Origin of the sequence: Mesorhizobium sp. B2-5-11, assembly GCF_006440835.1 — a bacterium.
Lineage (GTDB): Bacteria > Pseudomonadota > Alphaproteobacteria > Rhizobiales > Rhizobiaceae > Mesorhizobium.
This window is the reverse complement of the sequence record NZ_VFUK01000002.1, coordinates 223,505-334,025: the sequence shown is the minus strand read 5'-3', so window position 1 is coordinate 334,025 and position 110,521 is coordinate 223,505. Positions and strand designations below refer to the sequence as shown.

At 64.3% G+C, this 110,521-nt stretch carries 115 protein-coding genes and 1 pseudogene (2 of these 116 cut by a window edge); 40 read left to right on the top strand and 76 right to left on the bottom strand.

Annotation, left to right across the window (positions count from 1 at the left end; translation table 11 throughout):
* The 7 genes and pseudogenes from FJ490_RS08780 to FJ490_RS08745 form a co-directional block, all read right to left on the bottom strand.
* Window positions 1–606, bottom strand: partial view of an ABC transporter permease gene (locus tag FJ490_RS08780; protein WP_140728673.1) — the 5' portion only. It extends 450 nt beyond the left edge of the window; only the first 606 of its 1,056 coding nucleotides appear in the window; it begins with the start codon at window positions 604–606; its stop codon lies off the left edge, out of view.
* The gene (locus FJ490_RS08775) at window positions 606–2,096 is read right to left on the bottom strand and encodes an ABC transporter ATP-binding protein (RefSeq protein WP_140728801.1); all 1,491 of its coding nucleotides are present in this window, start codon (window positions 2,094–2,096) and stop codon (window positions 606–608) included. The genes FJ490_RS08780 and FJ490_RS08775 overlap by 1 nt, the downstream gene beginning before the upstream one ends.
* 259 nt (window positions 2,097–2,355) lie before the next feature.
* Window positions 2,356–3,387: a BMP family protein gene (locus FJ490_RS08765; RefSeq protein WP_140492560.1), complete on the bottom strand. Its 1,032-nt coding sequence runs from the start codon at window positions 3,385–3,387 to the stop codon at window positions 2,356–2,358.
* 150 nt (window positions 3,388–3,537) lie between these two features.
* Window positions 3,538–4,743 (bottom strand): 3-oxoadipyl-CoA thiolase, encoded by a 1,206-nt coding sequence (pcaF, locus tag FJ490_RS08760; protein ID WP_140492563.1) that lies wholly within the window; start codon window positions 4,741–4,743, stop codon window positions 3,538–3,540.
* A gap of 199 nt (window positions 4,744–4,942) precedes the next feature.
* Entirely contained in the window at window positions 4,943–6,241 is a 1,299-nt protein-coding gene (locus FJ490_RS08755; RefSeq protein WP_181165198.1) for an FAD-binding oxidoreductase, read from the bottom strand.
* Window positions 6,242–6,243: 2 nt separating this feature from the next.
* A complete protein-coding gene (locus FJ490_RS08750; RefSeq protein WP_140728800.1) occupies window positions 6,244–7,617 on the bottom strand; it encodes a glutamine synthetase family protein in 1,374 nt (457 codons plus the stop codon).
* A gap of 54 nt (window positions 7,618–7,671) precedes the next feature.
* Window positions 7,672–8,049 (bottom strand): annotated as a pseudogene (locus tag FJ490_RS08745) (nucleotide disphospho-sugar-binding domain-containing protein); the annotation flags it as partial.
* Window positions 8,050–8,271: 222 nt separating this feature from the next.
* Between FJ490_RS08745 and FJ490_RS32635 the strand changes: the two are divergent.
* Window positions 8,272–8,412 (top strand): hypothetical protein, encoded by a 141-nt coding sequence (locus FJ490_RS32635; RefSeq protein WP_181165199.1) that lies wholly within the window; start codon window positions 8,272–8,274, stop codon window positions 8,410–8,412.
* 81 nt (window positions 8,413–8,493) lie between these two features.
* Here FJ490_RS32635 and FJ490_RS08740 read toward each other — a convergent pair whose 3' ends face one another.
* The 6 genes from FJ490_RS08740 to FJ490_RS08715 all read right to left on the bottom strand — a co-directional run bounded on the left by FJ490_RS08740 (window position 8,494) and on the right by FJ490_RS08715 (window position 14,316).
* Window positions 8,494–9,189, bottom strand: coding sequence for a hypothetical protein (locus FJ490_RS08740; RefSeq protein ID WP_140728672.1), 696 nt, complete (start codon window positions 9,187–9,189; stop codon window positions 8,494–8,496).
* A 325-nt stretch (window positions 9,190–9,514) separates the two neighbouring features.
* Entirely contained in the window at window positions 9,515–10,276 is a 762-nt protein-coding gene (locus tag FJ490_RS08735) for a glucose 1-dehydrogenase (RefSeq protein WP_140580185.1), read from the bottom strand.
* A 10-nt stretch (window positions 10,277–10,286) separates the two neighbouring features.
* Window positions 10,287–11,099 (bottom strand): ABC transporter permease, encoded by an 813-nt coding sequence (locus tag FJ490_RS08730; protein ID WP_140654964.1) that lies wholly within the window; start codon window positions 11,097–11,099, stop codon window positions 10,287–10,289.
* Window positions 11,099–11,956 (bottom strand): ABC transporter permease, encoded by an 858-nt coding sequence (locus FJ490_RS08725; protein ID WP_140492578.1) that lies wholly within the window; start codon window positions 11,954–11,956, stop codon window positions 11,099–11,101. Before FJ490_RS08725 ends, FJ490_RS08730 begins: the two co-directional genes overlap by 1 nt.
* Before the next feature lie 79 nt (window positions 11,957–12,035).
* A complete protein-coding gene (locus tag FJ490_RS08720) occupies window positions 12,036–13,199 on the bottom strand; it encodes a spermidine/putrescine ABC transporter substrate-binding protein (RefSeq protein WP_140524650.1) in 1,164 nt (387 codons plus the stop codon).
* Window positions 13,180–14,316: an ABC transporter ATP-binding protein gene (locus tag FJ490_RS08715; RefSeq protein WP_140728671.1), complete on the bottom strand. Its 1,137-nt coding sequence runs from the start codon at window positions 14,314–14,316 to the stop codon at window positions 13,180–13,182. Before FJ490_RS08715 ends, FJ490_RS08720 begins: the two co-directional genes overlap by 20 nt.
* Before the next feature lie 119 nt (window positions 14,317–14,435).
* Between FJ490_RS08715 and FJ490_RS08710 the strand changes: the two genes are divergently transcribed.
* Entirely contained in the window at window positions 14,436–15,242 is an 807-nt protein-coding gene (locus FJ490_RS08710) for a LuxR C-terminal-related transcriptional regulator (RefSeq protein ID WP_140685397.1), read from the top strand.
* Window positions 15,243–15,269: 27 nt separating this feature from the next.
* Here FJ490_RS08710 and FJ490_RS08705 read toward each other — a convergent pair whose 3' ends face one another.
* From FJ490_RS08705 to FJ490_RS08685, 5 genes are all read right to left on the bottom strand, one after another.
* Complete coding sequence (locus FJ490_RS08705) at window positions 15,270–17,342, bottom strand: 3-hydroxyacyl-CoA dehydrogenase NAD-binding domain-containing protein (protein WP_140728670.1); 2,073 nt, start codon at window positions 17,340–17,342, stop codon at window positions 15,270–15,272.
* 145 nt (window positions 17,343–17,487) lie between these two features.
* Entirely contained in the window at window positions 17,488–18,435 is a 948-nt protein-coding gene (locus FJ490_RS08700) for an ABC transporter permease (protein ID WP_140554821.1), read from the bottom strand.
* Between the two features lie 3 nt (window positions 18,436–18,438).
* Window positions 18,439–19,413 (bottom strand): ABC transporter permease, encoded by a 975-nt coding sequence (locus tag FJ490_RS08695; protein WP_140559250.1) that lies wholly within the window; start codon window positions 19,411–19,413, stop codon window positions 18,439–18,441.
* 1 nt (window position 19,414) lies between these two features.
* The gene (locus FJ490_RS08690; RefSeq protein ID WP_140554823.1) at window positions 19,415–20,878 is read right to left on the bottom strand and encodes a sugar ABC transporter ATP-binding protein; all 1,464 of its coding nucleotides are present in this window, start codon (window positions 20,876–20,878) and stop codon (window positions 19,415–19,417) included.
* A 49-nt stretch (window positions 20,879–20,927) separates the two neighbouring features.
* Window positions 20,928–21,941: an ABC transporter substrate-binding protein gene (locus FJ490_RS08685; protein WP_140728669.1), complete on the bottom strand. Its 1,014-nt coding sequence runs from the start codon at window positions 21,939–21,941 to the stop codon at window positions 20,928–20,930.
* A 208-nt stretch (window positions 21,942–22,149) separates the two neighbouring features.
* Here FJ490_RS08685 and FJ490_RS08680 point away from each other — a divergent pair, with 208 nt between their 5' ends.
* From FJ490_RS08680 to FJ490_RS08660, 5 genes are all read left to right on the top strand, one after another.
* On the top strand, window positions 22,150–24,567 hold the full coding sequence (locus tag FJ490_RS08680; protein WP_140728668.1) for a glucan 1,4-alpha-glucosidase: 2,418 nt from the start codon (window positions 22,150–22,152) through the stop codon (window positions 24,565–24,567).
* 42 nt (window positions 24,568–24,609) lie between these two features.
* On the top strand, window positions 24,610–25,626 hold the full coding sequence (gene gnd / locus FJ490_RS08675) for a phosphogluconate dehydrogenase (NAD(+)-dependent, decarboxylating) (RefSeq protein WP_140492606.1): 1,017 nt from the start codon (window positions 24,610–24,612) through the stop codon (window positions 25,624–25,626).
* A 22-nt stretch (window positions 25,627–25,648) separates the two neighbouring features.
* Window positions 25,649–27,025 carry a glucose-6-phosphate dehydrogenase gene (gene zwf / locus FJ490_RS08670; RefSeq protein ID WP_140492609.1) on the top strand — a complete coding sequence of 459 codons (1,377 nt, stop codon included), beginning with the start codon at window positions 25,649–25,651 and terminating at the stop codon, window positions 27,023–27,025.
* 16 nt (window positions 27,026–27,041) lie between these two features.
* Window positions 27,042–27,746: an ROK family protein gene (locus FJ490_RS08665; protein ID WP_140728667.1), complete on the top strand. Its 705-nt coding sequence runs from the start codon at window positions 27,042–27,044 to the stop codon at window positions 27,744–27,746.
* Window positions 27,747–27,962: 216 nt separating this feature from the next.
* Window positions 27,963–28,424: a MucR family transcriptional regulator gene (locus FJ490_RS08660; protein WP_140492615.1), complete on the top strand. Its 462-nt coding sequence runs from the start codon at window positions 27,963–27,965 to the stop codon at window positions 28,422–28,424.
* A 179-nt stretch (window positions 28,425–28,603) separates the two neighbouring features.
* Here FJ490_RS08660 and FJ490_RS08655 read toward each other — a convergent pair whose 3' ends face one another.
* The gene (locus tag FJ490_RS08655; protein ID WP_140492618.1) at window positions 28,604–29,011 is read right to left on the bottom strand and encodes a lysozyme inhibitor LprI family protein; all 408 of its coding nucleotides are present in this window, start codon (window positions 29,009–29,011) and stop codon (window positions 28,604–28,606) included.
* Window positions 29,012–29,045: 34 nt separating this feature from the next.
* Complete coding sequence (locus FJ490_RS08650) at window positions 29,046–29,471, bottom strand: hypothetical protein (protein ID WP_140728666.1); 426 nt, start codon at window positions 29,469–29,471, stop codon at window positions 29,046–29,048.
* Window positions 29,472–30,366: 895 nt separating this feature from the next.
* Between FJ490_RS08650 and FJ490_RS08645 the strand changes: the two genes are divergently transcribed.
* Window positions 30,367–31,605 carry an MFS transporter gene (locus FJ490_RS08645; RefSeq protein WP_140728665.1) on the top strand — a complete coding sequence of 413 codons (1,239 nt, stop codon included), beginning with the start codon at window positions 30,367–30,369 and terminating at the stop codon, window positions 31,603–31,605.
* 84 nt (window positions 31,606–31,689) lie between these two features.
* Window positions 31,690–31,920 carry a hypothetical protein gene (locus FJ490_RS08640; protein WP_140492627.1) on the top strand — a complete coding sequence of 77 codons (231 nt, stop codon included), beginning with the start codon at window positions 31,690–31,692 and terminating at the stop codon, window positions 31,918–31,920.
* Window positions 31,921–31,941: 21 nt separating this feature from the next.
* Here FJ490_RS08640 and FJ490_RS08635 read toward each other — a convergent pair whose 3' ends face one another.
* From FJ490_RS08635 to hemC, 6 genes are all read right to left on the bottom strand, one after another.
* A complete protein-coding gene (locus FJ490_RS08635; protein ID WP_140492630.1) occupies window positions 31,942–32,670 on the bottom strand; it encodes a glutamine amidotransferase in 729 nt (242 codons plus the stop codon).
* A 22-nt stretch (window positions 32,671–32,692) separates the two neighbouring features.
* Window positions 32,693–33,172: a TerB family tellurite resistance protein gene (locus tag FJ490_RS08630; protein WP_140492633.1), complete on the bottom strand. Its 480-nt coding sequence runs from the start codon at window positions 33,170–33,172 to the stop codon at window positions 32,693–32,695.
* Window positions 33,173–33,208: 36 nt separating this feature from the next.
* Window positions 33,209–34,810: a heme biosynthesis protein HemY gene (locus FJ490_RS08625; protein ID WP_140728664.1), complete on the bottom strand. Its 1,602-nt coding sequence runs from the start codon at window positions 34,808–34,810 to the stop codon at window positions 33,209–33,211.
* A gap of 10 nt (window positions 34,811–34,820) precedes the next feature.
* Window positions 34,821–36,302 carry a mitofilin family membrane protein gene (locus FJ490_RS08620; protein WP_140728663.1) on the bottom strand — a complete coding sequence of 494 codons (1,482 nt, stop codon included), beginning with the start codon at window positions 36,300–36,302 and terminating at the stop codon, window positions 34,821–34,823.
* Between the two features lie 89 nt (window positions 36,303–36,391).
* Window positions 36,392–37,108 (bottom strand): uroporphyrinogen-III synthase, encoded by a 717-nt coding sequence (locus FJ490_RS08615; RefSeq protein ID WP_140547247.1) that lies wholly within the window; start codon window positions 37,106–37,108, stop codon window positions 36,392–36,394.
* Between the two features lie 2 nt (window positions 37,109–37,110).
* Window positions 37,111–38,037 carry a hydroxymethylbilane synthase gene (hemC, locus tag FJ490_RS08610; RefSeq protein WP_140728662.1) on the bottom strand — a complete coding sequence of 309 codons (927 nt, stop codon included), beginning with the start codon at window positions 38,035–38,037 and terminating at the stop codon, window positions 37,111–37,113.
* Window positions 38,038–38,141: 104 nt separating this feature from the next.
* Between hemC and tsaD the strand changes: the two genes are divergently transcribed.
* Genes tsaD through FJ490_RS08580 form a run of 6 tightly spaced genes read left to right on the top strand, consistent with a single transcriptional unit; the run spans window position 38,142 to window position 42,186 of the window.
* On the top strand, window positions 38,142–39,227 hold the full coding sequence (gene tsaD / locus FJ490_RS08605) for a tRNA (adenosine(37)-N6)-threonylcarbamoyltransferase complex transferase subunit TsaD (protein WP_181165208.1): 1,086 nt from the start codon (window positions 38,142–38,144) through the stop codon (window positions 39,225–39,227).
* A gap of 26 nt (window positions 39,228–39,253) precedes the next feature.
* Window positions 39,254–40,276 carry an NAD(P)H-dependent glycerol-3-phosphate dehydrogenase gene (locus FJ490_RS08600; protein ID WP_140728799.1) on the top strand — a complete coding sequence of 341 codons (1,023 nt, stop codon included), beginning with the start codon at window positions 39,254–39,256 and terminating at the stop codon, window positions 40,274–40,276.
* A 23-nt stretch (window positions 40,277–40,299) separates the two neighbouring features.
* Window positions 40,300–40,596, top strand: a complete 297-nt coding sequence (locus FJ490_RS08595; RefSeq protein ID WP_140554833.1) for a YciI-like protein — start codon at window positions 40,300–40,302, stop codon at window positions 40,594–40,596.
* Between the two features lie 28 nt (window positions 40,597–40,624).
* On the top strand, window positions 40,625–41,050 hold the full coding sequence (locus FJ490_RS08590; protein WP_140492656.1) for an EVE domain-containing protein: 426 nt from the start codon (window positions 40,625–40,627) through the stop codon (window positions 41,048–41,050).
* Window positions 41,047–41,718 (top strand): methyltransferase, encoded by a 672-nt coding sequence (locus FJ490_RS08585; protein WP_140559258.1) that lies wholly within the window; start codon window positions 41,047–41,049, stop codon window positions 41,716–41,718. Before FJ490_RS08590 ends, FJ490_RS08585 begins: the two co-directional genes overlap by 4 nt.
* A gap of 51 nt (window positions 41,719–41,769) precedes the next feature.
* Window positions 41,770–42,186, top strand: a complete 417-nt coding sequence (locus FJ490_RS08580; protein ID WP_140513953.1) for a DUF1761 domain-containing protein — start codon at window positions 41,770–41,772, stop codon at window positions 42,184–42,186.
* Window positions 42,187–42,195: 9 nt separating this feature from the next.
* Here FJ490_RS08580 and gcvA read toward each other — a convergent pair whose 3' ends face one another.
* Window positions 42,196–43,128, bottom strand: a complete 933-nt coding sequence (gcvA, locus tag FJ490_RS08575; RefSeq protein ID WP_140492662.1) for a transcriptional regulator GcvA — start codon at window positions 43,126–43,128, stop codon at window positions 42,196–42,198.
* Between the two features lie 165 nt (window positions 43,129–43,293).
* Between gcvA and FJ490_RS08570 the strand changes: the two genes are divergently transcribed.
* Window positions 43,294–43,539 (top strand): hypothetical protein, encoded by a 246-nt coding sequence (locus FJ490_RS08570; protein ID WP_140554835.1) that lies wholly within the window; start codon window positions 43,294–43,296, stop codon window positions 43,537–43,539.
* A 56-nt stretch (window positions 43,540–43,595) separates the two neighbouring features.
* Here the strand turns inward: FJ490_RS08570 and FJ490_RS08565 are convergent, their stop codons facing one another.
* The gene (locus tag FJ490_RS08565) at window positions 43,596–44,132 is read right to left on the bottom strand and encodes a L,D-transpeptidase (RefSeq protein WP_181165209.1); all 537 of its coding nucleotides are present in this window, start codon (window positions 44,130–44,132) and stop codon (window positions 43,596–43,598) included.
* A gap of 144 nt (window positions 44,133–44,276) precedes the next feature.
* Here FJ490_RS08565 and FJ490_RS08560 point away from each other — a divergent pair, with 144 nt between their 5' ends.
* Together FJ490_RS08560 and FJ490_RS08555 are read left to right on the top strand one after the other, a co-directional pair.
* Entirely contained in the window at window positions 44,277–44,960 is a 684-nt protein-coding gene (locus FJ490_RS08560; RefSeq protein ID WP_091576052.1) for a response regulator transcription factor, read from the top strand.
* 121 nt (window positions 44,961–45,081) lie between these two features.
* Window positions 45,082–45,537 (top strand): cyclic nucleotide-binding domain-containing protein, encoded by a 456-nt coding sequence (locus FJ490_RS08555; RefSeq protein ID WP_140524662.1) that lies wholly within the window; start codon window positions 45,082–45,084, stop codon window positions 45,535–45,537.
* A gap of 122 nt (window positions 45,538–45,659) precedes the next feature.
* Here the strand turns inward: FJ490_RS08555 and FJ490_RS08545 are convergent, their stop codons facing one another.
* From FJ490_RS08545 to tesB, 7 genes are all read right to left on the bottom strand, one after another.
* The gene (locus tag FJ490_RS08545) at window positions 45,660–46,466 is read right to left on the bottom strand and encodes an exodeoxyribonuclease III (protein ID WP_140492674.1); all 807 of its coding nucleotides are present in this window, start codon (window positions 46,464–46,466) and stop codon (window positions 45,660–45,662) included.
* Window positions 46,467–46,596: 130 nt separating this feature from the next.
* Window positions 46,597–47,277, bottom strand: coding sequence for an outer membrane lipoprotein carrier protein LolA (locus tag FJ490_RS08540; protein WP_140513951.1), 681 nt, complete (start codon window positions 47,275–47,277; stop codon window positions 46,597–46,599).
* Between the two features lie 136 nt (window positions 47,278–47,413).
* Window positions 47,414–50,080, bottom strand: a complete 2,667-nt coding sequence (locus FJ490_RS08535; RefSeq protein ID WP_140492677.1) for a DNA translocase FtsK — start codon at window positions 50,078–50,080, stop codon at window positions 47,414–47,416.
* Window positions 50,081–50,293: 213 nt separating this feature from the next.
* Window positions 50,294–50,569, bottom strand: a complete 276-nt coding sequence (locus FJ490_RS08530) for a hypothetical protein (protein WP_140492681.1) — start codon at window positions 50,567–50,569, stop codon at window positions 50,294–50,296.
* Between the two features lie 304 nt (window positions 50,570–50,873).
* Complete coding sequence (locus FJ490_RS08525; RefSeq protein ID WP_140492683.1) at window positions 50,874–52,226, bottom strand: ammonium transporter; 1,353 nt, start codon at window positions 52,224–52,226, stop codon at window positions 50,874–50,876.
* 32 nt (window positions 52,227–52,258) lie between these two features.
* Window positions 52,259–52,597 (bottom strand): P-II family nitrogen regulator, encoded by a 339-nt coding sequence (locus FJ490_RS08520; protein ID WP_095084051.1) that lies wholly within the window; start codon window positions 52,595–52,597, stop codon window positions 52,259–52,261.
* Between the two features lie 249 nt (window positions 52,598–52,846).
* Complete coding sequence (gene tesB, locus FJ490_RS08515) at window positions 52,847–53,707, bottom strand: acyl-CoA thioesterase II (protein WP_140728660.1); 861 nt, start codon at window positions 53,705–53,707, stop codon at window positions 52,847–52,849.
* Between the two features lie 99 nt (window positions 53,708–53,806).
* Between tesB and FJ490_RS08510 the strand changes: the two genes are divergently transcribed.
* Window positions 53,807–55,066 (top strand): ubiquinone biosynthesis hydroxylase, encoded by a 1,260-nt coding sequence (locus tag FJ490_RS08510; protein ID WP_140728659.1) that lies wholly within the window; start codon window positions 53,807–53,809, stop codon window positions 55,064–55,066.
* Window positions 55,067–55,079: 13 nt separating this feature from the next.
* Here FJ490_RS08510 and FJ490_RS08505 read toward each other — a convergent pair whose 3' ends face one another.
* The gene (locus tag FJ490_RS08505) at window positions 55,080–55,436 is read right to left on the bottom strand and encodes a YciI family protein (RefSeq protein ID WP_140492691.1); all 357 of its coding nucleotides are present in this window, start codon (window positions 55,434–55,436) and stop codon (window positions 55,080–55,082) included.
* Window positions 55,433–55,660, bottom strand: a complete 228-nt coding sequence (locus FJ490_RS08500; protein ID WP_140554839.1) for a hypothetical protein — start codon at window positions 55,658–55,660, stop codon at window positions 55,433–55,435. The genes FJ490_RS08505 and FJ490_RS08500 overlap by 4 nt, the downstream gene beginning before the upstream one ends.
* A gap of 213 nt (window positions 55,661–55,873) precedes the next feature.
* On the opposite strand from FJ490_RS08500, the gene FJ490_RS08495 reads away from it, so the two are divergent.
* Window positions 55,874–56,299, top strand: a complete 426-nt coding sequence (locus FJ490_RS08495) for an OsmC family protein (protein WP_140492697.1) — start codon at window positions 55,874–55,876, stop codon at window positions 56,297–56,299.
* Between the two features lie 48 nt (window positions 56,300–56,347).
* Here the strand turns inward: FJ490_RS08495 and FJ490_RS08490 are convergent, their stop codons facing one another.
* The 5 genes from FJ490_RS08490 to sdhC form a co-directional block, all read right to left on the bottom strand.
* Window positions 56,348–56,974: a DUF480 domain-containing protein gene (locus tag FJ490_RS08490; protein ID WP_140559263.1), complete on the bottom strand. Its 627-nt coding sequence runs from the start codon at window positions 56,972–56,974 to the stop codon at window positions 56,348–56,350.
* A 105-nt stretch (window positions 56,975–57,079) separates the two neighbouring features.
* The gene (locus FJ490_RS08485; protein ID WP_140518103.1) at window positions 57,080–57,859 is read right to left on the bottom strand and encodes a succinate dehydrogenase iron-sulfur subunit; all 780 of its coding nucleotides are present in this window, start codon (window positions 57,857–57,859) and stop codon (window positions 57,080–57,082) included.
* Between the two features lie 39 nt (window positions 57,860–57,898).
* Complete coding sequence (sdhA, locus tag FJ490_RS08480; protein ID WP_140518102.1) at window positions 57,899–59,734, bottom strand: succinate dehydrogenase flavoprotein subunit; 1,836 nt, start codon at window positions 59,732–59,734, stop codon at window positions 57,899–57,901.
* Between the two features lie 4 nt (window positions 59,735–59,738).
* Window positions 59,739–60,134 (bottom strand): succinate dehydrogenase, hydrophobic membrane anchor protein, encoded by a 396-nt coding sequence (gene sdhD / locus FJ490_RS08475; protein ID WP_140518101.1) that lies wholly within the window; start codon window positions 60,132–60,134, stop codon window positions 59,739–59,741.
* Between the two features lie 2 nt (window positions 60,135–60,136).
* On the bottom strand, window positions 60,137–60,556 hold the full coding sequence (sdhC, locus tag FJ490_RS08470; protein ID WP_140518100.1) for a succinate dehydrogenase, cytochrome b556 subunit: 420 nt from the start codon (window positions 60,554–60,556) through the stop codon (window positions 60,137–60,139).
* Window positions 60,557–61,000: 444 nt separating this feature from the next.
* Here sdhC and FJ490_RS08465 point away from each other — a divergent pair, with 444 nt between their 5' ends.
* The gene (locus FJ490_RS08465; RefSeq protein WP_140559264.1) at window positions 61,001–61,363 is read left to right on the top strand and encodes a hypothetical protein; all 363 of its coding nucleotides are present in this window, start codon (window positions 61,001–61,003) and stop codon (window positions 61,361–61,363) included.
* Here FJ490_RS08465 and FJ490_RS08460 read toward each other — a convergent pair.
* Both FJ490_RS08460 and FJ490_RS08455 read right to left on the bottom strand, forming a co-directional pair.
* Window positions 61,347–62,549, bottom strand: a complete 1,203-nt coding sequence (locus FJ490_RS08460; protein WP_140559265.1) for a GGDEF domain-containing protein — start codon at window positions 62,547–62,549, stop codon at window positions 61,347–61,349. The two genes, FJ490_RS08465 and FJ490_RS08460, sit on opposite strands and share 17 nt — an antisense overlap.
* A gap of 190 nt (window positions 62,550–62,739) precedes the next feature.
* On the bottom strand, window positions 62,740–63,936 hold the full coding sequence (locus FJ490_RS08455) for a GGDEF domain-containing protein (protein WP_140662750.1): 1,197 nt from the start codon (window positions 63,934–63,936) through the stop codon (window positions 62,740–62,742).
* A gap of 160 nt (window positions 63,937–64,096) precedes the next feature.
* Here FJ490_RS08455 and FJ490_RS08450 point away from each other — a divergent pair, with 160 nt between their 5' ends.
* The gene (locus FJ490_RS08450; protein ID WP_140492726.1) at window positions 64,097–64,411 is read left to right on the top strand and encodes a hypothetical protein; all 315 of its coding nucleotides are present in this window, start codon (window positions 64,097–64,099) and stop codon (window positions 64,409–64,411) included.
* An 88-nt stretch (window positions 64,412–64,499) separates the two neighbouring features.
* On the opposite strand, the gene leuC is transcribed toward FJ490_RS08450, so the two are convergent.
* The 7 genes from leuC to rplS all read right to left on the bottom strand — a co-directional run bounded on the left by leuC (window position 64,500) and on the right by rplS (window position 70,585).
* Window positions 64,500–65,909 carry a 3-isopropylmalate dehydratase large subunit gene (gene leuC / locus FJ490_RS08445; RefSeq protein ID WP_140673928.1) on the bottom strand — a complete coding sequence of 470 codons (1,410 nt, stop codon included), beginning with the start codon at window positions 65,907–65,909 and terminating at the stop codon, window positions 64,500–64,502.
* A gap of 314 nt (window positions 65,910–66,223) precedes the next feature.
* Window positions 66,224–66,859, bottom strand: a complete 636-nt coding sequence (locus FJ490_RS08435; RefSeq protein ID WP_140524674.1) for a class I SAM-dependent methyltransferase — start codon at window positions 66,857–66,859, stop codon at window positions 66,224–66,226.
* Between the two features lie 56 nt (window positions 66,860–66,915).
* Window positions 66,916–67,728 carry an amino acid ABC transporter permease gene (locus FJ490_RS08430; protein ID WP_140492737.1) on the bottom strand — a complete coding sequence of 271 codons (813 nt, stop codon included), beginning with the start codon at window positions 67,726–67,728 and terminating at the stop codon, window positions 66,916–66,918.
* A gap of 260 nt (window positions 67,729–67,988) precedes the next feature.
* A complete protein-coding gene (locus tag FJ490_RS08420; protein WP_140524675.1) occupies window positions 67,989–68,786 on the bottom strand; it encodes a transporter substrate-binding domain-containing protein in 798 nt (265 codons plus the stop codon).
* Window positions 68,787–68,964: 178 nt separating this feature from the next.
* Window positions 68,965–69,474: a MarR family transcriptional regulator gene (locus tag FJ490_RS08415; protein ID WP_140518092.1), complete on the bottom strand. Its 510-nt coding sequence runs from the start codon at window positions 69,472–69,474 to the stop codon at window positions 68,965–68,967.
* Window positions 69,471–69,890 (bottom strand): organic hydroperoxide resistance protein, encoded by a 420-nt coding sequence (locus FJ490_RS08410; RefSeq protein WP_140518091.1) that lies wholly within the window; start codon window positions 69,888–69,890, stop codon window positions 69,471–69,473. The genes FJ490_RS08415 and FJ490_RS08410 overlap by 4 nt, the downstream gene beginning before the upstream one ends.
* 155 nt (window positions 69,891–70,045) lie before the next feature.
* Entirely contained in the window at window positions 70,046–70,585 is a 540-nt protein-coding gene (rplS, locus tag FJ490_RS08405) for a 50S ribosomal protein L19 (RefSeq protein ID WP_140492749.1), read from the bottom strand.
* 305 nt (window positions 70,586–70,890) lie between these two features.
* On the opposite strand from rplS, the gene FJ490_RS08400 reads away from it, so the two are divergent.
* On the top strand, window positions 70,891–71,643 hold the full coding sequence (locus FJ490_RS08400; protein ID WP_140518089.1) for a sulfite exporter TauE/SafE family protein: 753 nt from the start codon (window positions 70,891–70,893) through the stop codon (window positions 71,641–71,643).
* Here the strand turns inward: FJ490_RS08400 and trmD are convergent.
* Both trmD and rimM read right to left on the bottom strand, forming a co-directional pair.
* Window positions 71,625–72,326: a tRNA (guanosine(37)-N1)-methyltransferase TrmD gene (gene trmD, locus FJ490_RS08395; protein WP_140492755.1), complete on the bottom strand. Its 702-nt coding sequence runs from the start codon at window positions 72,324–72,326 to the stop codon at window positions 71,625–71,627. The genes FJ490_RS08400 and trmD overlap by 19 nt on opposite strands.
* The gene (rimM, locus tag FJ490_RS08390) at window positions 72,323–72,922 is read right to left on the bottom strand and encodes a ribosome maturation factor RimM (RefSeq protein ID WP_140518088.1); all 600 of its coding nucleotides are present in this window, start codon (window positions 72,920–72,922) and stop codon (window positions 72,323–72,325) included. Before rimM ends, trmD begins: the two co-directional genes overlap by 4 nt.
* Before the next feature lie 284 nt (window positions 72,923–73,206).
* On the opposite strand from rimM, the gene FJ490_RS08385 reads away from it, so the two are divergent.
* Complete coding sequence (locus FJ490_RS08385; protein WP_140492761.1) at window positions 73,207–74,145, top strand: tyrosine recombinase XerC; 939 nt, start codon at window positions 73,207–73,209, stop codon at window positions 74,143–74,145.
* A gap of 174 nt (window positions 74,146–74,319) precedes the next feature.
* Window positions 74,320–75,387 (top strand): TraB/GumN family protein, encoded by a 1,068-nt coding sequence (locus tag FJ490_RS08380; RefSeq protein WP_140559275.1) that lies wholly within the window; start codon window positions 74,320–74,322, stop codon window positions 75,385–75,387.
* A gap of 562 nt (window positions 75,388–75,949) precedes the next feature.
* On the opposite strand, the gene lpdA is transcribed toward FJ490_RS08380, so the two are convergent.
* From lpdA to mdh, 12 genes are all read right to left on the bottom strand, one after another.
* Window positions 75,950–77,353 carry a dihydrolipoyl dehydrogenase gene (gene lpdA / locus FJ490_RS08370; protein WP_140628159.1) on the bottom strand — a complete coding sequence of 468 codons (1,404 nt, stop codon included), beginning with the start codon at window positions 77,351–77,353 and terminating at the stop codon, window positions 75,950–75,952.
* A gap of 26 nt (window positions 77,354–77,379) precedes the next feature.
* On the bottom strand, window positions 77,380–78,135 hold the full coding sequence (locus tag FJ490_RS08365; RefSeq protein WP_140729439.1) for an SDR family oxidoreductase: 756 nt from the start codon (window positions 78,133–78,135) through the stop codon (window positions 77,380–77,382).
* A complete protein-coding gene (locus FJ490_RS08360; RefSeq protein ID WP_181165200.1) occupies window positions 78,132–78,590 on the bottom strand; it encodes a hypothetical protein in 459 nt (152 codons plus the stop codon). Before FJ490_RS08360 ends, FJ490_RS08365 begins: the two co-directional genes overlap by 4 nt.
* A gap of 86 nt (window positions 78,591–78,676) precedes the next feature.
* Window positions 78,677–79,963 (bottom strand): 2-oxoglutarate dehydrogenase complex dihydrolipoyllysine-residue succinyltransferase, encoded by a 1,287-nt coding sequence (gene odhB, locus FJ490_RS08355; protein ID WP_140524967.1) that lies wholly within the window; start codon window positions 79,961–79,963, stop codon window positions 78,677–78,679.
* A gap of 47 nt (window positions 79,964–80,010) precedes the next feature.
* A complete protein-coding gene (locus FJ490_RS08350; RefSeq protein ID WP_140729438.1) occupies window positions 80,011–82,995 on the bottom strand; it encodes a 2-oxoglutarate dehydrogenase E1 component in 2,985 nt (994 codons plus the stop codon).
* Window positions 82,996–83,133: 138 nt separating this feature from the next.
* Window positions 83,134–84,036, bottom strand: coding sequence for a succinate--CoA ligase subunit alpha (gene sucD / locus FJ490_RS08345; RefSeq protein WP_140518080.1), 903 nt, complete (start codon window positions 84,034–84,036; stop codon window positions 83,134–83,136).
* A gap of 26 nt (window positions 84,037–84,062) precedes the next feature.
* Window positions 84,063–84,479: a PIN domain-containing protein gene (locus tag FJ490_RS08340; RefSeq protein ID WP_033838548.1), complete on the bottom strand. Its 417-nt coding sequence runs from the start codon at window positions 84,477–84,479 to the stop codon at window positions 84,063–84,065.
* Window positions 84,406–84,711 (bottom strand): hypothetical protein, encoded by a 306-nt coding sequence (locus tag FJ490_RS08335; protein ID WP_140492797.1) that lies wholly within the window; start codon window positions 84,709–84,711, stop codon window positions 84,406–84,408. Before FJ490_RS08335 ends, FJ490_RS08340 begins: the two co-directional genes overlap by 74 nt.
* 83 nt (window positions 84,712–84,794) lie before the next feature.
* Entirely contained in the window at window positions 84,795–85,292 is a 498-nt protein-coding gene (locus FJ490_RS08330; protein WP_140492799.1) for a DUF1579 family protein, read from the bottom strand.
* A 3-nt stretch (window positions 85,293–85,295) separates the two neighbouring features.
* Window positions 85,296–85,667 (bottom strand): cupin domain-containing protein, encoded by a 372-nt coding sequence (locus FJ490_RS08325; RefSeq protein ID WP_140492802.1) that lies wholly within the window; start codon window positions 85,665–85,667, stop codon window positions 85,296–85,298.
* Between the two features lie 4 nt (window positions 85,668–85,671).
* The gene (gene sucC, locus FJ490_RS08320) at window positions 85,672–86,865 is read right to left on the bottom strand and encodes an ADP-forming succinate--CoA ligase subunit beta (protein WP_140729437.1); all 1,194 of its coding nucleotides are present in this window, start codon (window positions 86,863–86,865) and stop codon (window positions 85,672–85,674) included.
* A gap of 30 nt (window positions 86,866–86,895) precedes the next feature.
* Window positions 86,896–87,864 (bottom strand): malate dehydrogenase, encoded by a 969-nt coding sequence (gene mdh, locus FJ490_RS08315; protein ID WP_140492808.1) that lies wholly within the window; start codon window positions 87,862–87,864, stop codon window positions 86,896–86,898.
* A gap of 234 nt (window positions 87,865–88,098) precedes the next feature.
* Here mdh and FJ490_RS33040 point away from each other — a divergent pair, with 234 nt between their 5' ends.
* Together FJ490_RS33040 and FJ490_RS33035 are read left to right on the top strand one after the other, a co-directional pair.
* The gene (locus FJ490_RS33040; protein WP_246672616.1) at window positions 88,099–88,254 is read left to right on the top strand and encodes a hypothetical protein; all 156 of its coding nucleotides are present in this window, start codon (window positions 88,099–88,101) and stop codon (window positions 88,252–88,254) included.
* Window positions 88,251–88,535 (top strand): GNAT family N-acetyltransferase, encoded by a 285-nt coding sequence (locus tag FJ490_RS33035; protein WP_246672618.1) that lies wholly within the window; start codon window positions 88,251–88,253, stop codon window positions 88,533–88,535. Before FJ490_RS33040 ends, FJ490_RS33035 begins: the two co-directional genes overlap by 4 nt.
* A 45-nt stretch (window positions 88,536–88,580) precedes the next feature.
* On the opposite strand, the gene zapE is transcribed toward FJ490_RS33035, so the two are convergent.
* From zapE to FJ490_RS08295, 3 genes are all read right to left on the bottom strand, one after another.
* On the bottom strand, window positions 88,581–89,780 hold the full coding sequence (zapE, locus tag FJ490_RS08305) for a cell division protein ZapE (RefSeq protein ID WP_140729436.1): 1,200 nt from the start codon (window positions 89,778–89,780) through the stop codon (window positions 88,581–88,583).
* Window positions 89,781–89,807: 27 nt separating this feature from the next.
* Window positions 89,808–90,347, bottom strand: a complete 540-nt coding sequence (locus FJ490_RS08300; RefSeq protein WP_140550731.1) for a protease inhibitor Inh/omp19 family protein — start codon at window positions 90,345–90,347, stop codon at window positions 89,808–89,810.
* A gap of 136 nt (window positions 90,348–90,483) precedes the next feature.
* Entirely contained in the window at window positions 90,484–90,927 is a 444-nt protein-coding gene (locus tag FJ490_RS08295) for a hypothetical protein (protein WP_140518076.1), read from the bottom strand.
* A 129-nt stretch (window positions 90,928–91,056) separates the two neighbouring features.
* Here FJ490_RS08295 and FJ490_RS08290 point away from each other — a divergent pair, with 129 nt between their 5' ends.
* From FJ490_RS08290 to FJ490_RS08255, 8 genes are all read left to right on the top strand, one after another.
* On the top strand, window positions 91,057–92,076 hold the full coding sequence (locus FJ490_RS08290) for an MBL fold metallo-hydrolase (RefSeq protein ID WP_140729435.1): 1,020 nt from the start codon (window positions 91,057–91,059) through the stop codon (window positions 92,074–92,076).
* Window positions 92,077–92,165: 89 nt separating this feature from the next.
* A complete protein-coding gene (locus tag FJ490_RS08285) occupies window positions 92,166–92,327 on the top strand; it encodes a DUF1328 family protein (protein WP_140492827.1) in 162 nt (53 codons plus the stop codon).
* A 72-nt stretch (window positions 92,328–92,399) separates the two neighbouring features.
* Window positions 92,400–93,284: a diaminopimelate epimerase gene (gene dapF / locus FJ490_RS08280; protein WP_140518073.1), complete on the top strand. Its 885-nt coding sequence runs from the start codon at window positions 92,400–92,402 to the stop codon at window positions 93,282–93,284.
* Entirely contained in the window at window positions 93,284–94,609 is a 1,326-nt protein-coding gene (gene mtaB / locus FJ490_RS08275) for a tRNA (N(6)-L-threonylcarbamoyladenosine(37)-C(2))-methylthiotransferase MtaB (protein ID WP_140559282.1), read from the top strand. The genes dapF and mtaB overlap by 1 nt, the downstream gene beginning before the upstream one ends.
* Window positions 94,610–94,621: 12 nt before the next feature.
* Entirely contained in the window at window positions 94,622–96,454 is a 1,833-nt protein-coding gene (gene ftsY, locus FJ490_RS08270; protein ID WP_140729434.1) for a signal recognition particle-docking protein FtsY, read from the top strand.
* 54 nt (window positions 96,455–96,508) lie between these two features.
* Entirely contained in the window at window positions 96,509–97,183 is a 675-nt protein-coding gene (locus FJ490_RS08265; protein WP_140524974.1) for a septation protein A, read from the top strand.
* A 22-nt stretch (window positions 97,184–97,205) separates the two neighbouring features.
* Window positions 97,206–97,826, top strand: coding sequence for a pyridoxamine 5'-phosphate oxidase family protein (locus FJ490_RS08260; protein ID WP_140729433.1), 621 nt, complete (start codon window positions 97,206–97,208; stop codon window positions 97,824–97,826).
* 30 nt (window positions 97,827–97,856) lie between these two features.
* Window positions 97,857–98,387, top strand: a complete 531-nt coding sequence (locus tag FJ490_RS08255; RefSeq protein ID WP_140566690.1) for an NADPH-dependent FMN reductase — start codon at window positions 97,857–97,859, stop codon at window positions 98,385–98,387.
* 3 nt (window positions 98,388–98,390) lie between these two features.
* On the opposite strand, the gene FJ490_RS08250 is transcribed toward FJ490_RS08255, so the two are convergent.
* Window positions 98,391–98,597 (bottom strand): 4-oxalocrotonate tautomerase family protein, encoded by a 207-nt coding sequence (locus FJ490_RS08250; RefSeq protein WP_013892236.1) that lies wholly within the window; start codon window positions 98,595–98,597, stop codon window positions 98,391–98,393.
* Window positions 98,598–98,620: 23 nt separating this feature from the next.
* Window positions 98,621–99,538, bottom strand: a complete 918-nt coding sequence (locus FJ490_RS08245; protein ID WP_140518068.1) for an SMP-30/gluconolactonase/LRE family protein — start codon at window positions 99,536–99,538, stop codon at window positions 98,621–98,623.
* A 308-nt stretch (window positions 99,539–99,846) separates the two neighbouring features.
* On the opposite strand from FJ490_RS08245, the gene FJ490_RS08240 reads away from it, so the two are divergent.
* Complete coding sequence (locus tag FJ490_RS08240; RefSeq protein ID WP_140492852.1) at window positions 99,847–100,014, top strand: hypothetical protein; 168 nt, start codon at window positions 99,847–99,849, stop codon at window positions 100,012–100,014.
* Window positions 100,015–100,128: 114 nt separating this feature from the next.
* On the opposite strand, the gene FJ490_RS08235 is transcribed toward FJ490_RS08240, so the two are convergent.
* Both FJ490_RS08235 and FJ490_RS08230 read right to left on the bottom strand, forming a co-directional pair.
* The gene (locus tag FJ490_RS08235) at window positions 100,129–100,722 is read right to left on the bottom strand and encodes a hypothetical protein (RefSeq protein ID WP_140729432.1); all 594 of its coding nucleotides are present in this window, start codon (window positions 100,720–100,722) and stop codon (window positions 100,129–100,131) included.
* 44 nt (window positions 100,723–100,766) lie between these two features.
* Window positions 100,767–101,384 (bottom strand): TetR/AcrR family transcriptional regulator, encoded by a 618-nt coding sequence (locus tag FJ490_RS08230; RefSeq protein WP_140670614.1) that lies wholly within the window; start codon window positions 101,382–101,384, stop codon window positions 100,767–100,769.
* Window positions 101,385–101,458: 74 nt separating this feature from the next.
* On the opposite strand from FJ490_RS08230, the gene FJ490_RS08225 reads away from it, so the two are divergent.
* Window positions 101,459–102,742 carry an MFS transporter gene (locus FJ490_RS08225; protein WP_140880322.1) on the top strand — a complete coding sequence of 428 codons (1,284 nt, stop codon included), beginning with the start codon at window positions 101,459–101,461 and terminating at the stop codon, window positions 102,740–102,742.
* A gap of 87 nt (window positions 102,743–102,829) precedes the next feature.
* Here the strand turns inward: FJ490_RS08225 and FJ490_RS08220 are convergent, their stop codons facing one another.
* Window positions 102,830–103,111, bottom strand: coding sequence for a hypothetical protein (locus tag FJ490_RS08220; protein ID WP_140729431.1), 282 nt, complete (start codon window positions 103,109–103,111; stop codon window positions 102,830–102,832).
* 199 nt (window positions 103,112–103,310) lie between these two features.
* Here FJ490_RS08220 and typA point away from each other — a divergent pair, with 199 nt between their 5' ends.
* The gene (gene typA / locus FJ490_RS08215; RefSeq protein ID WP_140492867.1) at window positions 103,311–105,140 is read left to right on the top strand and encodes a translational GTPase TypA; all 1,830 of its coding nucleotides are present in this window, start codon (window positions 103,311–103,313) and stop codon (window positions 105,138–105,140) included.
* A 60-nt stretch (window positions 105,141–105,200) separates the two neighbouring features.
* Here typA and FJ490_RS08210 read toward each other — a convergent pair whose 3' ends face one another.
* Window positions 105,201–105,827: a DUF1062 domain-containing protein gene (locus FJ490_RS08210; protein WP_140524980.1), complete on the bottom strand. Its 627-nt coding sequence runs from the start codon at window positions 105,825–105,827 to the stop codon at window positions 105,201–105,203.
* A gap of 383 nt (window positions 105,828–106,210) precedes the next feature.
* Between FJ490_RS08210 and FJ490_RS08205 the strand changes: the two genes are divergently transcribed.
* A complete protein-coding gene (locus tag FJ490_RS08205) occupies window positions 106,211–106,825 on the top strand; it encodes a LysE family translocator (protein ID WP_140524981.1) in 615 nt (204 codons plus the stop codon).
* 3 nt (window positions 106,826–106,828) lie between these two features.
* Here the strand turns inward: FJ490_RS08205 and FJ490_RS08200 are convergent, their stop codons facing one another.
* Both FJ490_RS08200 and FJ490_RS08195 read right to left on the bottom strand, forming a co-directional pair.
* Window positions 106,829–107,152, bottom strand: coding sequence for a YciI family protein (locus FJ490_RS08200; RefSeq protein WP_140492873.1), 324 nt, complete (start codon window positions 107,150–107,152; stop codon window positions 106,829–106,831).
* A gap of 126 nt (window positions 107,153–107,278) precedes the next feature.
* On the bottom strand, window positions 107,279–107,842 hold the full coding sequence (locus tag FJ490_RS08195; RefSeq protein WP_140524982.1) for a peroxidase-related enzyme: 564 nt from the start codon (window positions 107,840–107,842) through the stop codon (window positions 107,279–107,281).
* Window positions 107,843–107,977: 135 nt separating this feature from the next.
* Between FJ490_RS08195 and FJ490_RS08190 the strand changes: the two genes are divergently transcribed.
* On the top strand, window positions 107,978–110,521 hold the 5' portion of the coding sequence (locus tag FJ490_RS08190) for an NAD-glutamate dehydrogenase (protein ID WP_140729430.1). Its footprint extends 2,289 nt past the window's final position; the window shows 2,544 of its 4,833 coding nt (coding positions 1–2,544); the start codon lies at window positions 107,978–107,980; the stop codon falls past the right edge of the window.

Below are 110,521 nucleotides of genomic sequence, written 5' to 3'. Positions count from 1 at the left end.
AAGCGCCACGATGACGCCGAGATGCAGCCGCGTGCCCTCGATCAGCACCGGAAAATTGGCCGAATCCTCAATCGGAGGCGAGATCGGATAGCCACTGAAACTATCCTTCCATGGCCCTTCGATCAGCGCCATCAGCGCGTAATAGATGACCGAATTGAGCAGCAGCGAACTGACGACGTCGTCGACCTTGAATTTCACCCGCAGCGTTGCCGGCACGAGCGCGACGGCTGCACCGGCCGCGGCGCCTGCCACTGCCATCAAAAGCATGGCGAGCGGTCCCGGCATCGGGATCGCGCCGACGAAGCAGCTCGCCACCGCGCCGGCAAGCAGTTGCCCTTCGGCGCCGATATTCCAGAATTTGGCGCGGAAGGCGACAGCCACCGCCAGCCCGGTGAAGATCATGGGCGCGGCGCGCACCAGCGTTTCGGTGATCGCATAGCTGTCGCCGAGCGAAGCCGTGAACATAACGCCGTAGGATTCGAGCACGCCGGCGCCGGCCAGCGCGATCAGGCCGCTGCACAGCACCAGCGCGGCACCGATCGCCAGCAGCGGCAATGCGAGGTTGAACCAGGCTGGCGTCGAGCTGCGGACTTCGAGTCGAAACATCAGCTATGGCCCTCCGCCCCGGTCATCAGCAGCCCCAGCCGTGCGATCGTCGCCTCGGCGCTGGGAAGCGTGCCGGCGATGCGGCCCTCATACATCACCGCGATGCGGTCGCAGAGCACGAGCAACTCTTCCAGATCCTCGCCGATGACGATGATGCCGCAGCCCTTGGCGCGCATGTCGAGGAATTTTTCATGGATGAAGCGGGCGGCTCCGATGTCGAGGCCGCGCGTCGGCTGCGAGACGATAAGCACCTTCGGATCGAAGGCGAGCTCGCGCGCCAAAAGCGCCTTCTGCAGATTGCCGCCGGACAGGGCGCCGGCGCGCGTCATCGGCCCGGGGCATCTGATATCATAGGCCTTGATCTGCGCCTCGGCGAAGGCGCGGATCGCATCCGGCTTGAGCAGGCCCTTGCTGCTGAAAGCGGCGGTGCCGATGCGCGGCAGCACCATGGAATCGGCGAGCGGCAAATTGGTGACCAGTCCCGTCGTCATGCGGTCTTCCGGGATGCGGCCAAGGCCCAGCGCCTGCACCTCGCGCGGCGAGAAGCGAGACACTTTCTGTCCCGCAATCGTCATCCGACCGGCATCGGGGGCGCGCACGCCCGAGATCACCTCCGCCAGTGCCCGCTGGCCATTGCCGGAGACACCGGCAATGCCGAGGATCTCGCCGGCGCGCACGGAAAGCGACACATCGCGCAGCGCCGTGCCCGAATGGCTCGAGGTGGAAATGCCGTCGAGAGTGAGCACCGCTGCCCCCGGTGTCGACGGCCCCTTGGCCGGCGGCACGATCTCGTGGCCGCACATCAGTCGCGCCATTTCCGCCGACGTGGTGTTGGCCGGATCGTCGACGCGGCCGGCGACGCGGCCATGCCGCAGCACCGTGCAGCGATGGGTGAGCGCGCGCACCTCGTTGAGCTTGTGCGAGATGAAGATGATGCCCAGACCCTGCGCCGCCATCGACCGCAAGGCCGAAAACAGCCCGTCGACTTCGCTCGGCGCCAGCACCGCGGTCGGCTCGTCGAGAATCAGCAGTTTTGCGCCGCGAAACAGCGCCTTGACGATCTCGAGACGTTGCTGCTCTCCGACAGACAGCGCCGAGACCGGCAGGCTGGGATCGAGTGTCAGCCCGTGCTGGCGGCTGATTTCAACCAACCGCGCCAGTCCGCCGGCGCGGTCGATCCGCCCGGATTTGCCTGGTATGCCGATAAGCAGGTTTTCCAGTACCGTGAGCCGTGGCGCCAGGTGAAAATGCTGGTGCACCATGCCGATGCCGGCGGCCAGCGCATCGGCCGAACTGGTGATCCGCACCTTCCGGCCCTGGATGAGGATCTCGCCGGCGTCGGGCGCATAGGCGCCGAACAGCACGTTCATCAGCGTCGTCTTGCCGGCGCCGTTCTCGCCCAGCAAGCCGAGGATCTCGCCGGGCGCCACGCTGAGGTCGACGGCTTCGTTCGCCTTGACGGCGCCGAAGCTCTTGGTGATGCCGTGCATTTCGATGAGCGGGGCGGGCGTCGGCAAGAGTACTCCTGATCGGATGGGCTTACGATTCGGCTTGACCGATAGGGATGCGCTGCACCCCCCTCTGGCCTGCCGGCCATCTCCCCCTCAACCGGGGAGATCGGATGTCACCCCTCGGCTTTCGCCAATTCCCAATTTGACTAGCCGGCGAAGCTGCCAATCTCCCCCTTGAGGGGGAGATGGCCGGCAGGCCAGAGGGGGGCGCTTAGCACCAACTCCTAAAGACCAGAACTCAATCCGAAACCGGTGTGTTCTCGTCCACGTCGACGCGGAAATTGCCTTCGAGGATTTCGGCCTTCTTCTTCTCGACCATGTCCTTGACCTCGGCCGGCAGCGTCTTGTCGAACTTATGGTAAGGCGCCAGGTGAGAACCGCCCTTGGCCATGCGCGAGAAATCGCCATAGTCCTGCGCCGTGAAGACGCCGGCCTTGACCAGTTTTATGGCTTGTTCGACGGTGGGATACATATCCCAGACCGGGCCGGTAATGACGGTGTCGGGGCCAAGGCTCGACTGGTCGGACATATTGGAGATGGCGTAGATCTTTTTCTCCACCGCCGCTTCGATGACACCGAAGCGCTCGGCATAGATGACGTCGACGCCGGCGTCGATCTGAGCGACGGCCGCCTCCTTGGCCTTGGGAGGATCAAAGAAGGAACCGATGAAGGCGACCTTCTTCTTGATGTTCGGATTGACCTCCTTGGCGCCGGCGAAGAAGGCGTTGACCAGCCGGTTCACTTCCGGAATGCCCATCGCCGCGACGGCGCCGACCGTGCCCGACTTCGACATCTTGCCGGCGATCATGCCGGAGAGATAGGCGGGCTCGTGGATCCAATTGTCGAAGACGCCGAAATTGGGCTCCGCCGGCCCGGCGCCGGAGCCGAACAGCCAGGCAGTCTTCGGGAACTGCTTGGCGGTGCGGCGCGATTCACGCTCGGCGGCGAAGGCATCGCCCAGCACCAGTTCATAGCCGCCCTGTGCATATTCGCGCATGACGCGGCTGAAGTCGGCGGTCTGCACCTTCTCCGACCATTTATACTCGATGCCGAGTTCCTTCTCGGCCTTCTGCAAAGCGACATGGATCTGGTTGTCCCACGGCTCCTCGATGGGCGTGGCGAAGATCGCCGCTACTTTCAGCTTCTTGTCCTTGGCGAAGGCGGCGCCCGGCAGCATCGCCGCGGCCAGGCCAAGCGCGCCCAGTTCCAGCACGTTGCGCCGCGAAAGGCCTTCGCGCGTTGAATGAGATTTGTTCTTCCGGTTTTCCATTGCAGTCCCCTCTGTTCGACAGCCGTGTCGAGCCGGCCGTTCTAAAAATCAGACGAGGAACTATGGAACGGGTCCGGACTTTTGTCCACATGGTCAAATTTGGCAGATCGATCATATCCACTCTCCTGGACTAGCCGGGAGAGCGGTTGTTCAGACCCGTTCGAGCGCGATGGCGATGCCTTGGCCGACGCCGATGCACATGGTCGCCAGCGCATAGCGGCCGCCGCGTTCGCGCAGCTCCAGCGCCGCCGTGCCGGAGATGCGCGCGCCCGACATGCCCAAGGGGTGGCCGAGCGCTATGGCGCCGCCATTCGGGTTGACGTGCGGCGCATCCACCGCGATGCCGAGCTGGCGCAGCACTGCGATGCCTTGCGAGGCGAAGGCTTCGTTGAGCTCGATGACATCGAACTGTTTTGGCGTCAGGCCAAGCCGCGCGCACAGTTTTTGCGTCGCCGGCGCCGGGCCGATGCCCATGATGCGCGGCGCGACGCCGACGGCGGCCCCGCCGAGGATGCGGGCGATCGGCGTCAGGCCGTATTTCCTGGCCGCCGCTTCCGAAGCGACGATCAGCGCCGCCGCCCCGTCATTGACGCCCGAGGCATTGCCGGCGGTCACCGTGCCGCCTTGCCGGAACGGCGTCGGCAGCTTGGCCAAGGCCTCTATCGTGGTGCCAGCGCGGGGGTGCTCGTCCTTCGAGACGACAACCGGATCGCCCTTGCGCTGCGGAATGGTCACCGCGGTTATTTCCTTGGCCAGCCGGCCATTGGACTGCGCGGCGACGGCCTTGTCCTGGCTGCGCACCGCGAAAGCGTCCTGGTCCGCGCGGGAAACCGAAAAATCCTCGGCGACATTTTCGCCCGTCTCCGGCATGGAATTGACGCCATACTGACTCTTCATCAGCGGGTTGACGAAGCGCCAGCCGATCGTGGTGTCGTAGATCTCGGCATTGCGTGAAAACGCCGTCTCGGCCTTGGGCATGACGAAGGGCGCCCGGCTCATCGATTCGACGCCGCCCGCGATCATCAGCTCGGCCTCGCCGGCCTTGATTGCACGGGCGGCGATGGTCAGCGCATCCATGCCCGAGCCGCACAGGCGGTTGACGGTCGAGCCGGGGATTTCCTTCGGCAGGCCGGCCAGCAGCAGCGCCATGCGCGCCACGTTGCGGTTGTCCTCGCCGGCCTGGTTGGCGCAACCGTAGACAACGTCGTCGACCGCCTGCCAGTCGACGCCGGCATTGCGCTCGATCAGTGCCTTCAGCGGAATGGCGCCGAGGTCGTCGGCGCGTACCGAGGACAGCGAGCCGCCAAAGCGGCCGATCGGCGTACGGATATAGTCGCAGATATAGGCTTCGGCCATGTCAGTCAGCTCTCCCGTTTCCCTCATGCGCCGCCTTGGTGCGACGCGTGCAGGTCGCGCAATGTCGTAGCTCGGTTCGCTTGGCGCCGACATTTCGTCAAGCGCCTGCGCGAACTTAACCACCCAGCCACAGCTCTCCTGCCCCTGCTGGCGAATCACGCTTGGATGCAGCGCCACGATCAGCGGGTTGGCCGCGAGCTCAATGCTTCATCCGATCCCTCATCGCATACCACAGCATTCCCAGCACATAGAGCGGCCCGCGCAGCGCCGTGCCTCCGGGGAAGGGCATCGGGGTCAGCGTCGAGAACAGGTCCAGCCGCGAGGCGTCGCCGGTGATGGCTTCGGCGAGCAGCTTGCCCGACAGGGTCGACAGGATGACGCCCTTGCCGGAATAGCCGTGCGCGTAATAGACCTCGCCATAGTGCCCGACATGCGGCAGTCGCGACGTCGTCACCGACACCAGCCCACCCCAGGCATGGTCGATCCGGCAGCCCTTGAGCTGCGGGAAGGTGCCTTCCATGTGCGGCCGCACGAAACCGGCAATATCGGCCGGCGGCGACGGCGTGTAGCGCTCGCCGCCGCCGAACAGCAGGCGACCGTCGGCCGACATGCGGTAATAGTTGACGACGAAGCGCGTGTCCGACACCGCGACATTGGCAGGAATGACGTTGCGGGAGCCCTCCAGCGGCTCGGTGGCGACGATGTAGTTGCCGACCGGCATGATGCGGCTGTTGACGCGCGGCTCCAGCCCATTGAGCAGCGCGTCGCCAGCCAGCACGACATGCTTTGCGCGCACCGATCCTTTTGACGTCGAGACCCGGATCGAAGGCTCGCGCTCAAGCCGCACGGCCACCGAATTCTCGTGGATGACGACGCCGGCCGCGCTTGCAGCGCGGGCAAGCCCGAGCGTGTAATTCAAGGGATGCATGTGGCCGCCGAGCGGCTCGTACATCGCGCCGTGATAGGGCGTGTCGACCTTGGCCCGGGCCTGCGCCGCCGACAGGATCTCGAGGTCGCGGAATTTCATCACGCTCTCGAGGCATTTCGCCTCTTCCTCCAAATCCCTGAGATCGGAGCCGTTGACCGCGCCGACCAGATGGCCGGTCAGCCTGAGATCGCAGTCGATCGTATGGCGCTCGATAATGTCGAGCACCAGGCTGCGCGCCTCGAAGGCGAGATCGAACAGCGCCTTTGCCCGTTCAGGCCCATAAAGCTTGACCAGGCCCTTGGCGCCCTTGCGCAGGCCGGGGATCATCTGGCCGCCATTGCGGCCCGAAGCGCCCCAGCCAATCTTGCCGCCTTCCAGCAGCACCACCTTCAAGCCGCGTTCGGCGGCGTGAAGAGCGGCCGACAGACCGGTGCAGCCGCCGCCGACGACCACCAGGTCGGCCTCGACATCGCCGATAAGTGCCGGATGGTCCGGCGCCGGATTGGCGGTGGCGACATAGTAGGACTTGCCGATGTCGAGACCGGAATTGAAACCCGTTGAAGATGCCATGATCACACCTTCAAGAGCAGGTGGTCGCGTTCCCAGCTCGTCACCACGCTCTGGAACAGGTCGAGCTCGACGCATTTCACGCGCAGATAGGTCTGGAAGAAGTCCTCGCCGAGCAGTTTGCGCACCGGTTCACAGGCCTCGAAACGATCCAGCGCCTCCTCCATCGTTTTCGGCAGCGTGCTCTTGATCTTGTAGGCATTTCCGGATGCTTCCGCCGAGCGCGCCAGCTTCTGTTCGACGCCCAGATAGCCGGCCAGAAGCGAGCCGGCGATCGCCAGATACGGATTGCAATCGGCACCCGGCAGCCGGTTCTCCACCCGCCGCGCGGCGCGCCCGCCGGCCGGCACGCGCAGGCCGCAGGAACGGTTGTCATGCGACCATTCGATGTTGGCCGGCGCGCTGTGGTTTGGTCTAACGCGTCGGAACGAATTCACGTTGGGCGCGAACAGCGGCATGATTTCGGGAATGTATTTTTGCAGGCCGCCGATGAAATAACCGAACATCGCGGTATCGGCATCATCGCTGCCGGCAAACAACGTGTTGCCGGCCTCGTCGATGACTGACATGTGCAGATGCATCGAGCTGCCGGCCTGTGCGGCGATCGGCTTGGCCATGAAGGTCGCATACATGCCGTCTTGCTGGGCGGCTTGGCGCGTCAGCCGTTTGAACAGCAGCACCTTGTCGGCCAGCGGCAGCGCGTCGCCATGCAGGAAGTTGATCTCCAACTGCCCCGGTCCCGATTCATGAATCAGCGTATCGAGCGGCAGTCCGGCCGCCTCCGCATAGTCATAGACGCGACGGACCACCGGTTCATATTCCTCGAGCGCCGCCATGTCATAGGGATGCTGCACGGCCTCGGCGCGGCCATTGCCGCCGGTCGGCGCGGTCAGCGGCTTGTCGGGATCGGGATTGGGCGCGGTCAGGTAGAATTCGAGCTCCGGCGCCACTACCGCCCGCCAGCCGCGCTGCCGGTAGAGATCGAGCACGGCGCGCAGAACATGGCGCGGCGAGCCCATCCATGGCCGGCCGTCCATGTGGAAGGCGTCGGCGAAGACGTAGGCCTTGCCAGCGCCGGCGCCCGGCGCCAGGCAAAGCGTCGAGACATCGGGCACCATGCGCATGTCGGGGTCCGAATACGCAAAACCCTCGTCGATGGAACCGGAATAGCGCCCGTCTATGCTGACCAGGAAGGCGCTGCTCGGCAGATAAAGCGCGCGGTCTTCCAGCGCCGCGAGGAATTTTGCCGTCGGCAGCGCCTTGCCGCGCAGCACGCCGTTCATGTCGGGCACCAGGCATTCGACCTCGTTGATGCCGTGCTGCGCCAACCATGCCTTGGGATCGCTGAAGGGCGCGGTATTCGTGTTCTTCTCAAGCATTTCGTTCAAGTCCGTATCAGAGAGAGTATGGCTTGCGCGGCCACGTTCTGGGTGTCAGCGCCATCTGGCTGCATTTCCCTTGAGGCGGGCGCGCATGGCGTCGTCGGCCAGCAGGCCGGGAATGGCTCTCTCCAATCCTCCTTCGGTCCAGCCGTCCCGGCCAATATGATCGCCGGTGCCGGTCTCTTCGGCGCGAGGTGCATTGTCGTGGCCGTCCCGGCAATAGGGCATGATCAGCGACGCCACACAGAAGCGCAGCGCCTCGCAAAAGCCGGTGTTGCCGCCGTGGTGGATGAACAAATCCAACTTCGCCACCGCCGAGGACTGCGGAAACCAGGCGCCGAGATAGACATTGTCGGGCACCGCTCGGTAAGCGTCGCGCAGGCCGCCGACATTGACGATGAAGCGCGCCGGCAGCTTGTCGGCAAAGACGCCGGAAAGGCCGGCATGGAAGATGAAGGCGGGGCCCCGCACGGCCCGCGCGATGCCGACGCAATTCAGCGCCGCGCCGAAGCCTGCTTCGGGGAACAGCGCGATGGTCGGGCTGGCTTTACGCGTCAATTATTTCCTCTTCATTCCGGCCGGCTGATCATGCCGAACGGCGCGGGAGCGCCGCGGCCGGCCGCTTGCGGTCGCAGTTTGCGAGAGCCGCAGATGGACGCGAAGCAGATCGGCAGTAATCTAATACTGCCGGCTTTCGAACTGGTCGAGTATTTTCAGATATTCGCGCAACGATTGCCGCAGCCGAAGACGTTGGCGGCCGCGGCATCCATGCCAGCAGCCGCCGCAGCTTGAGGTGATCGGACAAGACATCGGCCACGAAGCGGTTGGCCGCAAACACATGTGAGGCCGGATGCCCCGTCGTTCTTGGCGATGCTAGGGCGTCGGTTGCATTGCAGCGGCCGTCTCGTCGATCTTGCCGGCAAGGACGCCTTGGGCCCAAGCGGTGACCTCGGCGTCGACGGGCTTGTTGGCCATATCGGTCAACGCCGCGTCGAGTGCGGCCGGGTCGGTGCCGACCGCCGCCTCATCGACCGCTTCCTGCTGTGCGGCGATCTGGTCCTGCAGAGCCGATATCTGTCCAGGCAGGGCCGCCTGCTCCTCGGGGGTCATGGCGGCGATCTGGTCCGGCGTCAGAGATGTCAGTGCGTCCAGCTGTGAATTCAGGGCATCCAGCTGGGTTTGTGCGACCTTGGCTTTTGCCGACTGCGCCACGAAGGCCTGAAGCGCAGCGAATTTCCTGCTCTTGGAATTCATATAGGCGTTGACGTTGCGCTGGAGCGAGTTCAGCCGGCCGAGCTTGGCGTGGAGGTTCTTTTCCTTGGGCAGGGACGAAACCTTTGTCTTCGTATCGACCGTGATCGTTGCGTCCCTTGTCGCCTTGGCTACCTGCCCGCGGGCCGACGAGGACTTACCGTGCGTAGCGCCGCTGTTGCCGTGGGCGCCACCATTGCCATTGCCGCCGCTGTGACCACCACCATGGCCTCCGCCGTGTCCATTGCCGGCCAGTGCCGGAGACGCCAGAAGCGCCAGTGCGGCTAGCGCCGCCAACACAGTTTTCCGGTTTGTCATGTCAGTCTCCTGGGGAAACGCCGCTCTGCGCCCGCTGCTATCGTAAGTTCGTATGAGAAGCCGCTAATTATGCGCAGTAAACTTTAGACAAAGACTGTCTCAATAAGAGAGCAGGGGCAACCTGTCGGTACGGCAACTGATTGATATCCAACAGAAATCGACGTTTTTGAACGGCTGTGGTACTGAAGTCCCATGCCGGTCAGACCATGGTCCGAACTGTCGGTCAGAGTTGATTTCGGCGCTGCCGGCCGGCGCCGCGGCTCTGGCCCAGAACGCGCAGGCGACGGCGCTTTTCACCAATCGGCCGAAGGCCCAGACGGCTGATTCAGCCGATGCTTTCGCCACCGTCGATCACCAACGCCTGGCCGGTCATGAAGGATGACCGATCGGACACGAGGAAGAGGATCGCCTCGGCGATCTCCTCGGCGCTGGCCCAGCGGCCCATCGGGATCTTGGTGCGGACATAGGCTTCGATTGCCTCGCGTCCGCCCATCTGGGCGATGAACGGTCCATTGAACGGCGTGTCGACCCAGCCGGGGCAGAGCGCGTTGACGCGCACATTGTGGCGGGCATAGTCGAGCGACATCTGCCTGGTCATCGCCACCACGGCATGTTTCGAGGTCGCATAGGCGATCATCTCGCGGTCGTAGAACACGCCTGAATTCGAAGCCGTATTAAGGATGACGCCGCCGCCCTGCGCGACCATCGATGGCATGACGATCCTTGCCGCCAGGAACTGCGCCCGCACATTGACCCGCCAGGAGGCATCCATGCCGCCGACCTCGACCTCGGTCAGCGTGCCGCCGACCTGGATGCCGGCATGATTGTGCAGGATGTCGATGCGCCCATGCCGGTTGAGCGTGCCGGCAAGGAGCTGCTCGACCGCATTGTCGTCCGAGACGTCGGTGGCGACCGCCTCCGCCCGGCCGCCCGCGGCGCGTATATCCGAAGCCGTCGCCTCGCCGCTGGTCCGATCCCTGTCCGCGATGACGACCACCGCGCCTTCTCTGGCCATGATCATGGCGCCGGCGCGCCCGATGCCGGAACCGGCGCCTGTCACCACGGCGATGCGGTCTTCGAGGATCATGATGCGACCTTTAGTTTGACGGCTTGCGCTGGCGCAGCTGCCATTGGGCAAGCACCACGAGCAGGACGGAGGCGACGAGCACGATCGTCGCGATGGCATTGATCTCCGGCGTCACCCCGCGCCGGATCGACGCAAAGACATAGATCGGCAGCGTCGTCTGCGCGCCGGCGACGAAGAAGGCGACGATGAAATCGTCGAAGGAGAAGGTGAAGGCGAGCAGGAAGCCGGCGACCACCGCCGGCAAGATCTGCGGCAGGACGATGGAACGGAACGTCGTCAGCGGCGTGGCGTAGAGATCGCTGGATGCCTCGACCAAGTTGCGATCAAGGCTGCCCAGCCGCGTGCCGACGATCATCGTCACCAGCGCCATCGAAAACAGGCCGTGCGCGGCGATGATCGAACCATAGCCGAGCGACAGGCGCGGCGGCTGATCGTCCGGCCAGATCGAGGCGAGGAACGGATTGACGACGGCGAACAGCTGGACGAGTGCGACCAGTGTCGAAATGCCGATGACGACGCCGGGAACGACGATTGCGGCTCCAAGCAAGGCGTCGAAGACGGCGCGGGTCCGCACCCCGACGCGTGCCAGGCCGAGCGCGGCCGCGGTGCCGAACACCGCCGCCAGCAAGGCGCTGGTGGTGGCGATGAACAGGCTGTTCTTCAGCGCCTCGACCAGGAATGGGTTCGCCAGCGCCTTGCCGTACCATTGCACCGAAAAACCGGTGAACTCGCTGGCATGATGGCCGGCGTTGAAGGAGAACAGCACGACCAACGCGATCGGCAGATAGAGGAAGGCGAAGACGGCTACGACGAAGACGCGCATCAGATCAGATCCACCCGGCGGGCGCCCGAGACGCGGGTCGAGATGCGGTTGGCGGCAATCAGCACTACAACCGAAACCAGCACCAGCGTGATCGCGATGGCCGATCCGAACGGCCAGTTGCGCGACTGCAGGAACAGGTCGACCAGCGCATTGCCGATGAAGAACACCTTGCCGCCGCCAAGCAGCGTCGGGATCAGGTATTCGCCGAGCAGCAGGATCATCACCAGCGAGAAGCCGGTCATCACGCCGGGCAGCGACAGTTTCAAGGTCACGCCCAAGAAAGTGGAGAGCGGCGTCGCGCCGAGATCGGCGGAGGCCTCCAGCAGGCGGCGATCGAGCCGCTCGAGGCTGACATAGATCGGCAGGATCATCAGCGGCAGATAGCCATAGACGATGCCGAGCAGGACGGCGCCCGGCGTGTTGATCAGCCTGACGTCCTCGATGCCGACAAAGGCGAGCAGCGCCGGGATGCCGCGTCCACCCAAAATGTACATCCAGGCATAGGTACGCATCAAAAGGCTGGTCCAGAACGGTATGACGACCAGCGCGAGCAGGATCAACCGCCAGCGCTGCGGCGCCCGCAGGGCGAGGTAATAGGCGACGGGATAGGCCACGAGCAGACAGGCGAGCGCGCCCACCGGAGCCAGCACCATCGTGTTCCAGAACGCGGTCGCCCGCGCCGGAAGATTGGCATATTGCGCCAGCGTGAAGGCCGCCTGATAGCCGCCCTCCGGCGCCCGCTCGCCGACGCTGAAGACGGCGATGGCCATGAACGGCAGCACCAGGAACACGACGAGCCACGCGGCCGCCGGCCCGAGCAGCATGGCCGTCAGCAGATTTTTGCGAATGCCGCGCATCGAAGGATTGCCCCGGTGCCGGCGGGTCTGGGCCCGCCGGTCAAGTTTGTCTCGAATGGGATTTGTCGCCCCGCCTGGCTCAAGCAGACTTGAAGCGCGCCATCAGCTCGGCGCGACCCGGATCGGTCAGCGTTGCCGCAGCGCCAAATTCCAGCGGCGTCAACAGGTCGGCCGCCGGATAGAGGATCGGATTGTCCAGCACCTCCTTCGGCAGCAGCTTGTTGACGCGGGCGTCGGTGGAAGGCGCGCCGTTGGCGAGGTGCTCCTTGACCGCGACCTGCGGGTTCATCAGATAGTTGAGCAGGGCGTAGCCGGCCGGCTTGTTCGGCGCGTCCTTCGGGATGGCGTAGAAGTCGGTCCAGATCTCGCCGCCTTCCTTGCCCAGCACATAGGCGATCTCCGGAATGTCGCGATGGAGCTGCGCACCGTCATTGGTCCAGCACATTGTCATCCAGGCATCGCCCGCGCGCATGCCCGGCTGGTAGTCGGAAGACACCGCGAACAGATGCGGCTTGACCTTGAGCAGCAATTCCTCGGCCTTGGCGAGCTCGTCCTGCTTCAGCGAGTTGAAGGAGTAGCCATAATATTTCAGCGCATTGCCGATCGTGGTCAGCTGATAGTCGTGCACCATAGTGCGGCCATCGCCTTCCGCCATGGCCGTGTCCCAGAACTCCTTCCAGCTCGTCATCGGCTTGGTCAGCTTCTTGGTGTTGACGGCAAAGCCAGTGGTGCCCCAGTTCTTCGGCACCGCATAGATGGTGCTGTCGATCGTGCCTTCCGAGGTGAAGCGCGGATCTTCCTGCGTGCCGTCGAAATTCGGCAGCTTGGCCATGTCGAGCGGCTCGATGATGCCGAGCTTCTTGTAGGTCGAGATCGTGTAGTTGGTCGGCACGAACAGGCTCCAGCCCGACGCCCCGGCCTGCAATTTGGCCAGCATCTCCTCATTCGAGCCGAACACGTTGACCTCGACGGCCACGCCTGTGTCCTTCTTGAAATTCTCGAAGGTCTGCGGGTCGTGATAGTTGGGCCAGGTGGCAATCGACATGCGGTCGCCGAGGTTCTCGGCGGCAAAGGCCGACGTCGGCATGATGCCGATCTCGCGCGCCATCACCGCCGTCGCGATGCCGAGGCCGGTGAGGCCAAGGAAGTCGCGGCGGCCGATCGAGCCGCGCTTGAGGCGCATCAGCTGGTCGACGAAATTCTCGGGGCTTATCGGCAGTCCGTCACGATATGATTTCGACATGTTTTTCTACCCTCTGGTTGGTCCCGTTGTTCTTTGGATCCGCGAACGCCAACGGCGTTCCGGCGGCAAAGCCGATGGCGACGGGTTCACCCGGCTTGAAGAGATTGCCCTGGCCGATCATGTGGTCGGCCTTGGCCAGCAGCGTTCCGATGCCCTGGACCTCGACTGCGTATTCCGCCGTGGAGCCCAGAAAGATCCGGTTGCGGACGATGCCCTTGAGCGGGCCGCTAGTCGGACCACCAAGGCTGAGCGATTCAGGACGCAGGCTGACCGAAACGGTTTCGCCCTGCCGCAAATCCACCCGCTTGCGCGCCGCGATGACGGTGCCATCGGCCAGCTTCACATCCACCAGATCGCCCGACTGCCCTGCGACGGTGCCGCTCAAGAGATTGGTCTTGCCGACGAAATCGGCGACGAACAGGTCGGCCGGCTCGTCATAAATCTCGCTCGGCTGCCCGAGCTGCACGATGCGGCCGCCATTCATGACGCAGACGAAATCGCTCATCGACAGCGCCTCCTCCTGGTCGTGGGTGACCAGAACGAAGGTGATGCCGATCTCACGCTGCAGGTTCTGCAATTCGATCTGCATGTCGGTGCGCAGCTTCTTGTCGAGCGCCGCCAGCGGTTCGTCGAGCAGCAGCACCGCCGGTTTGTTGACCAGCGCGCGGGCGAGAGCGACGCGCTGCTGCTGGCCGCCGGACAGTTCGTGGACCTTGCGGCCGCCATAACCGGCGAGCCGCACCATTTCCAGCGCCTTGCCTGCCCGCAGGCCGATCTCGCGCGACGACAGCCGCGGTCGTGCCTGGCGCAACCCGTAGGCGACATTGTCGTTCACATCCAGATGCGGGAACAGCGCATATTGCTGGAACACCATGTTGACAGGCCGCCTGTAAGGCGGCGTGCCGGCCATGTCCTGGCCGCGGATGGACACCTTGCCCTCGCTCGGCTGTTCGAAGCCACCGATCATGCGCAGGCAGGTCGTCTTGCCGCAGCCCGATGGTCCGAGCAGGGCGACGAAGGCGGAGGGCGGCACGGCCAGATCGATGCCGCTGACCGCGGTCACCGCGCCATAGCGCTTGGTGACGCCGCGAAACTCGATGTCGGGCACTGCGGTCAAGGCTGCGGGCTCCAGCGGCAGGACGATGCGATTTCGGGACGCTACCAGAGCTAATGGCAGCTAGTATATACCTCGCAGGTGGTATATCTGACCTATTTTCTCGTTTAAGGGGGTATTGTATGTCCCGCAGCGACGACTACAGCCAGCTCGCCGCGCTGGTCGCGGCGACGCGGGAGACTAGCGGCGACGTCTTCGGCAAGGCGATGGTCGCTTGGCTGCGGCAGCATGTCGGCTTCGACCACTGCGTGGTCTTCGGCTATCGCGGCGCTGCACGCCCGCCGCTGCTGTTCGAGACCTTCTCGTCGGCCGAGAGCCATGTCTTCGTTGCGCTTTACCAGGAAGGCCCATACCTGCTGGATCCGTTCCACCATGCGGCGGTCGAGCGCAAGGAAGGGTTCTGGCGCATGCGCGAGCTGGCGCCCGACCGCTTCTACGCCAGCGAATATTTTCGCTCCTACTACAGCCAGACCAGGCTGGCCGAGGAGGTCGGCTTCTTCGTGCCGCTGCCGGGCAAGGACGCGCTGGTGCTGTCGCTGATGCGGCTCAGCGCTTCGGGTCCATTCGGAACCGCCGACGCCAGACTGCTGCGCGACATGGCGCCGGCGGTGGTCGCCTTCGCCCGATTGCGCTGGCCCGCCCTTCCCGCAGACGAGCCGGCCGAGGCCAGAAAAGACGAGGCGTTGGCGGCGGTCAACGAGTTCGACCGCGCCCATATCTGGAAGAGCCTGTCGCTGACGCCGCGCGAAAAGCATGTCGTCGACCTGGTGCTGCAAGGGCATTCCACCGAATCGATCGCCCGGGCCATGCGCATCGTGCCGGGGACGGTGAAGGTCCATCGCCGCAACATCTATCGCAAGCTCAAGATCAAGTCGCAGGCCGGCCTTTTTGCCCGCTTTGTCGAAATCATCGACGCGCGGATAAGATAATTCCGACGGCCTTCAACCGCCTTTCGATCAAGGTCTTGCGCCAGCCTCCCAGGAGCCGGTCTCGGCCATCCGTTTCAGCAGCCGCGCCGGCTTGAAAACATCCTTGCCCGTCCGCTGGTGCCAATATTCGAGCCGCTCGACGATCCTGGGCGCGCCTTCGAGGCCGGCCCAGAACATCGGACCGCCCTTGCCGATGGGAAAGCCATAGCCGTTGACCCAGATGACATCGATGTCGGAGGCGCGGGCGGCTATCCCTTCTTCGAGGATTTTCGCTCCTTCATTGATCAGTGGGTAGTGCGTGCGCTCGATGATTTCTTCCGCGCTGATTTCGCGCGGCGCGATGCCCTTCTCGGCTGCCTTACCGCGGATCAGCGCCTCGACCTGCGGGTCCCGGACCGGCATACGTGACCCGTTCTCGTAAAGATAAAATCCTCGACCGGTTTTCTGGCCGAAACGCCCCTGTTCGCACAACATGTCGGCGATCACGGCCGTCTGGCCTCGCGCCTTGCGGTTGCGCCAGCCAATGTCGAGGCCGGCGAGATCGCCCATCTGGAACGGCCCCATCGGCCAGCCGAAATCGGTGAAGGCCTTGTCGATCTGGCTGGGCGTCGCGCCTTCCAGCAGCAAGGCTTCCGATTCGGAGCCGCGCGCAGCCAGCATGCGGTTGCCGACGAAGCCGTGGCAGACGCCGACGACGACGGCCACCTTGCCGATCCGCCGCGCCAAGTCGACTACGGTTGCCAGCGCGTCGGGCGCGGTCTTGTCGGCGCGCACGATTTCCAACAGCTTCATGACGTTGGCCGGCGAGAAGAAGTGCAGGCCGAGCACGTCTTGCGGGCGCGAGATCGAGGCGGCGATTTCGTCGATGTCGAGATAGGAGGTGTTGGTGGCGAGTATCGCTCCCGGCTTGGCCATGGCATCGAGCTTGCCGAACACCTCTTTCTTGACCGCCATGTCCTCGAACACCGCCTCGATGATCAGGTCGCAATCGGCGAGGTCGGAATAGTCGGTGGAGCCCTTGAATTGAGCGAGGCGTTGGCGCTTGGCGTCTTCGGTCAAGGAGCCACGCGAGACCGAGACGGCATAGTTCTTGTCGATCATGCCGAGCCCGCGCTGCAAGGCTTCCTCGCTGGTCTCCAATAAGGTGACTGGAAAACCGCCATTGACGAAGGCCATGGCGATGCCGCCGCCCATCGTGCCGGCGCCGATGACGCCGACGCGGGCGATCCTGCGCCGGACAAGGTCCTTGCCCGGGATCTTTGCGGCTTCACGCTCGGCGAAGAACAGATGCCGCTGCGCCCGCGACTGATCGCCGGCAACCAGCTTCATGAACAGCGCGCGTTCGGCAGCCAGAGCTTCCTCGAACGACATCGTGACGGTGTTGCGCACCGCTTGCGCGCAAGCGATCGGTGCGTCGAGGCCGCGCGCCTTCCTGGCGAGATCCGCCGCCTCGGCATCGAAAGCGGCCAGCTCGGTTTTCTTGATCTCGTCATCGCGATCGCGCACCGGCGTGAACGGCCCGCCCTTGCGAGCGATCTCCCTGGCGAAGTTCACGGCATGCGTGATCACGTTACTCTCGAACACAGCATCGACCAGTCCGGCTTCATGCGCCTCATCAGCACCGACCAGCGCACCGGAAACGATCATCCTGAGCGCTTTGATCGCGCCGACGAGGCGCGGCAGCCGCACCGTGCCGCCGCCGCCCGGCAGCAGTCCAAGCTTCACCTCGGGCAGGCCGAGCCTGGCGTCGGCATCGGCAACGCGGAAGTGACAGCCGAGCGCCAGCTCCAGCCCGCCGCCCAGCGCGGTGCCGTGGATGGCGGTGACCGTAGGTTTGGCGATGGTTTCCAGCGTCCCAATGATGGCACGCAGCTCGGGCTGTTGCACCGGCTTGCCGAATTCGGTGATGTCGGCGCCGGCGACGAAGGTCCGGCCCGCGCACGCGACGACGATGGCTCCGACCGATGCGTCGTCACGCAAGGCAGCCAGCGCGTGCATCAGTGGTTCGCGGACATGAAAGCTCAGCGCGTTGACCGGCGGGTTGTCGATGGTGACGATGGCGACGTCGCTGTCCCTGGCGACGCTGACAAAATTGGACAAGTTGACCCTCCCGACACCGGCTGCGATCCGGAGGGTTTACTAGGCTGCGCCGCGAATGGGAACCGCGTGCCGCACTGGCACAGGACTTGTCAGGACAGGCTGTAAGACGGCACGCTGGCGAGTTGCGGTTGAAGAGAAGCGAATATCACCGCACCGCCTTCTCCCCGCCTGCCGCCGTGATGACGCCGACGATGATCAGCCCGGTCAAGAGCAGGCGCACGCCGGCGCTGACGCCGAATGTGTTGAGCATGGTCAAAAGCAGCACCAGGAACAGCGCCGCGCCCCAGACGCCGGGGACATTGGCCTTGCCGCCGGCCACCGAGGTGCCGCCGATGACCACCACGGCGATCGAAGCCAGCAAATACTCGTTGCCGATATCGACATTGGCGCCGCGGAAATAACCGGCGAGCAGCGCGCCGTCGATGCCGCCGAGCGCGCCCGACAGCGTGTAGGTGAGGAAACGGACGCGGCCGACATTGACGCCGGCGAGCCAGGCGGCGCGGATGTTCTGGCCTATCGCCAGCACCGAGCGACCATAGATCATGCGCTGCAAGGCGATGGCCGCACCGATGGTAAACAGCACGGTGAGAACCGCCAGCACCGGAATGCCAAGAACCTGCCGGTTGGCGAAATCGGCAAAGCCCGGCGGCGGCTTGATCTGCAATCCGCGCCCATAGCTGATGTCGACCGACTGGATGATGAAGCTCGCCGACAAAGTGGCGATGATCGGCGGTATTCGCAGCGCCCAGATCAGCAGATAGTTGACGGCACCGATCGCGGCACCACAGGCAAGCGCGGCCAGCAGCCCGACCACGATCATGGCATCGCTGCCGCCCATCACCTTCATGGCCACCGCGCTGGCGAGCCCGATATTGGCCGGTAGCGACAGGTCGACATTGCCCGGCCCAAGCGTGATGACGAACATCTGGCCGACGCCGACGATAACGGTGAACACCGCGAGCGAAAGGGCAGCGGTTACCATGCCGCCGGCGCCATAGCCGCCGGTGAAGGCGATCGTCGCCAGCCACACCACAAGCGCGCCGACGAACGACCAGATCCAGGGTTTGGCAGCCAGCGATCTAACCAGCGTCATCGCTCACCTCTCCTTGCGGCTGATCAGCACCCGCGCCGCCAGCACGATGATCAGGATGGCGCCATTGGCCGCCACCTGCCAGTCGGGCGGGATGTGCATGAAGGTGAGCAGCGGCGATGCCGCCAGCGCCAAGGTCAGCGCGCCGATTACCGCGCCGATCGGCGACACGCGTCCGCCGACGAATTCGCCGCCGCCGAGGATGACGCCGGCGATCGAAAGCAGCGTGTAGCCATTGCCGATATTGGCATCGGCCGAAGTGGTGATGCCGATCAGCGCCATGCCGGACAGCACGCCGAACAGACCCGTCAGCGCGAACAACACGACCTTGGTCTTGAGCAGCGACCAGCCGGCACGTTTGAGCGCAGCCGGGTTGCCGCCCGAGCCGCGCAGGATCACGCCATAGGAGGTGCGCATCAGGCCGAAATGGACGATGAGGCCAATCAGCAGCGCCGCGATGATGGGGAAGGGCACAAAGGGCGGCTTGAACGCCATGATCGCCAGCAGCCAGTCCGGCGCCTTGCCGCCCGGCTTGGGCAGCACCAGGATGGCCAGCCCCTGCCAGACGAAACTCATGCCCAGCGTCACCACGATCGATGGCAAATTGCGCAGGTGGATCAGCGCGCCGAGCAGCGCATAGACGCCGATCGATCCGAGCAGGACGAGGACGCCGATGAGCGGTGCGTCCTTCAACCAGGTCGCGGTTACGCAGCCGACGAAACCGACAAAGGTGCCGATCGACAGGTCCAGCTCGTTGCCCGATATGACGAACATCTGCGCGATCGTCGCCAGCGCGATCGGGATCGCCAGGTTGAGCATCAGGCCGAAGCCGAAATAGCTGATGGCGCGCGGATTGAGCCAGGCGATGGCGAGCAGCACCAGCACCAGCGACAGCGCCGGCAGCAGCCCGCGCAGCAGGCGGGCGCGTGCCGCTCCGCTCCCAAAAGTCTTCGAACCGTTTTGAACAGAGACGGCCGTCATCTCAGGCCGCGTCGCCGAAGGAGGACTGGATGATCTTTTCTTCCGTCAGCTCGTCGCGCGTCAGATTGGCGACGATGCGGCCGTTCTTGAAGACATAGACATGGTCGCAATTGTCGAGTTCTTCCGTTTCCGTGGTGTACCAGAGGAAGGTGCGACCTTTGCCGGCCTCCTCGCGCACGAGATCGTAAACCTCGAGCTTGGTGCCGATGTCGACGCCGCGCATCGGGTCGTCCATGAGCACGATCCCGGCATCGGAGCCGAGAGCCCGGGCGAACAAGGCCTTCTGCTGGTTGCCGCCCGACAGCGAAAAGATGTTGTTGTTCATATCCGGCGTGCGGATGCCGATCTTCTTTTGCCAGAACCCGGCCAGTTCGGCCTCGCGCCGAGGCGAGATCAACAGCCCGTTGCGCAGCCGAGCCAGCGAGCGGATGCCGATATTTTCAGCGATCGACCACTGCGGGAAGATGCCGTCCGCCTGGCGGTCGCCGGCCACAAGCGCCACCGGTGCGGTGACCTCGACGCCGGCCTTGGCGCGCGATGCCGCGGCGAAGATCGCCAGCAGCAGATCGGTCTGGCCATGGCCGGCCAGGCCGGCAAGTCCGATGATCTCGCCGGCGCGGGCCACCAGCTCCTTGCCGTCCTGCTGCCGCGCCGGCCGTGCGCGCACCCGCAACGGGCCGGCCTCGGCTTTCCGGATTTCGGTGGCGGTCCTCCGATGTCCTTCGGCGCCGCCCATGGTGGCGACCAGCCTATCGCGGTCGAAAGCGTTCGCCGCGTCGGCGGCGACAACCTTGCCGTCGCGCATCACGACGATGCGATCGGCGTTCTGCAGCACTTCGCCCAGCACATGCGAGATGAGAATGCAGCTGCCGCCCGACGCGACGAAGCGGCGCACGAAGGCAAGCAGCTGACCCGCCGTGTGCGCGTCGAGCGAGGACGTCGGCTCGTCGAGGATAACCAGGTGCAGCGGCTCGCGGCTCAGCGTGAACGCGCGCGCCACCTCCACCATCTGTCGCCGTCCGATGGAAAGGTCACCGGCGATGTCGGCCGCCGAGATGCCATGGTCGGGAAAGATTTCGTCCAGCTTGGCCGTGATCAGTTCGGCCGCCTTGCGCCGCCAGCCGAAGCCGGTGAGCGAGGCGTGGTTGATGCGCGTGTTCTCGGCGACGCTGAGATTGGGGCACAGCGACAATTCCTGGAACACGCAGCGTATGCCGAGCTGCTGTGCCCGCGACACCGAGTAGTTCTCCTCGGCCTCACCATGCACGCCGATCGTTCCGCTGTCGGGTGTCAGCGTGCCCGCCACCATGTGCATGAGCGTCGATTTGCCGGCGCCGTTGTGGCCGACGAGGCCGACGCACTCGCCGGGCCCGACAGTGAAGTCGACGCCGCCAAGCGCGCGAACGGCGCCGAAGTGTTTTTCGGCGCCGCTCAGTCTGATGATGTCCGCGTTCCCTTCAGGCATGCTCAACGATATCCGGTCGGCGATGTGCACGGCAACGCGTGTGCGACATTCACTTGATATTGGCTTTGATGGCCGCGATGGCATCTTCCTGTGTGTATTCGTGCGTGGCGACACCGCCCTCCTTGATCTTCGGCAGAGCGGCCTCGAAATCGTCCTGAGTGAAGGCGAGATACGGCACCAGCAGGTCGTGGGGAATGTCCTTGCGGCCGTCGAGCACTTGCTGCGCCACCCAGAAGGCGAGCGTCGAGACACCGGGCGCGATCGAGGCCGACCAGGTCTGGTAGCCGTCCTTTTCCTTCTGTTCCTTCCACCATTTCAGCTCGTCCTGGCGGTTGCCCATGATGATGGTCGGGCGCGGCTTGCCGGCGGCGGCGAAGGCTTGCGCGGCGCCATAGCCGTCACCGCCCTGGTCGACGATGCCGACGATTTCGGGCAGCGAGGGCAGGATGGTCGCCACCGCCTTCTGCGCCGTCGTCTGGTCCCAGTCGCCGGTCACCGAGCCGACGATCTTGAACTCGGGATGGGCGGCCACGCCTTCGAGGATGCCGGCATGGATGGCGTCGTCGATCGAGGTGCCGGCGAGGCCACGGATCTCGAGCAGGTTGCCGCCCTTGGGCTGGAACTTGGCCATATGCTCGACTTCCTGCTTGCCCATGTCCTTATAGTCGACGACGACGCGGTAGGCGCAGGGTTCGGTGACGATGCCGTCGAAGGAAACGACCACGATGCCGGCGTCGCAGGCCTGCTTGACGGCACCGTTCAGCGCGTCGGGCGAGGCGGCGTTGATGACGATGGCGTCATAGCCCTGTAGAATCAGGTTTTGCACCTGGGCTGCCTGGGTCGGCACTTCCTTGTCGGCCGTCGTGAAGACATCGGCGGCCCCGACCACCTTGTCGGCCACCGCCTTCTTGGTGACGGCGTTGTAGCTGTCGAGCATCGCCTGCCGCCACGAATTGCCGGCGTAATTGTTGGAGAAAGCGATCTTCTTGCCGCTGGTGTCGGCAAACGCCGTACCGGCTGCGAGCACCGCTGCAAGGGTGCCCAGGACGAACAGTTTCTTCATGTCATACTCCTCCCGAGTTGCTGGTCTTGATGGCTGCTGGTGACTATCGCGCTTGCGTACCTGTTTTTTATCTATTGTCAGACAAAAGTGCAGAAGGCCGGCGAGCTGTCAACTGCAATCCATAAGATGCCGCTGATCACATTGCGGTGCGACGATTGAAAAGGCTTCGGTGGATGGGCTAGGCATGCGGGCAGGAGGCCGCAGACGCATGGCAGTGACGCCGATCGTTCCCCCGGGGGCTCCGGGAATTCCGGCGCGCTGGACGTCAAGCGCCAAAAGCGGCGTCGGCGCGGCGCTTTCGCCGTCGAGCCGCGTCTGGTTCACGGTCAGCCATGGCATCCTGAACGAGATCTACTATCCCGGTGTCGACAGTGCCTGCACCCGCGACCTCGGCCTGATCGTCACCGGCCCGAACGGATATTTCTCGGAAGAAAAACGTGATGCCGCGCATGGCATCGAACCGTTCGAAGAAGGCGTGCCAGCCTACAGGCTGATCAACACCGCTGATGACGGCGCCTACCGGATCGAGAAGCGTATCCTGGCCGACCCTGCACGACCCACCTTGCTGCAGGAGATCACCTTCACGCCGCTCAAGGGCGCGCCGGGCGACTACCGCGTCCACGCCTTGCTGGCGCCGCATCTGGTCAATGCCGGCATGGGCAACACCGCCTGGGTCGGCGACCATGAGGGAGAGCCTGTGCTGTTCGCCTCGGGCTGCGGCACCTGCCTTGCGCTGGCCTCATCGCTGCCCTGGCGGAACGGCTCGGCCGGCTATGTCGGCGTCTCCGACGGCTGGCAGCAACTGCGCAACACCGGTCGGCTCGATCCAGCCTTTCAGCGAGCCGAGGACGGCAATGTCGCACTGACCGGCGAAATCGGGTTTTCCGCCAACGACGCCAAAGCCGTGCTGGCGCTGGGCTTCGGAGCGACGCCCAAAGAGGCTGCTCGAAATGCCTTCGCCAGCCTCAGGCAGGGTTTCGCGGCGGCGGCAATGTCCTACGCCGAACAATGGCGCGAATGGCAGGCGGGCCTGCTGCGACTGGATCGCCATGACGCGTCCGGAGTGAACAGCTACAGGATCTCCACCGCCGTCCTGGCGACGCACCGGTCATCCCTCATGCCAGGCGCGGCGGTCGCCAGCCTGTCCATCCCATGGGGCTTCGACAAGGGCGACGACGATCTCGGCGGCTACCATCTGGTCTGGCCGCGCGATCTGGTCGAGACGGCGGGCGGCTTTCTCGCCGCCGGCGATGCCGCCTCGGCTCTGCAAACCCTCGACTATCTCTGCTCCATCCAGCAGCCGGACGGCCACTGGCCGCAGAACGCCTGGCTCGATGGAACAGCCTATTGGCCGGGCATCCAGATGGACGAATGCGCCTTTCCGCTGCTGCTGGCAGATGCGCTGCGGCGGCAGGGTCATTTGCCGCGCGCCATGCTCTCTGGCTTCCTGCCGATGATCGAGCGCGCCGCAGCCTATGTCGTGCGCAATGGACCCGTCACCGGCGAGGACCGTTGGGAGGAGGATTCCGGTTACAGCCCGTTCACGCTCGCCGTTGAGATCGCGGCGCTGCTTGCCGCCGCGGATATGCTGGAGGCCTGCGGCAAGCAGGACGCAGCAAGCTATCTGCGCGAGACCGCCGACGGCTGGAATGACCAGGTCGAGCGCTGGACCTATGTCACCGGCACGGCAAGTTGCGAGGCGGCCGGCGTCGCGGGTTACTATGTCCGCATCGCACCGCCCGACAGCGCCGAGGCCGGTTCGCCGAAGGACGGCTATGTGCCGATCAAGAACTGCCCGCCCGGCGAGGCCGACCGGCCGGCGCAGGAAATCGTCAGCCCGGACGCCTTGGCGCTGGTGCGCTTTGGCCTCAGGGCAGCCGACGATCCGCGCATCGTCGACACGGTCAAGGTCATCGACGCGCAGCTGCGCCGCCAACTGCCACAGGGGCCGCTCTGGTATCGCTACACCGGCGACGGCTATGGCGAGCACGAGGACGGCGGGCCATTCGACGGCACCGGCCGAGGCCGCCCCTGGCCGCTGCTCGCCGGCGAACGGGCCCATTACGAGTTGGCGGCTGGGCGCAAGGACAAGGCGACCTTGCTGCTTGCGGCAATGGAGGGCTCGGCCGGGCCGGGCGGCCTGTTGCCGGAGCAGGTCTGGGACGGTGCCGACCTGCCCGACCGCGAACTGCTGCATGGCAAGCCCTCGGGCAGCGCCATGCCACTGGTCTGGGCGCATTCCGAGCACATCAAGCTGTTGCGCTCGTTGCGCGACGGCGTGGTGTTCGACATGCCGCCGCAAGGCGTCGAACGCTACATCGACAAAAAGATCGTCTCGATGTTCAGGACATGGCGCTTCAACAACAAAATCCGTTCCATGCCGGCCGGCAAGACAATGCGCCTCGAGCTTTTGGCGAAGGCGACCGTCCATTGGAGCGTCGACAATTGGGCGGCCGTGCATGACAGCGCGACCAGCGAGAATGCTTTCGGCATCCACCTCGCTGATCTGCCGGTCGCCGGCCTGCCCGAGGGGAGCACGCTGATCTTCACTTTTTTCTGGCCCGGCAGCGGCGATTGGGAGAATGTCGACTTCTCCGTCATCATTGGTGAACAGGACAGACTGTAGATCCTTCCCGACAGATCCTCTTCAAGACACAAGGATGAGACCATGCAGATCGGAATGATGGGACTGGGCCGAATGGGCGCCAACATGGTCCGGCGCCTGATGCGTGACGGCCACGAATGCGTCGTCTACGACATCAACCCGGCAAGCGTCGCGGCCCTGGTCGGCGACGGCGCCTCGGGGGCTGCATCGATGGCGGAATTCGTCGGCAAGCTCGCCAAGCCGCGCTGCGTGTGGCTGATGCTGCCTGCGGCCATCACCGGCAAGATCGTCGATCAGGTGGCGGCGCTGATGGAACCCGGCGACATCATCATCGACGGCGGCAATTCCTACTATCACGACGACGTCGACCGGGCCGCCAAGCTCGCCGCCAAAGGCCTCAACTATGTCGATGTCGGCACCAGCGGCGGCGTCTGGGGCCTGGATCGCGGCTACTGCCTGATGATCGGCGGGCCCGATGACGCGGTCCGGCATCTCGATTCGGTCTTCGCCACGCTGGCGCCCGGCGCGGATGCGGGTGCGCCCGCTCCCGACAAGACGGCCGGCACGGCGCCCTTCGGCTATCTGCATTGTGGCCCGAGTGGCGCCGGCCACTTCGTCAAGATGGTCCATAACGGCATCGAGTACGGCGTCATGGCCGCCTATGCCGAAGGCATGAATATTCTCAAGGCCGGCAATGCCGGCAAGGTCAAGCGCGAGGCCGATGCCGAGACCAGCCCGTTGCAGAACCCCGAATACTACCAGTTTGACATCGACCTTGCCGAAGTGGCCGAGGTCTGGCGGCACGGCAGCGTCATCGGCTCGTGGCTGCTTGATCTCACCGCCGGCGCGTTGAAGAGCGATCCCGGCCTGACCCAGTTTGGCGGCCGGGTGTCCGATTCCGGCGAAGGCCGCTGGACCCTGAAAGCGGCCATCGACACCGGCGTGCCGGCGCCGGTGCTGTCCTCGGCCCTCTTCGACCGCTTCTCCTCGCAAGGCGAATCCGAATTCGCCGACAAGCTCTTGTCGGCCATGCGCTATGCATTCGGCGGCCATGTCGAAAAACCGAAGGCCGGCAAGTGACGGCGGCAGGGGAGACGCGCTCATGAGCCCGGAACGGTCCGATACGCTGGTGCTCTTCGGGGCGACCGGCGACCTCGCCCACAAGAAGATATTTCCTTCCCTCTATGCCATGGTCGCCAAGGGAACGCTTACCGAACCGGTGATCGGCGTCGCCTTCGACGCCTGGGATTTGAGGAAATTGCAGGACCGCGCGCGCGACGGCATCGTCAATACGCTCGGCAAGATCGACGAGAAGGTGTTCGCCAAGCTCGCTTCGCTGCTGCGCTATGTCAGCGGCGACTATCGCGACCCGGCCACGTTCGAGAAACTGAAGAGCGCGCTGGGCACCGCCCAGCGGCCGCTGCACTACATGGCGGTGCCGCCGACCATGTTCGAGACGGTGGTCCAGGGCCTGGAGCAATCGGGCACGGCGCGCGGCGCGCGGCTGATGGTGGAAAAGCCCTTCGGCCATGACCTGCAATCGGCGCGCTGGCTGAACCGAGTGCTGCATCTGGTGTTCGACGAACAGTCGATCTTCCGCATCGATCACTATCTCGGCAAGGAGGCGATCCAGAACCTGCTCTATTTCCGCTTCGCCAATTCCTTCCTGGAACCGATCTGGAACCGCAATTTCGTCGAGAGCGTGCAGATCACCATGGCCGAGGATTTCGGCATCGATGGGCGCGGCCGCTTCTATGACGAGGTCGGCTGCGTCAGGGACGTCATCGAGAACCATCTGCTCAACATCCTCCTGCTGCTGGCGATGGAACCGCCGGTCGGCCGTTCCGCCGACGACCTGATCGACGAGAAGGTGCAGGTGCTGCGCGCGATCCGCACCCTGACCAAGGACGATATCGTGCGTGGCCAATTCGACGGCTATCTCGCCGAGCCCGGCGTGGCGCCCAACTCGCCGGTCGAAACCTTCGCGGCGGTGCGCTTCCTCGTCGACACCTGGCGCTGGCGGGACGTGCCGTTCTTCATCCGCGCCGGCAAGAACATGCCGGTGCATGCCACGGAGGTGATCGTGCGGCTGAAGCGGCCGCCGCTCGATGTCTTCGACCCGATCAAGCCGAACGACGCCAACTATGTGCGCTTCCGCATCGACCCGCAGGTGGCGATCTCGATCGGCGCCCAGCGCAAGGCAGCGGGCGACGACATGGTCGGCGAACAGGTCGAACTGACGGCGCTCGACGACAGCAAGGGCGATATGCCGCCCTATGAACGGCTGATCGGCGATGCCATGAACGGCAATGGCCAGCTTTTTACCCGCCAGGACGCCAGCGAACTTGCCTGGCGCATCGTCGGGCCGGTCCTCGGCGACACCACGCCGCCGCATCTTTATGAACCGAAGACCTGGGGGCCGGCAGCCGCCATGAACGGCTTCGGGCCGCCGAACGGCTGGATCAATCCATCGAAATAGGCTGGGAGAGGGCAGCATGGCCAGGACGGCAAGGCCGAAAGCGGCGAGCGGCGATCCGATCGTGCTGTCGATCGACATAGGCGGCTCGCACGTCAAGATCCTCACCAGCTCAGGCGGTGCTGAGCGCCGCGCCGATTCCGGGCCGGACCTGAGGCCCCAGCAGATGATCGATGCGGTGAAGGCGCTGGCCGACGGACTGTCCTACGACGTCATCTCGATGGGCTATCCCGGCCCGGTGCATCACAACAGGCCCTTGTTCGATCCCGCCAATCTCGGCAAGGGCTGGGCCGGCTTCGACTTCGCCGCGCAGTTCGGCAAACCGGTCAAGGTGGTCAACGACGCGCTGATGCAGGCCATCGGCAGCTATGAAGGCGGTCGCATGCTGTTCCTGGGGTTGGGAACCGGCATGGGTGCGACGATGATCGTCGACAACGTCGCCCAACCGATGGAACTCGCCCATCTTCCCTATAAGAAGGGCAAGAGCTTCGAGGACTATGTCGGTGAGCGCGGCCTGATAAAACGCGGCAAGAAGAAATGGCGAAAATCCGTTTTCGACGTCGTCGACCGGCTGCGCGCCGCCATGCAGCCCGATTATGTCGTCATCGGCGGCGGCAATGTCGACAAGCTCGGCGATTTGCCCGCCGACAGCAGGCGCGGCGACAACACACGCGCCTTCGAAGGCGGATTTCGTCTGTGGCGAGACAAGGCCCTGATCGTCTGATAGTATTACAGTTCAGTATAGTTATTCAAAATAATGTGTGACGCGGGGCCAAGTCGTTGCATTGCGCAGATTTGCCGACTAGGAATTCCGGCGCACTACATCGCGACGAACCGCGAGGGACGTGCAAAGACGCCGCCGCACTTTAACTTTGCGCATCATCCCATCCGAAACTGTGCCGATTTCGGGCCCCATACGCCATAGACGGAGGAAAATAGATTGACCGACGACAGCAACGACGCTCGCAAGGATATCGACCTTCTCGAGCTGACCGCCCATATCGTGTCGGCTTACGTCGAGAAGAACCGCCTGCCCGCCTCCGGTCTGGCCGACCTCATCGCCAGCGTCAGCGCTTCGATCAGCGGGCTCGGCCAGCCGGCCGTACCCGTGGCGGCGCCGCTCGTGCCGGCGGTCAATCCCAAGAAGTCGGTGACGCCGGATTTCATCATCTGCCTGGAGGACGGCAAGAAGTTCAAATCGCTGAAGCGTCATCTGGGCGTGCATTTCGGCCTGACGCCGGACGCCTACCGCGCCAAATGGGGCTTGCCGTCGGACTATCCGATGGTCGCTCCCAATTACGCGGCCTCGCGTTCGGAACTGGCGAAGTCGATCGGTCTCGGCCGCAAGGCCGTCGCTCCGAAAGCGCCGGCCAGGGGCAGGAAAGCCAAGGTCTCGGCCTGAGCGCGCATTCCGGCGCTGAGCCAATGGTTTGATTGAGGCCTGCCGGCGGTTCCGTCTTGGCAGGCTGCCCGATCTTACGCTCTTCCATGGCGAGCGCGCAATTGCAGGGCGGGCTCGATGCCATCTCCGGCGCGCTGAGGGAATGATTTTCCACCCCGTCTGCAGACTGGCAGGAAACCTCAGTTCGCTGCCGGAACGGAACAGCTCAGATCGCCTTCCTTGCAATTCAGGTAACCCTCGAAATCCTTGACCCGGGATTGCGTCAGGCCATCCATGCACATCGAGAGGAGCATGGGGACCACGCTGCCTCCGGCCGCTCCCGCGATCTGGAAATTGCACTCGGCGTCGCGGAACTTGATCCAATTCTGCTGCGCTTGGACAAGAAGCTTCTTGGTATCCGCGTCGTCCTTCAGGCGGGTTTCGATCTGCTTGTAAAGCTCGTTGAGCTTCTTGTCGGATTTCCTGAACGAAGCATCGGCGCATTGGTTCATGGTGGCCTGATCCTTGGCGTCGGCGCACTTGTCCTTGGCAAAAGCGAAAGCCGGCATGGCCAGAACTACGGCGGTGGTCAGAATTGCGGTTTTCATTGGTTCTCGTCCTCTTTGCAGGTGAGCGGCATCGTCATTCCGTAACGGTTTCGGCGAAGCACCTGGCCAGCTTTTCCGGCGCTCCGAGCTTCTTCGCCCAGGATACCAGTTCAGGCTTTTCCGATGGATCGGCATAGCCGCCCCAGACGTCACGAAACTGCTTCTTTCCGTCGACGGTCTGGAAGAACATCACGCCGTCATCGCTCACAGGCGTGGAGACATAAGCGGCGCTCCAGTTGCCGCTTTCCAAGATGGTGATGAACTTGGCGCGGGCGGGCTTGAACTTATTGTCCATCGCCGAAGCGACGAGCGGTGCATATTCCTGTTTGCGCGCCTTCGTCACTTCGACCTTGACGCCGTCGCAGGCATCGTTCGCGAAAGCAGATGTCGGTATCAACCCCGCCAGCCCGATCATGACGATTTTGGCGTGCCGTCGAACCAAGTCGCCGAATTCAGACATAGGTGGTTTTCCTCTTCCTTTGCGGAGTGTGGCTGTCAGTCGGAATCGTCGTCACCCGATGAATTGTCATCGTCAGGCGCATCGACCTGGCAGCCGATGCCATTGCACCCCTGATAGTTGCCCTGCGTATCGAAGCTTGGATTGCCGGGCTGTGGCCCATGCATTCGACGACTTTGCGGCCGGCCGTCGCAATTCCTCAAGTCGAGGGGAGCGCTCCCAGCGGGAGCCGTCTTGGCGAATGTCCATTTCCCTCTTCATGCCTAGCGCCCATCCGCCCAAGCATGCCAGCGATCCGCCGGCGCGGTTGATGTATCCATAGGTTGTAACCGATGTCCCCGGCTAGCAAGGAAAAATTGCCCGGTCTTGAGTTCTGTTTTGAAAATGCTTAATAATCCAGTAAGCACCCTGCTTGATTTAGCAAATACTTAAATGCAATGACAGAAAGGCGCCAGCAAAAAGATTGCTGGTTACGCGTACGCTTTTCGCATTATTCCAATATGGAATGGTCTATTGTTCCAATTCACAAGGGACGACGATATATAAGGGTGAAGTTACGCTCGACATTATCGCCAAAACCCAATGTATCGGTAGGTTTCGGCCATGCCAGTGGGCAGGCCGAAAGAATGCTGCTCACGGATCGGCTTTCAAGGTTATCGCGTGCACGATGGGGGAGACATGCGGCCTTCGAGACACCCGATAGGCTTTCCTGTCCCGCTGGGTCTTGGCGGGTGAGTTTCGTGTGCGTTCGATGGAACACGTCACAAAATCCTTGATCCAGAACCTGTTTTTTTGCGCGCGTCATACGTCGAACTGGGCTAAAGGGTTCCCCGGCCGGACCAGCGTCCATCGTGGAAGTGCCCCGCTGACCTCCATCCTTCTAACGGGGCCTCGTTCCATGACCGCCGAACAGATATCACCGGACCAGCGCTATGCCGCGTTCCGCCATCGCTCCTTCCTGAGCTATTGGGCGGCGCGCTTCCTCACCACATTCGCCACCATGATCGTGTCCGTCGCGGTCGGCTGGCAGATGTACGATCTGACCCGCGACCCGCTCGATCTCGGGCTTGTCGGCATCGTCCAGTTCCTGCCTGCGCTGCTCCTGGTGCTGGTCACAGGGGTCGTTGCCGACCGTTTCGGCCGCCGGCTGATCATGGCGCTGGCGGTGCTGCTCGAGGCGATCTGCGCGCTCGCGCTGCTCATCCTGACCCTGCGCGGCATCAGCGGCCCGCTGCCAATCTTCATCGTGCTCGCCATGTTCGGCATCGCCCGCGCCTTCTTCGGACCGGCCTCGTCGTCGCTGTTCGCCAATCTGGTGCCGCCCCGGGATTTCGCCAACGCCATTGCCTGGAACTCGTCGGCCTGGCAGACGGCGACCATCGTCGGGCCGGTCGCCGGCGGCCTTCTCTACGGCGTATCGGCCGAGGTGGCCTATGGCACGGCCACGGCGCTGATGCTCGTCGCCGGGCTGCTGATCTTCACCATACCGAGGCCGGCACAGCGCAGTGAGACCGACAAGCCGACCATGCAGACCCTGTTCGCCGGCTTCGGTTACATCTGGGGCGAGAAGATCGTGCTTGGCGCCATCTCGCTCGATCTCTTCGCCGTGCTCCTGTCCGGCGCCTCGGCGCTGCTACCGATCTATGCCCGCGACATATTGCAACTCGGTCCCTGGGGACTTGGTTTGCTGCGCTCGGCGCCAGGGGTGGGTGCCATCTGTGTCGCCATCTGGCTCGCTGGTCATCCTATCCGAAACCACGCGGGCCTGATCATGCTCGGCTTCGTGGCCGCGTTCGGCGCCTTTACGGTGCTGTTCGGCCTGTCGACCTTCACCTGGCTGTCGATCCTGGCATTGGCCTTCCTCGGCGCCACCGACATGTTCAGCGTCTACATCAGGGAAACGTTGATCCAGCTCTGGACCCCCGATCATGTCCGCGGCCGCGTCAACGCCGTCAATCAGGTCTTCGTCGGCGCCTCCAACGAGCTCGGCGAATTCCGCGCCGGCACCATGGCGGCGCTGATCGGCACGGTGCCTGCCGTCGTCATCGGCGGCGTCGGCGCCATTGCCGTTGCCGGCCTGTGGGCCTATCTGTTCCCGGCGCTCCGAAGGGTGCGGCACCTCAGTGGACGAAACTGACGGGCATCGAATTCAGGTCCACCGGTATCGGCGGGCTGCGAATCTGTGCTAAGCCGCCGCCCGACCAATCAAAGGACGATAACTGTGAGCGAACCGACCGTGGCTGAGGCAACCGAGAGTATCTATGTGTCGCTGCGGGCCGACAATGCCGATCTCGATGCCCATATCGCGACGCTTAAGGCAGCGCTGGCACGAGAGGGGATGAAGCAGGCGGTGTTCGATCCCACCAAACTGGCGCAGAACAACCGCTCGGGCCGCAAATTGATGCAGGCTTATTTTCGCCAGCGCGGCGTGAGCGTGACGTTTTCGAACTAGCAGGCGTTAAACGACCCGCCATCAGGGGATGGTTGTGCCGCGACCGCGCCGTCGGCCGCCGAAAATCAGCACCAGGAACTCGTCCAGCCAGCGCTTGAGGTGCATGTCCCAGATCAGCCTGCCGCCGAGATGGTCGCGGCCGGGCTGGGCGCCCGGCAATTCGAAGCGGTGCGCGCCGCGCACCACCCAGCGCTGCATCATCAGCCTGGTCAATTCGCCGTGGAACTGGATGCCCCAGGCATTGTCGCGGTAGCGGAAAGCCTGGTTGGGATAGGTCTCGGCGGTCGCCAGCAAGGTCGCGTCGCTCGGCAGCGAAAAACCTTCGCGGTGGAACTGATAGACCATTTCCGGCCAGCGCATCAGTTTCTGGCCCGCTTCCGTCGCCTTCAACGGATACCAGCCGATCTCGACAAGCCCTTCGCCATGCCCCTCGACCTTGCCGCCCAAATGGTTGACCAGCATCTGCGCGCCAAGGCAGATGCCCAGCAGCGGCCGGTTCTCGCGCAGCGGAACCTCAAGCCACTCGGTCTCGCGGCGGACGAACTCGTCCTCGTCATTGGCGCTCATCGGCCCGCCGAACACCACGGCCCCGGCATGGCCGTCGAGCGTCTCTGGCAAGGGATCGCCAAGCGGCGGGCGGCGGATGTCGAGATCGAAGCCCTCTTCGAGAAGCATGTGGCCGACGCGCCCGGGGCTCGAATTCTCCTGATGCAGCACGATCAAGATTCTCGGCTTCGAACGCGGCGGCATCGGCGGCATCGGCGGATGGATCCTATTCGTCGCTCGACGTTCCACGGGCCCCCGGCGCCGCGGCCGCCGCCTTGCGGCGCGCCTCGATGCGATCCTGGCGTTCGACGCCGATCAGCTCGGCAACGCGCCAGACCGTGTTGTCTTCCAACTCGTGCAGCTCGCCATCGGCATAGACGATCTCCCACATCAGGCCGATGAAAGCCTTGCGGCCTTCGGCATCGAGGTGGCGCTTCAGCACGCTGGTGAAGGCATAGAGGTCGATCGCCTCGTTGTCGGCGCGCTCGCCGGCGGCGGCCAGCGCGTCGAGCTCGTTGCCGCTGACCGAATAGGCCTGCGCCAGCACTGCCTTGAACCGTTCCCACTCGACGTCCTGGCGCACGCCGTCGGCGCTCATCACGTGGTAGAGCAGCGCCGAAGCCGCCACGCGCGGATCATCGGCGCTGGCGCGGGCGCCGGTACCGGTCGGCAAATCCCTCAGAAACGACAGGACGCGTTCGAACATCGATCCATTCCCAAACGGCCGGACCATCCGGCCAACTCAAAACAACCGGAACCGGCGCGGCGACTTTTCCGCCGCATCGGCCGGGTCGACGCCGGGATCGTCCGGCAGGCGTGCCAATTCCTGTGCCGGTTCGACGGCCTCGGCATCGGCGGGCACCGCGGCGAAAGCCTGCGCCGTCACCGGCCTGACGTGGTCCTGATCGTTCTCGGCCTGCTTGCCGGCCGTCTCGCCGCCCGGGCCAGCGTGATCGATCACCTTGACCGACTCTTCCTGCGCCGGCCTGCCCGGCGCCTCGATAGCCACCGCCGGGGCGTCCGGCGCATCGTCACGGCTGTCGATCAGCTGGCCGAGACGCTCCATCGGGGCGCGCCACTCGAAGGCGTCAAGCCGGCCGGTGACCGGCGATACCGGCGCCCAGCGCTCCGAGACGACGCCGTCGGCGACCCAGGCCGGGTCGCGCGGCGCCCGCACCGCCTTGGACAAGAGCTGTCGCACCTTGCCTTGGTCGCCCGTCTCGGCTTCTTCGATGTCGGCCAAAAGCAGATAGGCGCCCTCGCGGCGGTCCATCCGGATCGCCGCCTCGGCTTCGCGGCGGGCAGTCGCAAAATCCTGTGCATCGAGCGCGGCGCGCGCCATCGTCATCGAGGATTCGGCGTGGTTCTTCTTCATCTCCTGCAATTTCCTCGCCCGGTTGAGGCGATCGAGCACGGCGTCACCCGGCCTGGCATGGGTATAGAGCTCCGCTATCTCCGGATGCGGTTCGGCCCTCCAGGCCGTCTCGAGGATCTTCGAGCCCTTGCGCACGTCGTTCTGGCGAAACAGCAGCGTCGCAGCCGCGACCGCGGCCGGGGCGAACTCCGGCTGCAGCCGATTGGCCTCTATCGCCGCCGTGCGGGCGGCTGCGGGATCGCTGTCGGCGAGTGACTGCGCCTTGGCGGTCAACAGCACGGCGCGTCGGCGGTTGGCGGCGTCACGTTCGATCTGGCGGGTCGCCTTCTGCGCCTCGACCAACTTCAGCGCGCCGTCCCAGTCGCCACGCCCGGTCAGCTCTTCAAGCGTCGATTCGGCCGCCCAGGCCAGTTGCGGCGCCATGCCGGCGGCGCGCCCGGCATAGTGCCTGGCGGCATTGCGGTCCCCCAGGCGCTCGGCTTCGAGATAAAGCCCGCGCAGGCCGAGCAGCCGCATTTCGGGATCGTCGAGCATGCTCTCGAATTTCTGGCGCGCGCCTTCGTGGTCGCCTTCGAGCAGCGAAGCCTGGGCCTCGAGCAGATGGATCAATGGCTCCTGGTCGGAGCGGATCAGCTTGGCCGCTTCCTTGGTCTTCTTGCGGGCCAGCGCGCCGTCGCCGGCGCCGGCGGCGATCATGCCGGTCGACAGCGCCTGATAGCCGCGGTCGCGGCGCCGCACCCGGAAATAGCGCGAAATGGTGTAGGGGCTGTTCCAGACCGACTTGATCAGCCACCACAGGATCATCACCGCCGCGACGACGGCGACCACCGCCACCGCCGCCACCATCAGGCTGACCTGATACTGGTAGCCGTTGAAGGTGATGACCATGTCGCCCGGCCGGTCCGCCAGCCAGGCAAAGCCTAAGCCCAGCGCGAAGACGACGGCGAGGAAAAGCAGGATTCGGATCATCGCCAGTTCCTCACGCCTTCATCGCGCCTGATATCAGCGCATCGATCAGCGTCTCGACCTCGATGCGTGCCTTCAGCTTGCCGGCAAAATCGGCGCCGGCCGCCTTTGCAGGCGCGGGCAGCGTCTCATATTCGGTAAGCGCCTTGGCATAGTCGCCCTGATTGACCGCCACCTCCATGCGCGCAATGGTTTCCGGCGCGCCGGCGCCCTGGACAGCGCCGATCGGCCGGACCTTGACCAACGATTCGGCGCTCGACAGAAGGTTCTGCAGGAGCCCGGCATTTTCGTCGACGGGCGTGGCCGCCGCGACCATGGCGTTGGCGGCGGCATCCATCTGCGATGCGATCTCGGCGCGAGTCTGGACGCCCTTTTGCGCGTAGGCGCGCAGAGCCGCAAGCTGCGGCGCGTCCGGCGCGATCGCGGCGAAGGTCTCAAGTTCGGCACCGAACGGCGCGCCACGGTCGAGCGCCGCCTTCAGTGCCGAAGCGGCGATGGCGAGCGCGACCTTCGGCTGTCCGGCCTGCGCCTCGACTTTCCCAGAAAGCTGCGACACCGACTGTTCCAGCGCGGTGAGCCGACTGTCCTGCTTCGCCGCCGCCTCGCCGGCCGATTTGACCAGCGCATCGAGGCCGGCCAGCCTTTCATTGAGCGGACCGAGATCGACTGGGGCCGAGTTGCCGGCCTTACCGAGCGCCGTAACCGCCGTCTCGATCTGCCTGACCTTGTCGCCAAGCGCGGCCAGCCCGGCATTGTCGCCCGCTCCGCCTTGCTCGACCGCCGATTTGAGCGCTGCGACATCCGTCCTGACCTGATCCAACGCCGCGGACAACCCGTCGACCTTGGCCGACGCACCGCCGGCGCCGGCTTGCCTCAGATCCGCGATCTCCGCTCTGAGCGCGGCGATTTCGCCGTTGACGCCTTCGAGCGAGACGCTGGGAGCGGACCCCGGCGCGCCGAGCAGGCCGGCGAACTGCAATCCGCCGGCGCCGACCAGTGCGATGACACCGCCGATGATGCCGGCCGCGATGCCGTTGACCCGCTTCGGCGGTGGGGGTGCGGATGCGGTTTTCCCGTTCCCCGCCGAGGCGCCGGTCACTGGCCCGGCCGGTTCAGGTTCGGCGCGCTTCGCCGATGTGTCCTCGAAACTGTAGTCGAAGGCGCCGGCCTTGCCAGCGGCGTCGTCCGGGGAACCGGGGTAGGCTGCCGCCGGTTCGTCCGCCTTGGCGGCGCTTTCCGCGGATCGTTCCGATCGGGGCGCTGTCGCCTCGGCGTGCTCCCATGGTTCTAGATCGGTCTGGTCGGCGTGCACAGGCTCTTCGGGCGCCTCCGGCTGCGAGGCGTTCGCGGCTTCCTCCGCCTTGGCCTCGTCGGTTTGCGCCCCGGCCCTGGCGGCATTCTCGTCGGCGATGCGGGAAACGGCGCCGGGCTCAAGTTCGATGGTCACCGGCTCGCGGCGGCTTTTCGAATGTCGCATCTTCGGCGTCTTGACCATGCTTGGGCTCCGCAAATTCGCTTGGGGATGGTTCAAAGAGGGTCTAGCACATCACCAAGCGGTGAAAAGGGGCGGTGTGATGACGCGGCTCAGGACCCGGGCCGCAAAAGCGAAAGCAGCGCACCCTCGTCGGGCCGCGCGGCTATGTGGATACGGTCGCCAGCGACGTCGCCAAGGACGGCGGCGATGCGATGCGACAGGGCAAAAACCCGCGTCTTGTCAAAGGCTTCATGCAGCGCAGGCCGCCTGACCAGGGCCTGCAGCGCGGTAGCCGCCCTGGCGGAATAGAGCAGCACCGCATCCGCGGTTTGCCCCGACAGACGGGCAAGCACGGCCTCGTCCGAATAGGTCACGGCGAGCGTGTCGTATGTCTCGACGGGGCGGACCCCGACGTCGGCAGCTTGCAGCCGCTGCTCGAATGCCGGGAAGCGCACGCGTCCGCAGAGATAGACAATGGTCTTGCCCTGGAATTCGCCGGCAAGACTGCCGGCAAGACCTTCGGCATTGCCGGGACCTTCGCTGACGGACAAAAATCCTGCTTCACGCGCGGCTTGCGCGGTCCTCTTGCCGACGGCATGGCAAGGCAAGTCCGAAAGCCGGGCGACGACCTCCTTAGGCGCAAAGCGCACGCCATTGGCGCTGGTCACCGCAACGGCCACGGCATTGCCGATGACGAGGTCCGTATCGATCGGCAAGGTCACCGTCTCGGTCAGCGGCAAAAGCAGCGGTAGAAACCCCATGTCCTTGAGCAGTCGCGCGGTGCGGGAGGCGCCCGGTTGAGGCCGCGTCACCAGAACGCGCTGCACCATCAGGCCCAGCCGTCGAAGAATGTCTCGCCGGCCCTGGCCCGCACCGTCCTTGCCGCCTCTTCACCGATGCGGGCGGCATCCAGCGCCGGGCCTTTCATCTCGACCATGTGCGACTGCGTGCCATCAGGCGAGATGATCAATCCCGCGAAAGAAAGGTCCGCGCCGTCTATCACGGCATGACCGGCAATCGGCGTGCGGCAAGAGCCGTCGAGGGCCGCCAGGAAAGCGCGCTCGCAAGCCAGCGCCTGTCCGGTCGGCAGGTCGTGGATGGCCGCCAGCATCTGTTCGACGTCGCCATCGCCTATGCGGGTTTCGATGCCGATCGCGCCTTGGCCCGGCGCCGGCGGAAAGATGTCGAGCGGGATCAGATCGGTGACCACTTGGCCGAGCCCGAGCCGCTTCAGCCCGGCATGGGCGAGGATGGTGCCGGCGGCGACGCCTTCCTCGAGCTTGCGCAGCCGCGTCTGCACATTGCCACGAAACATCACCACGTCGAGATCCGGCCGCATGCGGCGGATCAGCGCCTGCCGCCTGAGCGACGACGAGCCGACTTTGGCGCCACGCGGCAGGTCTGCAATCGTCTTAGCCGCCTTGCCGACGAAAGCATCGCGCGCGTCCTCGCGCGGCAGGAAAGCAGACAGCTCCAGCCCATCGGGCAACTGCGTCGGCATGTCCTTCGAGGAATGCACGGCAATGTCGATCGCGCGGGCGAGCAGCGCCTCCTCGATCTCCTTGGTGAACAGGCCCTTGCCGCCAGCTTCCGACAGCGGCCGGTCCTGGATGCGGTCGCCGCTGGTCGAGATGACGACGATTTCGAACACTTCTTGCGGCAAACCATGCGCCGCCATAAGCCGCGCCTGGGTTTCCTGCGCCTGCGCCAGCGCCAGCGGGCTGCCGCGTGTTCCGATCTTCAAGATTGTTTGCATGGCGCGCGGTCCGTGATAACCCCCGGCAGGCGAAGTCGCCTTTTCCGGGCGTCTCCTACCGGGGAATGCCCCGATACACAATCCTTGGGGACAGCGACCAATTGATCCGCGTTCTGGGCATTGAAACGAGTTGTGACGAGACCGCCGCCAGCGTCGTGGCGCTGGAAGGCAATGCCGCGCCCAAAATCCTGTCCAATATCGTGCTGTCGCAGATCGAGGAGCATGCCGCCTTCGGCGGGGTTGTGCCGGAGATCGCCGCGCGCGCTCATGTCGAGGCGCTGGACGGCATTGTCGAGGCAGCCCTTGCCGATTCGGGCGTGGCGCTGGCCGACATCGATGCCATCGCCGCGACCGCAGGTCCGGGCCTCGTCGGCGGCCTCATCGTCGGGTTGATGACGGCCAAGGCGATCGCGGCCGCAACCGGCAAGCCGCTGATCGCCGTCAACCATCTCGAAGGCCATGCCTTGACGGCGCGGCTGACCGATGGGCTCGACTTTCCCTATCTCCTGCTGCTGGTCTCCGGCGGCCACACACAGATCCTGGCCGTGCGCGGCGTCGGCGACTACCAGCGCTGGGCGACGACCATCGACGACGCGCTCGGCGAAGCATTCGACAAGACGGCCAAGATGCTTGGCCTACCCTATCCCGGCGGTCCCAATGTCGAGAAGGCGGCGGCATCGGGCGATGCGGGTCGTTTTGCCTTCCCGCGTCCGATGAAGGGATCGGCGCAGCCCGATTTTTCGTTCTCCGGCCTGAAGACCGCTGTGCGCCAGGCGGCGAGCGCGATCGAGCCCTTGAGCGACCGGGACGTCGCCGACATCTGCGCGTCCTTCCAGGCGGCGGTGGCCGACGCGCTGGGCGACCGTGTCTCGCGCGCGCTCGCCCGGTTCCGCCGGGAATTCCCTGACACGGCCGCGCCGGCGCTGGTCGTCGCCGGAGGAGTCGCCGCCAACCACACGATCAAGGCGACGCTGGAACGGCTGTGCGCCGAGGCGAGCTTCGCCTTCGTCGCGCCACCCCTGAAACTTTGCACCGACAATGCGGCAATGATCGCCTGGGCCGGCATCGAGCGGATGCGCGAAGGCCTGGCCCAGGAAAACGGCTTCGACTTCGTGCCGCGCTCGCGCTGGCCGCTGGACAGCATCTCCGCGCCGATGATCGGCTCGGGCCGGCGCGGGGCCAAAGCATGAGCAAGGAGGGCATGAGCAAGGAGGGCATGAGCGAGGAAGGCATGAGCGGCATCGAGGCCGCGCCAACCGGCTGGCGCGTTGCCGTGCTCGGTGGCGGGGCCTGGGGTACCGCTTTGGCGCTGGCCATGCTGCGCGCCGGCCATTTCGTCCGCCTTTATGCGCGCGACCCGGAGACCGTCGCCGCAATCGACCACGGCGAAAATCGACGCTATCTGCCTGGCATCGCGCTCCAGGCCGGCATCGTGGCGACGAGCAACATCCAAGCCGCGCTCGACGGTGCCGATTGCGTGCTGGCGGTGACGCCGGCGCAATCGTTGCGGGCGATGCTGACTCACGCCAACGGCCATATGCCGGCCGGCGTCCCGCTGGTGCTATGCGCCAAGGGCATCGAGCGCGATACCGGCGCCTTGCTGTCGGCGATCGTCGGGGAAATCCTGCCGCGCAACCCGGTCGCCGCTCTGTCCGGCCCGAGCTTCGCTAGCGATGTCGCCCGGGGCTTGCCCACGGCGGTGGTGGTTGCCGCCCGCGACGAGGGGCTGGCGGCCAAGCTTGCCGCGCGCTTCTCGGCGGAAAATCTGCGCTGCTATTCGAATGATGATTTGATCGGGGTCGAGATCGGAGGCGCCTTGAAGAACGTCTTCGCCATCGCCGCCGGTGCCGTCACCGGCGCCGGGCTTGGCGCCAGTGCCCAGGCTGCCATGGTGACGCGCGGCTTCGTCGAACTGCGCCGCATCGGTGCCGCCTTCGGCGCCAGGCCCGAGACGTTGATGGGGCTTTCCGGCCTTGGCGACCTGCTGCTCACCTGCTCGTCCACGCAATCGCGCAACTTCGCCTACGGACTGGCGCTCGGCCAGGGCAAGCCGCTTGGCGGGCTGCCGCTGGCGGAAGGCGTGCCGACGGCGGCGATCGCCGCCCGCATCGCCACCGAGCGCGGCATCGACGCGCCTATCATCGCCGCCGTCGCCGCCATACTGGACGGCACCATCACCATCCGGCAGGCTGTGGCGGCCTTGATGACCCGGCCGCTGAAGACCGAAACCGACGATTGATTCCAGCATCAGGAGACAGAGACATGTTGTTCGCGTTGATTTGCAAGGACAAGCCCGGAAGCATGCAAGTGCGCATCGATACGCGGCCGGAGCACCTCGCTTTTCTCGAAGGGCTGAACAGCGACAAGAAGCTGGCCTTCGCCGGTCCGTTCCTCGACGCCGACGGCAAGTCCAACGGCAGCCTCGTCGTCGTCGAAGCGCCTGACATGGCAGGCGCGCAGGCGCTGTCGGCAGCCGATCCCTATGCCAAGGCGGGACTGTTCGAAAGCGTCGAGGTCCGCCAGTGGAACTGGACCTTCAACAAGCCGGCGGCTAATTAGTCGGCACAAGGCTGGAGGAGCAATACGAATGAACTACTGGCTGTTCAAATCCGAACCCTCGGTCTTCTCGTTCGAGGCGTTGAAGGCCAAGGGCAAGGCAGGCACGCAATGGGACGGCGTGCGCAACTATGCGGCGCGCAACAACATGAAGGCCATGCAGATCGGTGATCTCGGCTTCTTCTACCACTCCAACGAGGGGCTGAACGTGGTCGGCATCGCCGAAGTGTGCGCACTGGCTCATCCCGACACCACATCGGACGATCCGCGCTGGGAATGCGTCGACATCCGCGCCTTCAAGGATGTGCCGAACCCGCCGACGCTGGAGCAGGTCAAGGCCAATCCCAAGCTCGCCGACATGGCGCTGGTGCGGCTCGGACGGCTTTCCGTGCAGCCGGTGACGCCGGCCGAATGGAAGGAAGTCTGCCGCATGGGTGGCCTGACGCCGGCTCCGTGACGGTTCTCACGAGCCATAGCGCCGAACGCTTCATCCTCGACAATACGGCGCTGATGGCGCCGCCGCATGTGCCCGAGATTGTGCTGTATCTTGCCGACGAGGCGCATGATCTGTGGCAGCGGACGGAGGACGAGCTGGTCGAGATCGGGCTGCCGCCGCCTTTCTGGGCCTTTGCCTGGGCCGGCGGCCAGGGGCTTGCCCGCCATATCATCGACAATCCGGCCATGGTGCGGGGCAAGCGCGTGCTCGACTTCGCCTCCGGCTCCGGTCTCGTCGCCATCGCCGCAGCCAAAGCCGGCGCGGCAGGGGTGACGGCCGCCGACATCGACCCGTTCTGCGCCACGGCGGTCCGCCTCAATGCGCAAGCCAATGGCGTCGCGGTCGAATTCGTCCAGAATGACTGCGTCGGAACGGATGCGGACTGGGACGTGGTTCTTGCCGGCGATGTCTTCTACGACAAGCCGTTCGCAGACCGGCTGACGCCCTGGTTCGCGGCTCTGAAGCGGCGCGGCGCCGATATCCTGATCGGCGATCCCGGCCGCTCCTATCTGCCGCGGTCGGGGTTGGAACCGCTTGGCGTCTACCAGGTGCCGGTGACGCGGGCGCTCGAGGATGCCGAGATCAAACGCACCACCGTCTGGCGGTGGAGCACCGCGCGCCCGGCTTGACGCCGCCACTGAACAGGCGTTTCCATGAGCTCCGTATCAGAGGGGAATATCATGGATTTTTCAGCGGTTAACTGGCTGGCGGTGATCGTCGCCGCAATCCTGGCGTGGCTGTTCGGCGCCGGCTGGTACACCGGTTTGAGTAAGCCATGGCTGAAGGCTGCAAAACTCGATCCGGCGACCATGAAGAAATCGTTGCTGCCGTTTCTCATCTCTTTCATCGCCGAGTTGGTCATGGCGCTTGTGATGGCCCTGGTCGTCGGCGCGGTGACTGGCGGCGAGCCGACATTGCTGGCGGGACTGGTCTTCGGTTTCGTGCTTTGGCTCGGCTTCGTCGCAACCACGCTGTCGGTCAATCATCGCTACGAGAATTTCGGCTGGGACCTGACCATCATCGACGGCGGCCACTGGCTTGGCGTGCTGTTGATCGTCGGCGCCGTGGTCGGCTGGTTCGGCGCCGCAGCGAGTTGAAGGCCTCCGCTACACCCGGTCCGCGGTTTGGGATTTTGCCATTTCCTCCAGAATCCACGTGCGAAAGGCAACGATGCGCGGATCGTTCACCAGTTCCTTGGGATAGACCAGGAAATAGGCGAATTCCGGCGCGACCTTGATGCCGAGTTCGAAAGGCCGCACCAACCTGCCTTCGGAAAGGTCGTTGGCCACCATGGCGAAATCGGCGAGCGCCACGGCGCTGCCCTCCATCGCCGCCTGGACCGCGTCGGCCGAGGTGCCGAAAACGATGGTGCGGCTGTCGTCGAAATCGTCGACGCCGGCTGCCGCCATCCACATGCGCCAGTTCGGCCAGGTCACGCCCTGACGCGCCCATTCGATATGGGCAAGCGTGTGATGGAAGAGATCGCGCGGTTCGCGCAGCGGCGGACCTGACGCCAGCAGGCTCGGGCTGCATACCGGGATGATGACGTTGTCGAACAGCCGATGCGCGCAAAGTCCCGGATATCTGCCGGCGCCGAAGCGGATGCCGACATCGACATCGTCGAGGTCGAAATCCCGCAATCCGTAGGCGATGTCGAACCTGAGTTCGATGCCTTCATGTTTTTTTCGAAAATCCTCGACCCGCCGCATCAGCCATTTCGTCGCGAATTGGGCGTCGAGCGTCACTTTCAGCAGCGTCGTGCCGCGCGTCATCTTCTGTGCCCGCGAGACGGCCTTGCCAAGCAGGTCGAGGGCATCGGCAGAGGCCTCGAACAGCACCGTTCCGGCCTCCGTCAGCCGGATGCTGCGGCTGGAGCGCGTGAACAGGACGATGCCGAGCTGGTCTTCGATCTCCTTGATCTGGTGGCTGACGGCGGCTGGTGTCAGGCCGAGTTCGTCGGCGGCCCGGGTGAAATTGAGATGCCGGGCCGCTGCCTCCAGCGTCCTCAGCGCCCGGGTTCCCGGCACCAGGCGGGCCATCAGCGCGGCCCCAGAACAGACGCGGTCATGGCGCCCTGATCCTCAAAGAAAACTTGATAATCCGGAAAGAACTACTCGTTTCTCTCCAATCTTTCAATCGGGCATGATGCAACCATCGAACCAATATCAAACCGGATTTTATGTCCGGATGGAAGGAACCGCATCATGTCTCACATAGCTTTGAGAGCTCCCGCGAGCCGGTTGAACTGGCTGACCGCCGCGTTCGACTGGCTCCGCCAGGCCAAGGTCGCGGCAAGCCTGCCGCAGGACGACATCGAGGACCTGTCGGATCGCCAGTTGCGCGATGTTGGCGCCACGCGCAAAGACGTCTCCCGCGCCATGGACCGCGAACTCGGCCGGCTGGGCCTGCTCGACATCGGCTGGCAGGTAAGGAAAGGGAATAGGAATTAGGAGTAGGCAATAGAAAGAGAACCCTACTGCCTACTGCCTATTCCCTACACCATTCCCTACCTTACCACCCTCACCACCGTCCGGTCCGACAGCAGCGGCAAAAGGCGCGCCATCGTGCGTGCGGTCACCGCGACGCAGCCTTGCGTGGGCGTGAAGCCCGGGCGCGCCAGGTGGAAGAAGATGGCGCTGCCGCGTCCGCGGCGGCGCGGCGTTATATTCCAGTCGAGCACAAGGCAGGCATCATAGAGCCTGTCGTCGCGCCGCATGCGTTCGTGGCTGGCGCCGTAGGGGATCTTGACCGGCCTGTTATAGTTTCGGTCGTCGGGCACTTCGCACCAGCCGAGATCAGGCCCGATCGGCGTCATCGCCAGCCGGGTGATGCGGCCGCTGGAGAAGTGGTCTCCACGGAAATAACCCGACAGGATCCGCATTTGGCCAAGCGGCGTGGCGCCGTCGCCTTCGCGCTTGCCCGCCGAGATGCCGCCACGCCCCAGCGCGCAGGCAAACACCGTTCTGCCCGCCTGCAGCAGCCCCTGGCTGGGACGGCCGGGCCTTGCCCGCACGGTCAGCACCCGCAGTCCTTTTCGCAAAATTGCGCCGGCTGCATTGCGATCGTGTTTTTTCTTGTATGATCGTGCCACGGAACAAATCACTGTGATCGGCTGTTGTGCCGGTCAGCTTCCGCATAAACAGGCAGCGGTCAACTGAATTTTCTTTTCAAAACAACGGATTGATCCATGACTTCACGAACCATCCTGATCGTCGACGACGATGACGACCTGCGCGGCACGTTGGTCGAGCAATTGTCTCTTTATGAGGAATTCGACGTGCTGCAGGAGTCCACTGCGGCAAAAGGCGTCGCCGCGGCGCGTGGCGGCCTCATCGACCTGCTGATCATGGATGTCGGCCTGCCCGACATGGACGGCCGCGAAGCGGTGAAGATCCTGCGCAAGGGTGGCTACAAGGCGCCCATCATCATGCTGACCGGCCACGACACCGATTCGGACACGATCCTTGGCCTCGAAGCCGGCGCCAACGACTACGTGACGAAGCCGTTCCGCTTCGCGGTGCTTTTGGCGCGCATCCGCGCGCAGCTGCGCCAGCACGAGCAAAGCGAGGACGCCACCTTCTCGGTCGGCCCCTACACCTTCAAGCCAAGCCAGAAGCTGCTGATCGACCCGCGCGGCGCAAAAGTGCGGCTGACGGAGAAGGAGGCCTCGATCATCAAATATCTCTACCGCGCCGACCAGAAGGTGGTGACGCGCGACGTGCTGCTCGAGGAGGTGTGGGGCTACAATTCCGGCGTTACCACGCACACGCTGGAAACCCATGTGTATCGCCTGCGCCAGAAGATCGAGCGCGATCCTTCCAATGCGGAAATTCTTGTGACAGAAAGCGGTGGCTACAAGCTGGTTCCTTAAACATTTTATTATCCAATAAGCGGTCTGGGCGGGGCTGCTTTTGGGTGCGATCCTGTTGGAGCGGGATTCTGGATCGCACCGCAGAGGAGGGATTGGACTGACCGTTCGGGGACACAGCTAGATGGCGCTGGATGACGACATCCGCATCCTGTCAGCCGTGAGGCTTTTCGAGGGCTTCACGCAGGAACAATTGCGCCTGCTCGCCTTCGGCGCCGAGACCATGCTGCTGCAGGCAGACCACAAGCTCTATCGCGAGGACGATATGGCTGATTCGGCCTATATCGTGGTCAGCGGAGAGATCGTGCTCTACCGCGAACAGGCAGGCGGACGCATCCCTATCGGCACGGCCAGCCCCGGCACCATGCTGAGCGAACTGGCGCTGATCGCCGACACTAACCGGCTGACCAGTGCATCGGCCGCGGTCGATTCGGAGGTGATCCGGCTCAGCCGAAAGATGTTCCGCCGCATCCTGGAGGAATATCCGGATTTGGCGGCACAGCTCCACCAGCGCATCCTGGAAGACTTTCAGGCAATGATCCACCGCATCGAGAAGCTGGCGCCGCGCTTTTCCGAGTGAACGGGAGAGACAGGTGGAGTTCCGGCTGGTTCGCGCCACCGAAAATGACCTGCCCTTCATCATGGCGACCGAGCGGCTTGACGCAATTGTCGCCGGAGTGGGAAAAGCGCCGGCCCGGCTGATCAGTCCAGGTTGAACCGCGCGATGACCGGAACATGATCCGAGGGACGTTCCCAGCCACGCGCCGCCCGCAGGATTTCGTAGCCGGTGAAATCAGGCACCAGGTTCGGTGACGACCAGACATGGTCGAGCCGCCGGCCGCGGTTGGATGCCTCCCAGTCCTGCGCGCGGTAGCTCCACCAGGTGTAGAGCTTCTGTTCTGATGGCACGTTGAGCCGCATCAGGTCGACCCAGTCGCCGGCCAGCCGCATGGCCTCGAAACTCTCCGTCTCGACCGGTGTATGGCTGACCACGTTGAGCAGTTGCTTATGCGACCAGACATCGTGTTCGAGCGGCGCGATGTTGAGGTCGCCGACCAGGACCGAGGCGGACACTTCGCTGTGTTCGGCGCGGATTGCGTTCATCTCGGCGACGAAATCGAGCTTGTGCCTGAATTTGCGGTTGACTTCCGGGTCCGGTTCGTCACCGCCCGCTGGAACGTAGAAATTGTGCAGCAGGATCGTCTTGCCGCCGGCCCGCACGGTCACCGACAAATGCCGGCTGTCGTCGATGTCGCAGAAGCGGCGCTTCTCGACCACCGCGATCGGCCGGCGCGCGACCGTCGCCACGCCGTGATAGCCCTTCTGACCGTGAAAGGCGATGTGCCCGTAGCCGAGCCTGCGGAAGGCCTTTTCGGGGAACAGCTCGTCGGGAACTTTTGTTTCCTGCAGGCAAAGCACATCGGGCGCGTATTCATCGAGCAGGCGCTCGATGATCGGCATGCGCAGGCGAACGGAATTTATGTTCCAGGTGGCGATGGAAAAGGGCATTTGGCGGGTCCGGCGAAAGATCGCCGAACTACTGCCAGCCCCGCGCCATAAAGACAAGCATTGCAACAGTTGCGGAGGTCGGCGCCGCGCCGCCGAAACTGCACGAAAGGCTTCGCCAGCGCGAGGAAAGCTATCTGGTTTTCGTATTCAGCTCGCGATTGGCCGTATAGTCGATGGCAAACGTGTCGGGAGCGAAGCTGACGCCTTCCTTGGTGTTGAAGATCATCACCGTGGTGTCCTTGCCCTGCGCATCGGTGATCGTCCACTGGCGCAGATCATAGGTCTTCGGATCGAACATCATGGTGATCCGCGCATTGCCGAACACCGACTTGTCCGAGAGCTGGATGGTGGTGAGGTCGTCCTCTTCCTTGACGCTCTTGACGCGGTTTCCGGAGAGATCGATCCGGTCGTCGAGCAACAGTTTCAGCGGCGTCTTCGACAAGGGATAAAGATCGGACGTGTTCAGTTTCTTGTTGAGGATGACCACCGACTTGCCGTCCGAAATCACCCGGAAATTCGAGGATCCGTCATAATTGAAACGGATCTTGCCCGGTCTTTCCAGGAAGAACTTGCCGCCGGTCTGTTCGCCCTTGGGGCCGAACTGCACGAATTCGCCGCTCATCGACTTAACCGAGGAAAAATGATCGGCGATCTTCTGCGCGGCCGCCGGCACGGCCGCCTGCGCGGATGCCAGCAGCTCGAATCCGGGCACCACGTTGAGGGCGGCAGCGCCCGCGAGCACCAGGCCGAGGCCAAGCAACTGACGGCGCGTCGGGGCAAGATCGCCGAGCGCGGAAAGATCGTTTTTCATGTCGGTCACTCTCATCTTGAGTCCTGATTTGTTGTTGTCCTGAACCCCCAGTTGGGCTGAAGTTTGACGGCGCGAACACTGCTTGACCGCTTGAACGCGCCAGAAGGTTCAAAGTTGCCGCCGGTATTTGTCGCGATCAGAATTTGTCCTCTTCGGTCGGCACCAGGATCTCGCGTTTTCCGGCATGGTTGGCGGGGCCGACAATGCCTTCTTTTTCCATCTTCTCGATGATCGAAGCGGCGCGGTTGTAGCCGATGCCCAGACGCCGCTGGATGTAGCTGGTCGAGGCCTTGCCGTCGCGCAACACCACGGACACCGCCTGGTCGTAAGGATCGTCGGAATCCTCGAAATTGCCGCCGCCGCCGCCCGAGCCGCCCTTGCCGGAGGGCTCGTCCTCGTCCTCATCATCGTCCTCGGTGATGGCGTCGAGATATTCCGGCACGCCCTGCAGTTTCAGATGCGCGACGATCTTCTCGACCTCGTCGTCGGAGACGAACGGGCCGTGCACGCGCTGGATGCGGCCGCCGCCGGCCATGTAGAGCATGTCGCCCATGCCGAGCAGCTGCTCGGCGCCTTGCTCGCCCAGGATGGTGCGGCTGTCGATCTTCGACGTCACCTGGAAGGAGATGCGGGTGGGGAAGTTGGCCTTGATGGTACCGGTGATCACGTCGACAGACGGACGTTGCGTCGCCATGATGACATGGATGCCGGCGGCGCGCGCCATCTGCGCCAGGCGCTGGACGGCACCCTCGATGTCCTTGCCGGCAACCATCATCAGATCGGCCATTTCGTCGATGATGACGACGATGTAGGGCATCGGCTCGAGGTCGAGATTCTCGGTCTCGTAGATCGCCTCGCCGGTCTGGCGGTCGAAGCCGGTCTGCACCGTGCGCGAGATCTTTTCGCCCTTCTTCTCCGCCTGTTGGACGCGTGCGTTGAAACCGTCGATATTGCGCACGCCGACCTTCGACATCTTGCGGTAGCGGTCTTCCATCTCCCGCACGGTCCATTTCAGCGCAACCACCGCCTTCTTCGGGTCGGTGACGACAGGCGTCAAAAGGTGCGGGATGCCGTCATAGACCGAGAGCTCCAGCATCTTGGGATCGATCATGATCAGCCGGCATTCCTGCGGCGTCAGCCGGTAGAGCAGCGACAGGATCATGGTGTTGATGGCGACCGACTTGCCCGAGCCGGTGGTGCCGGCGACCAAGACGTGCGGCATCTTGGCGATATCGACGATGACCGCCTCGCCGTTGATGGTCTTGCCCAGCGCCAGCGCCAGCTTGGCCTTGGTGGTCTCGAAATCGCGGCTGGCCATGATTTCCCTGAGATACACCGTCTCGCGCTTGGCGTTCGGCAATTCGATGCCGATGGCGTTGCGGCCCGGCACCACGGCGACGCGGCAGGCGATGGCGCTCATCGAGCGGGCGATGTCGTCGGAGAGGCCGATGACGCGCGATGATTTGATGCCTGGCGCAGGCTCCAGCTCATAGAGCGTGACGACGGGGCCGGGGCGGACATGGATGATCTCGCCCTTGACGCCGAAATCCTCCAGCACGCCTTCGAGCAGGCGGGCGTTCTGTTCCAGCGCGTCTTTCGAGAGGCTCGGGTCGCGCGCGACGTTCTTCGGTTCGGACAGGAAATGCAGCGACGGCATCTCGAATTTTTCCGAGCCGATCAACGAGGCCTGCGCCTCGCGCTGGACGCGCGCACCCGGAGCCGGGCGCGGCGCCGGCGCTTCAACGCGCGTGGCGGCATCCGAGCGGAACGGCTGGACCTTTGCGGTGGAAGCCGCGCGACGCTGGACGAGGGGTTCATCGTCGAAATCGACATCGTCATCGCCGGTGTCGAAGCGATCGTCGAAGACGTCATCGTCCGGATCGACGGAAACGCTGCGGTCGTTGACCATGGCGGCGAAGAATTCCGGTTCGACGCGGGCACGGCCATCCGGGCTCATCCGCTGCTCGGCGAACTCGGCCGATTCGACCCGTTCGGCGGCACGCCGCCAGGCGCTGGCGCGCGGCTCCATTCCCGGCTCGAATTCGTCCCGCCGCTGCCTGCGGCGCACGGCGCGGCGGTGCATCCACGCGCGGAACGAAAGCCACCAATGGGTCATTGCGCCGAGCGCCAGCATGCCTTCGTCGCCTTCATCCTCGTCATTGTCGAACAGCAGCTCATCCTCACGCGGATCGGCGGCGGCCGGTTCCTCCATGACGGCGAAACCGTTCTTGCGTGCGATCAGCGCCGAACCGTAGGCGAACAGCCATAGCGCCGGACCGGCCATCAGAATGGCGAGCACGCTGGCCACCAGCCCGGTCGGATAGCCACCGATGACGACGCCCGGAATCTTCAGTACCATGTCGCCGAACACGCCGCCGAGCCCGGTCGGCAGCGGCCAGGTCTTGGGCGGCACCACGCAGCCGGCGATCGCAGCGGCCAGCAGGGCAAAGCCGAACCAGAACAGACCGCGCCTGGGCAGCCTGTCGACGCCACGCGCCGAAAACAGGAGATATCCCCAGATCACGGCCGGAACCAGCGCCGCCACGGCGGCAAGGCCGAAGAACTGCATGGCGATGTCGGAGAAGACAGCACCCGCATAGCCCATGGCATTGGTGACGGTGTTGGCTGTGGCGTGCGAGAAGCTCGGGTCGGCGACATTCCAGGTGGCCAGGCTGGCGACGCCGAAAGCGGTGAACGCGAACATGCCGGCGCCGACAAGCCGGCCGACCTGGCGTCGCGCGAATGCCTGGATGCCGTGCCCCGTATCGGTCAGCGCGAGCGGTGCTGAAGCCCCTGAACGCATGCTCTTCCCCGTCAGTGATTGCCTGGCCCGAGCGCGTGACGCACTTCGGCAGATTTGGCTGCCAGACTATGCGTGGGAAGGTTAAGGCCGCATTAACCATGGCAAGGGCCCCACCCGCCTGCCGCAAATAACAATGGCGAGCCTCACGGCCCGCCATTTCTGCATCGGCAACGGCAGGGTGATCAGGCTCGGTGGGCCTGATCCGCTGCGGTCTCAGTTGGCTCCGCCGAGCGCCTGGACGTTGGCGCAGAACTCGGCGTGCGGCTTGCTCATCGCCGCGTCCTGGCATTCCTTCTTCATCGTATCCTGTTTTTCCATTGGCATGGCCATGAAAGCGGTCTTGAATTCCGCCATCGGCTTCATGGTTTTCATGCTGGAATCGGTGAAGAACGGGGCCATATTGTCGGGTTCGTCGAGAGCCCCGGCAAATGCCATGCCGCTGACCATGGAAAGAGCGAGCGCGCCGAGACAGATATTCTTGACGTTCATTGGATAGTTTCCTTCCCTATTGTTTGCAACGACCGCCGAACAGTGGTCGTGCCCGGGAGTTCGATGCCAAGACGTCCGATGTTTCCTCGAAAATCTCAATCACGCGAACGTGATTGCGCTCGTTCAATCAAACGGGCTCCAAAAAAGAGGCCCGGAGCGATCCGGGCCTCAAGGCGTGAGCACCTTGCGGAGCGTCACGACGGGATTTCAAGTTCCAGAAGACGTGCAGCGGTTTTCCGTACGCGATTACAGAAAGAGATGGGACCGGCGGGAGGAGGTCCGCCGGTCCCATGGCAAAGAGGCCTTACGGCACCACTTCGCCGTGCTGGCTGATGTCGAGACCCTCGACCTCTTCCTGGGTCGATGGACGCAGGCCGACGAGCGCCTTGACGATGTAGAGGATGACGAAGGTGGCGATTGCCGTCCACAGGATGGTGAAGACGATGCCGTAGAGCTGCTTGCCGATCGACGCGCCCGAGGACAGGCTGTTGATTGCCGGGTCGGCGAGCACGCCGGTCAGCAATGCGCCGACCACGCCGCCGACGCCATGGACGCCGAAGGCATCGAGCGAGTCGTCATAGCCGAACATGTGCTTTACCTTGACCGCCGAGATGTAGCAGACGACGCCGGCGACGATGCCGACGATGAAGGCGCCCGTCGGGTTGACGAAGCCGGAAGCCGGCGTCACCGCGACAAGGCCGGCGACGGCGCCGGAGATGATGCCGAGCACCGAGGGCTTCTTGGCGACGATCCATTCGGCGAACATCCAGGCCAGCGCCGCTGCCGCGGTGGCAACCTGGGTGTTGAGCATCGCGGCACCGGCGAGGCCGTCGGCGGCGAGTTCCGAACCGGCGTTGAAGCCGAACCAGCCGACCCACAGCAGCGAAGCGCCGATCACGGAATAGACCAGGTTATGCGGCGCCATGTTGGTGGTGCCGTAGCCTTCGCGCTTGCCAAGGACCAGGGCGCAGACGAGACCCGCGACACCGGCATTGATATGGACGACCGTGCCGCCGGCGAAGTCGAGCACGCCGGCAGCGCCGAGGAAGCCGCCGCCCCAGACCCAATGCGCGATCGGCGCATAGACGACCAGCAGCCACAGCGCCATGAAGATCAGCAGGGCCGAGAACTTCATGCGCTCGGCAAAGGCGCCGGCGATCAGGGCCGGGGTGATGATGGCGAAGGTCATCTGGAACATCGAAAAGACGAATTCAGGAATGTTGGCCACGCCCGGCGCCCACAGCGTCGAGGTGGTGATGCCGTGATGGAAGAACTTCGAGAAGCCCCCGAGATAGGCATTCATGCCGCCGCCGTCGGAAAAGGCCAGCGAATAGCCGAACATGAACCACAGCACCGTCACCAGGCAGGTGATGGCGAAGCTCTGCATGACGGTGGCAAGCACGTTCTTCTTGCGCACCATGCCGCCGTAGAACAGTGCCAGGCCGGGGATGGTCATCATCAGCACCAGCGCCGTCGAAGTCAGCATCCAGGCGGTGTTGCCGGTGTCGAGCACCGGGGTGGGAGCGGCCGGGGCGGCGGCAGCCGCGGCCGGAGCCGCTTCCTGCGCGAGGGCGGCGACGCTGCCCAACGCTGCGAGAGCGAGCGAGCCAAAAAGGGCGGCGCGTCCCGTCTTCTTCAAGGTGGAAGGAATATTCATTGAACTCTCCATTGGAATACGTGTTCGCCGCTTCAGAGCGCGTCGGTGTCTGTTTCGCCGGTGCGGATGCGCACCGCCTGGTCGATGCCGAAAACGAAGATCTTGCCGTCGCCGATCTGACCGGTCTTGGCGGCTGCGGTGATGGCCTCCACGGCCTTGTCGACCACGTCGGCGCTGACCGCGACCTCGATCTTGATCTTCGGCAGGAAACTGACCGCGTATTCCGCCCCGCGATAGATTTCCGTGTGCCCCTTCTGACGCCCGTAGCCTTTGACTTCGGTGACGGTCAGGCCCTGGATGCCGACGGCGGTAAGCGCTTCGCGTACCTCGTCGAGCTTGAACGGCTTGATGATTGCCATCACGATTTTCATAAGGTTTCACCCTTTTGCTGTTGCGGTCCCCCGCGTTTGCACACCTTCACCGATCCCGAGGAGCCGGAGAGTGCCGACGAGGATTCAAGCTCCGTGCCAATTGCCGAAGCAGCGTGTTAACCTGTTGTAAATAAAGGAATTGACGCGCCCGCAACCGCACCGTGCCGATGGGCGCGGCACAGCTTCTGCTCAATAATTAAGCAATTTTCTGAAAACGCCTATTTGGAAGGCTTTGGGCGAAAGGACTGCTCAACGCTTGAGCCGGATCAAGCCTTCCTGGGCCATCGAGGCGATCAGCGTGCCGTCGCGGGCATAGAGCGTGCCGCGGCTGAATCCGCGTGATCCCGAGCTCGAGGGGCTGTCCTGCGCGTAGAGCAGCCAGCCGTCAAGCGAATGCGGGCGGTGGAACCACATCGAATGGTCGAGGCTGGCCGCCTGGATGTCGGGATCGAACAGCCCGCGCCCATGCGCGAAGGTCGAGGTGTCGAGCAGCGTCATGTCGGAAAGGTAGGCGAGCAACACCGATTGCAGCGCGCGGTCGTCTGGGACGGGACCGGCGAGGCGGATCCAGACATTCTGCCGGGGCGGCAGCTTGTCACGGCTTTCATAGTGCTGGAGATTGACCGGCCTGAGCTCCAGCGGCCGCTCGCGCGCCCAGAAGCGTCGCACCGCTTCCGGCACCCGGTCGGCCCTTTCGAGCAATTGGCGCTGCGTCTTCAGCCCTTCCGGCGGCGGCACGTCGTCGGGCAAAGCGAACTGGTGCTCCAGCCCCTTCTCATCGACCTGGAACGAGGCCTCCAGCGAGAAGATCGCCTGCCCGTGCTGGATCGCCAGCACCCGGCGGGTGGTGAAGGAGCCGCCGTCGCGGATGCGGTCGACCTCGTAGATGATCGGCACCTTGATGTCGCCCGGCCGCATAAAATAGCCGTGCAGCGAATGCACGTAGCGGTCGGGCTCCACGGTCCGCTGCGCCGCCACCAGCGCCTGGGCGATGGTCTGGCCGCCGAACACGCGCTGCCACTCCACCTGGGGGCTGCGACCACGATACAGATTGTGTTCCAGCCTCTCGAGGTCGAGAATGCGCAGAAGCTCGTCCATGGCCGCCGTCATGTGTCGTGACCTCGCCTCAAGATTTCCTCGGCGGGTTTCCGACAGGAAGGACGGGCCGTCAAGGGCGGATGGCAGGCTGGCTTGCAAGGAGCGAAGACCATGGAAGGCAAGGCAGAGGCGAAAACCAGGTCCGGGCTCGATGTTCTGGTCGCCGGCGCCGGCTATGTCGGCCTGGCTGCCGCCGTGTCGCTGAAACAGGCGCAACCGGAGCTTGCCGTGGCCCTGGTCGATGCCGCACCCGCCGGCTCCTGGCAAAGGGACGGGCGCGCCTCGGCCATTGCGGCGGCCGCCTGCCGCATGCTCGAGCGGCTCGGCGTCTGGGCCGAGATCGCGCCGGAAGCGCAGGCAATCACCGAGATGATCATCACCGATTCGCGTGCCGCCGATCCTGTGCGCCCGGTCTTCCTCACTTTCGACGGCGAGGTGGCGTCGGGCGAGCCCTTCGCACATATGGTGGCCAACCGGGTGCTGAACGGCGCCTTGCGCCGCAGCGCCGAAAAGCTCGGCGTCGACATCATCGAAGGCGTTGCCGTGCAAGGGTTCGAAACCAATGGTGCAGGCATCACCGTGCATTTGGCCGACGGCGCGACGCTGAAGGCGCGGCTGCTGGTCGCCGCCGACGGCGTCAATTCGAAGCTGCGTGACATGGCCGGCATCAAGACGGTGAAGTGGGAATACGGCCAGTCCGGCATCGTCTGCACCGTGGCACATGAACGGCCCCACAACGGCCGTGCCGAAGAGCATTTCCTGCCCGCCGGCCCCTTCGCCACGCTGCCGCTGAAGCCGGGCGAGGACGGCTCCAACCGCTCGTCGATCGTCTGGGTCGAGCGGTCGGAAGATGCTCAGACGCTGGTCGCCGGCGACGACCTCCTCTTCGAGCATGAGCTGGAACAGCGTTTCGGCCTCAAGCTTGGCGAGATCCGCGTCGCCGACAAGCCGCGCGCCTGGCCGCTGGGTCTTACCATCGCGCGCGCCTTCGTCGCGCCGCGCGTGGCGCTTGCCGGCGATGCCGCCCACGGCATCCATCCGATTGCCGGCCAGGGCCTCAATCTCGGCTTCAAGGATGTCGCCGCCCTGGCCGAGGTGATCGTCGAGGCCGACCGGCTGGGCCAGGATATCGGCGCGCTCGACGTGCTCGAGCGCTACCAGCAATGGCGTCGTTTCGACACGGTGCAGATGGGCGTCACGACAGATGTGCTGAACCGGCTGTTTTCCAACGACATCGGTCCGCTGCGCGCAGTGCGCGATATCGGCCTCGGCCTGGTCGAGCGCATGCCGCGGCTGAAGGAATTCTTCATCCGCCAGGCGTCGGGGCTTTCAGCCGGCACGCCGCGCCTTTTGAAGGGCGAGGCGATCTGACCCGCCGCGCCATCTATGACCCGGGCACGTCATAGATCGCCCGGACCTCGATCGTGCCGAGTTCGGCCAGCGGAATGCCGCCGGCGATGTCCAGTGCCTCCTGGAGGTCCTTCGCCTCGATCATGACGAAGCCGAGCAACTGCTCCTTGGTTTCGGCGAACGGGCCGTCGGTGACCAGCCGCTTGCCCTTGCGACGGCGCACGGTTTTCGAGGTCTTCACCGATTGCAGCGCCTGCGCGACGATGAGCTTGCCTTGTTGGTCCAAGGACCGGTCATAGGCCAGCGAATCGGCGTCGAGCTTGGCCGATCCTTCCGGGGTGAGCGCGTAGAGGTCTTTCTCCTCACCATAGACCAGGCAGACATATTTCATTTCGCGCTCCCTTGCTGCGATGAATCATAGGATGCGGTGACGAGCGTGTCAGCCTTGCCTTCGACCGCTGCCGCATGGTCGAGAAGGCATGCCGCGACCGCGATGATGGCGACAGCCGCCAGCAGCCTGCGGACACCGGACGGCGGTGGCTCCAGCCAGAAGTCCTGCCGTCGTTGAGCCTTGCGGCCCGGGGTCTTCCATATTGCGAAAAACAGATTGTCCATGTGAACCTCCATCCGGCCACAATCCCGTGGTCGCCCGCAGGACGGCCGGGCCGAATGGAAGCCGACATTTTTGCACGCGGTTTTTTTTCTAAAGGAATGAACCGTCATCACGCCGTGGTCCAAACAGCGCAGTGGTCTTCGCGCATGCCCGCGTTATAGTTGGCCGGACGCTGGGCTCACCTGGACAAGTTCACGACAACCAAGGAGGAATTCATGGACCGCACCGCAACCGCCGTCTGGAAGGGCAATCTGAAGGACGGCAAAGGCACGCTCGACAGCCAGAGCGGGACCCTGAACGGCACGCCCTATTCGTTCAAGGCACGCTTCGAGGACGAGAGCGGCAAATCCGGCACCAATCCGGAAGAGCTGATCGCGGCCGCGCACGCCGGCTGCTACGCCATGCAGCTGTCGCATTTCCTGGCCGAGAACGGCACCCCGGCAGCCGAGCTCGACGCCAAGGCCGTGGTGACGCTGGTTCCCGGCACCGGCATCACGGGCAGCGCGATCACCCTTGTCGGCAAGGTGCCCGGCATCGACGCCGCGAAGTTCAAGGAATTGGCCGAGAAGGCCAAGGCCGAATGCCCTGTTTCCAAAGCGCTGGGCGCCATCAACGTATCGCTCGACGCCAGGCTCGGCTGAGACCACGGCATCCCGGCGCGCATGGTCGCGCCGGACACGCCCGACCGCTCAGGCGCCCAGCGCGTCGAGCCGGGCGCGAAGGGCTGCGACTTCCTGCTCCAGCGCCTCCACTCTCGCTTCGAGGTCGGAAGCGGGCACGGCCGATGCAGTGCGCTGCGCCGACAGGGCGGCAACGTCAACCGGCCCGGCGAGGAGATGCACATAGCGGTCCTCGCGTTGGCCTGGACCGCGCGGGATTTCCTGAACGAGCGGCGGTCGACGGCCGATCAGCATATCGAGTTCACCGCGCAAATCCTCGATCGATGAAAACCTTGCCATGCGCTCGCTGCGTGCCAACAATTCATGCGCCGTCTGCGGCCCGCGCAGCAAAAGCAGACCGACCAAGGCGGTCTGAGGCGTGGTCAGCGAGAAGCGCTGCGCCATCTGGTGCTCGTAGCGCTCGACGCGGGAGCCGAACATCTGCCGCACCAGCCCCTTCTGCTCGAGCAGCTTCAGCGCCCGGTGCACCTCTGTCTGCTCCAGCGCCATGACGGGCTCGCGCGCCGTCTTCTGGTTGGCGGCGGCAAGCGCTGCGTTGAGGGTCAACGGATAGACGTCCGGCGTCAGCTCCTTCTTCTCGATGAGGCAGCCGAGCACACGCGCTTCGGGAGGAGACAGGATGGGGAGGTCCGTCATTGGATTGCAATCCTTTTTGAAGCTGGCAAGACAGCGCCCCTTTTGTCCTGCCGGAGAAAGGGGGCGCGAAGGATCGCTGCGTTCAAGATTGCCGCGAGCGAGCGCCTAAACCCTTCTCTCCACCATCATCTTCTTGATTTCCGCGATCGCCTTGGCCGGATTCAAGCCCTTGGGGCAGGTCTGCGCGCAGTTCATGATGGTGTGGCAGCGATAGAGCCGGAAGGGGTCCTCGAGATTGTCGAGCCGCTCGCCCGTGGCCTCGTCGCGGCTGTCGATCAGCCAGCGATACGCCTGCAGCAGGGTTGCCGGGCCGAGATAACGGTCGCCGTTCCACCAATAGCTCGGGCAAGAGGTCGAGCAACAGGCGCATAATATGCATTCGTAGAGCCCGTCGAGCTTCTCGCGCTCCTCATGGCTCTGCAGCCATTCCTTGGCCGGCTGCGGCGAGACCGTCTTCAGCCACGGTTCGATCGAGGCGTGCTGGGCGTAGAAATTGGTGAGATCGGGCACCAGGTCCTTGATGACGGGCATATGCGGCAGCGGGTAGATCTTGACAGCACCCGATATGTCGTCGCAGCCCTTGGTGCAGGCGAGCGTGTTGGAGCCGTCGATATTCATGGCGCAGGAGCCGCAGATGCCTTCCCGGCAGGAGCGGCGCAAGGTCAGCGTCGGGTCGATCTTGTTCTTGATCCAGAGCAGCGCATCCAGCACCATCGGCCCGCAATCGTCCATGTCGACGAAATAGGTGTCCATGCGCGGGTTCTCGTCATCATCCGGCGACCAGCGGTAGATGCGGTATTCCCTGAGATTGGTCGCGCCTTCCGGCTTCGGCCAGGTCTTGCCCTGCTGGATCTTCGAGTTCTTGGGGAGCGTGAGTTCGACCATTACCTCAGGTCCTTTCGGATGACGCGGCTGGACGTCATTTCAATACACCCTGGCCTTGGGCGCGATCTTGGCGAGACTGATGCCGCCGTCCTTTTCGGCCAGCAGCGGTTCGGTGTGCACCGGGCGGTAGGAGAGCGTCACCTCACCGGTCTCGCTCAGATGGGCGAGCGTGTGCTTGCGCCAGTTGGCGTCGTCGCGGGCCGAGAAATCCTCCCGCGCGTGCGCGCCACGGCTCTCCTTGCGGGCCTCGGCGCCGTAGACCGTGGTGATGGCGTTGGCCATCAGGTTTTCCAGCTCCAGCGTCTCCACCAGGTCGGAGTTCCAGATCATCGAGCGATCGAAAACCTTTATGTCCTTGAGCTCGCCCCAGATCTGCGAAATGCGCTTGCAACCGTTCTCCAGCGATTCCTGCGTGCGGAACACCGCCGCGTCTTCCTGCATGGCACGCTGCATCTTTTCGCGCAGAACCGCCGTCGGCGTCGAGCCGTTGGCGTGGCGCAGCCGGTCGAAGCGATCCATGATCTTGTCGACCGAGGCCTGGTTGGGCGACGGGATCGCCGACTTGCGATCGATGACCTGGCCAGCGCGGATCGCCGCCGCGCGTCCGAACACGACCAGGTCGATCAGCGAGTTCGATCCCAGCCGGTTGGCGCCGTGCACCGAGGCGCAGCCGGCCTCGCCTACCGCCATCAGGCCGGGCGAGACCCGATCGGGATTAAGGATCGTCGGGTTGAGCACCTCGCCCCAGTAATTGGTCGGCACGCCGCCCATATTGTAGTGCACCGTCGGCAGCACCGGAATCGGCTCCTTGGTGAGGTCGACGCCGGCGAAGATCTTTGCCGATTCCGAGATGCCGGGCAGCCGCTCGTGCAGCACCGCCGGATCGAGATGATCGAGGTGCAGGAAGATATGGTCCTTGTTCTTGCCGACGCCGCGGCCCTCCCGGATTTCCAGCGTCATGCAGCGCGAGACGACATCGCGCGAGGCAAGGTCCTTGGCCGACGGCGCGTAGCGCTCCATGAACCGCTCGCCCTCGGAATTGACGAGATAGCCGCCCTCGCCGCGCGCGCCTTCGGTGATCAGGCAGCCGGCCCCGTAGATGCCGGTCGGGTGGAACTGCACGAACTCCATGTCCTGTAAAGGGAACCCCGCCCGCGCGGCCATGCCGCCGCCGTCGCCGGTGCAGGTGTGGGCCGACGTCGCCGAGAAATAAGCGCGGCCATAGCCGCCTGTCGCCAGCACAACCATCTTGGCCGAGAAACGGTGGATGGTGCCGTCGTCGAGGTTCCAGGCGACGACGCCGGTGCATGTACCGTCCGGCTCCATGATCAGGTCGAGCGCGAAATACTCGATGAAGAACTGCGCGTTGTTCTTCAGCGACTGGCCGTAGAGCGTGTGCAGGATGGCGTGGCCGGTGCGGTCGGCGGCCGCGCAAGTGCGCTGCACGGGCGGGCCATCGCCGTAATTCATCATGTGGCCGCCGAACGGCCGCTGGTAGATCTTGCCCTCTTCCGTGCGCGAGAACGGCACGCCGTAGTGCTCGAGTTCGTAGACGGCGGCCGGCGCTTCACGCACCAGATATTCCATGGCGTCGACATCGCCCAGCCAGTCCGAACCCTTGACGGTGTCGTACATGTGCCACTGCCAGGAGTCCGGGCCCATGTTGGAAAGCGAAGCGGCAATGCCGCCCTGCGCCGCCACCGTGTGCGAGCGGGTCGGGAAAACCTTGGTGATGCAGGCGGTGCGCAGGCCCTGTTCGGCCATGCCCAGCGTAGCGCGCAGTCCCGCACCTCCGGCACCGACGACCACGACGTCGAATTTGTGGTCGACATAGGTATAGCCTGCCGTATTGGCTTCTTTCGCGTCCTTGGCCAAAACGTCAGCCTCCGAATGCCAGTTTGAGCAGGGCGAAGAGCGAAGCCACGCCGACCGCTACGGTGAAGAAAGTGTTGAGGGCGATCAGCGCCAGCTTCATGCCTTCGCCATGCACGTAATCCTCGATGATCACCTGCATGCCGATCCGCATGTGATAAAGCGGCGAGATGAGCACAAGGGCCATCATCAGCGCCACGAGCGGGTTGGCGAGCGCTGCCCGCACCTCCGCATAACCGGCGCCGTTGAGCGCGACCAGGAACCCGGTGAAGAACAGGATCAGCGGGATGTTGGCGATTGCCGTGAGGCGCTGGCGCCAGAAATGCCCGGTGCCTTCGCGGGCCGAGCCCAGGCCGCGGACTTTCGCCAGCGGCGTGCGCATGTCGGTCTTTCCAGTGCTCATGGTCAGGCTCCTCGCGCCATATAGCCGGCGATCCAGATCAGCAGCGTGAGCAGGACCGAGCCGGCCAGGGTCGCCCAGGCGATCTTGGAGGCGGTATGCTTTTCGAGACCGGCGCCGGTATCCCAGATCAGGTGGCGCACGCCGCCCAGCATGTGGTGCATGAGCGCCCAGGTGTAGCCGAACAGGATCAGCCGCCCGAGCCAGGTTCCGAAGGCCCAGCTCACCCAATCGAAAGTGGCTTGCGAGCTCGCTGCCGCCATCAGCCATATCGCGACCAGGAGCGTGCCGAAATAGAGCGCGCCGCCGGTGATGCGATGGATGATCGACATCGTCATGGTGATCGGCGGCCGGTACACGCTGAGGTGCGGCGAAAGCGGCCGTTCACGTCTGGCGAATTCGCGGGTGGCTGGTGATTTGCTCATGGCTCCCCCAGTTCGGCGTTCCTGGAGCCTCAGGTGGAAATGCGGCATTGCCGCTTCCGGTTGCGACTTCGGACAGCCGGTTTCTAATGCTCTTTTTGCACCGCGTCAAAGCCAGAAAACCGTTTCGAAAACGTAATTTAGTCTTATTAAAAGGCAGGTCCGGGCTTCAATCGATTAGGCGTCGACGATGCCAAGCCGGCCCGTTCTCGCTGCGGTGCAGCATATATGTGGCGGGCGCGGGCTTCGGCTCAGCGGGTGCGGGTCAGCGGCGCCGAGCCCGCTTTCATCACCAGCGCCTCGCGACCGTCGATCACGATCGCGTCATGTGCCTCGTTAACCATGTTTATCAAGACATGGGTGAGAACCACGCCAGCCTCTTAACAAAGGTTAAGAAAAGGTTAATTTCCGATTCGAGGAGGCTTTGTCTCCAACATGGAGGACGCCATGCGTTCGAATTCGGGCAGATCGCGCCTTGCGGCGTTCACAGTGGCGGTATTGGCCGTCGGCTTCGCCGCGCCGGCGCTGGCGGACGGACGCCACCAGGATCGGGTCTACGCCGATTCCTTCGGCAATCTCGTCATCGACAGTGCCGCCGGCTACAAGCGCATCCTCGTCGGCGAAGGCAATCTCGCCAAGCAGCTGTCCGACTATACCAGCGCCGGCCAGCCCAAGGTGATCTACGAGAACGGCGCTGAGGAGATGTCGGGCTATGGCGACTGCTATCGGCCGCCGGTGTTCGTGAAGGGGCGCAGTTATATGTATGGCCTCTCCGACGGCGAAATGCCCGAGCTCAGCCCCTGCCGCTGAACAGCGCCACGGCCTCTGGCCTGGCTGGCCCGGCGGAAACGCGCACGCAGTCGCGCCCGGCATCCTTGGCCCGATAGAGCGCTTCATCGGCACGCCGCATCAGACCGGAAAAATGCTCGCCGGCACGAAGCTCGGCGACGCCGAAGCTTGCCGTGCAGCGATTGTCGGCGGGGAGCCCGTCGATGGGCAGCGTCCCGAAGGCGCTGCGCGCGCTTTCGGCGAACAGCCGCGCGGCGGCAAGGTTGGTGCCTGGCAGGATGATGGCGAACTCCTCGCCGCCTATACGACCGGCGACATGGTGGTCGGCCGCGGCCTCGCGCAGGAAGCGGGCAAAGGCCTCGATGACCCGGTCGCCCGAGGCATGGCCGTAATTGTCGTTGATGGACTTGAAGTGGTCGAGATCGGCGATGACCAGCGCGACTGGGACGCCCCGGCGCGCCGCGTCCCCCAGCGCCCTCTCGGCGTGATGCTCGAAGCCGCCGCGGTTGAGGAGCCGCGACAGCGTGTCCGTTTCCGATTTCGACGTCGCCTCGGCGAGCACGTCGCGCACCAGTATGGCCAGCGCCAGCAAGGCCAGCGCCACGCCGAACACGGTGCCGAGCGATTGCGATACCAGGGCATAGCTGGTCTGCAGATAGGATTGCGGGGCGGCGCCGCGGCCGCCAAGCGCATCGGCGATGAATGGCTTGCTGGCGAACTGCATGGCGCTGGCCGCCAGCACCGCCATCAGCATCCGATCGAGCCGGTCACGCCTTTGCCTGGACGACCAGACAATGCCGAACCCGGTAAGCTGCATGACGGCGTAGGGCAGTTGGTAGGCCATCTTGCTGACTAGGGACTGGCGCGGCAGATCCTGGGCGAAATAGACCGCGACAGACGCAACGGCCAGGATCAGGAGCATCGCCGACCAGGGCGGCGTCACGCCGTATCTATGCGCAAGCCCGCCGTTGAAGGCGATGGTGGCGCCAAGGAAAACGGCAAAGGCTGCGACGACCACCAGCCGCGCATTGTCGAAGGCGGGGATGCTGAATTCCACGACGAAATAGGCCATGCCCAGCACATAACCGAACGCCAGCCAGCGTGCCGAGACGCGTCCGATGTCATAGACGGCAATCGCCATGAAGGCCGCCGCCAGCAGCCCGGCAACGAACAGATTGATGACAAGGATGAAGTCCGCGCCGCCCATGATTTCCCAAAGCCCCTGACGGCAGCAAACCATCGACGGGCGAAAAAGAAGTTAACGTCAGGTCATATCGGAGGCTCGCGCACGCCTCGGGGATTGGCCGAAGGATGTTTGCCATCGCCTTTCAGGGCGAAGCAAGGAACGAAGCGGTGCGGCGCGGTCCTGGATGGTGAAGACGTCAGGCCGATCGCCTTCAGCCGGCTTTGAGCGGCTCCGGCACGAACAGCGTTTCCGGCCGCTCATAGGACAGGCGCACGCTGTCGCGGCCGTTCTTCTTGGCCTTGTAGAGGGCCTCGTCGGCGCGGCGCATCAACGGCTCCAGCGCTTCGTCGCCGCTGCGCGCCGCCACGCCGAAACTGGCGGTGACCTTGGTGCCGGGCGGAAGTCCGTCGACGCCGCCGGCCGAGTAGGCCACGCGCACGGCCTCTGCGAGCAGCCGCGCGGCGGCAAGATCGGTCAAGGGCAGGAGCACCGCGAATTCCTCGCCGCCGATACGTCCGGCCTCACCGCGCGTACCGGCGGCGGCGCGAAGCTTGGCGGCGAAGTCGGCGATCACCCGGTCGCCCGCGGCATGCCCATGCAGGTCGTTGAGCGCCTTGAAGTGGTCGAGATCGGCCAGCACAAGGGCCACCGGCAATTTCGCCGCCGCGCAGCGTTGCAAGAGCAGTGCCGCCCGTTGCTCGAAGCCGCGCCGGTTGAGGAGGCGAGACAGCGGATCTGTGTAGGTTTCGACCTTCAACGCCTTCATCACGTCGAGCGCGGCGGCGGAGAACAGGCAAAGCGCGATCAGCAGCGACAGCAGCGCATGCGACAGCAACGCCGTCGTCCAATAGGATGATGTATAGAGCTCGTCATAGGTCGCGAAAGGCCCGTGCGCGACGATGACGGCAAGCGTGCGCACGAAGAAATTCAGCCCCGCGAGCAACGCCAGGACGAACAGGATATTTTCCGTCGGGCCATTGCCACGCACCTTGCGCAATTCGGCGGCCGCCACCAGGCTGATGCCGCCGAGCGCGAAATTGATGACGAGGACCCGCCATGTCAGGTCCGGCTGGACGAACAGGAACCAGCAAAAGGCGGCCATGCCGCCGCTCGCCAAGACGCAAAGCCCGGCATAGGGCACTCGCCGGCCATGCCGCGCCACGATCGCGCCGGCCAGGCAGGATCCGGCAACGCAGAAGCATAGGTTGGAGAGCAGCTTCGACGGTGCCAGGCCAACGGGCAGCGTGAAATGCTGGAACAGGAACCCGGCCGCCGCAAGCGAATAGCTTACCGCCAGCACGGCCAGATAGGGACGGTGGCGCTGATAGAACCAAAGCACGAGGAACGCCGCGCCGAGGGCCAGCGCGATCGTCGGGTTTAGCAACGCTATCAGCAGGCCGGTGTCCAAAGGACCGTGACTTCCCCTCGCTTGACGTCGGGGAAGACCTTAGGCTGCAAGCCCAAACAAGCGGTTAAGCGAAAGCGAATATGCGTCACGCTGGTGCGGAGCGTGACGTGGAACCGGCGCGCCGGACCTGCGTTTGTCCAGCGCAGAAGAGGAACCGATAATGGCCGATACAATCACCCTGACCGATCACGAGGCAATCCGTTCATGGGCCGCTTCACGCGCCGGCTTTCCGGCCATTGTCGACGTGTCGCCCGAGGCCGGCACGCAGGCGATGCTGCGGCTGGTATTCGGCCAGCACGCCTATGAGGACGAAGACCAGCCGGAGCGCCCGATCAATGCCGGAGGTTATGAGCTGGTCGAGTGGGACGAATGGTTCAAACTCTTCGATGAACGCGGGCTGGCCCTGGTGGTCGCCGCCGAAGAACCCGGGCGCCGCGAGCAGTTCCACGAGATCATCCGCCGCGACGACCGGTGAAGCTCCAAACATGCTCTGAACGCTTAAGCAGAAGGCCCGAATCGCATCGCGATCCGGGCCCTTGCGTTTCGATCGAACCAGCCGCGATTTACTTCCAGTCGCGAATATCGACGAAGTGGCCGGCGATCGCCGCCGCCGCAGCCATGGCCGGCGACACCAGATGGGTGCGCCCCTTGAAGCCCTGCCGGCCCTCGAAATTGCGGTTCGAGGTCGAGGCGCAGCGCTCATGCGGCTTCAGCCGGTCGTCGTTCATGGCAAGGCACATCGAGCAGCCCGGCTCGCGCCAGTCGAAGCCGGCGGCGAGGAAGATCTTGTCCAGCCCTTCGGCCTCGGCCTGTTCCTTGACCAGGCCGGAGCCCGGCACGATCATGGCGTTGACGCGCGGATTGACTTTTCTGCCCTCGACCACCTTGGCGGCGGCGCGCAGATCCTCGATGCGGCCGTTGGTGCAGGAGCCGATGAAGACACGGTCGAGGGCGATGTCGGTGATCTTCGTTCCCGGCGTCAGGCCCATATAGTCGAGCGCGCGCTGCTTTGAGGTGCGCTTGTTTTCGTCGGTGATGTCTTCCGGGTTCGGCACAATCCCTTGCACCGAGACAACATCCTCCGGGGAAGAGCCCCAGGAGACGATCGGCGGCAGTTTGGCCGCATCGAGCACGATCACCTTGTCGAAATGCGCGCCTTCGTCGGATTGCAGTGTCTTCCAGTAGGCGAGCGCGGCGTCCCAGGCGGCGCCCTTGGGCGCGCGCGGCTTGTCCTTGACATAGGCGAAGGTCGTCTCGTCAGGTGCGATCAGGCCGGCGCGCGCGCCGCCCTCGATCGACATGTTGCAGATCGTCATGCGGCCTTCCATCGACAGCGAGCGGATCGCCTCGCCGGCATATTCGATGACATGGCCGGTGCCGCCGGCGGTGCCGATCTCCCCGATGATGGCGAGGATAATGTCCTTGGCGGTGACGCCTTCCGGCAACTGGCCGTCGACGCGCACCAGCATGTTCTTGGCCTTACGCTGGATCAGCGTCTGCGTCGCCAGCACGTGCTCGACCTCCGACGTGCCGATGCCGTGCGCCAGCGCGCCGAAGGCGCCGTGGGTGGAGGTGTGGCTGTCGCCGCAGACGATGGTCATGCCGGGCAAGGTGAAACCCTGCTCCGGCCCGATGATGTGGACGATGCCCTGGCGGATGTCATTCTCGGAATAATATTCGACGCCGAAATCCTTGGCGTTCTTGGCCAGAGCCTCGACCTGGATGCGGCTTTCCTCGTTCTTGATGCCGAACTTGCGCTCGGGCGAGGTCGAGACGTTGTGGTCGACCACGGCCAGCGTCTTTTCGGGATGACGGACTTTGCGGCCACTCATGCGCAGGCCCTCGAAGGCCTGCGGGCTGGTCACCTCATGGACGAGGTGGCGGTCGATATAGAGCAGGCAGGTGCCGTCGTCCTGGCGGTCGACGACGTGGTCGTCGAAAATCTTGTCATAGAGGGTGCGCGGTGCGCTCATGTGCGTAAATCCGTCGATATGAGAAAGGGAAGGGCAGACGCCGAGATGTCAGGCGAAACGAGTTGATCAGTCGGCCCGCGTAAGTCGGCTGGTCGGCGCGCCACAGACGCGCGCGGAGAAGCGCGACGGCAGGCGTTTTCTGTCCTGCAGCACGAACCCCTTGTAGGCCGGATCGCCAAAAAGCTCTTCCATGGCGGGGTAGATAGCAATGTTTTGGCTTTTCGGCAATTGGCGGTGGCTGCGCGGGACCTGGGTTCCTCGTCCTCGCGTCCACGCCTCCGGGGGATGCGCACCAAGCTTGGCGGACCCGCGGTTCAAAGCACCTCGAAGACAAACGTCTTCACCAGCGCATCCGGCTCGGCAATCGCATAGCAGCGGAACCACGGGCTTTGCTCCATCAGCCGCCATTTTCCCGTGCGTTCCAGCTCGTCGAAGACGGCCTGGAAACCACCGCTCTCGAACACCTGGTCGCGCACGGTGAAGATGGCGTGGCCGCCTTTCTTCGTGATGCGCACCAGTTCGTGCAGGCCGGAAGCCGGCGCATGGCTGATGGTGAACACGCCGGTCGAGAAGAAGGCGCGGAAATGGCCGTCGGGCCAGGGCAGCGGGCCGCCCAGCATTGCCTGCTTCAGCTCGCCATAGGCGTTGCGGCTGCCGGCGATCTTCAGCATGTCGTCCGACAGGTCGAGCCCGGCGATATCGCCGTAGCCCAGCGCCTTCAGCGACGGCCCGGACAGGCCAGTGCCGCAGCCGGCGTCGAGCAGCGGCCCTTCGCCCGCAGGCACGTGGCGCGCCACCCAGGCGGTGATGAGGAACGGCAGGAGATAGCCGAGCGAGGCGGTCTCGCTGTCATAAGTCGCGGCCCATGCGGCATAGGCCTGCGCCAGGGTTTCGGGCGTATCGGCCGTATAGACCGAATCCAGCGCAGCATTGGCCTTGTCGACGTTCATGGGCATGCTCCTCCTCCAGTGCGCAACCGGAGCGTAACGCCGTCCTTGCCGAAACACTATTCCTGATGCTGGCGGCGCAACCGCCGTTCCAGCGCCCGGAGCGCCAAAGACAAGCCGACGGTCAGGATGAGATAGATGTAGGCTGTTATCGAATAGGTCTCGAAGAAGCGGAAGGAACCGGCGGCATAGACCTTGCCCATCTGCGTGATGTCGGCGACACCGAGCACCGAGACCAGCGAGGAATCCTTGACCAGGGCGACGAAGTCATTGCCGAGCGGCGGCAGGATGGTACGGATCGCCTGCGGAAAGACGATGAGCCGGAAACGTTGCGCCCGCGTGAGCCCGAGCGCCTTGGCCGCTTCGATCTGGCCCTTCTCGACCGCCTGGATGCCGGCCCGGAACACTTCGGAGATGAAGGCGGAATAGCCGATGGTCAGCGCCATGACGGCGCGCCACAAGAGCGAGACGTCGCGCACCTGCAACTCGCCGAGATAGCCGGTGCTCTGCAGCGGCGCGGTCAGCGCGTTCCAGGCGGCGACGAAAGCCGGTGCGCCGGCAAACGCGATCCAGAACAAAAGCACCAGGATCGGTACGCCACGGATGATCTCGACATAGAAACGCGCGATCTGCCGCAGCCACTGCGAACCCGACAATCCCATCAGCGCGATGCCGAGGCCGATGATCGAGGCCAGCGCGAAGGCGACAATGGTGACGAAGACGGTGACGCCGATGCCCTTGGCAACAGTGGCGAAGACCTGGGCATAAAGATCGCTGGCGGCGATGGCGAGCGCGGCGGCCAAGGCAAGGACAAGGGCGGCGGCCAGCCACCAGGGGAATTCAGGTTTGACGGAGGATGGTGGGGGGGCCATCAGGCGTGGCCGGCGAGGTGCATAGTGCGCAAGGCAGGCGCCAAGGCGCCCCCCTCTGTCCTGCCGGACATCTCCCCCTCAAGGGGGGAGATCAGATGTCTCATCGGCCTTCGCCAATCTTCATCGATGCTGCATGTGGGACGAAGGCCAAGCTGCCAATCTCCCCCCTTGAGGGGGAGATGCCCGGCAGGGCAGAGGGGGGCGTTCAAGCGCAAACTCAGCGCGAGTTCCCGCACGCGCACCGCCCGCATCAAGACGAACTACTGCCCCATCTTGTAATCAAGAAACCATTTCTTGTTCAGCGCATCGAACGTGCCGTCGGTCTTGAGCGCGGCGATCGCGGCGTTGACAGGCTTCACCAGGTCGGAGCCCTTGGGAAAGATGAAGCCGAAATCCTCGGTGCCCAGCGGGCCGCCGATCAGCTTCAGCTTGCCCTCGGAAGCGTCGACATAGCCCTTGCCCGCAGTGCCGTCCGTGAGCACCACATCGACGTCGCCAGTCTTCAGCGCCTGCACGGTGGCACCGAACGTCTCGAACAGCTTTATGCGCGGGTTCTGCTCATTGCCGTCCAGCACGCTGTAGACAGCGGTGTAGAAGGGCGTCGTGCCGGCCTGCGCGCCGATCAGCCCGTCCTTGAAGGCGCCGAAGGTCTTGGCGTCGGTGAAGCGGCTCTCGTCGCCGCGCACCAACATGAACTGTTCCGAGCGCATATAGGGGTCAGAGAAATCCACCTTCTGCTTGCGGTCGTCCTTGATGGTGATGCCGGTCATGCCGATGTTGTACTGGTTGTCGGAAACCGCCTGGATCATCGCGTCCCAGGAGGTGTTCTGATACTCGACGGTGAAATTCAGCCGCTTGGCGATCTCGTTCATCGCGTCATATTCCCAGCCGATCTGTTTTCCGGTCTTGGCGTCGATGAACTGTAGCGGCGGATAGGCGTTTTCCGTCACCACCACCACTTTCTTGCCGCCGAGATCGGGCAGCGCCTGGGCGAAGGCGGCAACGGGCGCAAGCATGACGGCAAGCAGGCCGGCCAGCAGCAGTTTCGATTTTGTCATGACACACTCCCCGGAAGTGAAAGCGCCCGGACACGGGCCGGGCTTGCAAAGGAAATCCGGCGCCGACTTTAGCTCTCCGCAAGCGCCATGCAAGACGCTCCGCTGCGCCACGGCCGGCGAAAAACGCAAATAGATACTTTCGGCCGGGATTTTGGGGAACGATCCTTGCCGTGGCCGATCAGCCGCGCTGCGGCGCTCCGGCATCGGCCTCGCGCAGCCCGGCGACGAAGCGGGTCAGCGTGCCATGCAGCGACTTCAACTCGGCTGGGTCGAGCGGCATGCTGCAGAGCATGGCGGCGGGGATGTCCCTGGCGCGCTCGCGCAAGGCTTGGCCCTTGGCTGTCGGCTCGACCAGCACGCGGCGCTCGTCGGCAGGATCGCGCCGGCGCGTAACCAGGCCGCCGGCCTCGAGCCGCTTGAGCAGCGGCGTCAGCGTCGCCGAATCGAGGCCCAGCGCCTCGCCGAGCTCGCCCACCGTGCTCGGCGCGCGCTCCCACAGCGCCAGCATGGCCAGATATTGCGGATAGGTCAGGCCAAGCGGATCGAGCAACGGCCGGTAGAGCTTCGTCATCAATCCGCTCGCCGAATAGAGCGCGAAGCAGAGCTGGTCGCTGAGCCTTGGGACCGCGCTTGTCCCGGCGTCACCCGCCGGGACCTGGTTGGCCGTGTCTTTGGTTTTCGCCGTCATGTCGCCTTTGCCGAAATCGCCACCTCGATATTGCCCCTGGTTGCGTTGGAGTAGGGGCAGATCTGGTGCGCTGCCGATACAAGCGCTTCGGCGGCCGCCTGATCAAGACCTTTCGTCTCGGCCGCCAGGGAAACGCCGAGCAGGAAACCGCCCTGACCGTTGGGATGGAGGCTGACAGTGGCCGTCACCGAGGCATCGCGCAGCGGCAGTTTCTGCTTGCCGGCGAGAAACCGCATGGCGCTTTCGAAGCAAGCGGCATAGCCGGCGGCGAAAAGCTGTTCGGGATTGGTGGCGCCACCCTTGCCGCCAAGCTCCTTCGGCATTGCGAGGTCGACGCTGAGCAGGCCGTCATTGGTCTGGACGTGGCCGGCGCGGCCGCCGACGGCACGAGCCTGGGTCGAATAGAGTGCGGGCATATCAAGTCTCCAAAATTAATTTGTACACGATTAATTAGTATACCGTATTATAGGAGTCAATCCCGCTTTGGAAGCCCGCATGTGGCAAAGGGCGGGCTCCGAAACGAAAAAAAGGCGGCCGAAGCCGCCTTTTTCAGAAGTCTCTGTCGAAAGCCTTATTCGGCGGCAGCGGCTTCCGCAGCCTTGGCGGCTTCGTCGGCGGCCTTCTTCTCGGCGGCTTCCTTGGCGGCCGTCTCGGCGGCCAGCGCCTGCGCGGCGGCAACCTTCTCGGCCTCGATGCGCGCCTTCTCGGCGTTCAGCGCATCGCGCTCCTCATCGTTGAGCTTGCGGGCGCGCACGCCGGTGTTCTCCGAAATACGGGCCGACTTGCCGCGACGGTCGCGCAGGTAATAGAGCTTGGCACGACGCACCTTGCCGCGACGCACGATCTCGACGCCTTCGACCATTGGCGAAAACACCGGGAAGACGCGCTCGACGCCTTCGCCGTAGGAGATCTTGCGGACGGTGAAATTTTCCTGGAAGCCCGAACCGGCGCGGGCGATGACGACGCCTTCATAGGCCTGGACGCGGGTGCGGGTGCCCTCGGTTACGCGGACCTGGACGCGCACGGTGTCGCCGGGCTGAAATTCGGGAAGCTTGCGCTTGGCTTCGATCTTGGCGGCCTGTTCGGCCTCGAGCTGACGGATGAGATCCATCTCAATAATCCACTTCTTGTTCTTCCGACAGTCAGAGCGCCCGGCGCTCGCCTTGCAGTTCCAATGACCGCTCGGCTATGCCCTTTGTTCGAAAACATCGGGCAGGGGCGACTACACCGCCATTGTTGACGGGTCCGGCAGATTTCTCCCGGTTCGGCGGGCACATACAGCTATTTCGACGCTTTGTCACGTCTTGGCCGCGTCTTTTTTGCTCGCGTGCACCATCGTATCTGTCCACTACCGGGTTGCAAGGGCCCTTCAAGCTGCCTAAGGCGGGGCAACCATAGTTCTCCGGCGGCATCCTCATGTCCTTTTTCGACGCGGTCCTGCTATTCATGGCGGGTTTTCTTTCCGGCGCCGCCAATGCGGTCGCGGGCGGCGGCACCTTCATCACCTTCGGTGCCATGACCTTGGTCGGCCTGCCGCCGATCGTCGCCAACGCGACCTCCTCGGTGACGCAATTTCCCGGCTACATCACCTCGACGCTGGCCTACCGGGACGACATCCGCCATTTCTGGCGTGGCGCCCTGCTGCTCTGCCTGATATCGGCGCTCGGCGCACTGGCCGGCGCACTCATCCTGCTGGCGCTGGACAATCCGTCATTTCGCGTCCTGGTGCCGTGGCTGCTGCTGGCCGCGACGGCGCTGTTCGCCGCCGGGCCGTGGCTGAAGCCCGCACCCAAGCCGGGGCATGAGGCTTCTGTGGGCTCGTTGGCCGGCTCGCTGGCGCAGTTCGTCACCGCCATCTATGGCGGCTTCTTCGGGGCCGGCATGGGCGTGATGATGCTGGCGACGCTCGGCCTGACCCAGGCCGGCGACTACCACCGCCTGAACGCGCTGAAAAACATGCTGGCCATGGTCATCGCAGCGGTCGCCATCGTCGTCTTCGTCTCGGGTGGCGTCGTCGCCTGGCCGCAAGCGATCATCATGATCCCCGGCGGCGCGTTGGGCGGCTATGCCGGCGTGTGGATCGCCAAGCGCGTGCCGCAGAACGTGGTGCGTGGCTTCGTCGTCGCGGTCGGGCTGTTCCTGGCTTTCTACTATTTCGCCAAGGGCTGAGGAGAGCCGAGCAAGTCCGGCCGCCGTTCTCGAGTCAGCTTCTCCGACTGTGCCCGCCGCCACGCCGCGATCTTGCCGTGGTTGCCCGAGGTCAGCACCTCGGGAATAGGCCGGCCCTCGAAATCCTGCGGCCGCGTGTAGTGCGGGTGTTCGAGCAGGCCGTTTTCAAAGCTCTCTTCTTCACCCGACACGGCATTGCCCATGACGCCGGGCAGCAGCCGCACGACCGCGTCGAGCAGCACAAGCGCCGCCGGCTCGCCACCGGACAGAATGAAGTCTCCGACCGAGACTTCCTCCAATCCTCGCGCGTCGATCACCCGCTGGTCGATGCCTTCGAAGCGGCCGCACAGGATGACGGCGCCCGGCCCGGCGGCCAGTTCGCGCACGCGCGCCTGCGTCAGCGGCTTTCCACGCGGGCTCATCAGCAGCCGTGGCCGCAAATCGCCTTCGGGCGAGGCATGGTCGATCGCCCTGGCCAAGACATCGGCGCGCATGACCATGCCGGCGCCGCCGCCGGCCGGCGTGTCGTCGACAGTGCGGTGGCGGTCGGTTGCGAAGTCGCGGATCTGGATCGCCTGCAGCGACCATGTACCGGCCTCCAGCGCCCGCCCGGCCAGCGACAGGCCAAGCAGACCCGGAAACATTTCCGGGTAGAGCGTAAGCACGGAGGCGGAGAAGCTCACCGGTTGCCCCCGGCGTCCCTCGGGCCGCGCGGCCTGCCCTTCGGGTCGAAGCCTTCCTCGCGCGGCGCTTCGCCGTCCTCGTCCTCGACCAGTCCGGCCGCCGCCTGGTTGACGCGCACAAAACCCTCGGCGATGGACACTTCGGGCACCGCGGCCTGCGTGAACGGGATCAACACGCCCTTGCGTCCGGCCAGCGTCACATCGAGGATGTCGCCGCCGCCGAAATTGTGCACGGCGACGACCTTACCAAGGACGGCTCCCGTATCGTCCCGAACCTCCAGACCGATCAGGTCGGCATGATAGAATTCGTCTTCCTCGCCGTCATCGGGCAGCATGGAGCGATCGACGAACAGCTCCGTGCCGGCCAGCGCCTCGGCCGCGTTGCGGTCGCTGACGCCCTTGAAGCGCACCACGACCACGGTGTTGGCGGGCCTTATGTCGATGATCTGGAAGGCGCGGCCGTCCTTCGCATAAAGCGGCCCGTAATCGGCGAGCGCCAGCGGATCGCCGGTGAAGGTTTTGACGCGCAATTCGCCCTTGATGCCGTGGGCGGCGCCGATCACGGCCATCTGGACGGGGTTCTGGGGCTTGCTCATGGCGCGCTTTTACCTTCGTCATCCATGGGCGGAGCAGGCACGAAGCGACTGCGCAGACCCGTGGATCCCTTCCGTTACTGTGATCAAAACCGACGGCAGTTCAGAAAGGCTCACGGGTCTCGTCCCTGCAACTCTCTATTTGCGGATACCCCGTTTGGCCAATCACCACGGTTTTGACTTGCCGCCGGTCGACTCCTAGCCCCACCGGATTGTCATTTCAATGACGCCTCTTCACCGCTTCCTAACCCGGCTGCCGGAAAATGACGGCGAACCGGAACGACGCCATGCAGGAATTCCTTATCCCGGCAAAGCCCGACCTCCAGGCGGCGCGCGAAAGCTGGCTCAAGATGCTCGCGCGAGAACGTCGGCTGTCGCCCGAGACGGTGGAAGCCTACGAGCGCGACACCAGGCAGTTCCTGCATTTCCTGACGGGTCATAATGGCGGCCCGCCCGGCATAGCCGACATCGCCGATCTGCGCCCGGCCGACCTGCGCGGCTTTCTGGCCGCCCGCCGCAATGAAGGCGCAGGCGCCCGCACGCTCGGCCGGGGGCTGGCCGGCATTCGCTCACTCTTGCGCTTTCTGGAACGGCGTGGTCTCGCCAACGCAGCGGGCGCGGCGGCCCTGCGCGCGCCTCGCCAACCAAAGTCACTGCCGAAACCGCTGACGGCCAGTGACGCAAAACATGTCGTTTCCGTCGAGGGTCAATTGGCGGAGGAACCCTGGATCGCCGCCCGCAACGCCGCCGTGCTGACGCTGCTCTACGGCTCGGGCCTGCGCATTTCCGAGGCGCTCGGCCTTGCCGGCGCCGAACTGGCGTCGGAGGCCGACACGGTGCTGCGCGTCACCGGCAAGGGCGGCAAGACGCGGCTGGTGCCGGTGCTGCCGGTGGCGCTCAGGGCGGTTGCCGAATACCGCCGGCTGTGCCCCTACCATCTCGACCCCAAGGGCCGGTTGTTTCGCGGCGCGCGCGGCGGCCCGCTCAACCCGGCCATCGTCCAGCGCGAGATGGCCAAGCTGCGCTCGGCGCTCAACCTGCCGGACACCGCAACGCCGCACGCCTTGCGCCATTCCTTCGCCACGCATCTGCTCGGCCGCGGCGGCGACCTGCGCACCATCCAGGAACTGCTCGGCCATGCCAGCCTGTCGACCACGCAGATCTACACCGGCGTCGATACGTCGAGGCTGTTGGAGATCTATGAATCGGCTCACCCGAGGGCGTGAAGTATTGGGGTTGCGCGAGGCTTCCGGACTTCGCCACGGGATGATGAGGGGTGGGCGGCTCAACCAACCGCAAGCCGTTCAGTAATTCGAGCGATAGTCAAAACTGATTGAACCGAAGACAATTTCGTTCTCCGGGTTAACCGTTTTGCCGTTTTTCCAGCTTAGGAAAGGACCATGAAACGGGTCATCGTCATCGCCGACCGCGCTGCGCTCTTCTCGCTGAAGCTGCTCCTGGCGTTCCATGTGCTGTTCTTCCTGTCTCTGCTCGCCGTGCTGTTGTTTGCGGCGGGCAAGGCGCATGCCGAAATCCCGTCCTGCACCGGCGCCGACATGCTGTCGGCGTTGCAGAAAAGTGACCCGTCCACCTACCGCAAGATCGAGGCGGAAGCCGCCGCAACGCCGAACGGCAAGGGCCTGCTGTGGAAGCTGGAGAAGACGGGCGAACAGCCGTCCTTCCTGTTCGGCACCATGCATATGACCGACCCGCGCGTCACCGCGCTGCCGCCGGCCGCGCAGAAGGCCTATGACGGCGCCGGCACCATCGTCATCGAGACCACCGAAGTGCTCGACCAGCAGAAGATGATGGCGGCCCTGCTCAAGCAGCCGGAGCTGATGATGTTCACCGACAGCACCACGCTGTCGTCGCTGCTGTCGCCCGACGACGCCGCGGCGGTCGACAAGGCGCTCGACGAACGCGGCATCCCGCCGGCAACCGTCGCCAAGATGAAGCCGTGGATGCTGTCGGCCATGGTGGCGCTTCCAGCCTGCGAGCTCGCCCGCAAGGCCGGCGGCGCGCCGGTGCTCGACGTCAAGCTTGCCGAGGATGCCAAGGCCTCCGGAAAATCCGTCGAAGGGCTGGAGACCGTCGCCGACCAGCTGCGCGCCATGGCTTCGCTGCCGATGGCGTTCCACATGAAGGGACTGGTCGACACACTGAAGCTCGGCGACAAGATGAACGACGTCAACGAAACCATGATCGTGCTCTACCAGCGCGGCGAGACCGGCATGTTCTGGCCGCTGTTTCGCGCCGTGCTGCCCGGCGAGACGGGCGACGCGACAGGCTACGCGGCGTTCGAGCAGACCATGATCACCAGCCGCAACAAGGCGATGGTCGATCATGCCGGACCATTCCTCGCCAAAGGCAGTGCCTTCATCGCCGTCGGCGCGCTGCATCTGCCCGGTCCCGAGGGCCTGGTCGAGGATTTCCGCAAAGCCGGCTATACTGTCACCGCTGTCGATTGAGTCGCGTGGGCAGCGGAGGAATCAGGCGCCGCGTTTTCGGCGCTTTCCTTCCCTAGCGTGAAACCCCATCAACGGTTGCGCGTTGATGGCTGTTGATTGATCATTTTCATCCACGGAGGACACTTTTATGGCGAATCCATCAAACGACACGCCCAGATCAGGTGGCGGCGGCAGCCCTTGGCTGATTGCATTGGTCGTCGTTATTCTGGCGATTGTCGCGTATTATGTTTTCGGAAGAAGTGGTGAGCATCCGGCGACCGAACCGCCCGCCGCAAGCACACCGGCCCCGGCGCCAGCGCCCGCGGAGCCGATGAAGCCCGCCGAACCGGCTCCTGCCCCTGCCCCTGCCCCAGCACCCGCGCCGGCCCCTGCACCGGCGACACCGGCTCCTGCGCCGGCCCCAGCTCCCGCACCGGCCCAGTAATCGGGCCACGGCTTTCAACGAAGAACGGCCCGCCTTCCGGTGGGCCGTTCTGTTTGAGGCAGGCAAGGAGGCAATTCCCTCAAGGGAAGCGCTACGCGCTTGCCCGGGAAAACCGTTTCACGGTTTTCCTGGATCGTTCTAAATATGGATCGGCTTGAAGAACGTCGCCAATGCCGCTTCCTTCACTGCTTCCGACATGGTCGGATGGGCATGACAGGTGCGGGCGAGATCTTCCGACGAGCCGCCGAATTCCATCAGCACCGCCGCCTCGTGGATCATCTCGCCGGCGCCGAAGCCGACGATGTGAACGCCGAGCACGCGGTCGGTGGCCTTGTCGGCCAGGATCTTGACGAAGCCGTCGGTGTGCAGCATGGCGCGCGCCCGGCCATTGGCGGTGAACGGGAATTTCCCGACCTTGTAGTCGATGCCGGCCTTCTTCAATTCCTCCTCGGTCTTGCCGACCGAAGCGATCTCCGGGCTGGTGTAGACGACGCTCGGAATGACGTCGTAGTTCACATGGCCGGCCTGGCCGGCAATCGTCTCGGCGACCGCTACGCCCTCATCCTCGGCCTTGTGCGCCAGCATCGGCCCGGCGATGACATCGCCGATGGCATAGATGCCTGGTACGTTGGTCCTCAGGTGCGCGTCCGTCTTGACCCGGCCGCGCTCATCGACCTCGACGCCCGCTTCCTTCAGGCCCAGGCTGTCGGCGAAAGCGCGGCGGCCGGTGGCGATCAGCACCATGTCGGCCTCGATCGTCTCGGCCGCGCCGCCTTTCACAGGCTCGAAAGTGACGCTGGCGCCCTTCTTGGCCTTGGCGACGCCGGTGACCTTGGCGCCGAGCCTGAATTCGAAGCCCTGCTTGGAGAGCAGTCGCTGGAATTGCTTGGAGACCTCACCGTCCATACCGCCGAGGATGGTGTCGAGGAATTCGACCACGGTGACCTTGGCGCCGAGCCGCGCCCAGACCGAGCCGAGCTCGAGCCCGATGACGCCGCCGCCGACCACGACGAGATGGCCAGGCACCTTGTCCAGCGACAGCGCGCCGGTCGAGGACACGATGACTTTTTCGTCGAAGTCGACCGTGACGCCAGGAATGCCGGCGACATCCGAGCCGGTGGCGATGACGATGTTCTTCGTCTCGATTTCCTCGACCTTGCCGTCCTCGCTCGTCACCGACACCTTGCCCGCCGCGACCACCGTGCCGATGCCGCGAAAACTATCGATCTTGTTCTTCTTGAACAGGAAGGCGACGCCGTTGACGTTCGCCGTCACCGTGGCGTCCTTGTGCGCCATCATCTTCTTCAAATTGAGCTTCGGTGTCACTTCGACACCCAGTGTGTCGAAGGAGTGGCCGGCTTCGGCGAACATCTCAGAGGCATGCAGCAACGCCTTGGACGGAATGCAGCCGATGTTGAGGCAGGTGCCGCCGAAGGTCGAGTTCTTCTCGACCACCGCGACCTTCAGCCCGAGCTGCGCCGCCTTGATGGCGCAGACATAGCCGCCCGGTCCCGAGCCGATGATTACGACGTCATAAGCCATGTTTGTTTCCCTTTTTCTTGGGGCGCTCAGCGGCCGCCGCTGACATTCAGGATCGCGCCGGTCGTATAGGACGCGGCATCGGACAACAGGTAGAGAACCGCGCCCGCGACTTCATCCGCGGTGCCGGCTCTTTTCATTGGCAGAAGATCGCGGAACCGCTCTATCCGGTCCGGCTGCCCGCCCGAGGCATGGATTTCGGTATCGATGATGCCCGGCCGCACCGCATTGACGCGGATGCCTTCCAGCGCCACCTCGCGGGCGAGCCCCATGGTGAAGGTGTCGATCGCGCCCTTGGACGCGGCGTAGTCGACATATTCGCCCGGCGAGCCCAGAACTGCCGCAGCCGACGAGATGTTGACGATGGATCCACCCGACCCACCGTGACGGCTCGACATCCGCTTCACCGCTTCGCGGGCGCAGAGGAGCGACCCCACGACGTTGATGCGCATCATGCGCTCCAGCCGTGAAACATCCATCTCATCGACCCGCGCCTTGACGTCGACGATGCCGGCATTGTTGACGAAAGCATCGAGCCGGCCATAGCCGCGGTCGACGGCTTCAAACATGGCAACGATATCGGATTCGACGCCGACATCGCCCCTGACCGCAAAGGCCTCGCCGCCTGCGGCCTTGATTTCGCCGACCAGTGCCTCGGCGGCGGTCTGGTTGGAGGTGTAGTTGACCGCTACGCGATAGCCAGCCTTCGACCCGAGCCGGCAGATCGCGGCGCCGATGCCGCGGCTGCCACCGGTGACCAGCAGCACCTTTTGCGTCCCGCTCATTCCTGGCATCCCTTCAAGGCAAACACGTCCGACGGCACTTTCGAAAACCCGGCGCCGCCATAGGCGGTGGATTGATGCAACACCGGACCGAGATCGGGCAGGATCAGCGTCTTCGGTGCTTCGACGCCTTCGGCCGGCAACAGGCCGATGCTGCCCTTTTCATCCGACGTATAGATGACGCCGTTCCACAAGGTGCAGGCGGCAAGCTCGGTGCCGGTAACGTCGCCTCCCGGGCATTTGTACATCAGCGCCCCGTTCGGCCGCGAAACACCTTCGTTCCATTGGACGATGCCGTTCAGCACCACATCGTTGTCGAGGATCAAGCGGAACGTGTTGGTGACGGTCGCCGACGTGCCGGTCGGCGTAAAATTGATCTCACTGCCGCTCTGGGCATCGCCGTAGACGGCGAGTTCGGCCGGGCATGCGGCATTAGCGTGGACAGCGGCGAATGCCATACCGGCCGCCAGCGCTATCGGTCTGGCAGGCCCAGGGAACAGGGCCATTATTGGCTACTCCGACCGCGAGCCGCCATCCGACCGCCTCACAGATCAAGCACCAGCCGTTCCGGATCCTCCAGACTTTCCTTGACGCGCACCAGGAAGGTCACCGCTTCCTTGCCGTCGACGATGCGGTGATCGTAGCTCAGCGCCAGATACATCATCGGCCGGATCACGATCTGGCCGCCGACCACCACGGGCCGGTCCTGGATCTTGTGCATGCCCAGAATACCCGACTGCGGCGCGTTGAGGATCGGCGTGGACATCAGCGACCCGTAGACGCCGCCATTGGAAATCGTGAACGTGCCGCCCTGCATGTCGGCGACCGACAGCTTGCCGTCGCGCGCGGCGATGCCGAGCCGGCCGATCTCCTTCTCGATCTCGGCGATAGACATCTGGTCGGCATCGCGCACCACCGGAACGACCAGACCCTTCTCGGTGCCGACGGCGACGCCGATATGGGCGTAGTTCTTGAAGATGATATCGGTGGCATCGATCTCGGCGTTGACCGAGGGGATTTCCTTCAGCGCGTGCGTGACGGCCTTGGTGAAGAAACCCATGAAGCCGAGCTTCACGCCGTGCTTCTTCTCGAACACGTCCTTGTACTTGGTCCTGAGCGCCATCACCGCTGACATGTCCACCTCGTTGAAGGTGGTGAGCATGGCGGCGGTCGACTGCGCTTCCTTGAGCCGGCGCGCGATGGTCTGGCGCAGCTTGGTCATGCGCACGCGCTCCTCGCGCGCCGCGTCGTTGCCTGAGGACGGCGCACGGGCAGCAACCGGCGCTGCCGGGGCCGGGGCCGCCTTCGGCGTCTCGGCCGGCTGCGACGGCGCACCCTTGGAGATGGCGTCGAGCACGTCGCCCTTCAGCACCTGGCCGCGCTTGCCGGAGCCGGAAAGCTGGTCGACCGACAGATTGTTCTCGGCGATCAGTTTCGCCGCTGCCGGCGCCGGCGGCATGGTGCGCGGCTCGACCGGACCGGCGTCGCCGGCGACCTTGGCGGTCTCGGCGGCGGCCTGTTTGGTGGTCTGCGCGGCGTCGGGGCTCGATGCCTGCGCCACGGCTTGCGGCTTGGTCACTGGTGCGGCGGCGCCGCCGGCCGAAATGGAGCCCAGAAGCGCGCCGACCCCGACCGTCTCGCCTTCCTTGGCCGCGATCTCGCCCAAGGTTCCAGCGCCCGGCGAGGGAACCTCGACCGTCACCTTGTCGGTTTCGAGCTCGACCAGCGGCTCGTCGGCGGCAATGGCATCGCCCACCTTCTTGAACCATTTGCCGATGGTTGCCTCGGTGACGGATTCGCCGAGAGTGGGAACGCGGATTTCGGTAGCCATTGTGCCTGTCCGTTTGTTGTCTGTCTGTTCTATTCGCTCAACTCTGCCTACTCGCCGAGCGCGTCTTCGAGCAAGGCGGCGAGCTGGGCGAGATGCTTGGACATAAGCCCGGTCGCCGGCGAGGCGGATGCCGGCCGGCCGGTGTAGCGCACCCGCTGGTGCTTGGCGTCGATATGCGCCAGCACCCATTCCAGATACGGGTCGATGAACGACCAGGCGCCCATGTTCTTGGGTTCCTCCTGGCACCACACCATTTCGGCATTGCGGAAGCGCGACAATTCGGTGATCAACGCCTTGGCCGGGAACGGGTAGAGCTGTTCGACGCGCAGCAGATAGATGTCGTTGATGCCACGCTTCTCACGCTCCTCGTAGAGGTCGTAATAGACCTTGCCCGAGCACAGCACGACACGCCGGATCTTGGAATCCTTGGTCAGCTTGATGGCCTGGTTGGGCAAGAGCTGGGCATCGTCCCACAGCAGCCGGTGGAACGAGCTTTCGCCCGACATTTCCGGCAGCGTCGACACCGCCCGCTTGTGGCGCAGCAGCGACTTCGGCGTCATCAGGATCAGCGGCTTGCGGAAGTCGCGCTTCAACTGCCGGCGCAATATATGGAAGTAGTTGGCCGGCGTCGTGCAGTTGGCCACTTGCATGTTGTCCTCGGCGCAGAGCTGCAGGAAACGCTCGAGCCGGGCAGACGAATGTTCCGGTCCCTGGCCTTCATAACCATGCGGCAGCAGGCAGACGAGGCCCGACATCCGGAGCCACTTGCGCTCTCCGCTGGATATGAACTGGTCGAACACCACCTGGGCGCCGTTGGCGAAGTCGCCGAACTGAGCTTCCCACAACGTCAGCGCCTTAGGCTCGGCCAGGCTGTAGCCATATTCGAAGCCGAGCACGGCTTCTTCGGACAGCATTGAGTTGATGACCTCATAGCCGGCCTGCGCCGCCGACAGATTGTTGAGCGGGATGTAGCGGGTCTCGTCGCGCTGGTCGTAGAGCACGGAATGGCGCTGCGAGAAGGTACCCCGCTCCGAATCCTGCCCGGAGAGGCGGATCGGGTTGCCGTCGAGCAGGATGGCGCCAAAAGCCAGCGCCTCGGCCGTCGACCAGTCGATGCCTTCGCCGGATTCGATGGCCTGGCGGCGGTTTTCGAGGAAGCGGATGATCGTCTTGTGCGCCTCGAAATTCTTCGGCACCTCGGTCAGCTTCTTGCCGATCTCCTTCAGTGTCTTGGCCGGCACCGCGGTCTTGCCGCGCCGCTGTTCATCCTGGTTGTCGGCCGTACGCAGGCCCGACCAGGCGCCATCCAGCCAATCGGCCTTGTTGGGCTTGTAACGCTGGCCGACTTCCCACTCGGATTCCAGATGCTCCCGCCAGTCGGCCTTGAGCTTGTCGAACTCGGCCTGCGTCAAGTGGCCTTCGGCGATCAGCCGGTCGGCATAGATCTGCACCGTTGTCTTATGGTTGCGGATGTTGCGGTACATGATCGGCTGCGTGAAGGCCGGCTCGTCGCCCTCATTGTGGCCGAAGCGGCGGTAGCAGAACATGTCGACCACGACAGGCTTGTGGAATTTCATGCGGAATTCGATCGCCACCTTGGTGGCGTGCACCACGGCTTCCGGATCGTCGCCATTGACGTGGAAGATCGGCGCCTCGATCATCTTGGCGACGTCGGACGGGTAGGGCGACGAGCGCGAGAAGCGCGGATTGGTGGTGAAGCCGATCTGGTTGTTGATGATGAAATGCAATGTGCCGGCAACGCGGTGGCCGCGCAGGCCCGATAGGCCGAGGATTTCGGCAATGACACCCTGGCCGGCAAAGGCTGCGTCGCCATGCAGCAAAAGCGGCAGCACCTTGGCCCGCTCTTCCAGCGGCACGATCTCCTCGCGACCGCGGCCGAACAGATAATCCTGCTTGGCGCGCGCCTTGCCCATCACCACAGGGTCGACGATTTCCAGATGCGAGGGATTGGCGGTCAGCGACAGGTGCACCTTGTTGCCGTCGAACTCGCGGTCCGAGGAGGCGCCAAGATGGTATTTGACATCGCCGGAGCCCTCGACGTCGTCGGGTGCGGCCGAGCCGCCCTTGAATTCGTGAAAGATGGCGCGGTGCGGCTTGGCCATCACCTGGGAGAGTACGTTGAGGCGGCCGCGATGCGCCATGCCGAGCACGATCTCCTTCAGCCCGAGCTGACCGCCGCGCTTGACGATCTGCTCCAGCGCCGGGATCAGCGCTTCGCCGCCGTCGAGGCCGAAGCGCTTGGTGCCTTTGAACTTGACGTCGGCGAACTGCTCGAAGCCCTCGGCCTCGATCAGTTTCTGCAGGATCGCCTTCTTGCCGGTCGCGGTGAAGGAGATCTCCTTGTCGGCGCCCTCGATGCGCGCCTGGATCCACGCTTTCTCTTCCGGATCGGAGATATGCATGAACTCGACGCCCAGCGTCGAGCAATAGGTGCGGGTCAGGATGTCGAGCATCTGGCGGATGGTGCCGAATTCGAGCCCGAGCACATTGTCGAGGAAGATCGGCCGGTCGTAGTCGGCTTCGGTGAAGCCGTAATTCTCTGGCGACAGCTCGTTGTAATCCTCGAGCGTGGCGATGCCGAGCGGGTCGAGATTGGCGTGCAGATGGCCGCGCATGCGATAGGCGCGGATCATCATGATGGCGCGCACGGAATCGCGCGTCGCCTGGTGCACGTCGGCGTCGGAGGGGACGGCGCCGTTGACGGCTGCCTTCTCCTTGACCTTCTTTTCGATGTGCTTCTCGACCAGGCCCCAATTGCCGTCGAGCGCCGACACCAGCTCGCCATTGGCCTGCAGCGGCCAGGAGGGCTTGGCCCACGAGGCGCCCTTGGCGTTCTTGCGGACATCCCCGGCATCGTCCTTCAGGCCGGCGAAGAACTCCTGCCATTCGGGATTGACCGAGGCTGGATCGTCCTCATACGCCGCATAGAGCGCGTCGATATAATCGGCATTGCCGCCATAGAGGAAAGAGGTGAGCGAAAATTGGTCGTTGGCCTGATCTTGTCGTGCCATTTTGTCTGCGGAGCCTGGCTCCGTCTCCTTTCGAGGGGAATAGTGAGTAGTCAGTAAGGAGTAGGAAAAATGAAGACTTTCCCGTTCAGCTGCTACTCACCCGTTCTTCCCTTTTCACTACTCACTATTGACTACTCACTAGCCCTTAATTGCCTCGACCAGCGTCGTGCCCAGCCGGGCCGGCGATGGCGAAACTTTTATCCCGGCCGATTCCATTGCCGCGATCTTGTCTTCGGCGCCGCCCTTGCCGCCCGAGATAACCGCGCCCGCATGGCCCATGGTGCGGCCGGCCGGCGCCGTGCGTCCGGCGATGAAGCCCGCCATCGGCTTGCGGCGGCCGCGTTTGGCCTCGTCCTTGAGAAACTGCGCGGCGTCTTCCTCGGCCGAGCCGCCGATCTCGCCGATCATGATGATCGACTTGGTCTCGTCGTCGGCGAGGAACATTTCGAGCACGTCGATGAATTCGGTGCCTTTGACGGGATCGCCACCGATGCCGACAGCGGTGGTCTGGCCGAGGCCGACATTGGTGGTCTGGAACACGGCTTCATAGGTAAGCGTTCCCGAGCGCGAAACAACACCGACCGAACCCTTGCGGAAGATGTTCCCGGGCATGATGCCGATCTTGCATTCGTCGGGGGTGAGCACGCCGGGACAGTTCGGGCCGATCAGCCGCGACGTCGAACGGTCGAGCCGCGCCTTGACCTTGATCATGTCCATGACGGGAATGCCTTCGGTGATGCAGACGATGAGCGGGATTTCGGCCTCGATGGCCTCGATGATGGCTTCGGCAGCACCCGCCGGCGGCACATAGACGACGGAAGCGTTGGCGCCGGTCTTGGCCTTGCCCTCGGCGACGGTGGCGAAGATCGGCAGGTTCTCGCCCTTGGCGCCGGTCCAGGTCTCGCCGCCCTTCTTGGGATGGATGCCGCCGACCATCTTGGTCCCGTGATAGGCCAGCGCCTGTTCGGTGTGGAAGGTGCCGGTCTTGCCGGTCAGGCCCTGCACGAGCACCTTGGTGTTCTTGTCGACGAGAATGGACATGGTGAGAACGCCTCTGAATTCAGCGATTACAAGAAAGGATTGACGGCTCGCACCGAGCCATAAACCTGGTTGTGGTTGAGATCTTCGGTGTAGAAAATCGGCGCGCCGAGATATCCGGCTGCGGCAAGAAGCGCGGCGTCGTAGTAGTGAATTCCGTAGCGGCGTGCGAGGTCCAGTCCTGCGCGAACATAGCTTTCGTCGACAGGCACCAGCGGACAAGTGCCGAGGAGGACCAGCCATTGGTCGAGCAGATCATCCCCCAGAAGGGATTTTCCTCGCGCCACCGCTGTGAATTCGGCCAAGGTTTGCCCCGACACGCCAAAGACAGTGCTCGATACCAGGTCTTCTGCGATTGGCGCGCGACGTGGGTCACGATTCTTCTCCGAAGCCGCGTAGATCAGGACGTTCGTGTCGAGAAAGCAGTCGATCTTCCCGGTCGGCATAGGCGTCCCTTCGATCCCACTTGTAGGGGGTGTCGGCGCTGTCGCTCCGTTTCGCAGCCTCGTCCATAAGCCGCTTCATTCCCGCCTTGGCCCAGGCAATCCGATCTTCCTGCTCGACTTCATGCGCAAGCAGTGAACGAATGAGGGCGTTGAGCGTCGTCTTGCGACGTCCGGCAAGGCCTCGCGCTTTCTCAAGCAGTGCCTCGTCCATGGCCAGGGTGACGTTCTTCATCGCTCGTCTCCACATAAACACACAGCCAATATATGTGTGATTATGTGTCTTTCTTCAACCGCTTTGCCCAGGATTTCCATCGCTCAGCCATCCCCCAAAACGGAAGGCGGGACGCGCCGGTAAAGGCCGCTCATCATGTCTTGCCAGCCGTCGCTGCCGACGGGCTGGAATTGCAGTCGCATGCGATAGCTGTCGCTGCCGTCGAAAGCGTAGGTCACGCGTGCGGCCCCGCGCGGCGACGAGCGCAACAGCGTCAGTGTGTTGCCCTCCCACGTGCCGGAGGCCGGCGAGGCCGGCACAAAGCCCATCGAATCGAACTGATGCATGGTGACAAGGCTGTTTTGCCGGTCGAAGCCGAACACGCTGTGCGCGCCGAACGAAATCGTCCCGTCGCGGCGCTGGCGATAGCGTTGCACTACGAACAGGCCGCCGAACTGTGCCTCTGCCAGTACTTCCGAAGTCGCTGAGCCCCCATCGGCCCATTGTGTGTCCGCGACCTCTTCCTCGCCACGCCACGCGCCGACCAGCGCCTGCAGGCGCTGGTGATCGGGCGAGAGCGAGGAGAAGGAGGCCGCGTTCATGGTTCAGAGCCGCTTCAGGTCGGTGACGGTGAGATCGCTCTTGGCGTTGCCGGTGTTGAGCGTCGTCGCCGGCTCGAACATCAGCACCACCGGTTCCGGTGTCAGCGAACGCGGCCGGTGCTCGACGCCGCGCGGCACGACGATGAAGTCGCCTTCGCCGAGCTCGACCGGACCGTCGCGGAAATCGATGGCGATGCGGCCGCGCAGCACGAGGAAGGCTTCGTCTTCGTTGTCATGGGCGTGCCAGTCGAAAACCGCGCCGAACTTGGCGACCTTCGCCTGGCTGTCATTGACATCGCCGGCGATATGCGGATCGAAGACATCCGCGATCTTCGCATCCGCAGCCTCGACGAGGTTTATCTTGCGTGGAGGCACTTGATCAGCCCTTCACCGCCGCCACGATCTTCTTGGCCGCGTCGTCAAGATCGTCGGCTGACACGACGTTGAGGCCGCTGTCGTTGATGATCTTCTTGCCGAGTTCGGCATTGGTGCCTTCCAGGCGCACGACCAGCGGCACTTTCAGGCCGACTTCCTTGACCGCGGCGATGACGCCCTCGGCGATGATGTCGCATTTCATGATGCCGCCGAAGATGTTGATCAGGATGCCCTTGACCGCCGGATCCCTGGTGATGATCTTGAAGGCCGCCGTCACCTTTTCTTTCGACGCGCCGCCGCCGACATCGAGAAAGTTGGCCGGCTCGGCGCCGTAGAGTTTGATGATGTCCATCGTCGCCATGGCGAGGCCGGCGCCATTGACCATGCAGCCGATATTGCCGTCGAGCGCGACATAGGCGAGGTCGTATTTCGACGCCTCGATCTCCTTCTCGTCCTCTTCGGTGGTGTCGCGCAGCTCGAGCACATCCGGATGGCGAAACAGCGCGTTGTTGTCGAACGACACCTTGGCGTCGAGGACGCGCAGCCGGCCGTTCTTCATGACGATCAGGGGATTGACCTCGAGCAGGCTCATGTCCTTCTCGACGAAGGCCTTGTAGAGGATCGGGAACAGCGTGCCGCCGTCCCTGGCAGCATCGCCGTCGAGCTTCAGCGCGCCATTGAGTTTCTTCACGTCATCCGCGGTAACGCCCTTTTCCGGATCGACGGCGACGGTGATAATCTTTTCCGGCGTGTCGTGGGCGACCGCCTCGATGTCCATGCCGCCTTCGGTCGAGACGACGAAGGCGATGCGGCCGACCGAACGGTCGACCAGAACAGACAGATAGAGCTCGCGCTCGATGTCGGCGCCATCCTCGATATAGAGCCGGTTGACCTGCTTGCCGGCCGGGCCGGTTTGCTTGGTCACCAGCGTGTGGCCGAGCATCTCGTTGGCGTTGGCGACGACGTCGGCGACCGACTTGGCCAGTCGCACGCCGCCCTTGGCGTCAGGCCCGAGCTCCTTGAACTTGCCCTTGCCGCGGCCGCCGGCATGGATCTGGCTCTTCACCACATAGAGCGGGCCGGGCAGCGCCTTGGCGGCGGCTTCCGCCTCATCCGCCTTGAACACCGGCACGCCTTGGGCCACCGGCGCGCCAAAGCCCTTCAGCAGCGCCTTGCCCTGATATTCATGGATGTTCATCTGGATCGTCTCCGGATCAGCTGCTGGGGTTCACTTCGAGGCGAGTTGCGGCGCGATCTTGACGCAGGCCTCGGTCAGGCCCTGCACCGCCGCCACCGAGCTATCGAACATCTTCTGCTCTGGCTTGGAAAGCTCGATCTCGATCACGCGCTCGACGCCACCGGCGCCGATCACCACGGGAACGCCGACATAGGTGTTCTTCACGCCATACTGGCCGGAAAGATGAGCCGCGCAAGGCAGCACACGCTTCTTGTCCTTGAGATAGGCTTCGGCCATCGAGATCGCCGATGCGGCCGGCGCATAATAGGCCGAGCCGGTCTTCAACAGGCCGACGATTTCGGCGCCGCCATCGCGGGTGCGCTGCACGATCTGGTCGAGCTTCTCTTTCGAGGTCCAGCCCATCTTGACGAGATCGGGCAGAGGAATGCCTGCAACCGTCGAATAGCGGATCATCGGCACCATGGAATCGCCATGGCCGCCGAGCACGAAGGCGGTGACGTCCTCGACCGAGACCTTGAACTCCTCGGCCAGGAAATAGCGGAAGCGAGCGCTGTCGAGCACGCCGGCCATGCCCACGACATGGGTGTTGGGCAGGCCGGAAAACTTCTGCAGCGCCCAGACCATCGCATCCAGCGGATTGGTGATGCAGATGACGAAGGCCTTCGGCGCGTACTTCTTCAGGCCGGCGCCGACCTGTTCCATGACCTTGAGGTTGATGCCGAGCAGATCGTCGCGGCTCATGCCCGGCTTGCGCGGCACGCCGGCGGTGACGATGCAGACGTCCGCCCCTTCGATCCCGGCATAGTCGTTGACGCCGGTCAGCCTGGAATCGAACCCGTCGACCGGCGACGATTGCGCGATATCGAGCCCCTTGCCCTGCGGGATGCCTTCGGCAATATCGAACAGAACCACGTCGCCGAGGTCCTTGAGGCCGATCATGTGAGCGAGCGTGCCGCCGATCATGCCAGAGCCGATAAGCGCTATCTTGTTGCGTGCCATGTCAGGATAGTTTCCCTTTGTTCGTGACGTCGCTCAAATCGCTGACGATCTGATGACGGCGTCGAGGAAGAGACCGGAATGCTGCGGGGATCCCGCGAGATTTCGCCGCACCCAATAGCCCCGGCGCCGCGTAAATTCAAACGATTATTTTGGAGCGAGCGTTTTCAATCGGTTAGAGTGACTGGGAATTACGTAAACGTAAAAGTTTGAAACTCGACTGGGAAAATCTACACGATGAAGATGGAGGTCGTAAGACTTGATGCCGGCGATGACGCCCTTGTGATGCGGGGAGCCGAGGATGTGTTCGACGAACCGGTCAGGCCAGATCGATTGGCAGTCTATCTCAGGGAACCCGGCCACTTCATGGTCGTGCGCTCGCCGACGGCGTGACCGTCGGTCAATGCGCCGCCATCATCCACCGTCATCCCGACAAGGCGACGGAGCTCTACATCGACGAGGTCGGCGTATCGCCGGCCTTCCAGCGCCAGGGCATCGCGCGAAAGATGCTCGACGCGATGTTTGCGATCGGCAGGGAGAATGGCTGCGAAGAAGCCTGGGTCGGCACCGAGCCGGACAACCGTGCCGCCCGCGCTTTACGAGTCGCGCAAGGAGACGCACGGTCCAGCGGAAGATTTTGTGATGTATGTATACGACTTGTAGGGCTCTCATAGCAGGAGCCGTACGGATCAGCCTTTGAAGGCCCCCGTCGGCTGGTTCTAGGCTTGCGCCTGCGCTTCGGTCGGCGTCGCCTTCGCCTTCCGCCGCTCCGCCCAATCCTCCAGCCAGTCGCGGCTCTGCATCTCGATCAGCCGCGACGCCGTGCGCTCGAACTCGAACACCTCGACGCCGCGCTTGGCCACATAGAGTTGCTGCGGCGGCGCTTCCGCGCTTACCACCAGCCTGATGTGATGGTCGTAGAGCGTGTCGACCAGCAGGATGAAGCGCTTGGCCTCGTTGCGCCGGCCTTCACCCAGCACCGGAATGTGGTCGATAAAGATGGTCGAGAAGCGGTCGGCAAGGGCCAGATAGTCGCGCGCGCCGAGCGGTTTCTCGCACAGATCGGCGAAGGAAAAACGCGCCGCGTCGCCGGCGGCGCGCGGAACGGCCAGCTGCCGGCCCTTGACGGCAAGCGACGCCTCGGCCGTCGGCGCGCCGCGCGTCATCGTTTGCCAAGCCGCGTCCAGCGCCTCATCGGCCGCCGCATCGGCGGGCGTCACATAGACTGGCGTACGGGCAAGCTTCTCCAGCCGATAGTCCTTGTCGGCATCGAGCGAGAGCACCTGCGCATGCCGTTCCAATATGCCGATGAAGGGCAGGAAAAGCTGACGGTTCAGCCCGTCGCGATAGAGGTTCTCCGGCGCTACGTTCGACGTCGCCACCAGCACCACGCCGCTGGCGAACAGCGCCGAAAACAGCCGGGACAGGATCATCGCATCGGCGATGTCGGTGACCGAGAACTCGTCGAAACACAGTACCCAGGCCTGTTCGGCAAGCGCCCGCGCCACCGGCGGAATCGGATCGTCTTCCCTCACCGTGCCGTCCTTGCGCTCCTGCCGGTGCTTCTGGATGCGGTCCTGCACCTCGGCCATGAAGTCGTTGAAATGCACGCGGCGCTTGCGCCGCACCGGCAGCAGCTCGAAGAACAAGTCCATCAACATGGTCTTGCCGCGGCCGACGCCGCCATGGATGTAGAGGCCCTTGACCGCCTCGTGCGTCTCGCGCCTTCGGGCGAAGAGCCAGCCAAGCGCGCTCGATTTGTGCGCCAGCCGCTTCACCGAAATCTCTGATACCAGCCGGTCGAGAGCGGTGACGATCCGCTCCTGCGCCGGATCGCGCTCGATGGCACCGGTGTCGACCAGATGGTCGTAACGCTGCCTGACGGTCACATGGGTCTGGAGGCCGTCACGCAGATGCATAGGTCACGTCGTTGTCGAGGGGCTTGGCTACCTTGTAAGCGAGATCGGCAGGCCATTGGAAGTCTGGCCGTCGAATTTCGAGCCGCCCGAGGAATAGAGCCGTGCCAGCGTGCCGCCATTCTCATCGTAAAGCGTCAACTGCTTGCCGGCGACGTTCCATGACTTGATGCCGTCGATCGGCGCCGGGCAATGCAGCGGTCCGGCGCGGAAACCGGCGCCGAATTTGGTCTGCGGCGTCGCCACCTTGCAGCTCTGGCCGGAAACGCTGGCATTCCATACGCCGGCGACACTGGCCGCGGTCAGGTCCGGCGCACCCGCCGGCGCCGAACCGTCCGGCGGCAAGGAGGCGACCTGGCTGTTCTGCGGGGCGGTCGGGAATTGCGACGGATCCGTGGTGCCGGGGGAGGCCGGGGGCGGCAACTGGTTGGCCGTCACCTGACCGGACGGCGCCGGCTGCAGCGGCGCCGGCTGCTGGTCGTCCATCGAGGAAAACCGTGAGGTTGAGCAGCCGCTCGCAACGAGCGCCGCCAGCGATACGGCCACCAGGCCGGTTTTCGAAAAAGTCATTCCAACCTCCGTCGGATCCGGCGGGGCTGCCGTCCGCACAATGTCGCCCTCCACCAAGATGGAGAAGGTGGCGAAATTTCAACCCGATATGGTTAAAATAGGGTTTGCGCCAAGAATTGTTGCAAATTTGTCGCAATCATCCGGCCAGCGGAGCGCTCGGCACGAATATATAGCCGTCCGGTCCGACGACATAGCTCTCGCGCAGGCCGTGCGGCTTGTCGATCGCCCCGGCCAGCACGATGTGGCCATGATCGCGCGCGGCGGCCTCGACCGCATCCGGGTTGGCGCCGTAAAGACGCAGCTCGACGCCGGCGCCGCGTGTCTCGGCGCCGGCGATCGTCCCTGTCATGGCATTGTCGAGATAGGAATGGTCGGCGTGCAGCATGAACACCGAGCCCAGCAGCTCGATCGCCGCGAAATCCTCGTCGGCATAGATGATATCGGCGCCGAGCACGTCGCGGCAGAAGGCTTCCATGGCCGCCATGTCGCTCACCAGCAGGTTGACGCCGATGCCGCGCGCCAGCGAGCGGCCGAAATCCCCGGCCTTCATCCATGGTGTCCTGGTCCGCTTCATCGCCATGGCATCGTCCTCCCCAATCCGATCCTACTCAAGCCGGCCGCCCGGGCCGTTGGCATTCGGCCGGCAAACGCTTGCGCCAGCCGGCACAAGGGCTATGTCTGGCAGACCGAAATTCACTGGAGTCGCAAATTGGCTGCGAGACCGAAAGCCGCCAATCGCTACTATAACGGCCCGCCCAGCGATCATTTCGACGGAACCTTGTTCTTCAATCCCGGCGGCCAGCCGCCGGCGCGTTTCGCCGATCTGCTGAAATGGCAGTTCAATGGCCAACGCTCGAAATGGCCGGCCACCAATCCGAGCCCCTTTCCGCAGGCAAAGCCGCCCGCACGTGTCGAGGGCGCCGGCCTGACCGTGACCATGGTCGGTCATTCCACGCTGCTGGTCCAGACCGCGGGCCTGAACATCCTCACCGATCCGGTATGGTCGCTGCGGGCCTCGCCGTTCTCCTTCGTCGGGCCGAAACGCGTCAACGCGCCGGGCATCGCCCTGGCCGACCTGCCGCCGATCGATCTCGTGCTGATCAGTCACAATCACTACGACCATCTCGACATCGCGACGCTGAAGCAGCTCAAGGCCAGGCACGACCCGCTGGTGGTGACCCCGTTCGGCAATGACGTCCTGATTGGCGGGGCGGTTCCCGGCATGCGGCTCTCGGCGCATGACTGGGGCGACAGGGTCGACATCGGCGATGGCGTGGCCGTCCATGTCGAGCCGGCGCATCACTGGTCGGCGCGCGGCACACGCGACCGGCGCATGGCGCTGTGGGCCGGCTTCGTCATCGAGACGCGGGCCGGCCGGATCTATTTCGCGGGCGATACCGGCTTCCATGATGGCATCAACTACCGGCTCATAGCTCACAAGCACGGCGGCTTCCGCTTCGCCATCCTGCCGATCGGCGCCTATGAGCCGCGCTGGTTCATGGCCTCGCAGCATCAAAACCCGGAGGAGGCGGTGCAAGGCATGACATTGTGCAACGCCGCCTATGCGGCCGGCTGCCATTGGGGCACGTTCCAGCTCACCGACGAACCGATCGACGAGCCGGCACGCAAGCTCGACGAGGCGCTGGAGGCCGAGGGCCTGCCGCGCGAACGTTTTCGCGCCTTGCGGCCAGGTGAGGTCTGGGACGTGCCGCAGGAAGCGGCGCTTTGACCGGGGCCGGCTGCGGCCGGCGGAACCCGAGCGCCACCGGCGCGTTTGTTGAAGGGGCTTCGATTTCTATCGCTTTGCGAGGCATTTCCATGCTCAGATGGATCATCATTCTCCTGATTATCGCCGCCGCTGCGAGCCTGCTCGGCATGCCTGCATTAGCGGGTGCGGCGGCCACCGGCGCGCGCATCCTGATCGGTATCGTGCTGATCATATTCCTGCTGATCGTGCTCGGCGTCTTCGCCGTCACCTGAAGGCGCGATGCACTGGTAATTCCCGCCCTTTTCCGCCATATAGCGGCAAACAGTACGGAATGACCGGAAGAAATGGCAGGCACCGCCCCTTTCGCCAAGATGAACGGCATCGGCAACGAGATCATCGTTGCCGACATGCGCGGCCGTGCCGACCGGGTGACGCCGACAGCGGCGATCGCGCTCAACGCCGATGCCTCGACGCGGTTCGACCAGATCATGGCGATCCATGAGGCGCGGACGCCGGGTACGGCCTATTTCATCGACATATTGAATTCGGACGGCTCGGGCGCGCAGGCCTGCGGCAACGGCATGCGCTGCGTCGTCCAGGCGCTGGCGGCCGAGACCGGACAAAAGACATTCACCTTCGAGACCGTCGCCGGAATCCTCAACGCGCAGGAACATGCCGACGGCTCGATCTCGGTCGACATGGGCACGCCGCGCTTCGGCTGGCGGGACATTCCGCTCGCTGAGGAGTTTCGCGATACCCGCATGATCGAATTGCAGGTCGGCCCGATCGACGCCCCGGTGCTGCATTCGCCCTCGGTCGTCTCCATGGGCAATCCGCATGCCATCTTCTGGGTCGACCGCGACGTCTGGTCCTACGAACTCGACCGCTTCGGACCGCTGCTCGAAAACCATCCGATCTTCCCCGAGCGCGCCAACATCACCATCGCGCAGGTGACCTCGCCCGACAGCATGATCATCCGCACCTGGGAACGCGGCGCCGGCCTGACCAAGGCTTGCGGCACGGCATCCTGCGCCGCCGTCGTGGCTGCGGCCCGCACCCGGCGCACCGGGCGCAGCGTCAATCTACTGACCCCCGGCGGCGGCTCGCTGCACGTCGAATGGCTTGAAAACGACCATGTCATCCTGACCGGTGCGGCCGAATGGGAGTTTTCCGGCAGCTTCGATCCCTCGAGCGGCGCCTGGGCGCGCGACACCGAAAGCGCGGCCTGATGCCCGCTCCTTTCAAGGATGGCGATGTGGGGAAGGGCCCCAATCGCATCGAACTGGTGACCTTCGGCTGCCGGCTGAACACTTATGAATCCGAGGTGATGCGGCGCGAGGCCGAAACTGCGGGCCTCGGTGGGCTGGCTGGCGGCGCCGTCATCTTCAACACCTGCGCCGTCACCGGCGAAGCGGTCCGCCAGGCCAAACAGGCGATCCGCAAGGCGCGCCGCGACAACCCCGAAGCTCGCATCATCGTCACCGGCTGCGCGGCGCAGACCGAGCCGCAGAATTTCGCGGCCATGGACGAGGTCGATCTCGTCCTTGGCAATGAGGAGAAGCTGAAGGCCAATTCCTATCGCGCGCTGCCGGATTTCGGCGTCAACGACAGCGAGAAGGCGCGCGTCAACGACATCTTCTCCGTACGCGAGACCGCCGGCCATATGGTCGATGCCATCGAGGGCAGGGCACGCGCCTTCGTGCAGGTGCAGAATGGCTGCGACCACCGCTGCACCTTCTGCATCATCCCCTATGGCCGCGGCAATTCACGCTCGGTGCCGATGGGCGCCGTGGTCGAGCAGGTCAAGCGGCTCACCGGCAACGGCTATGCCGAGATCGTGCTGACCGGCGTCGACATGACGAGTTTCGGCGCCGACCTGCCGGGCGCACCGAAACTCGGCAGGCTGGTGAAGACCATCCTGCGCCAGGTGCCGGACGTGAAGCGCCTGCGCCTCTCCTCCATCGATTCCATCGAGGCCGACGACGATTTGCTCGACGCCATCGCCACCGAGCCGCGGCTGATGCCGCATCTGCATCTGTCGCTGCAATCCGGCGATGACATGATTTTGAAGCGCATGAAGCGTCGGCATCTGCGCGATCAGTCGATCCGCTTCTGCGAAGACGTGCGCAAGCTGCGCCCTGACGTCGTCTTCGGCGCCGACATCATCGCCGGCTTCCCGACCGAGACGGAGGCGATGTTCGAAAATTCGGCAAAGATCGTCGAGGAATGCGGGCTGACCCACCTGCACGTCTTTCCGTTTTCGCCGCGCGAAGGCACGCCCGCCGCGCGCATGCCGCAGGTCCGCCGCGAAGTGGTCAAGCAGCGGGCAGCCCGCCTGCGCGCCGCCGGCGAGACCGCATATCGCCGCCATCTGTCGTCGCTCTCCGGAACGCGCCAGTCGATCCTGATCGAGCGCGACGGGCTCGGCCGCACCGAAGGGTTTACGCTCGCCGCGCTCGCCACCGGCGCGCCGGGCGAGATCGTCGAAGCAACAGTCACCGGTCATGACGGCGCCCGGCTGATCGCGGCCCCGCTTGCCGCCCGCGCCGCCTGAGAAACGCAAGAGATGGCCGGGTTCTTCAAGAAGATATTTTCGTTCGGCAAGAAGGAGGTCGTCGAGGAGCGCGTCGACGAGACCGCCCCGCTGCCGCCGATCAAATGGGATCAGCTCGACACGCTGAAGCCGGCGGCCGAGCAGGCCGTTCCGGAATTCCTGAAGCGGGAGGAGACCCAGGCTCAGCCTCCCGTCGAGCCCGCGCCGCCCGAGGAGCCGACACCCGAGCCTGCCCCGGCCATTCCGCCGGTGCCGGAGCCGACTGTTCCGCCCGAGCCGGAACCGCTGCCGGAGCCGCGGCCGGAGGAGGAACCGGCACCGACGCCCGAGCGCCCGGAGCCGCCGGCACCTGAGGAAGTTCCGACACCTCCGGCCATTCCGGAGCCTGCGCCCGAACCGCGGCCGCAGGAGGTACCGCCGCCAGCGCCCGCCGAGCCGGAAATTGTCCCGTCGCGCCCGGAGCAGCTGCCGGAACCGGCACCCGCCGAAGTACCGACGCCCGCCGAAGTTCCGGTCGAGACGCCGGCGCCAATCGAGATTCCTACGACACCGTCTTCGGCGCAGCCGTCACAGGCCGGCGCCCCCCCTCATCCGCCTGCCGGCGCCTTCTCCCCGTATAGTGACGGGGAGAAGGAAGAAGTTCCATCGCCAACGCCTCCCTCTCTCCGTCCTTCATGGGGAGAGGGTAAGGGGGAGGGGCGCCAGCCTGTCGAGAACCTGGCACCCAGTGCCGAAACTGCCGCCGAAATCTCGCCGCCAATTCGCCAGCCTGCGCCGATCGAGCCGCAGCCTGTGCGCGCCGAAATCGCGCCGGAACCTGAGGCAGTTCCCGTCCCGCCGAAGCCTGCGCCCGCCCCCGGAAAGGTAACGGTCGCCAGAAAGGTGGAGCAGAAGGCCGAGCCGCAGAAGGCGCCGGAGCCGGCGCCGCGGCGCTCCTGGTTCCAGCGCATGCGGGACGGGCTTGCCCGTTCCTCGCGCGAATTGTCGGGCAACATTGCCGGCGTCTTCACCAAGCGCAAGCTCGACGACGACACGCTGCAGGACCTGGAAGACGTGCTGATCCGCGCCGATCTCGGGCTGGAGACCGCCTTGCGCGTCACCGATTCGCTGGCCGCCAGCCGCTACGGCAAGGATGTCTCCGACGCCGAGGTCCGCACCGTGATGGCGCAGGAGGTCGAGAAGGTGCTGACCCCCGTCGCCCTGCCGCTGGAACTCGACCTCAGCCACAAACCGCATGTCATCCTGGTGGTCGGCGTCAACGGCACCGGCAAGACCACGACCATCGGCAAGCTGGCGGCCAAACTGACCGATGGCGGCCTGTCGGTGATGCTGGCCGCCGGCGACACCTTCCGAGCCGCCGCCATCGAGCAGCTCAAGATCTGGGGCGAGCGGACGAAATCGCCGGTCATCGCCTCCAAGCTCGGCGCCGATGCCGCCGGCCTCGCCTACGATGCCTTCGAGAAGGCGAAGGAAGCAGGCTCCGACGTGCTGATCATCGATACCGCCGGCCGCCTGCAGAACAAGGCCGAGCTGATGGCGGAACTCGAGAAGATCGTGCGCGTGCTGGGCAAGCTTGATCCGGAAGCGCCGCACACCGTGCTGCAGACGGTCGACGCCACCACCGGCCAGAACGCGCTCAACCAGGTCGAGATCTTCCGCAATGTCGCCGGGGTCAACGGCCTGGTGATGACCAAGCTGGACGGCACGGCGCGTGGCGGTATTCTGGTGGCGATCGCGGCAAAACACAGATTGCCGGTCTATTTCATCGGCGTCGGCGAACAGGTCGACGACCTCGAACCGTTCTCGGCAAGCGAATTCGCCAGGGCGATCGCTGGCGTTGCGTAACGGCATGATCCCGGGGAAGATTGCTTCAACCGGATCGTGCGTAAGAAGGAAGATATGAACCCACCCATTCTCGAACGCGATCCGTCCGACCCGCAGAAAGAGAAGAAGGAAGGCGTCAACCCGCTGCTCAAGCTCGTTCTCGAGCTAGGGCCGCTGCTGGTGTTCTTTTTCGCCAATGCGCGAGGCGAATGGCTGACGCAGAAATTCCCGGCGCTGGCTGAATTCGGCGGCCCGATCTTCGTCGCCACCGGCCTGTTCATGGCCGCCACCGCGATCGCGCTGGTCGCGTCGTGGCTACTCACCCGCACCCTGCCGATCATGCCGATGGTGTCGGGCGTCGTCGTTTTCATCTTCGGCGCGTTGACGCTCTACCTGCAGGACGACATCTTCATCAAGATGAAGCCGACCATCGTCAACACGCTGTTCGGCGGCGTGCTGCTCGGAGGGTTGTTCTTCGGCAGATCGCTGCTTGGCTACGTCTTCGATTCCGCCTTCAGGCTTGATGCCGAGGGCTGGAGGAAACTCACCTTCCGCTGGGGTCTGTTCTTCCTGTTCCTGGCCCTCGTCAACGAGGTGGTGTGGCGGAATTTTTCGACCGATGCCTGGGTTACCTTCAAGGTCTGGGGCATCATGCCGATCACGCTTCTGTTCACCTTCAGCCAGATGCCGCTGATCCTGCGCCATTCGCTGGACGACAAGACCGGCGGCGAAGAGAAGGCCCGCAAATAAGGCCTGCAATTGGGGGAGTGCCATGGAATTCGTCACCACGCGCGAAGAGCTGCGGACGATCTACAAGACGCCGCGTCCGATGGATGGTTCGATCCGCAAAGAATTGAAGGCGCTGGACGGCCATTGCCGCTCCTTCATAGGCAAGAGCCCCTTCGTGCTGATCGGCTCCTCCGACGGCGAAGGCAATGCCGATGTGACGCCCAAAGGCGACAAGCCAGGATTCGCCGCCGTGCTTGACGACAGGACCATCGCCATCCCCGACCGGCCCGGCAACAACCGGCTGGATACGCTGGAGAACATCCTGCTCAATCCGTCGGTCGGGCTGCTGTTCCTCATTCCCGGCATGAACGAGACGCTGCGCGTCAATGGCGACGCCCGCATCACCGTCGACGCCGCTTTGCGCGAACGGCTGGCCGTCGACGGCAAGGAGCCGCAGAGCGTCGTCGTGGTCGCCGTCAAGGCCGCCTACATGCATTGCGCCAAGGCCTTCATGCGCTCCGAGCTTTGGAAGCCGGAGAGCTGGCACGATCGCGCCACGCTGCCGACGCTCGGTCAGATCCTGCGCGACCAACTGGCGCTCGCCGATTCGGCCGAGGCGACCGACCGCTGGCTGGACGACGAATACAAGCAGACGATGTGGTAGCGTGCGCGGAAGATTCGTCAGAGCGTCGCCTTGCTGAACCTCCTTGCCATTTCCGGCAGCCTGCGGGCGGCCTCCACCAACTCGGCCCTGGTCGCGGCACTGGCGTGGAACGCGCCAGAGGGCTGCCGCGTCGCCATCCATGAAGGACTCGGCCTGCTGCCGATCTTCAACCCCGACGACGAGAGTGAGCGGACGCCGTCCGAAGCGTCCAGGCTGATCGATGCCGTCACCGCCGCCGACGGCGTCATCATCTCATGCCCGGAATATGCGCATGGCGTGCCGGGCGGCCTAAAGAATGCGCTCGACTGGCTGGTGTCGCGCGATGCCGCCGTCGACAAGCCGGCCATGCTGGTGCACGCCTCGCCGCGCTCGCTCTATGCCCGCGCCGCATTGGCGGAGATCATGCGCACCATGTCCTTCGCGCTTTATGACGGCGGGCTGGAGATCGGGCTGCTCGGCAAGAAGCCAGCTGAGGTGGAGGCCGTCCTGGGGGAGCAGGCGAACGCGTTGGCAATGCGCGATGCGTTGTCCGCTTTCGCGGATTTCATTCGCGCGCGTTAGCGCCTACCCTTTTCTCAGCGTCTCGACATCGGTCTTGCCGACGTACCAGTCGCGGGCGTTGACCTCCTCGAAGACCACCCAGACATCGTCATTGCCGAGCCCGGTGGCGTCCATGATCGCCGCCGTGACTTTTTTGGCGATGTCGGCTTTCTTGCCGGCCGGATCGGCGGCGATCACTTCCTTGACGATGCGGATGTTGACGAATGGCATGACGTCCTCCCCTTTAATTCAGCTCAGTAGGTCTTGGCGCCGTTCACCATCAGCCGGACCATGTAGAGCGAGGTGGTGCCGGCAATGTAGAGACAGTTCAGCTTGGCGCCGCCGAACACGCAATTGGCCGTCACCTCGGGCACCTTGACCTTGCCGATCAGCGTTCCGTCCGGATCGTAGCAATGGATGCCATCGGCGGCGCTGGTCCAGATGCGCCCGGCATCGTCGAGCCTGAAGCCGTCGAACAGGCCTGCGGTGCAGTCGGCGAAGACTTTTTCACCCGAGACCTTCTTGCCGCCCTCGCCGACATTGAATACCCGCATATGCGCCGGGTTCTGCGCGCCATGCGTGCGGCCGGTGTCGACGACATAGAGCTTGCTCTCGTCGAGCGAGAAAGCCAGCCCGTTCGGCCTGACCATGTCGGTGATGACAGCCTCGACATCGCCGGTACCGGGATCGACCCGGTAGACATGGCAGGCGCCGATCTCGCTCTCGGCCCTGTCGCCCTCGTAATCGGTGTCGATGCCGTAGGTTGGATCGGTGAACCAGATCGAGCCGTCCGACTTGACCACTACGTCATTGGGCGAATTCAGCCGCTTGCCCTTCCATTTGGCGGCAATGGTGGTGACCGAACCGTCGAACTCGGTGCGGCTGACGCGGCGCCCCGAATGCTCGCAGGTCACCAGCCGGCCCTGCCGGTCGACGGTGTTGCCGTTGGAATTGCCGCATGGCTGCCGAAACACGCTGACGCTGCCGTCGGTCTCGTCGTAACGCATCATGCGGTTGTTCGGGATGTCGGACCAGACGACATAGCGGCCGGCGGCGAACCAGGCCGGCCCTTCCGCCCATCGGCAGCCGGTGAAGAGCTTATCCACTTGCGCATTGCCGTTGAACAGCCGCGCAAAACGCGGATCGAGAATTTCGTAGTCGGCGGCGGCCATTCTTTCCTCCCGGTAACGTTGGCAATCCGGCGGCGATCAAGCCAGCAGGAGATCGATATGGCAAGGTCGGCGGCGATGACATTTCCGCAATTTGTAAGACAAAACGACAGGAACGGGCATTCCCATCACGGAAGGGCAATGCGCCGGCGCCGGGGGTGGCGTTCAGGCGCCATTAACCGGCTATGCACATAGCGCAATGGTGCATTGCAACATCTTCTTTTTGCGATGCACCATTCCTATGTCATGCTCCGTATCGATCAAGGGAGGAAGAAACCGGCCGCCAAATGCGGCCCAGAAGGAAACTCGCTATGATCCTCGACAGCCTCTTGACCCGCGCCCGCAGCAGCATCGCCAAGCGCAAGAACTACAACCGCCTCGTCGCTGAAATCGACAGCTTCTCCAGCCGCGATCTGGCCGACATGCGCGCCGACCGCTCGGAAATGCTTTATCAGGTCCACAAGCAGATCTACGGCTGAGCCCACAACAAGCAGACCAGCGCGCTCCGAGACATTGCTGTCCTCAACGGTGATGACGAGGGCGCGTGAAAACAGAAGCATTTGACACGTCGGCGAGCGGCGAACGCTTGTCCTTCAATTGTCGACGCGCCCGAAAGCCGGCACCTCGCCGATGACGGTGCGCCGGTCCTTGCCGCAGGCGAAGGACCGTGCTTTCTCGTCGGCAAGCTTGCGCGCCTGATCGTTGGCGGCAGGATTTCCTGTAGCCAGCACCAGTGCGACCGTGCAGCTGTCGCGCGCATCCATTTGCGCGACCTTGGAGACGAGCAGCACGTCGGTGGGTTTCTTCTCGTCTTCCGGATTGCTGATCGAGCGGCGGTGAATGACCGCGAACGGCACCGCCTTGTCGCCGTCGGTCTCGATGCGCCACTCGATCCTGGCGCCTGAGGAATTGAAGCCGGAGAAACTTTCCCAGACCGATGTCATGTCGCCGCCGGGCGGGAAACCATAAAACAGCGATTCGCGCGCATCGTCATAGGCGATCAGCACCGGATAGCCACGATAGCCCGAACAGGCGAGGTCGGCCCATTCGCCATCACCGTCCCCGGCCTGCGCATAGGTGACGCAGTCGTTCTTCCAGTCGAGATCGGTGTAGGCGCTCGATATCTCGCCGGCATGCGCTGCCTGGCAGACGCTGGCGAGAACGAGCGGAAGAACCAGGCTGCGCATCGCGGACATCTCCGTTGGAGGTCGCAACAGCCTACCGCCAAATGCTATTTCTTCAAGCTCGCCTCGATCAGCAGATCGGCGTTGATCGCCACCGACGCCGCCGGGCCGCCGGCGCCGAACAACTGGCCGCTGATATAGGCGCCTTCGATCAGAAGCAGCAGACCGTCGCCCAGCGTGTCGGCGTCGGCGGCATTCATTGCGGCGGCCATGGCGCGCAGGCGGCGGCGCAGTTCCTGCTTGTTGTCCTCGCTCACCACGCGCGCCGGATGGCCGCGCTCGGGATACTCTACGGCCGCATTGGTCATGCCGCAGCCGCGATAGTCAGGCTTCTGCGTGCGCTTGCCGACGCGGGTCAGGAAGGCTCGGATTTGCGCGCGCGGATCGCCAGGATGGGCGTTCACCGCCTCGTCGAAGCGTTCCCAGAATTCGAGGTCGTATCGGCGCAGATAAGAGGCGGCCAATTCGTCCTTGGAGGGAAAGCTGCGATAGAGGCTGGGCTTGGTGACTCCGGCGCGCCTGACGATCTCGTCGACGCCGATCGCCCTGATGCCTCGCCGGTAAAACAGATCGCGCGCCACGCCGAGTATCTTTTCCGCCGCCTTTGGCGGAGCCGACGCGTGAGCGCTGCTGATGGACGGTTCAATTTTATTGTCTGGTGGCATTCGCGGTCTCGGTTGACACTGTTACCGATCGGTACGTATACATGTTTCCATCCTGCAACGTACCGGTCAGTAACATGCTAGCTCAATCCCGTCCATTTGGCCAGCGCTACGCTTTCGTCGTGGTCGCCGTCATCTTTCTCTGCCTGCTGATCGCGGCCGGCCTGCGCTCCGCGCCAGCCGTCATGATGCTGCCGCTGGAGGAAAGTTTTGGCTGGCGGCGCGACGTGGTGTCGCTGGCTGCCGCGGTCGGCATCTTCCTCTACGGCCTGACCGGACCGTTTGCCGCTGCGCTGATGGAGCGGATCGGGCTGCGGCGCACGCTGCTTGCCGCGCTTGTGGTGATGTCGGCCTCCACCGCGCTCAGCCTGCTGATGACCAAGCCATGGCATCTGCTGATCACCTGGGGCGTGTTTTCCGGCGTCGGCTCCGGCGCGGTCGCCACCGTGCTCGGCGCCACCATCGTCAACCGCTGGTTCAAGACCAACCGCGGTCTCGTCATGGGCTTGATGTCGGCCTCCAGCGCCACCGGTCTGCTGGTCTTCCTGCCGCTGCTGGCCTCGCTGGCGCAGTCAGGCGGCTGGAAGCCGGTCGTCACCGCCATCTCCGTCGCAACGGCCTGTCTGGTGCCGCTGGTGCTGCTGCTGGTGCCGGAACGCCCGGCATCGATCGGCATGGTGCGCTATGGCGCGGAAGCCGACGACGTGCCGCCGGTACCGCCGGCGGCACAAGGCAATTTCCTGACCCACACGCTGACCACGCTGCGTCGCGCCGCCGGCACGCGCGTCTTCTGGTACCTGTTCGCCACCTTCTTCGTCTGCGGTTTCACCACCAACGGGCTGGTCGGCACGCATCTCATCGCATTTTGCGGCGATATGGGCATCAACGAGGTGCAGGCGGCTGGCCTGTTGTCGATGATGGGCATTTTCGACCTGATCGGCACCACGCTGTCGGGCTGGCTCACCGACCGTTTCGATCCGCGCAAGCTGCTCGGCGTCTATTATGCGATCCGCGGCCTTTCGCTGATCTATCTGCCCTATTCCGGCTTTTCGGCGACCAGTCTGATCATCTTCGCCGTGCTTTACGGTCTCGACTGGATCGCCACCGTGCCGCCGACGCTGCGGCTCGCCAATGAAGCCTTCGGCGACCGCAGCGGCCCGATCGTGTTCGGCTGGATCGTCGCGGGCCATCAGGTGGGCGCGGCAACCGCCGCCTTCTTCGGCGGCACCATGCGCGAACTGCAAGGCAATTACGAACTGGCCTTCCTGATCGCCGGCATGACCGCGATTGCCGCCGCCTGTATCTCGCTCCTGATCAACACCAGCCGGCCGGCGTTCGACCCGGAGCCGCAGGCGGCGTAGTGCGCCTTCGGACGAGGGGCCGTCGGTCAGATTGGCGATCTTTCAATAAGGGGGAGATCGGCAGCTTCGCCAACGGCGCGCAGCCGATCAGTCGGGATAGCAGACTATCGGAACGTTGGGCCAAACCGCGCTATCGCAGTTGGCGCTTTGCTGCCTTTGCTTGAAGGCCGCGCTGACCGGCCCCGTCACCACCGGATCGACGCCATCGGGCGCACCCGCAAAGACCTGTTCGGCGCTCGGGATATCGCTCGGCAGAGCGGGCCGCGCTTCCTTGAGCGTCGCCGCGGATTGAGCGGCGCCGGCAGCCAGCAGCACGGCGAAAGCCGCAGTTGCGAGAATCGGCCGAAATTTGACGACTGCGTTGGTCATGGTGTTCGAACTGCCCGGGCCCGCAAAAGGTTCCCGCCTTGGTTAACAAAACCATTTCACATGGCGATGCTTAAGATTTGATGATTATTTGGTGTCGCGCTTCCTCTTTCGCAAATGCGAAAAACCCTGTATGAGCCGCGCAACACGAAAGAGGCGGCGCCTTTTGGCCTGCTGCCTGCAACGCTCCCGAGACCAGATCATGAACCTCCGCAATATCGCGATCATCGCGCACGTCGACCATGGAAAGACCACCCTTGTCGACCAGCTTCTGAAACAATCCGGCGCCTTCCGCGACAATCAGCGCGTCGCCGAACGCGCCATGGATTCCAACGACCTCGAAAAGGAACGCGGCATCACCATCCTGGCCAAGGCGACCTCGGTCGACTGGAAGGGTACCCGCGTCAACATCGTCGACACCCCCGGCCACGCCGATTTCGGCGGCGAGGTCGAGCGCATCCTGTCGATGGTGGATTCGGCGATCGTGCTGGTCGACGCCGCCGAAGGCCCGATGCCGCAGACCAAGTTCGTCGTCGGCAAGGCGCTCAAGGTCGGCTTGAAGCCCATCGTCGTCATCAACAAGATCGACCGGCCGGACGCCCGCCATGTCGAGGTGGTCAACGAGGTGTTCGACCTGTTTGCCGCGCTCGACGCCACCGACGAGCAGCTCGACTTCCCGATCCTTTATGGTTCGGGGCGCGACGGCTGGGTCTCGGAAAATCCGGAAGGTCCCAAGGACCAGGGCCTGTCGCCGCTGTTCGACCTCGTCCTCAAGCATGTGCCCGCGCCGACCGTGCATCCCGGCCCGTTCCGCATGATCGGCACTATCCTGGAAGCCAATCCGTTCCTCGGCCGTATCATCACCGGCCGCATCGAGAGCGGAACGCTGAAGGCCAACCAGGCGGTCAAGGTGCTGCACCATGACGGTACCCAGATCGAAACCGGCCGCATTTCCAAGATACTGGCCTTCCGCGGCCTCGAGCGCCAGCCGATCGAGGAAGCGCAGGCGGGCGACATCGTCGCCATTGCCGGCCTGTCCAAAGGCACCGTCGCCGACACGTTCTGCGACCTGAGCGTGAGCGAGCCGCTGCACGCGCAGCCGATCGATCCGCCGACCGTGACCATGTCTTTCCTCGTCAACGATTCGCCGCTGGCCGGCACGGAAGGCGACAAGGTGACCAGCCGCGTCATCCGCGACCGCCTGCTGCGCGAAGCCGAGGGCAATGTCGCGCTCAAGATCGAGGAATCGCCTGACAAGGATTCCTTCTTCGTGTCGGGCCGTGGCGAATTGCAGCTTGCCGTGCTGATCGAGACCATGCGCCGCGAGGGCTTTGAAATCGCCGTGTCGCGGCCGCGCGTGGTCATGCAGAAGGGCGAGAACGGCGAATTGCTGGAGCCGGTCGAGGAAGTCGTCATCGACGTCGACGAGGAGCATGCCGGCGTCGTCGTGCAGAAAATGTCCGAGCGCAAGGCCGAGATGGTCGAATTGCGCCCCTCCGGCGGCAACCGCCAGCGCCTCGTCTTCCACGCGCCGACGCGCGGCCTGATCGGCTACCAGTCGGAACTCTTGACCGACACGCGCGGCACCGCCGTGATGAACCGGCTGTTCCATGCCTATGAGCCCTATAAGGGCGAACTGCCCGGCCGCACCAACGGCGTGCTGATCTCCAACGAGCAGGGCGAGTCCGTCGCCTACGCCATGTGGAACCTGGAGGATCGTGGCCCGATGGTCATCGATCCGGGCGTCAAGGTCTATCAGGGCATGATCATCGGCATCCACTCCCGCGACAACGACCTGGAAGTGAACGTGCTGAAGGGCAAGAAGCTGACCAACATCCGCGCCGCCGGCAAGGACGAGGCGGTCAAGCTGACACCGCCGATCCGCATGACGTTGGAGCGCGCGCTGGCCTGGATCCAGGACGACGAGCTGGTCGAGGTGACACCGAAGACCATCCGCCTGCGCAAGCTTTATCTGGATCCCAACGAGCGCAAGCGCTTCGAGAAATCGTCCAAGGCCGTCGGCGCCGCGTAATTTCTGCTTTCTGATCGTATCCGGGAGGGGCGGAGCACAGGTGCTTCGCCCCTCTGCCGTTCATCCCCTAGCGGCAGATATGATGGCCTGCCGGTCGGGTTCGCCGGCCAGATCGACGCGGACCGTCGTCCCGTCGCGTGCCGGCTTGCGCAAAGCCTTGGCCCCGTCGCAATCGACAACCAACAGGCCTTTCTCCTCCAGGGCTTGAAGTCGCGACCGTGAGATGCCGAGTTCGTTGGCGAGCAAACGATCGAGCCGCAGCGATATCGGCATTTTGAGCCCGAGCCGGAGCTCCAGCACGCTTGCAGCTTCGCTTGTCCCGCCAAGCGCCGTCTTGTGCACGTCGACGTCGGGAAACTCCTCGACACGCCCCACCTGGCCGCGCAGTGCGGTCACATCGAATGCATGGCGCCGGGCAAGTGCTGCATCGTTGCTCTCCAGCGCCCGCAGCAGCGCCGGCTCGATTTCGCGGCGGTTGCGGCGCTCGAAAATGCCGAAATTCCAGGAATTGTCGCAGTTGATACAACGATAGATCAGCCAGACGTCAATGCGCTTGCCGTTGGCGTTGACGCGGAACTTTCCGCTGCTGCGATAGGCTTTGACGCCGCCGCAGCGATTGCAGGTGATCAGGGGACGTGGTGCGGTTTGAGGCGCGATCGTCCAGCGGATGCGCAAGGCGGAAGACATGCCGATAAGCCCTTCCCGTCGGGAAGTTCATCAGGTCGGCAATGTCGAGATGCCCAGGCGGGCACGGCGTGGCGGTAGGCTGCGGTTCTTGGGATCAGGCGTCGCGGCGCATGCGACAGCGGTTCAGCAGTGCCAAACCGGTCTCGAACCGCCGCCCAGAGGAACACATGAAATGGAAAAAGGCACCGTTGTGGCGGCGCCATGCATTGTGTCGGGGGAGTTGACGAGACCGGCGGTTACGTAGGCAAAGTGAAGCTCGAAATTGTTTCGCGGCGATCTATCTAGCCGCGAGATGCCGGGCCGGCAAGCATGTTGATGCTACCGAAACTCGATCGCTTGCGCTATTGTCTGGCATTGAAGGTTTTCAAGCCGAGATCCTCACCATGCATCTCACCTCGCTCCTGATCTTCGCCGGCGCGCTCTTCGTGGCCGCCGGTTCGCCGGGTCCTTCGATCGCGGCACTCGTCGCCCGCGTCATCGCCAAGGGGTTTCGCGACGTGTTCCCGTTCCTGCTCGCCATGTGGATCGGCGAGGGCATCTGGCTGTCGCTGGCCGTGTTCGGGCTGGCGGTGGTGGCGCAGACTTTCCATTTCGCTTTCGTCATCGTCAAATGGGTCGGCGTCGCCTATCTCGCTTACCTCGCCTGGAAGATGTGGACCGCGCCTGTCGAAGCGAATGAAGGCGAGATGCCGCGCGAGGACTCGCCCGGCAAACTGTTCTTCGCCGGCATGGCCGTGACGCTCGGCAACCCCAAGATCATGATGTTCTACCTGGCCTTGCTGCCGACCATCATCGACCTTGCTTCGGTGACGGTGGTTGGCTGGATCGAGCTGACGGCGACCATGGCGGTGGTGCTTGTTATCATCGACCTTGCCTGGGTGCTGGCCGCCGCCCAGGCGCGCAAGCTCCTGAAGAGCAAGCGCGCCATGAGAATTGCCAACCGCGTCAGCGCCACCACCATGGCCAGTGCAGCCGCGGCGATCGCGGCGCGCTCGTGACCGTCACATCATTTCGACGATCGGCGCGATCTCGACGCTGAAGGCCGGGTTCATCAGGATCGGGCAATCCCTGGCCTTGGCGACGGCATCGTCGATGTCCCTGGCTTCCACGATCGTGTAGCCGGCGGTCGGGTTGCTGCCGCCATTGTTCTCGACCTTGCCGTCGGGCAGCACCGTCTTCGACATGCCGACCGGATTGCCGCCGTCGACCACGGCCGAGCCGAGCTTGCCGTACCAGCCGTTCCAGGCATCCATCGCCGCTTTGCGTTCGGCCTCCTCGGTCGGCATCTTGCCGGAGCCGTGATAGACATAGAGAAATTTCGCCATGTTCTCCTCCCTTGTCGGCGGCATCGAACCGGCATGCGGTCATGCCGCCCGGCGATCATCGGACCAAACCGGCAAACAAGCAATGAGAATGAGAGGTGGCTAATATATGAGCAGGTAGCCTGCTCGTCACCTTGCCATGGCGTGGTACTCGGAGTTCGGGCGCATATCGATTGCCGCCGCCACCCGGTTCGACATGTTGAAGAAGGCGGCCGTGGAGGCGATGTCCCAAATGTCGCGGTCGGTGAAGCCGGCCATACGCAGGGCCGCGCGGTCGGCTTCGACGATCTTGGCCGGCTCCTCTGTCAGCTTGACCGCGAATTCCAGCATCGCGAGCTGCTTCGATGAAAGATCGGCGGCGCGGAAATTCATTACCATCATCTCGCCGAGCGAAGGGTCGCCCGACAGCTGCCGCACGGCGGCGCCATGCGCCGTCAAGCAGTAGTAGCAATGGTTGATGGAGGAGACAGCGACCGCGATCATCTCGCGCTCCAGCTTCGACAGGCCTGAATCACCCAGCATCAGATCATTGTACATGTCGGTGAAGGCACGCAGCTTCTTGTCGTCGAAGGCATAGGCGCGCAACACGTTGGGGACCAGGCCGAGCTTCTCCTCGCATTTGGTGAAATAGGTCCTGGTCGCATCGCTCAGCTCAGCGGCGGCGAGATCGAGCGCGGTGATCCTGTCGGTCATGGGCATTCCTCCTCGTTTGTCGCCGGCTGCCGCCGAATTGCGATAATTCTTGGCACGCCGTCAAACCTTTGTCGCCAAATAGCGGTCATCTGCTACATAGTCCGCAAAAGCATACGACTGGAGGAAAGAAGCGTCATGGCCAGCGTGAAATCGGCGAGCAGGTCGAAGAAGAAAGCCACGGCGATGCCGAAGACGCAGGAAAGGCCGGCCAGGCTTGCCGACTACCTGCTCGCCCGCGCGCCGGCGGAAGACATTGCCGCCTATGAGGTGGCCGACCTCGAACGCGCCGCGGATCTCGCCGGCCGCGCGGTCGCCGGTCACAAGAAGGGCGCGTGCGCCGTCGCCGTCGACACCGATTCCGGCGTCGTTCGCGAGGGCCGACCCGTCACGATCGTCACCGTCGTCAACGACAATATGCCTTTCCTGTTCGATTCCATACTCGGCGAGATCACCGAGAGTGCCGGCGAGCCGACCCTGGTCACCCATCCCGTCATCACCGTCCGCCATGGCAAGGACGGCGTCGAGGAAATTCTCGGCGACGGCAATTTCGCCAGGGACGACGGCAGCCACGACCGGCTGAGCGTCATCCATGTCCATATTCCCCGGCTGACCCCGGAGCAGGCGAACGGCTTGGCAGAGCGGCTGCGCAAGATCCTCGGCCAGGTCCATTCAGCCGTCAGCGACTGGAAGCCGATGCTGGCCCGCCTCGACCAGGCGATCTCGGAGTTCCGCTATTCGGCGGTGCCGCTGGACAAGAAGAGCGTGGCCGAGGCGATCGCCTTCCTGGAGTGGCTGCGCGACGACAATTTCACTTTCCTCGGCATGCGCGAATTCACATATGTCGGCGGCGAGGAAAGCGGCACGCTGGAGCGTGCCGACAAGCCTGGCCTGGGCATATTGTCCGACCTGGACGTGCTGGTGCTGCGGCGCGGCACCGAAGCGGTGACGACAACGCCGGAGATTCGAGCCTTCCTGCATGGGCCGGAGCCGCTGATCGTCACCAAGGCCAATGCCAAGTCTTCCGTGCACCGGCGCATCTATCTCGATTATATCGGCATCAAGACCTACACCGCCAAGGGCGCGCTGGCGGGCGAACTGCGCATTGTCGGCCTGTTCACGTCGACCGCCTACACGCGCTCGGTGATGAAGATCCCCTATCTCAGGTCGAAGGCCGAAACCGTCATCGCCAAATCCGGTTTCGACCGGCACGACCATTCCGGCAAGGCGCTGATCAACGTGCTGGAGAGCTATCCGCGCGACGAGCTGTTCCAGGTGCCGGTGCCCATCCTGAGGAAGCATGCCGCGGCCATTCTGGGCCTCGTCGAGAGGCCGCGCGTGCGGGCACTGGTGCGCGCCGACCAGTTCGACCGCTTCGTCTCCATTCTCGTCTTCGTGCCGCGCGACCGTTACGACAGCGTCGTGCGCGAGAAGGTCGGCACCTACCTCAAGACGGTGTTCGAAGGCCGGCTGTCGGCCTACTACCCGGCCTTCCCGGAAGGCGGGCTGGCGCGTGTGCATTTCATCATCGGCCGCTCCGGCGGCAAGACGCCGAAGGTCGAACAGGCGACGATCGAGGCGGCGATCCGCGACATCGTGCGCACCTGGGAGGATGCCCTTTCCGAGGCGGCGGAAACCAGCGGCAGCGACCCGGCGCTGAAGAGGATCGCGGCACGATTTCCGGAAAGCTACCGGGACTCCTTCAGCGCCGGTGTGGCGCTGGTCGATGCCGGGCGTATCGCCAAGATCAGCGCCAGCAATCCGATCGCCATCGATTACTATCGCCATGCCGAGCAGAAGCCGCATCAGGCGGCGCTGAAAATCTATCACCATGGCAGCCCGGTGGCGCTGTCGCGGCGCGTGCCGGTGCTGGAAAACATCGGTTTCCGCGTCATCAGCGAGCGCACCTTCGAGGTCGGTGACGACAAGGCCGGGAATAGCGGCCAGCCCGGCATGATCGATAGTGATCAGCCCGGCACCGTGTTCATCCACGACATGGAGCTGGAGAACGGCTACGGAAAGCCGATCGACCTCAGCAATGGCGGCGCGCTGTTCGAGGACGCATTCCTGTCGGTGTGGCGCGGCGACGTCGACAATGACGGCTACAACGGCCTTGCCCAGACCGCAGGCCTGTGGTCGGGCGAAATCACCATCCTGCGCGCCTATGGTCGCTATTTGCAGCAGGCCGGAATCCCGCAGAGCCAGGATTTCATCGCCGCGGCCCTCAACCGCTATCCCGAGATCGCACGCGGCCTGCACGCGCTGTTCATCGCCCGGCTCGGGCCGACGGCCGAGACGGAAGGCGTGGTGGCGGCAAAGCATCTCAAGGCCAAGATCAGGGACGCACTGGAAGACGTTCCCAACATCGATGACGACGCCATCATCCGCCGCTACCTCAATCTCATCGAAGCCTCGCTGCGCACCAATCATTTCGTTGCCGATACGAAAGCCAAGGGCCAGTCGCTGGCGATCAAACTCGATTCGCGTTCGGTCGACGGATTGCCCGAGCCGCGACCGTGGCGGGAAATCTTCGTCTACGGCTCTGAGGTCGAGGGCCTGCATCTGCGCTTCGGTCCGGTGGCGCGCGGCGGCCTGCGCTGGTCGGACCGCGCCCAGGATTACCGCACCGAGGTGCTCGGCCTGGTCAAGGCACAGCAGGTCAAGAACGCGGTCATCGTGCCG

Excerpts from the sequence above, each read along its gene's own strand:
- FJ490_RS08775 (WP_140728801.1), bottom strand. The coding sequence starts at position 2,096 with ATGCACGGCATCACCAAGAGCTTCGGCGCCGTCAAGGCGAACGAAGCC.
- FJ490_RS08665 (WP_140728667.1), top strand. The coding sequence starts at position 27,042 with ATGGCCAGGACGGCAAGGCCGAAAGCGGCGAGCGGCGATCCGATCGTG.
- FJ490_RS08450 (WP_140492726.1), top strand. The coding sequence starts at position 64,097 with ATGGCCGATACAATCACCCTGACCGATCACGAGGCAATCCGTTCATGG.
- FJ490_RS08225 (WP_140880322.1), top strand. The coding sequence starts at position 101,459 with ATGCTAGCTCAATCCCGTCCATTTGGCCAGCGCTACGCTTTCGTCGTG.
- FJ490_RS08210 (WP_140524980.1), bottom strand. The coding sequence starts at position 105,827 with ATGTCTTCCGCCTTGCGCATCCGCTGGACGATCGCGCCTCAAACCGCA.
- FJ490_RS08540 (WP_140513951.1), bottom strand. The coding sequence starts at position 47,277 with ATGAAAAACGATCTTTCCGCGCTCGGCGATCTTGCCCCGACGCGCCGT.
- FJ490_RS08650 (WP_140728666.1), bottom strand. The coding sequence starts at position 29,471 with ATGTCTGAATTCGGCGACTTGGTTCGACGGCACGCCAAAATCGTCATG.
- FJ490_RS08240 (WP_140492852.1), top strand. The coding sequence starts at position 99,847 with ATGATCCTCGACAGCCTCTTGACCCGCGCCCGCAGCAGCATCGCCAAG.
- FJ490_RS08410 (WP_140518091.1), bottom strand. The coding sequence starts at position 69,890 with ATGCCCGCACTCTATTCGACCCAGGCTCGTGCCGTCGGCGGCCGCGCC.
- FJ490_RS08205 (WP_140524981.1), top strand. The coding sequence starts at position 106,211 with ATGCATCTCACCTCGCTCCTGATCTTCGCCGGCGCGCTCTTCGTGGCC.
- FJ490_RS08195 (WP_140524982.1), bottom strand. The coding sequence starts at position 107,842 with ATGACCGACAGGATCACCGCGCTCGATCTCGCCGCCGCTGAGCTGAGC.
- FJ490_RS08465 (WP_140559264.1), top strand. The coding sequence starts at position 61,001 with ATGCGTTCGAATTCGGGCAGATCGCGCCTTGCGGCGTTCACAGTGGCG.
- FJ490_RS08200 (WP_140492873.1), bottom strand. The coding sequence starts at position 107,152 with ATGGCGAAATTTCTCTATGTCTATCACGGCTCCGGCAAGATGCCGACC.
- FJ490_RS08725 (WP_140492578.1), bottom strand. The coding sequence starts at position 11,956 with ATGCGCGGCATTCGCAAAAATCTGCTGACGGCCATGCTGCTCGGGCCG.
- FJ490_RS08415 (WP_140518092.1), bottom strand. The coding sequence starts at position 69,474 with ATGACGGCGAAAACCAAAGACACGGCCAACCAGGTCCCGGCGGGTGAC.
- FJ490_RS08330 (WP_140492799.1), bottom strand. The coding sequence starts at position 85,292 with ATGAACGCGGCCTCCTTCTCCTCGCTCTCGCCCGATCACCAGCGCCTG.
- FJ490_RS08600 (WP_140728799.1), top strand. The coding sequence starts at position 39,254 with ATGAGCGAGGAAGGCATGAGCGGCATCGAGGCCGCGCCAACCGGCTGG.
- FJ490_RS08500 (WP_140554839.1), bottom strand. The coding sequence starts at position 55,660 with ATGGACAATCTGTTTTTCGCAATATGGAAGACCCCGGGCCGCAAGGCT.
- FJ490_RS08625 (WP_140728664.1), bottom strand. The coding sequence starts at position 34,810 with ATGATCCGAATCCTGCTTTTCCTCGCCGTCGTCTTCGCGCTGGGCTTA.
- FJ490_RS08645 (WP_140728665.1), top strand. The coding sequence starts at position 30,367 with ATGACCGCCGAACAGATATCACCGGACCAGCGCTATGCCGCGTTCCGC.
- FJ490_RS08380 (WP_140559275.1), top strand. The coding sequence starts at position 74,320 with ATGAAACGGGTCATCGTCATCGCCGACCGCGCTGCGCTCTTCTCGCTG.
- FJ490_RS08250 (WP_013892236.1), bottom strand. The coding sequence starts at position 98,597 with ATGCCATTCGTCAACATCCGCATCGTCAAGGAAGTGATCGCCGCCGAT.
- FJ490_RS08520 (WP_095084051.1), bottom strand. The coding sequence starts at position 52,597 with ATGAAAATCGTGATGGCAATCATCAAGCCGTTCAAGCTCGACGAGGTA.
- FJ490_RS08260 (WP_140729433.1), top strand. The coding sequence starts at position 97,206 with ATGGAATTCGTCACCACGCGCGAAGAGCTGCGGACGATCTACAAGACG.
- FJ490_RS08235 (WP_140729432.1), bottom strand. The coding sequence starts at position 100,722 with ATGCGCAGCCTGGTTCTTCCGCTCGTTCTCGCCAGCGTCTGCCAGGCA.
- FJ490_RS08685 (WP_140728669.1), bottom strand. The coding sequence starts at position 21,941 with ATGAAGAAACTGTTCGTCCTGGGCACCCTTGCAGCGGTGCTCGCAGCC.
- gcvA (WP_140492662.1), bottom strand. The coding sequence starts at position 43,128 with ATGGCCCGCCTGGTGCCGGGAACCCGGGCGCTGAGGACGCTGGAGGCA.
- FJ490_RS08655 (WP_140492618.1), bottom strand. The coding sequence starts at position 29,011 with ATGAAAACCGCAATTCTGACCACCGCCGTAGTTCTGGCCATGCCGGCT.
- FJ490_RS08495 (WP_140492697.1), top strand. The coding sequence starts at position 55,874 with ATGGACCGCACCGCAACCGCCGTCTGGAAGGGCAATCTGAAGGACGGC.
- FJ490_RS08360 (WP_181165200.1), bottom strand. The coding sequence starts at position 78,590 with ATGGCATTCGCCGCTGTCCACGCTAATGCCGCATGCCCGGCCGAACTC.
- FJ490_RS08560 (WP_091576052.1), top strand. The coding sequence starts at position 44,277 with ATGACTTCACGAACCATCCTGATCGTCGACGACGATGACGACCTGCGC.
- FJ490_RS08555 (WP_140524662.1), top strand. The coding sequence starts at position 45,082 with ATGGCGCTGGATGACGACATCCGCATCCTGTCAGCCGTGAGGCTTTTC.
- FJ490_RS08580 (WP_140513953.1), top strand. The coding sequence starts at position 41,770 with ATGGATTTTTCAGCGGTTAACTGGCTGGCGGTGATCGTCGCCGCAATC.
- FJ490_RS08690 (WP_140554823.1), bottom strand. The coding sequence starts at position 20,878 with ATGCCTGAAGGGAACGCGGACATCATCAGACTGAGCGGCGCCGAAAAA.
- FJ490_RS08635 (WP_140492630.1), bottom strand. The coding sequence starts at position 32,670 with ATGCCGCCGCGTTCGAAGCCGAGAATCTTGATCGTGCTGCATCAGGAG.
- FJ490_RS08695 (WP_140559250.1), bottom strand. The coding sequence starts at position 19,413 with ATGACGGCCGTCTCTGTTCAAAACGGTTCGAAGACTTTTGGGAGCGGA.
- zwf (WP_140492609.1), top strand. The coding sequence starts at position 25,649 with ATGAGCCCGGAACGGTCCGATACGCTGGTGCTCTTCGGGGCGACCGGC.
- FJ490_RS08490 (WP_140559263.1), bottom strand. The coding sequence starts at position 56,974 with ATGACGGACCTCCCCATCCTGTCTCCTCCCGAAGCGCGTGTGCTCGGC.
- leuC (WP_140673928.1), bottom strand. The coding sequence starts at position 65,909 with ATGAGCGCACCGCGCACCCTCTATGACAAGATTTTCGACGACCACGTC.
- odhB (WP_140524967.1), bottom strand. The coding sequence starts at position 79,963 with ATGGCTACCGAAATCCGCGTTCCCACTCTCGGCGAATCCGTCACCGAG.
- FJ490_RS08700 (WP_140554821.1), bottom strand. The coding sequence starts at position 18,435 with ATGACGCTGGTTAGATCGCTGGCTGCCAAACCCTGGATCTGGTCGTTC.
- FJ490_RS08545 (WP_140492674.1), bottom strand. The coding sequence starts at position 46,466 with ATGCCCTTTTCCATCGCCACCTGGAACATAAATTCCGTTCGCCTGCGC.
- FJ490_RS08350 (WP_140729438.1), bottom strand. The coding sequence starts at position 82,995 with ATGGCACGACAAGATCAGGCCAACGACCAATTTTCGCTCACCTCTTTC.
- FJ490_RS08365 (WP_140729439.1), bottom strand. The coding sequence starts at position 78,135 with ATGAGCGGGACGCAAAAGGTGCTGCTGGTCACCGGTGGCAGCCGCGGC.
- FJ490_RS08740 (WP_140728672.1), bottom strand. The coding sequence starts at position 9,189 with ATGACAAACCGGAAAACTGTGTTGGCGGCGCTAGCCGCACTGGCGCTT.
- FJ490_RS08430 (WP_140492737.1), bottom strand. The coding sequence starts at position 67,728 with ATGGCCCCCCCACCATCCTCCGTCAAACCTGAATTCCCCTGGTGGCTG.
- FJ490_RS08420 (WP_140524675.1), bottom strand. The coding sequence starts at position 68,786 with ATGACAAAATCGAAACTGCTGCTGGCCGGCCTGCTTGCCGTCATGCTT.
- hemC (WP_140728662.1), bottom strand. The coding sequence starts at position 38,037 with ATGCAAACAATCTTGAAGATCGGAACACGCGGCAGCCCGCTGGCGCTG.
- FJ490_RS08680 (WP_140728668.1), top strand. The coding sequence starts at position 22,150 with ATGGCAGTGACGCCGATCGTTCCCCCGGGGGCTCCGGGAATTCCGGCG.
- FJ490_RS08595 (WP_140554833.1), top strand. The coding sequence starts at position 40,300 with ATGTTGTTCGCGTTGATTTGCAAGGACAAGCCCGGAAGCATGCAAGTG.
- FJ490_RS08220 (WP_140729431.1), bottom strand. The coding sequence starts at position 103,111 with ATGACCAACGCAGTCGTCAAATTTCGGCCGATTCTCGCAACTGCGGCT.
- FJ490_RS08590 (WP_140492656.1), top strand. The coding sequence starts at position 40,625 with ATGAACTACTGGCTGTTCAAATCCGAACCCTCGGTCTTCTCGTTCGAG.
- FJ490_RS08750 (WP_140728800.1), bottom strand. The coding sequence starts at position 7,617 with ATGCTTGAGAAGAACACGAATACCGCGCCCTTCAGCGATCCCAAGGCA.
- FJ490_RS08385 (WP_140492761.1), top strand. The coding sequence starts at position 73,207 with ATGCAGGAATTCCTTATCCCGGCAAAGCCCGACCTCCAGGCGGCGCGC.
- FJ490_RS08505 (WP_140492691.1), bottom strand. The coding sequence starts at position 55,436 with ATGAAATATGTCTGCCTGGTCTATGGTGAGGAGAAAGACCTCTACGCG.
- mtaB (WP_140559282.1), top strand. The coding sequence starts at position 93,284 with ATGCCCGCTCCTTTCAAGGATGGCGATGTGGGGAAGGGCCCCAATCGC.
- FJ490_RS08285 (WP_140492827.1), top strand. The coding sequence starts at position 92,166 with ATGCTCAGATGGATCATCATTCTCCTGATTATCGCCGCCGCTGCGAGC.
- FJ490_RS08525 (WP_140492683.1), bottom strand. The coding sequence starts at position 52,226 with ATGAATATTCCTTCCACCTTGAAGAAGACGGGACGCGCCGCCCTTTTT.
- FJ490_RS08535 (WP_140492677.1), bottom strand. The coding sequence starts at position 50,080 with ATGCGTTCAGGGGCTTCAGCACCGCTCGCGCTGACCGATACGGGGCAC.
- tesB (WP_140728660.1), bottom strand. The coding sequence starts at position 53,707 with ATGACGGCGGCCATGGACGAGCTTCTGCGCATTCTCGACCTCGAGAGG.
- sdhD (WP_140518101.1), bottom strand. The coding sequence starts at position 60,134 with ATGAGCACTGGAAAGACCGACATGCGCACGCCGCTGGCGAAAGTCCGC.
- FJ490_RS08230 (WP_140670614.1), bottom strand. The coding sequence starts at position 101,384 with ATGCCACCAGACAATAAAATTGAACCGTCCATCAGCAGCGCTCACGCG.
- ftsY (WP_140729434.1), top strand. The coding sequence starts at position 94,622 with ATGGCCGGGTTCTTCAAGAAGATATTTTCGTTCGGCAAGAAGGAGGTC.
- pcaF (WP_140492563.1), bottom strand. The coding sequence starts at position 4,743 with ATGGCCGAAGCCTATATCTGCGACTATATCCGTACGCCGATCGGCCGC.
- FJ490_RS08400 (WP_140518089.1), top strand. The coding sequence starts at position 70,891 with ATGTCCTTTTTCGACGCGGTCCTGCTATTCATGGCGGGTTTTCTTTCC.
- typA (WP_140492867.1), top strand. The coding sequence starts at position 103,311 with ATGAACCTCCGCAATATCGCGATCATCGCGCACGTCGACCATGGAAAG.
- FJ490_RS08340 (WP_033838548.1), bottom strand. The coding sequence starts at position 84,479 with ATGCCGACCGGGAAGATCGACTGCTTTCTCGACACGAACGTCCTGATC.
- dapF (WP_140518073.1), top strand. The coding sequence starts at position 92,400 with ATGGCAGGCACCGCCCCTTTCGCCAAGATGAACGGCATCGGCAACGAG.
- FJ490_RS08620 (WP_140728663.1), bottom strand. The coding sequence starts at position 36,302 with ATGGTCAAGACGCCGAAGATGCGACATTCGAAAAGCCGCCGCGAGCCG.
- FJ490_RS08295 (WP_140518076.1), bottom strand. The coding sequence starts at position 90,927 with ATGGCGATGAAGCGGACCAGGACACCATGGATGAAGGCCGGGGATTTC.
- FJ490_RS08630 (WP_140492633.1), bottom strand. The coding sequence starts at position 33,172 with ATGTTCGAACGCGTCCTGTCGTTTCTGAGGGATTTGCCGACCGGTACC.
- FJ490_RS08265 (WP_140524974.1), top strand. The coding sequence starts at position 96,509 with ATGAACCCACCCATTCTCGAACGCGATCCGTCCGACCCGCAGAAAGAG.
- gnd (WP_140492606.1), top strand. The coding sequence starts at position 24,610 with ATGCAGATCGGAATGATGGGACTGGGCCGAATGGGCGCCAACATGGTC.
- FJ490_RS32635 (WP_181165199.1), top strand. The coding sequence starts at position 8,272 with ATGGACGCGAAGCAGATCGGCAGTAATCTAATACTGCCGGCTTTCGAA.
- FJ490_RS08530 (WP_140492681.1), bottom strand. The coding sequence starts at position 50,569 with ATGAACGTCAAGAATATCTGTCTCGGCGCGCTCGCTCTTTCCATGGTC.
- zapE (WP_140729436.1), bottom strand. The coding sequence starts at position 89,780 with ATGCATCTGCGTGACGGCCTCCAGACCCATGTGACCGTCAGGCAGCGT.
- FJ490_RS08765 (WP_140492560.1), bottom strand. The coding sequence starts at position 3,387 with ATGGAAAACCGGAAGAACAAATCTCATTCAACGCGCGAAGGCCTTTCG.
- FJ490_RS08570 (WP_140554835.1), top strand. The coding sequence starts at position 43,294 with ATGTCTCACATAGCTTTGAGAGCTCCCGCGAGCCGGTTGAACTGGCTG.
- FJ490_RS08485 (WP_140518103.1), bottom strand. The coding sequence starts at position 57,859 with ATGGTCGAACTCACGCTCCCCAAGAACTCGAAGATCCAGCAGGGCAAG.
- FJ490_RS08720 (WP_140524650.1), bottom strand. The coding sequence starts at position 13,199 with ATGTCGAAATCATATCGTGACGGACTGCCGATAAGCCCCGAGAATTTC.
- lpdA (WP_140628159.1), bottom strand. The coding sequence starts at position 77,353 with ATGGCTTATGACGTCGTAATCATCGGCTCGGGACCGGGCGGCTATGTC.
- FJ490_RS08730 (WP_140654964.1), bottom strand. The coding sequence starts at position 11,099 with ATGCGCGTCTTCGTCGTAGCCGTCTTCGCCTTCCTCTATCTGCCGATC.
- FJ490_RS08435 (WP_140524674.1), bottom strand. The coding sequence starts at position 66,859 with ATGAACGTCGACAAGGCCAATGCTGCGCTGGATTCGGTCTATACGGCC.
- sdhC (WP_140518100.1), bottom strand. The coding sequence starts at position 60,556 with ATGAGCAAATCACCAGCCACCCGCGAATTCGCCAGACGTGAACGGCCG.
- FJ490_RS08335 (WP_140492797.1), bottom strand. The coding sequence starts at position 84,711 with ATGAAGAACGTCACCCTGGCCATGGACGAGGCACTGCTTGAGAAAGCG.
- FJ490_RS08300 (WP_140550731.1), bottom strand. The coding sequence starts at position 90,347 with ATGACTTTTTCGAAAACCGGCCTGGTGGCCGTATCGCTGGCGGCGCTC.
- FJ490_RS08245 (WP_140518068.1), bottom strand. The coding sequence starts at position 99,538 with ATGGCCGCCGCCGACTACGAAATTCTCGATCCGCGTTTTGCGCGGCTG.
- FJ490_RS08755 (WP_181165198.1), bottom strand. The coding sequence starts at position 6,241 with ATGGCATCTTCAACGGGTTTCAATTCCGGTCTCGACATCGGCAAGTCC.
- FJ490_RS08735 (WP_140580185.1), bottom strand. The coding sequence starts at position 10,276 with ATGATCCTCGAAGACCGCATCGCCGTGGTGACAGGCGCCGGTTCCGGC.
- mdh (WP_140492808.1), bottom strand. The coding sequence starts at position 87,864 with ATGGCACGCAACAAGATAGCGCTTATCGGCTCTGGCATGATCGGCGGC.
- rimM (WP_140518088.1), bottom strand. The coding sequence starts at position 72,922 with ATGAGCAAGCCCCAGAACCCCGTCCAGATGGCCGTGATCGGCGCCGCC.
- FJ490_RS08710 (WP_140685397.1), top strand. The coding sequence starts at position 14,436 with ATGTCCCGCAGCGACGACTACAGCCAGCTCGCCGCGCTGGTCGCGGCG.
- rplS (WP_140492749.1), bottom strand. The coding sequence starts at position 70,585 with ATGGATCTCATCCGTCAGCTCGAGGCCGAACAGGCCGCCAAGATCGAA.
- FJ490_RS33040 (WP_246672616.1), top strand. The coding sequence starts at position 88,099 with ATGAAGATGGAGGTCGTAAGACTTGATGCCGGCGATGACGCCCTTGTG.
- sucC (WP_140729437.1), bottom strand. The coding sequence starts at position 86,865 with ATGAACATCCATGAATATCAGGGCAAGGCGCTGCTGAAGGGCTTTGGC.
- sucD (WP_140518080.1), bottom strand. The coding sequence starts at position 84,036 with ATGTCCATTCTCGTCGACAAGAACACCAAGGTGCTCGTGCAGGGCCTG.
- FJ490_RS08460 (WP_140559265.1), bottom strand. The coding sequence starts at position 62,549 with ATGGGCGGCGCGGACTTCATCCTTGTCATCAATCTGTTCGTTGCCGGG.
- FJ490_RS08510 (WP_140728659.1), top strand. The coding sequence starts at position 53,807 with ATGGAAGGCAAGGCAGAGGCGAAAACCAGGTCCGGGCTCGATGTTCTG.